The organism is Actinomadura sp. J1-007 (assembly GCF_009793335.1).
GTDB lineage: Bacteria > Actinomycetota > Actinomycetes > Streptosporangiales > Streptosporangiaceae > Spirillospora > Spirillospora yumaensis.
The window spans coordinates 4,780,741-4,891,895 of the sequence record NZ_WING01000001.1 but is presented as its reverse complement, the minus strand read 5'-3'; the positions used below and the strand labels follow the sequence as shown (position 1 = coordinate 4,891,895).

At 72.6% G+C, this 111,155-nt stretch carries 110 protein-coding genes, 1 tRNA gene, 9 pseudogenes and 1 riboswitch (2 of these 121 only partly in view); of the genes and pseudogenes, 54 read left to right on the top strand and 66 right to left on the bottom strand.

What is annotated here, in order from left to right; all coding sequences use genetic code 11:
• Positions 1–383, bottom strand: the 5' portion of a protein-coding gene (locus tag GEV43_RS22260; RefSeq protein ID WP_160822327.1) for a TetR/AcrR family transcriptional regulator. It extends 259 nt beyond the left edge of the window; 383 of the gene's 642 nt are visible here — the first part of the coding sequence; the start codon lies at positions 381–383; the stop codon falls past the left edge of the window.
• Positions 384–453: 70 nt separating this feature from the next.
• Between GEV43_RS22260 and GEV43_RS22255 the strand changes: the two genes are divergently transcribed.
• On the top strand, positions 454–1,347 hold the full coding sequence (locus GEV43_RS22255) for an NADP-dependent oxidoreductase (RefSeq protein WP_160822326.1): 894 nt from the start codon (positions 454–456) through the stop codon (positions 1,345–1,347).
• 39 nt (positions 1,348–1,386) lie between these two features.
• Here the strand turns inward: GEV43_RS22255 and GEV43_RS22250 are convergent, their stop codons facing one another.
• Positions 1,387–1,977, bottom strand: a complete 591-nt coding sequence (locus GEV43_RS22250; RefSeq protein WP_160822325.1) for a DUF6461 domain-containing protein — start codon at positions 1,975–1,977, stop codon at positions 1,387–1,389.
• Positions 1,978–2,054: 77 nt separating this feature from the next.
• On the opposite strand from GEV43_RS22250, the gene GEV43_RS22245 reads away from it, so the two are divergent.
• The 6 genes and pseudogenes from GEV43_RS22245 to GEV43_RS22220 all read left to right on the top strand — a co-directional run bounded on the left by GEV43_RS22245 (position 2,055) and on the right by GEV43_RS22220 (position 6,621).
• The gene (locus tag GEV43_RS22245) at positions 2,055–2,837 is read left to right on the top strand and encodes an endonuclease/exonuclease/phosphatase family protein (protein ID WP_241683004.1); all 783 of its coding nucleotides are present in this window, start codon (positions 2,055–2,057) and stop codon (positions 2,835–2,837) included.
• A gap of 64 nt (positions 2,838–2,901) precedes the next feature.
• Positions 2,902–3,384 (top strand): sigma-70 family RNA polymerase sigma factor, encoded by a 483-nt coding sequence (locus GEV43_RS22240; RefSeq protein WP_206681232.1) that lies wholly within the window; start codon positions 2,902–2,904, stop codon positions 3,382–3,384.
• Positions 3,381–3,524 (top strand): hypothetical protein, encoded by a 144-nt coding sequence (locus tag GEV43_RS50775; protein ID WP_160822322.1) that lies wholly within the window; start codon positions 3,381–3,383, stop codon positions 3,522–3,524. Before GEV43_RS22240 ends, GEV43_RS50775 begins: the two co-directional genes overlap by 4 nt.
• Positions 3,485–4,339, top strand: a pseudogene (locus tag GEV43_RS22230) (CU044_5270 family protein); the annotation flags it as partial. The gene GEV43_RS50775 and the pseudogene GEV43_RS22230, both read left to right, overlap by 40 nt.
• Positions 4,340–4,675: 336 nt before the next feature.
• Positions 4,676–5,674: an ATP-binding cassette domain-containing protein gene (locus GEV43_RS22225; RefSeq protein WP_160822320.1), complete on the top strand. Its 999-nt coding sequence runs from the start codon at positions 4,676–4,678 to the stop codon at positions 5,672–5,674.
• Positions 5,671–6,621 carry an ABC transporter permease gene (locus GEV43_RS22220; RefSeq protein WP_309239771.1) on the top strand — a complete coding sequence of 317 codons (951 nt, stop codon included), beginning with the start codon at positions 5,671–5,673 and terminating at the stop codon, positions 6,619–6,621. Before GEV43_RS22225 ends, GEV43_RS22220 begins: the two co-directional genes overlap by 4 nt.
• A gap of 53 nt (positions 6,622–6,674) precedes the next feature.
• On the opposite strand, the gene GEV43_RS22215 is transcribed toward GEV43_RS22220, so the two are convergent.
• The 21 genes from GEV43_RS22215 to GEV43_RS22130 all read right to left on the bottom strand — a co-directional run bounded on the left by GEV43_RS22215 (position 6,675) and on the right by GEV43_RS22130 (position 27,441).
• Positions 6,675–8,579: a glycoside hydrolase family 15 protein gene (locus GEV43_RS22215; RefSeq protein WP_160822319.1), complete on the bottom strand. Its 1,905-nt coding sequence runs from the start codon at positions 8,577–8,579 to the stop codon at positions 6,675–6,677.
• 133 nt (positions 8,580–8,712) lie between these two features.
• Complete coding sequence (locus GEV43_RS22210; RefSeq protein ID WP_160822318.1) at positions 8,713–9,204, bottom strand: hypothetical protein; 492 nt, start codon at positions 9,202–9,204, stop codon at positions 8,713–8,715.
• Between the two features lie 133 nt (positions 9,205–9,337).
• Complete coding sequence (locus tag GEV43_RS22205) at positions 9,338–9,973, bottom strand: hypothetical protein (RefSeq protein WP_160822317.1); 636 nt, start codon at positions 9,971–9,973, stop codon at positions 9,338–9,340.
• Positions 9,974–10,519: 546 nt separating this feature from the next.
• Complete coding sequence (locus GEV43_RS22200) at positions 10,520–11,350, bottom strand: hypothetical protein (RefSeq protein ID WP_160822316.1); 831 nt, start codon at positions 11,348–11,350, stop codon at positions 10,520–10,522.
• Between the two features lie 28 nt (positions 11,351–11,378).
• Positions 11,379–13,241: a hypothetical protein gene (locus GEV43_RS22195; RefSeq protein WP_160822315.1), complete on the bottom strand. Its 1,863-nt coding sequence runs from the start codon at positions 13,239–13,241 to the stop codon at positions 11,379–11,381.
• A 307-nt stretch (positions 13,242–13,548) separates the two neighbouring features.
• Entirely contained in the window at positions 13,549–14,196 is a 648-nt protein-coding gene (locus tag GEV43_RS22190) for a hypothetical protein (RefSeq protein WP_160822314.1), read from the bottom strand.
• 708 nt (positions 14,197–14,904) lie between these two features.
• Complete coding sequence (locus GEV43_RS22185; protein ID WP_175250113.1) at positions 14,905–15,456, bottom strand: hypothetical protein; 552 nt, start codon at positions 15,454–15,456, stop codon at positions 14,905–14,907.
• A gap of 16 nt (positions 15,457–15,472) precedes the next feature.
• Positions 15,473–16,330 carry a hypothetical protein gene (locus GEV43_RS47285; RefSeq protein ID WP_175250112.1) on the bottom strand — a complete coding sequence of 286 codons (858 nt, stop codon included), beginning with the start codon at positions 16,328–16,330 and terminating at the stop codon, positions 15,473–15,475.
• A gap of 21 nt (positions 16,331–16,351) precedes the next feature.
• Entirely contained in the window at positions 16,352–16,828 is a 477-nt protein-coding gene (locus GEV43_RS22180) for a hypothetical protein (RefSeq protein WP_160822313.1), read from the bottom strand.
• Positions 16,829–16,941: 113 nt separating this feature from the next.
• Complete coding sequence (locus GEV43_RS22175) at positions 16,942–17,502, bottom strand: hypothetical protein (protein WP_160822312.1); 561 nt, start codon at positions 17,500–17,502, stop codon at positions 16,942–16,944.
• Entirely contained in the window at positions 17,499–18,749 is a 1,251-nt protein-coding gene (locus GEV43_RS22170) for an MCE family protein (protein ID WP_160822311.1), read from the bottom strand. The genes GEV43_RS22175 and GEV43_RS22170 overlap by 4 nt, the downstream gene beginning before the upstream one ends.
• A 1-nt stretch (position 18,750) precedes the next feature.
• Positions 18,751–19,986: an MCE family protein gene (locus tag GEV43_RS22165; protein WP_160822310.1), complete on the bottom strand. Its 1,236-nt coding sequence runs from the start codon at positions 19,984–19,986 to the stop codon at positions 18,751–18,753.
• Positions 19,986–21,236, bottom strand: a complete 1,251-nt coding sequence (locus tag GEV43_RS22160) for an MCE family protein (RefSeq protein WP_160822309.1) — start codon at positions 21,234–21,236, stop codon at positions 19,986–19,988. The genes GEV43_RS22165 and GEV43_RS22160 overlap by 1 nt, the downstream gene beginning before the upstream one ends.
• Before the next feature lies 1 nt (position 21,237).
• Positions 21,238–22,224, bottom strand: a complete 987-nt coding sequence (locus tag GEV43_RS22155) for an MCE family protein (protein WP_309239770.1) — start codon at positions 22,222–22,224, stop codon at positions 21,238–21,240.
• Positions 22,225–22,486: 262 nt separating this feature from the next.
• Entirely contained in the window at positions 22,487–23,359 is an 873-nt protein-coding gene (locus GEV43_RS22150; RefSeq protein WP_309239769.1) for an MCE family protein, read from the bottom strand.
• Positions 23,287–23,544: a hypothetical protein gene (locus GEV43_RS50770; RefSeq protein ID WP_241683003.1), complete on the bottom strand. Its 258-nt coding sequence runs from the start codon at positions 23,542–23,544 to the stop codon at positions 23,287–23,289. The genes GEV43_RS22150 and GEV43_RS50770 overlap by 73 nt, the downstream gene beginning before the upstream one ends.
• The gene (locus tag GEV43_RS22145) at positions 23,541–24,527 is read right to left on the bottom strand and encodes an MCE family protein (RefSeq protein WP_309239768.1); all 987 of its coding nucleotides are present in this window, start codon (positions 24,525–24,527) and stop codon (positions 23,541–23,543) included. The genes GEV43_RS50770 and GEV43_RS22145 overlap by 4 nt, the downstream gene beginning before the upstream one ends.
• Positions 24,524–24,820: an MlaD family protein gene (locus tag GEV43_RS50765; protein WP_241683002.1), complete on the bottom strand. Its 297-nt coding sequence runs from the start codon at positions 24,818–24,820 to the stop codon at positions 24,524–24,526. The genes GEV43_RS22145 and GEV43_RS50765 overlap by 4 nt, the downstream gene beginning before the upstream one ends.
• 9 nt (positions 24,821–24,829) lie before the next feature.
• On the bottom strand, positions 24,830–25,666 hold the full coding sequence (locus GEV43_RS22140; protein WP_160822308.1) for an ABC transporter permease: 837 nt from the start codon (positions 25,664–25,666) through the stop codon (positions 24,830–24,832).
• 1 nt (position 25,667) lies between these two features.
• Positions 25,668–26,456: an ABC transporter permease gene (locus GEV43_RS22135; protein WP_175250111.1), complete on the bottom strand. Its 789-nt coding sequence runs from the start codon at positions 26,454–26,456 to the stop codon at positions 25,668–25,670.
• Positions 26,443–27,441: an ABC transporter ATP-binding protein gene (locus GEV43_RS22130; protein ID WP_160822306.1), complete on the bottom strand. Its 999-nt coding sequence runs from the start codon at positions 27,439–27,441 to the stop codon at positions 26,443–26,445. The genes GEV43_RS22135 and GEV43_RS22130 overlap by 14 nt, the downstream gene beginning before the upstream one ends.
• A gap of 598 nt (positions 27,442–28,039) precedes the next feature.
• Between GEV43_RS22130 and GEV43_RS22125 the strand changes: the two genes are divergently transcribed.
• A complete protein-coding gene (locus GEV43_RS22125) occupies positions 28,040–29,323 on the top strand; it encodes a helix-turn-helix domain-containing protein (RefSeq protein WP_160822305.1) in 1,284 nt (427 codons plus the stop codon).
• A 149-nt stretch (positions 29,324–29,472) separates the two neighbouring features.
• Positions 29,473–30,120: a TetR/AcrR family transcriptional regulator gene (locus tag GEV43_RS22120; protein WP_160822304.1), complete on the top strand. Its 648-nt coding sequence runs from the start codon at positions 29,473–29,475 to the stop codon at positions 30,118–30,120.
• Between the two features lie 28 nt (positions 30,121–30,148).
• Here the strand turns inward: GEV43_RS22120 and GEV43_RS22115 are convergent, their stop codons facing one another.
• On the bottom strand, positions 30,149–30,532 hold the full coding sequence (locus GEV43_RS22115) for a nitroreductase family deazaflavin-dependent oxidoreductase (RefSeq protein ID WP_175250110.1): 384 nt from the start codon (positions 30,530–30,532) through the stop codon (positions 30,149–30,151).
• A gap of 111 nt (positions 30,533–30,643) precedes the next feature.
• Here GEV43_RS22115 and GEV43_RS22110 point away from each other — a divergent pair, with 111 nt between their 5' ends.
• Complete coding sequence (locus GEV43_RS22110) at positions 30,644–31,234, top strand: TetR/AcrR family transcriptional regulator (protein WP_160822303.1); 591 nt, start codon at positions 30,644–30,646, stop codon at positions 31,232–31,234.
• A gap of 103 nt (positions 31,235–31,337) precedes the next feature.
• Positions 31,338–32,237, top strand: a pseudogene (locus tag GEV43_RS22105) (MFS transporter); the annotation flags it as partial.
• 297 nt (positions 32,238–32,534) lie between these two features.
• Here the strand turns inward: GEV43_RS22105 and GEV43_RS22100 are convergent.
• Complete coding sequence (locus GEV43_RS22100) at positions 32,535–34,013, bottom strand: NAD(P)/FAD-dependent oxidoreductase (RefSeq protein ID WP_160822302.1); 1,479 nt, start codon at positions 34,011–34,013, stop codon at positions 32,535–32,537.
• A gap of 119 nt (positions 34,014–34,132) precedes the next feature.
• Between GEV43_RS22100 and GEV43_RS22095 the strand changes: the two genes are divergently transcribed.
• On the top strand, positions 34,133–34,720 hold the full coding sequence (locus GEV43_RS22095; RefSeq protein WP_160824705.1) for a TetR/AcrR family transcriptional regulator: 588 nt from the start codon (positions 34,133–34,135) through the stop codon (positions 34,718–34,720).
• A gap of 86 nt (positions 34,721–34,806) precedes the next feature.
• Positions 34,807–36,468 (top strand): alkaline phosphatase, encoded by a 1,662-nt coding sequence (locus GEV43_RS22090; protein ID WP_160822301.1) that lies wholly within the window; start codon positions 34,807–34,809, stop codon positions 36,466–36,468.
• A 66-nt stretch (positions 36,469–36,534) separates the two neighbouring features.
• Here the strand turns inward: GEV43_RS22090 and GEV43_RS22085 are convergent, their stop codons facing one another.
• Complete coding sequence (locus tag GEV43_RS22085; protein ID WP_160822300.1) at positions 36,535–37,227, bottom strand: TetR/AcrR family transcriptional regulator; 693 nt, start codon at positions 37,225–37,227, stop codon at positions 36,535–36,537.
• 110 nt (positions 37,228–37,337) lie between these two features.
• On the opposite strand from GEV43_RS22085, the gene GEV43_RS22080 reads away from it, so the two are divergent.
• The 3 genes and pseudogenes from GEV43_RS22080 (at position 37,338) to GEV43_RS22070 (ending at position 40,401) form a co-directional block, all read left to right on the top strand.
• Positions 37,338–38,444, top strand: coding sequence for a ferritin-like domain-containing protein (locus tag GEV43_RS22080; RefSeq protein ID WP_160822299.1), 1,107 nt, complete (start codon positions 37,338–37,340; stop codon positions 38,442–38,444).
• A gap of 85 nt (positions 38,445–38,529) precedes the next feature.
• Entirely contained in the window at positions 38,530–39,393 is an 864-nt protein-coding gene (locus GEV43_RS22075) for an SDR family NAD(P)-dependent oxidoreductase (RefSeq protein WP_160822298.1), read from the top strand.
• A gap of 139 nt (positions 39,394–39,532) precedes the next feature.
• Positions 39,533–40,401 (top strand): annotated as a pseudogene (locus GEV43_RS22070) (diiron oxygenase).
• Between the two features lie 400 nt (positions 40,402–40,801).
• Here GEV43_RS22070 and GEV43_RS22065 read toward each other — a convergent pair.
• The gene (locus GEV43_RS22065; protein WP_160822297.1) at positions 40,802–41,596 is read right to left on the bottom strand and encodes a hypothetical protein; all 795 of its coding nucleotides are present in this window, start codon (positions 41,594–41,596) and stop codon (positions 40,802–40,804) included.
• Positions 41,597–41,744: 148 nt separating this feature from the next.
• Between GEV43_RS22065 and GEV43_RS22060 the strand changes: the two genes are divergently transcribed.
• The gene (locus GEV43_RS22060) at positions 41,745–42,398 is read left to right on the top strand and encodes a hypothetical protein (protein WP_160822296.1); all 654 of its coding nucleotides are present in this window, start codon (positions 41,745–41,747) and stop codon (positions 42,396–42,398) included.
• A gap of 16 nt (positions 42,399–42,414) precedes the next feature.
• Positions 42,415–43,680: an RNA ligase family protein gene (locus tag GEV43_RS55025; RefSeq protein ID WP_309239767.1), complete on the top strand. Its 1,266-nt coding sequence runs from the start codon at positions 42,415–42,417 to the stop codon at positions 43,678–43,680.
• 516 nt (positions 43,681–44,196) lie between these two features.
• Here GEV43_RS55025 and GEV43_RS22050 read toward each other — a convergent pair.
• Complete coding sequence (locus GEV43_RS22050) at positions 44,197–45,090, bottom strand: hypothetical protein (protein WP_241683001.1); 894 nt, start codon at positions 45,088–45,090, stop codon at positions 44,197–44,199.
• Positions 45,091–45,216: 126 nt separating this feature from the next.
• Between GEV43_RS22050 and GEV43_RS22045 the strand changes: the two genes are divergently transcribed.
• On the top strand, positions 45,217–46,335 hold the full coding sequence (locus GEV43_RS22045) for a PLP-dependent cysteine synthase family protein (protein ID WP_375539053.1): 1,119 nt from the start codon (positions 45,217–45,219) through the stop codon (positions 46,333–46,335).
• Between the two features lie 263 nt (positions 46,336–46,598).
• Here the strand turns inward: GEV43_RS22045 and GEV43_RS22040 are convergent, their stop codons facing one another.
• Positions 46,599–47,897, bottom strand: a complete 1,299-nt coding sequence (locus tag GEV43_RS22040) for an RIP metalloprotease (RefSeq protein WP_160822295.1) — start codon at positions 47,895–47,897, stop codon at positions 46,599–46,601.
• A gap of 156 nt (positions 47,898–48,053) precedes the next feature.
• Positions 48,054–48,796 (bottom strand): annotated as a pseudogene (locus tag GEV43_RS22035) (FadR/GntR family transcriptional regulator).
• Positions 48,797–49,309: 513 nt separating this feature from the next.
• Between GEV43_RS22035 and GEV43_RS22030 the strand changes: the two are divergent.
• The 12 genes from GEV43_RS22030 to GEV43_RS21975 all read left to right on the top strand — a co-directional run bounded on the left by GEV43_RS22030 (position 49,310) and on the right by GEV43_RS21975 (position 62,776).
• On the top strand, positions 49,310–50,851 hold the full coding sequence (locus GEV43_RS22030; RefSeq protein ID WP_309239766.1) for an amino acid permease: 1,542 nt from the start codon (positions 49,310–49,312) through the stop codon (positions 50,849–50,851).
• A 28-nt stretch (positions 50,852–50,879) separates the two neighbouring features.
• Positions 50,880–52,226, top strand: a complete 1,347-nt coding sequence (locus tag GEV43_RS22025; RefSeq protein ID WP_160822294.1) for a glutamine synthetase family protein — start codon at positions 50,880–50,882, stop codon at positions 52,224–52,226.
• 72 nt (positions 52,227–52,298) lie between these two features.
• Positions 52,299–53,663: an aldehyde dehydrogenase gene (locus GEV43_RS22020; protein WP_160822293.1), complete on the top strand. Its 1,365-nt coding sequence runs from the start codon at positions 52,299–52,301 to the stop codon at positions 53,661–53,663.
• Between the two features lie 3 nt (positions 53,664–53,666).
• Positions 53,667–54,431 carry a 3-oxoacyl-ACP reductase gene (locus GEV43_RS22015; RefSeq protein ID WP_160822292.1) on the top strand — a complete coding sequence of 255 codons (765 nt, stop codon included), beginning with the start codon at positions 53,667–53,669 and terminating at the stop codon, positions 54,429–54,431.
• A 168-nt stretch (positions 54,432–54,599) separates the two neighbouring features.
• Positions 54,600–54,953: a hypothetical protein gene (locus GEV43_RS22010; protein WP_160822291.1), complete on the top strand. Its 354-nt coding sequence runs from the start codon at positions 54,600–54,602 to the stop codon at positions 54,951–54,953.
• A gap of 179 nt (positions 54,954–55,132) precedes the next feature.
• A riboswitch (glycine riboswitch) is annotated at positions 55,133–55,228 on the top strand.
• A 161-nt stretch (positions 55,229–55,389) separates the two neighbouring features.
• Entirely contained in the window at positions 55,390–56,484 is a 1,095-nt protein-coding gene (gcvT, locus tag GEV43_RS22005) for a glycine cleavage system aminomethyltransferase GcvT (RefSeq protein ID WP_160822290.1), read from the top strand.
• Between the two features lie 20 nt (positions 56,485–56,504).
• Positions 56,505–56,894, top strand: a complete 390-nt coding sequence (gene gcvH / locus GEV43_RS22000) for a glycine cleavage system protein GcvH (RefSeq protein ID WP_160822289.1) — start codon at positions 56,505–56,507, stop codon at positions 56,892–56,894.
• Positions 56,891–58,153, top strand: a complete 1,263-nt coding sequence (gene glyA, locus GEV43_RS21995; protein ID WP_160822288.1) for a serine hydroxymethyltransferase — start codon at positions 56,891–56,893, stop codon at positions 58,151–58,153. Before gcvH ends, glyA begins: the two co-directional genes overlap by 4 nt.
• A gap of 54 nt (positions 58,154–58,207) precedes the next feature.
• Positions 58,208–59,581 (top strand): L-serine ammonia-lyase, encoded by a 1,374-nt coding sequence (locus GEV43_RS21990; RefSeq protein WP_160822287.1) that lies wholly within the window; start codon positions 58,208–58,210, stop codon positions 59,579–59,581.
• A gap of 37 nt (positions 59,582–59,618) precedes the next feature.
• Complete coding sequence (locus tag GEV43_RS21985; protein WP_160822286.1) at positions 59,619–60,155, top strand: helix-turn-helix domain-containing protein; 537 nt, start codon at positions 59,619–59,621, stop codon at positions 60,153–60,155.
• A gap of 84 nt (positions 60,156–60,239) precedes the next feature.
• On the top strand, positions 60,240–61,358 hold the full coding sequence (locus GEV43_RS21980) for an aminotransferase class V-fold PLP-dependent enzyme (RefSeq protein ID WP_160822285.1): 1,119 nt from the start codon (positions 60,240–60,242) through the stop codon (positions 61,356–61,358).
• Positions 61,355–62,776: an amino acid permease gene (locus tag GEV43_RS21975; RefSeq protein WP_160822284.1), complete on the top strand. Its 1,422-nt coding sequence runs from the start codon at positions 61,355–61,357 to the stop codon at positions 62,774–62,776. The genes GEV43_RS21980 and GEV43_RS21975 overlap by 4 nt, the downstream gene beginning before the upstream one ends.
• Before the next feature lie 51 nt (positions 62,777–62,827).
• On the opposite strand, the gene GEV43_RS21970 is transcribed toward GEV43_RS21975, so the two are convergent.
• Positions 62,828–63,706 carry a hypothetical protein gene (locus tag GEV43_RS21970; RefSeq protein WP_175250109.1) on the bottom strand — a complete coding sequence of 293 codons (879 nt, stop codon included), beginning with the start codon at positions 63,704–63,706 and terminating at the stop codon, positions 62,828–62,830.
• Between the two features lie 252 nt (positions 63,707–63,958).
• Entirely contained in the window at positions 63,959–65,293 is a 1,335-nt protein-coding gene (locus GEV43_RS55015) for an MFS transporter (RefSeq protein WP_309239765.1), read from the bottom strand.
• A 59-nt stretch (positions 65,294–65,352) separates the two neighbouring features.
• Here GEV43_RS55015 and GEV43_RS21955 point away from each other — a divergent pair, with 59 nt between their 5' ends.
• Positions 65,353–66,360 (top strand): helix-turn-helix transcriptional regulator, encoded by a 1,008-nt coding sequence (locus GEV43_RS21955; protein WP_160822283.1) that lies wholly within the window; start codon positions 65,353–65,355, stop codon positions 66,358–66,360.
• Here GEV43_RS21955 and GEV43_RS21950 read toward each other — a convergent pair.
• The 13 genes and pseudogenes from GEV43_RS21950 to GEV43_RS21890 form a co-directional block, all read right to left on the bottom strand.
• Positions 66,350–66,796 (bottom strand): helix-turn-helix domain-containing protein, encoded by a 447-nt coding sequence (locus GEV43_RS21950; RefSeq protein ID WP_160822282.1) that lies wholly within the window; start codon positions 66,794–66,796, stop codon positions 66,350–66,352. The two genes, GEV43_RS21955 and GEV43_RS21950, sit on opposite strands and share 11 nt — an antisense overlap.
• 173 nt (positions 66,797–66,969) lie before the next feature.
• Positions 66,970–68,132: pseudogene (locus tag GEV43_RS21945) on the bottom strand (thiolase family protein).
• A 294-nt stretch (positions 68,133–68,426) separates the two neighbouring features.
• On the bottom strand, positions 68,427–69,233 hold the full coding sequence (locus tag GEV43_RS21940; RefSeq protein ID WP_160822281.1) for a maleylpyruvate isomerase family mycothiol-dependent enzyme: 807 nt from the start codon (positions 69,231–69,233) through the stop codon (positions 68,427–68,429).
• A 125-nt stretch (positions 69,234–69,358) separates the two neighbouring features.
• Positions 69,359–69,937: an alkaline shock response membrane anchor protein AmaP gene (locus tag GEV43_RS21935; protein ID WP_160822280.1), complete on the bottom strand. Its 579-nt coding sequence runs from the start codon at positions 69,935–69,937 to the stop codon at positions 69,359–69,361.
• 3 nt (positions 69,938–69,940) lie between these two features.
• The gene (locus tag GEV43_RS21930; protein WP_160822279.1) at positions 69,941–70,576 is read right to left on the bottom strand and encodes a DUF6286 domain-containing protein; all 636 of its coding nucleotides are present in this window, start codon (positions 70,574–70,576) and stop codon (positions 69,941–69,943) included.
• A complete protein-coding gene (locus GEV43_RS21925; protein ID WP_160822278.1) occupies positions 70,573–71,010 on the bottom strand; it encodes an Asp23/Gls24 family envelope stress response protein in 438 nt (145 codons plus the stop codon). Before GEV43_RS21925 ends, GEV43_RS21930 begins: the two co-directional genes overlap by 4 nt.
• A complete protein-coding gene (locus GEV43_RS21920; protein WP_160822277.1) occupies positions 71,007–71,219 on the bottom strand; it encodes a hypothetical protein in 213 nt (70 codons plus the stop codon). The genes GEV43_RS21925 and GEV43_RS21920 overlap by 4 nt, the downstream gene beginning before the upstream one ends.
• A 105-nt stretch (positions 71,220–71,324) precedes the next feature.
• Entirely contained in the window at positions 71,325–71,573 is a 249-nt protein-coding gene (locus tag GEV43_RS21915; protein ID WP_160822276.1) for a hypothetical protein, read from the bottom strand.
• Positions 71,566–72,174 carry a hypothetical protein gene (locus tag GEV43_RS50745; protein WP_241683000.1) on the bottom strand — a complete coding sequence of 203 codons (609 nt, stop codon included), beginning with the start codon at positions 72,172–72,174 and terminating at the stop codon, positions 71,566–71,568. Before GEV43_RS50745 ends, GEV43_RS21915 begins: the two co-directional genes overlap by 8 nt.
• The gene (locus GEV43_RS21905) at positions 72,171–72,614 is read right to left on the bottom strand and encodes an Asp23/Gls24 family envelope stress response protein (protein ID WP_241683738.1); all 444 of its coding nucleotides are present in this window, start codon (positions 72,612–72,614) and stop codon (positions 72,171–72,173) included. Before GEV43_RS21905 ends, GEV43_RS50745 begins: the two co-directional genes overlap by 4 nt.
• 324 nt (positions 72,615–72,938) lie before the next feature.
• Positions 72,939–73,136, bottom strand: a complete 198-nt coding sequence (locus GEV43_RS21900; RefSeq protein ID WP_309239764.1) for a CsbD family protein — start codon at positions 73,134–73,136, stop codon at positions 72,939–72,941.
• A gap of 98 nt (positions 73,137–73,234) precedes the next feature.
• A complete protein-coding gene (locus tag GEV43_RS21895) occupies positions 73,235–73,933 on the bottom strand; it encodes a response regulator (RefSeq protein WP_309239763.1) in 699 nt (232 codons plus the stop codon).
• Positions 73,930–75,630, bottom strand: coding sequence for a sensor histidine kinase (locus GEV43_RS21890; protein ID WP_160822274.1), 1,701 nt, complete (start codon positions 75,628–75,630; stop codon positions 73,930–73,932). Before GEV43_RS21890 ends, GEV43_RS21895 begins: the two co-directional genes overlap by 4 nt.
• Before the next feature lie 222 nt (positions 75,631–75,852).
• Between GEV43_RS21890 and GEV43_RS21885 the strand changes: the two genes are divergently transcribed.
• Entirely contained in the window at positions 75,853–77,286 is a 1,434-nt protein-coding gene (locus GEV43_RS21885) for a cation:dicarboxylate symporter family transporter (protein ID WP_309239762.1), read from the top strand.
• On the opposite strand, the gene GEV43_RS21880 is transcribed toward GEV43_RS21885, so the two are convergent.
• The 3 genes from GEV43_RS21880 to purU form a co-directional block, all read right to left on the bottom strand.
• Positions 77,259–78,788, bottom strand: a complete 1,530-nt coding sequence (locus tag GEV43_RS21880; protein ID WP_160822273.1) for a cation acetate symporter — start codon at positions 78,786–78,788, stop codon at positions 77,259–77,261. The two genes, GEV43_RS21885 and GEV43_RS21880, sit on opposite strands and share 28 nt — an antisense overlap.
• The gene (locus GEV43_RS21875) at positions 78,785–79,132 is read right to left on the bottom strand and encodes a hypothetical protein (RefSeq protein WP_160822272.1); all 348 of its coding nucleotides are present in this window, start codon (positions 79,130–79,132) and stop codon (positions 78,785–78,787) included. The genes GEV43_RS21880 and GEV43_RS21875 overlap by 4 nt, the downstream gene beginning before the upstream one ends.
• Before the next feature lie 409 nt (positions 79,133–79,541).
• A complete protein-coding gene (gene purU, locus GEV43_RS21870) occupies positions 79,542–80,402 on the bottom strand; it encodes a formyltetrahydrofolate deformylase (RefSeq protein ID WP_160822271.1) in 861 nt (286 codons plus the stop codon).
• A gap of 235 nt (positions 80,403–80,637) precedes the next feature.
• Here purU and GEV43_RS21865 point away from each other — a divergent pair, with 235 nt between their 5' ends.
• Positions 80,638–81,129: an NUDIX hydrolase gene (locus GEV43_RS21865; protein WP_160822270.1), complete on the top strand. Its 492-nt coding sequence runs from the start codon at positions 80,638–80,640 to the stop codon at positions 81,127–81,129.
• A 116-nt stretch (positions 81,130–81,245) separates the two neighbouring features.
• On the opposite strand, the gene GEV43_RS21860 is transcribed toward GEV43_RS21865, so the two are convergent.
• Positions 81,246–81,839: a TetR/AcrR family transcriptional regulator gene (locus GEV43_RS21860; protein WP_160822269.1), complete on the bottom strand. Its 594-nt coding sequence runs from the start codon at positions 81,837–81,839 to the stop codon at positions 81,246–81,248.
• An 88-nt stretch (positions 81,840–81,927) separates the two neighbouring features.
• Here GEV43_RS21860 and GEV43_RS21855 point away from each other — a divergent pair, with 88 nt between their 5' ends.
• Positions 81,928–82,575: an FMN-dependent NADH-azoreductase gene (locus GEV43_RS21855; RefSeq protein WP_160822268.1), complete on the top strand. Its 648-nt coding sequence runs from the start codon at positions 81,928–81,930 to the stop codon at positions 82,573–82,575.
• Complete coding sequence (locus GEV43_RS21850; RefSeq protein ID WP_160822267.1) at positions 82,575–82,895, top strand: multidrug efflux SMR transporter; 321 nt, start codon at positions 82,575–82,577, stop codon at positions 82,893–82,895. Before GEV43_RS21855 ends, GEV43_RS21850 begins: the two co-directional genes overlap by 1 nt.
• Before the next feature lie 115 nt (positions 82,896–83,010).
• Here GEV43_RS21850 and GEV43_RS21845 read toward each other — a convergent pair whose 3' ends face one another.
• Positions 83,011–83,334 carry a hypothetical protein gene (locus GEV43_RS21845; protein ID WP_160822266.1) on the bottom strand — a complete coding sequence of 108 codons (324 nt, stop codon included), beginning with the start codon at positions 83,332–83,334 and terminating at the stop codon, positions 83,011–83,013.
• A 406-nt stretch (positions 83,335–83,740) separates the two neighbouring features.
• Here GEV43_RS21845 and GEV43_RS21840 point away from each other — a divergent pair, with 406 nt between their 5' ends.
• From GEV43_RS21840 to GEV43_RS21820, 5 genes are all read left to right on the top strand, one after another.
• Positions 83,741–84,544 carry an SDR family oxidoreductase gene (locus GEV43_RS21840; protein WP_160822265.1) on the top strand — a complete coding sequence of 268 codons (804 nt, stop codon included), beginning with the start codon at positions 83,741–83,743 and terminating at the stop codon, positions 84,542–84,544.
• Positions 84,545–84,710: 166 nt separating this feature from the next.
• Entirely contained in the window at positions 84,711–85,592 is an 882-nt protein-coding gene (locus GEV43_RS21835) for a helix-turn-helix transcriptional regulator (RefSeq protein WP_175250717.1), read from the top strand.
• Between the two features lie 441 nt (positions 85,593–86,033).
• Positions 86,034–87,473: an MDR family MFS transporter gene (locus tag GEV43_RS21830; protein WP_206681231.1), complete on the top strand. Its 1,440-nt coding sequence runs from the start codon at positions 86,034–86,036 to the stop codon at positions 87,471–87,473.
• A 118-nt stretch (positions 87,474–87,591) separates the two neighbouring features.
• The gene (locus tag GEV43_RS21825; protein WP_160822263.1) at positions 87,592–88,215 is read left to right on the top strand and encodes a GNAT family N-acetyltransferase; all 624 of its coding nucleotides are present in this window, start codon (positions 87,592–87,594) and stop codon (positions 88,213–88,215) included.
• A 34-nt stretch (positions 88,216–88,249) separates the two neighbouring features.
• Positions 88,250–89,149 carry a RimK family alpha-L-glutamate ligase gene (locus tag GEV43_RS21820; protein WP_160822262.1) on the top strand — a complete coding sequence of 300 codons (900 nt, stop codon included), beginning with the start codon at positions 88,250–88,252 and terminating at the stop codon, positions 89,147–89,149.
• A 51-nt stretch (positions 89,150–89,200) separates the two neighbouring features.
• Here GEV43_RS21820 and GEV43_RS21815 read toward each other — a convergent pair whose 3' ends face one another.
• Positions 89,201–89,503 carry a DUF397 domain-containing protein gene (locus GEV43_RS21815; RefSeq protein ID WP_160822261.1) on the bottom strand — a complete coding sequence of 101 codons (303 nt, stop codon included), beginning with the start codon at positions 89,501–89,503 and terminating at the stop codon, positions 89,201–89,203.
• Positions 89,500–90,315, bottom strand: a complete 816-nt coding sequence (locus tag GEV43_RS21810) for a helix-turn-helix transcriptional regulator (protein WP_160822260.1) — start codon at positions 90,313–90,315, stop codon at positions 89,500–89,502. Before GEV43_RS21810 ends, GEV43_RS21815 begins: the two co-directional genes overlap by 4 nt.
• A 153-nt stretch (positions 90,316–90,468) precedes the next feature.
• Here GEV43_RS21810 and GEV43_RS21805 point away from each other — a divergent pair, with 153 nt between their 5' ends.
• The 7 genes and pseudogenes from GEV43_RS21805 to GEV43_RS21775 all read left to right on the top strand — a co-directional run bounded on the left by GEV43_RS21805 (position 90,469) and on the right by GEV43_RS21775 (position 97,473).
• Positions 90,469–90,702: a hypothetical protein gene (locus GEV43_RS21805; protein ID WP_160822259.1), complete on the top strand. Its 234-nt coding sequence runs from the start codon at positions 90,469–90,471 to the stop codon at positions 90,700–90,702.
• Between the two features lie 45 nt (positions 90,703–90,747).
• A complete protein-coding gene (locus GEV43_RS21800) occupies positions 90,748–91,746 on the top strand; it encodes an LLM class flavin-dependent oxidoreductase (protein WP_160822258.1) in 999 nt (332 codons plus the stop codon).
• A 77-nt stretch (positions 91,747–91,823) separates the two neighbouring features.
• A complete protein-coding gene (locus tag GEV43_RS21795) occupies positions 91,824–92,789 on the top strand; it encodes a PHB depolymerase family esterase (protein WP_160822257.1) in 966 nt (321 codons plus the stop codon).
• A gap of 67 nt (positions 92,790–92,856) precedes the next feature.
• A pseudogene (locus GEV43_RS21790) lies at positions 92,857–94,039 on the top strand (amino acid deaminase/aldolase).
• Between the two features lie 69 nt (positions 94,040–94,108).
• Complete coding sequence (locus GEV43_RS50735; RefSeq protein ID WP_160822256.1) at positions 94,109–95,929, top strand: SIMPL domain-containing protein; 1,821 nt, start codon at positions 94,109–94,111, stop codon at positions 95,927–95,929.
• A gap of 7 nt (positions 95,930–95,936) precedes the next feature.
• Entirely contained in the window at positions 95,937–97,202 is a 1,266-nt protein-coding gene (locus GEV43_RS55010; protein ID WP_160822255.1) for a glycoside hydrolase family 4, read from the top strand.
• 25 nt (positions 97,203–97,227) lie between these two features.
• The gene (locus GEV43_RS21775; protein WP_160822254.1) at positions 97,228–97,473 is read left to right on the top strand and encodes a zf-HC2 domain-containing protein; all 246 of its coding nucleotides are present in this window, start codon (positions 97,228–97,230) and stop codon (positions 97,471–97,473) included.
• Here the strand turns inward: GEV43_RS21775 and GEV43_RS21770 are convergent.
• Positions 97,436–97,723 carry a DUF3618 domain-containing protein gene (locus GEV43_RS21770; protein WP_160822253.1) on the bottom strand — a complete coding sequence of 96 codons (288 nt, stop codon included), beginning with the start codon at positions 97,721–97,723 and terminating at the stop codon, positions 97,436–97,438. The genes GEV43_RS21775 and GEV43_RS21770 overlap by 38 nt on opposite strands.
• A 124-nt stretch (positions 97,724–97,847) precedes the next feature.
• On the opposite strand from GEV43_RS21770, the gene bcp reads away from it, so the two are divergent.
• Complete coding sequence (gene bcp / locus GEV43_RS21765) at positions 97,848–98,315, top strand: thioredoxin-dependent thiol peroxidase (protein WP_160822252.1); 468 nt, start codon at positions 97,848–97,850, stop codon at positions 98,313–98,315.
• 33 nt (positions 98,316–98,348) lie between these two features.
• On the opposite strand, the gene GEV43_RS21760 is transcribed toward bcp, so the two are convergent.
• The 4 genes from GEV43_RS21760 to GEV43_RS21745 all read right to left on the bottom strand — a co-directional run bounded on the left by GEV43_RS21760 (position 98,349) and on the right by GEV43_RS21745 (position 100,180).
• Positions 98,349–98,630 (bottom strand): hypothetical protein, encoded by a 282-nt coding sequence (locus GEV43_RS21760; RefSeq protein WP_160822251.1) that lies wholly within the window; start codon positions 98,628–98,630, stop codon positions 98,349–98,351.
• Complete coding sequence (locus GEV43_RS21755; protein WP_160822250.1) at positions 98,627–99,355, bottom strand: hypothetical protein; 729 nt, start codon at positions 99,353–99,355, stop codon at positions 98,627–98,629. Before GEV43_RS21755 ends, GEV43_RS21760 begins: the two co-directional genes overlap by 4 nt.
• Positions 99,352–99,927, bottom strand: coding sequence for an RNA polymerase sigma factor (locus tag GEV43_RS55005; RefSeq protein WP_160822249.1), 576 nt, complete (start codon positions 99,925–99,927; stop codon positions 99,352–99,354). The genes GEV43_RS21755 and GEV43_RS55005 overlap by 4 nt, the downstream gene beginning before the upstream one ends.
• Positions 99,928–100,096: 169 nt before the next feature.
• A tRNA-Leu gene (locus tag GEV43_RS21745) sits at positions 100,097–100,180 on the bottom strand.
• Positions 100,181–100,377: 197 nt separating this feature from the next.
• Here GEV43_RS21745 and GEV43_RS21740 point away from each other — a divergent pair.
• From GEV43_RS21740 to GEV43_RS21725, 5 genes and pseudogenes are all read left to right on the top strand, one after another.
• The gene (locus tag GEV43_RS21740; protein ID WP_160822248.1) at positions 100,378–101,349 is read left to right on the top strand and encodes a sensor histidine kinase; all 972 of its coding nucleotides are present in this window, start codon (positions 100,378–100,380) and stop codon (positions 101,347–101,349) included.
• A gap of 80 nt (positions 101,350–101,429) precedes the next feature.
• Positions 101,430–101,899: pseudogene (locus GEV43_RS50730) on the top strand (MEDS domain-containing protein); the annotation flags it as partial.
• Positions 101,885–102,250: an STAS domain-containing protein gene (locus tag GEV43_RS50725; RefSeq protein ID WP_375539102.1), complete on the top strand. Its 366-nt coding sequence runs from the start codon at positions 101,885–101,887 to the stop codon at positions 102,248–102,250. The pseudogene GEV43_RS50730 and the gene GEV43_RS50725, both read left to right, overlap by 15 nt.
• Positions 102,251–102,313: 63 nt before the next feature.
• Positions 102,314–103,249: a sensor histidine kinase gene (locus GEV43_RS21730; protein ID WP_160822247.1), complete on the top strand. Its 936-nt coding sequence runs from the start codon at positions 102,314–102,316 to the stop codon at positions 103,247–103,249.
• Between the two features lie 81 nt (positions 103,250–103,330).
• Complete coding sequence (locus tag GEV43_RS21725) at positions 103,331–104,197, top strand: MEDS domain-containing protein (protein WP_309239761.1); 867 nt, start codon at positions 103,331–103,333, stop codon at positions 104,195–104,197.
• A gap of 569 nt (positions 104,198–104,766) precedes the next feature.
• On the opposite strand, the gene GEV43_RS21720 is transcribed toward GEV43_RS21725, so the two are convergent.
• From GEV43_RS21720 to GEV43_RS21680, 9 genes and pseudogenes are all read right to left on the bottom strand, one after another.
• Entirely contained in the window at positions 104,767–105,288 is a 522-nt protein-coding gene (locus GEV43_RS21720) for a SigE family RNA polymerase sigma factor (protein WP_160822246.1), read from the bottom strand.
• Positions 105,289–105,304: 16 nt separating this feature from the next.
• On the bottom strand, positions 105,305–105,808 hold the full coding sequence (locus GEV43_RS21715) for a hypothetical protein (protein WP_160822245.1): 504 nt from the start codon (positions 105,806–105,808) through the stop codon (positions 105,305–105,307).
• A gap of 152 nt (positions 105,809–105,960) precedes the next feature.
• Complete coding sequence (rdgB, locus tag GEV43_RS21710) at positions 105,961–106,584, bottom strand: RdgB/HAM1 family non-canonical purine NTP pyrophosphatase (protein WP_160822244.1); 624 nt, start codon at positions 106,582–106,584, stop codon at positions 105,961–105,963.
• Entirely contained in the window at positions 106,581–107,300 is a 720-nt protein-coding gene (gene rph / locus GEV43_RS21705) for a ribonuclease PH (protein ID WP_160822243.1), read from the bottom strand. The genes rdgB and rph overlap by 4 nt, the downstream gene beginning before the upstream one ends.
• Positions 107,301–107,340: 40 nt before the next feature.
• Positions 107,341–108,122, bottom strand: a pseudogene (locus GEV43_RS21700) (MBL fold metallo-hydrolase).
• A gap of 30 nt (positions 108,123–108,152) precedes the next feature.
• A complete protein-coding gene (murI, locus tag GEV43_RS21695; RefSeq protein ID WP_160822242.1) occupies positions 108,153–108,965 on the bottom strand; it encodes a glutamate racemase in 813 nt (270 codons plus the stop codon).
• Positions 108,966–109,162: 197 nt separating this feature from the next.
• Positions 109,163–109,963, bottom strand: a complete 801-nt coding sequence (locus GEV43_RS21690) for a thioesterase family protein (protein WP_160822241.1) — start codon at positions 109,961–109,963, stop codon at positions 109,163–109,165.
• Positions 109,964–110,082: 119 nt separating this feature from the next.
• A pseudogene (locus GEV43_RS21685) lies at positions 110,083–111,029 on the bottom strand (PLP-dependent cysteine synthase family protein).
• A 5-nt stretch (positions 111,030–111,034) separates the two neighbouring features.
• Positions 111,035–111,155, bottom strand: partial view of a MoaD/ThiS family protein gene (locus GEV43_RS21680; protein ID WP_160822240.1) — the end only. 152 nt of this gene lie beyond the right edge of the window; only the last 121 of its 273 coding nucleotides appear in the window; its start codon lies off the right edge, out of view; its stop codon occupies positions 111,035–111,037.

The following is a 111,155-nucleotide window of genomic DNA, read 5'->3' as shown; positions in this document are numbered from 1 at the left end:
AGCCGCATCGACTCCTCGTACTTCCGCAGGGCGGGCGATGCGTCGATCATGCGCCAGATCGGGACGGCGCTGTCGGCCGCGCAGTGCAGGACCAGTTCCCGCATCTCGCGGCGCAGCGCGGGGATGAGCGGCTCGTCCGGCGCCCGGTCGGTGACCGCGCGCCGGAGGCGTTGCTCGAAGTCCTCGTCCTGCTCGAACACCAGGGCCTCTTTCGAGGCGAAGTGGGAGAAGACCGTGGTGACGGCCACGTCGGCCTCGGCGGCCACGTCGCGGATGCCCACCTCGTCGTACCCGCGCTCCAGGAAGAGCCGCAGGGCGGTCTCGGCGATCTTCCGGCGGGTGGCGGCCTTCTTGCGCTCACGGCGTCCGGGCGGCACGGTCATGCGGTGATGCTACCAGATACAAAAACGAAGCTGTTTTGAAACCCTAACGGTTAGTGCTACGTTCGGCGGCATGAAGAAAGTGAGCTTCGCCGAGTTCGGCGGTCCGGACGTTCTGCAACTCATCGATGCCGAGGAGCCCCACGCGGGCCCCGGCCAGGTACGCATCGCCGTGCGGGCGGCGGGGGTGAACCCCGTCGACTGGCGGGTCCGCGAAGGCCAGGTCCTGGGCGCCCATCCGACCGTGCTGCCTTCCGGGGTCGGGCTGGACGCCTCCGGGGTGGTGGACGAGGTCGGTGAGGGCGTCGACGGGGTCGAGGTCGGCGACCACGTGTTCGGCGAGGGTTCGAGCACCTATGCCGAGTTCGCCGTGCTGTCGTACTGGGCCCGTATGCCCGAGGGGCTGTCGTTCGAGGAGGCGGCCGGGTACCCCTCCGTGGTGGAGACCGCGCTGCGCGTCGTTCGCGAGGTCGGCGTGCAGCCGGGACAGACGCTGCTGGTCAGCGGCGCGTCCGGAGGGGTCGGGTCGGCGGTGCTGCAGATCGCCCGCGACCGCGGCATCAGGGTGATCGGCACGGCCGGGGCCGCGAACCAGGGCTACCTGCGCGAACTGGGCGCCGTCGCCACGACGTACGGCGAGGGCTGGGTCGAACGGGTGCGGGCGCTCGGCCGGGTCGACGCGGCCCTCGACCTGGCCGGTTCGGGCGTGATCCGCGAGCTGGTCGAGCTGACCGGGGACCCGCGGAAGGTGGTCTCCATCGCCGATCTGGACGCGCCGAAGCTCGGCGTCCGCTTCTCCGGCACGGCCGGGAGCGTGGCGGACGCGCTCGCCGAGGCCGTCCGCCTCATCTCGCTGGGGAGGCTCCACATCCCGGTCGAGAGGTCGTACACCCTCGCCGACGCCGCGGCGGCGCACATCGACAGCCATGCCGGCCACACGCGCGGGCGCCGGGTGATGGTCGTCTGAGTCGGTGCTCCCCGTCACCGGGGCGTGCGCTGGGCAGGCTTACTCGACGACTCCGAGCAGGTAATCGGCCTGCTCGAAGGTCTCCTCGGTGAGGGGGACGCCGGTGAGGTGCTCCGCCAGGGCGAACGCCTTGGCGATCGACCGGTCCTCTCCCTCGTCCTCGGTGAACGCGAAGCCGATGGCGCGCATGGCGTCCACCAGGTCGTCGGCGGCGGAACCCTCCCGGTCGTCGGGGGCGAACGGCTTGACGTAGAGCCGCAGGCCGCCGTCCTCCAGCCAGTGGAAGTGGTCGTGGCCGTTGACGTTGACGGAGTGGGAGACCAGGCGGGTGCCCGCCGACAACCGGGCCAGCACGTCGGGATCCGCCAGCACGTAGGCGCCGGGCTCGAAGGCCACCGCCCAGCCGCCGGCCGCGAAGACGCCGACGACCTCGTCGGAGTCCCACTCGTCCATCCAGTGCTCGTACAGCGCGTCGGCGCCCGTGATGCGCGGCGGGTCGAGGGGACGGCTCCCCAGCCGGTCAAGGAACTGTTCGGGCGACAGATCCCGCACCATCGTCACGGCGTACCCCTCATGAGGGTCACCGGGGCAACGGCTCGTCCACTCGAAGGCGTCGGCGGTCTTGACCATGGCAAGGACCCTCCCACACCCCTCCGACACTCTGCGGCTCCCATTTTCATGGGCGGTCGGGTGGGTAGCGGGTGGGGATGCGGGTTTTTACGTTGAACCTTTGGGGGCGGCGGGGGGATTGGGAGCGGCGGCGGGAGGTGTTGCGGGACGGGGTTCGGGCGCTGGGGCCTGATCTGGTGACGTTCCAGGAGGCCATCGTGGACGGGGCGTACGACCAGGTGGTCGATCTGCTCGGGCCCGGGTACGAGGTGGCGCATCAGGCGGAGCGGGAGCCGGACGGGCAGGGGATCTCGATCGCGAGCCGCTGGCCGCTGGGCGCGGTGCGGGAGGCGGACCTCAACGTGACGCCGCGTACGGCGGGGTTCGCCTGCAGGTGCCTCGCCGCCGAGGTGCGGACGCCGGACGGGCCGTTGCTGCTGGTCAACCATTTCCCCAATTGGCAGCCGGAGCTGGAGTACGAGCGGGAGTTGCAGGCGGTCGTGGCGGCGCGGTTCGTTGAGGGGCTGGCGGGAGGCGACATGCCTGTGGTGGTGTCGGGGGATTTCGACGCGGCGCCGGAGGCGGCGAGCATGGCGTTCTGGACCGGTCGGCGTTCGCTGGACGGCATGAGCGTCTGCTACCGGGACGCCTGGGAACAGGTGAACCGGGGCGAGCCCGGTTACACATACACGCCGTACAACCCGTTGATGGAGGACGAGGACTGGCCGCCGCAGCGGATCGACTACATCCTGGTGCGGCGCGGATCCGGGCTGGAAGTGCGCGGTTGTACGCGCGCGTTCGTGGAGCCCGTCGGCGGAATCCAGGCCAGCGACCATTACGGGCTCGTCGCGGACCTCGTTCCGGTGCCCGGACGCCCCTGAGCCTGTTCGCTTTTGTAAGCGGACGCCGCGCCCTGGGCGTAAGAGGGGTGTGGACCAGAGAACCGTGGATTTCGCAGAGTTCTACGAGCAGTCCCGTGACGGGTGTCTACGCGCGGTCTACGCGTCGGTGAACGACCGGCAGGTGGCCGAGGAACTGGTGTCGGAGGCGTTCGCGCGCGCGTTCGCCTCGTGGCGGAAGGTCAGCCGCCATCCGGCGCCGGAGGCGTGGATCGTACGGACCTCGCTCAACACCGGCGTCTCCCGTTGGCGGCGGCGCAGACGCGAAGTCCGCTGGGACGGGCAGGAGCCGTCCGGCGGCGATCCCGGCGAGTCGCTCATCGACGCGTCGCTGCGGGACGCGCTGCGGGCGCTGCCCGTGCGGCAGCGCGAGGTGATCGCGTTGCGGATCTTCCTCGACCTGGACACCCAGGCCACCGCCGACGCCCTCGGCATCGCCCCGGGCACCGTCCGGGCCCACCTCCACCGAGCCACGGCCGCCCTGCGCGAACGGCTCGTCTCATCCAACGAACGGGAGACGGCACGATGAACCACCACGACGAGGAGGTGTACGCGGCGGTCAGGGAGACCTTCTCCGCCGTTCGCCTGGAACGCCCGCTGGACGCGGTGGCCGCCCGTGGGAAGCGGCTGCGGAGGCGCCGCCGGGGGCCGTGGGGGCGACGGCGCTGACGGCGGTCGCGGCCGTCGCGGCGCTGGCCGTCACCGTGCCCGGCGGTGAGGGATCGGCGCGCCAGCGGGACGCCGCCGGTCCGGCGGGCTCGCAGATCCTGCTCGTGGCCGCCTCGCGCGCCGAGTCCGCCGGCGGTACGGGCGCGTACTGGCGGGTCCGGCAGGAGCGCGCGATGACGTTCGGCGCCGGGAAGAAGGCCAGGCGGACCGTTCTGGAGAGCTGGGCGCAGCGCGACGGGCGGTCCTGGACGTCGTGGAAGGAGCTCGCCGGTCCGCACGCCGGAAGGTCCGGGTTCTTCAAGAACAAGGGCTCGCACACGTTCCTGGTCTGCGACAAGGAGATGACCTATGCGCAGGTCGCGTCGCTGCCCACCGCCCCGGCGGCCCTGCGGGGCGCGGTGCGCAAGGCCATGCTGCACAACGACGACGGACCCGTTCCCGCGAACGCGCAGGACGACTTCGTGACGAGCTGCCTGGCCAACCTGCTGGTGTCCGTCCCGGCGGCGCCGAAGACGCGCGCCGCCGCGTACCGGGCGCTCGCCTCGTCCAAGGGCGTCACGGTGACGGGCAAGACCAGGGACCCGCGCGGCAAGTCCGGCGTCGGCGTCACCGTCAAGGGGTCGCGCGGCACGAGCAGCCGGTTCGTCATCGACCCGCAGACCTCGCTCGTGCTGTCCGAGCAGACCGAGTCGCTCTCCACCGGCGGCCCCGGCGAGCCCGCCGGGGCCGAGGCCGGCGACGTCGGCACGGCCGCGTCGACGGTCTACCTCCAGGTCGGCTGGACGGACGAGAAGCCGCACCCGCCCGCCTCCTGACCCCCCGTACGGCCCCCGCGCGGCCGGGCGCCCCCGCACGTCGGGGCGCCCGGCCGCTCGTCGTGTCGGCGCGAGCCGTTCACGAAAGGCGCTGCGGCATTCGAGGCGCCGGGAACGCGGGAAGCGGCGGGAAAGGCCGCGCACGGAGTGACCTGCGTTTTCAAGCTATGACAGCATTAATTGAATTCTGTCAACGATCCAAGCGAAAGAAGTTTTTATTGGCCAATGGCGGGGAAATGATGTACTTTTGCGTTCGCCGCAGGTCGGGCTCCGGGCGTCCGCGGAGCGCCGCCGGCACGATCATTCGCACCTGCTCACACTTTCGGGAGCTCTGTCGTGCATTCATCCACCACCGCCATCGAAACGGACGGACTGGTGAAGGTCTTCGGTGACGTCCGCGCCGTGGACGGGATCGACCTCACCGTTCCGGCCGGCATCGTGCACGGGTTCCTCGGCCCGAACGGCGCCGGGAAGACCACCACCGTCCGCATGCTCGCCACGCTGCTCCGCCCCGACGCGGGCTCCGCCCGGGTGTTCGGCCACGACGTCGGCCGCGAACGCGCGGAGGTGCGCAGGCGGATCGCCCTCACCGGCCAGTCCGCCTCGGTGGACGAGCACCTCACCGGCCTGGAGAACCTCGTCATGGTCGGCCGCCTGCTCGGCCGCCCGTGGAAGGACGCACGCGCGCGCGCCGCCGAGCTGCTGGCGGCGTTCGAGCTGGACGAGGCCGCGAACCGCCTGGTCAAGGGCTACTCCGGCGGCATGAGGCGCCGGCTGGACATCGCCGCGGGGATCGTGGTCTCCCCCGACCTGCTGTTCCTGGACGAGCCGACCGCCGGGCTCGACCCGCGCAGCCGCAGCGAGGTCTGGAACGTCGTGCGCGCCCTCGTCGCGGCGGGCACGACCGTCCTGCTGACCACGCAGTACCTCGACGAGGCCGACCGGCTCGCCGACCGCGTCACGGTCATCGACCGGGGCAGGGTGATCGCGGAGGGCACGCCCGGGGAGCTGAAGGCGTCGGTCGGGAACGGCGCGCTGACCGTGCGGGTCCTCGACCCCGCGCGGCGCGAGGAGGCCGGGCGGCTGATCGAGCGGGAGCTCCGGGTCCCGGTACGGCTGGAACCGGACCCGGTGGCGCTGTCCGCGCAGGTCTCCGACCTGGACCGGATCGCGCGCGCACTCGCCGAGCTGTCCCGCGCCGGCCTCGCCGTCACCGACTTCGCGCTGAGCCGCCCCAGCCTGGACGAGGTCTTCCTCGCCCTGACCGGCCGCCGCCCCGAACCCGACGCCGCACCCGACGCCATGCCCGGCACGAACGAGGAGGATGTCGCGTGACCACGCCCGACGCACCCGTCCCGCCGGACGCACCCGTCCCACCCGACGCGCCTGTGCCGTCAGACGCGCCGGTCCCGTCGGACGCGCACGTCTCGCCGCCCGCGCCCGCTCCGCCGGATGCGCTCGCCCCGCGGTCCGCGCCCGCGGCGCTCGGCCGGGTCCTGGCGGCCCGTTCGCGGCCGCAGCCCCCGAACGCCCTCTCGGCGTCGGTCACGCATTTCTGGCGCGCGATGCTGGCCTTCAAGCATTTCCCGCAGCAACTCGTCGACATGGTGCTTTTCCCGTTCATCTTCCTGCTGGTGTTCACCTATCTCTTCGGCGGGGCGATCAGCGGCTCGACGCGGGAATACCTTCAGCTGTTCGTTCCGGGAATCCTGGTGCAGACCGTGGTGATGATGTCGGTCTACACGGGGACGGCCCTCAACACCGACATCACCAAAGGCGTGCACGACCGGTTCCGCACGCTGCCTTTCTGGCAGCCGGCCACGATCGTCGGGAACGTCCTCGGCGACCTCGTCCGCTACGTGATCGCGCTGACGGTCACGTTCCTGCTCGGCCTGGCGCTCGGCTTCCGGCCGGACGGCCCCGCCGGAGTGCTGCTGGTCCTGCCGGTCCTGCTGTACTTCGCGTTCGCGGTGAGCTGGATCTTCACGGCGCTCGGGGTGGTCGCGGCCCGGCCGGAGACGGTCTCGTCCACCAGCATGATCGTGGTGTTCCCGCTGGTCTTCGCCAGCAACGTGTTCGTCCCGGAGGGCAGCATGCCGGGGTGGATGGAGGCGTTCGTCAACGTCAACCCCATCTCGCACGCGACGACGGCGGCGCGCGGCCTCCTGCACGGCACGGCCTCGTCCGGCGACATCGGACTCGTGCTGGCGACCTCGACCGTCCTCATCGTCGCGTTCGGGCCGCTGACGATGCGCCTGTACGCCCGCAAGACCGACCGCTGACCGCACCCCCGCGAGGCGTCGTGCCGCGTCCCGCACGCGCCTCGCCGGGGGGGTTACTCAGGGCGGGTTCTGCGGCGTTCGGCCCAGGCGTGCAGGGCGTCCGCCTGGTCGGCGACGTCGAGGTTCATCGCGGCCTCGATCAGGGCGAGATGCGTGAACGCCTGGGGGAAGTTGCCCAGCATCATGTTTCCGGGCCCCATCTCCTCCGCGAACAGCCCCAACGGGTCGCCGAGAGCGCACAACGCGTCGAAACGGCGCTTCGCCTCCTCTTTCCGGCCTCCGAGCAGGAGTGCCGACACCATGTCGAACGAACACAGCAGGAACGCGCCTTCAGGGCCGCCGAGCCCGTCGTTCGTCTCCTCAGGGTCGTAACGGCGGATGAGAGGGCCGTCCGTACCGAGCCGCTCCGCGATGCGGTCGAGGGTGGACAGCACGCGCGGGTCCTTGCCCGGCAGCACGTTCAGCACGGGGAGCCGCAGCAGCGAGGCGTCCAGGTTCTTCGCCCCGTACGACTGGACGAACGCCCCGACCTCTTCGTCGTACCCGCAGCGGAGCAGTTCTTCGTGCACCTCGTCGCGCACCCGCCGCCACTCGTCCACCGGCGGCCGCCCGTCCGACGGTTCTTTGCGCGCCGGTCCGCCGGACGGACCGTCCGACTGCGCTCCGCGCGGCGGACCGTCCGTGCCCGCCGTCAGGTCGGCGAGGCGGATTCCGCGGTCCAGGCAGACCCAGGCGTACAGGGCCGAGCTCGTCCAGCGGCGGCGGCTGTCGCGGACCTCCCAGATGCCGTCGTCCGGCCGCCGCCACACCCGTGCCAGCGCCGAGACGATCTTGAACAGCTTGGCGAGCTGGTCCCCGGTCAGGCCGCCGGCGGCCTGCTCGTAGACGAACGCGGCGTCGAGGACCTGCCCGTACACGTCGATCTGGAACTGCTCGAACGCCTTGTTGCCGATCCGCACCGGCCGCGAGCCCGCGTAGCCCGCCAGGTGGTCGAGGGTCTCCTCGGCGACGTGCGTTCCGCCGTCCAGGGTGAGCATGGGCTTGAGGTGGTCGCCGTCCAGCGAGCAGTTGCCGAGCAGGAAGCGCAGGAACCGGCCCGCCTCCCGCCGGTGCCCGAGCCGCATCAGCACCAGGACGACCAGCGCGGCGTCGCGGTGCCAGGGGTAGCGGTAGTCCCAGTTGCGCTCGCCGCCGGGCCATTCCGGCAGCGAGGCGGTCGGCGCGGCGATCAGCGCGCCGCTCTCGCTGTGCATCAGCCCGCGCAGCACGACCGCGCTGAACCGTACGTGCTCGGCTCCGTAACCGTCGTACGCGTCGTCGCCCGTCCAGTCCGTCCAGGCGCGCGCCGTCTCGTCCAGCAGCCGTCCGGCCTCGTCCGGCGCGAACCACCGCCCGGCGTACCCGAGGACGAACGCGGCGCTCTGCCCGGCCCGCAGGGTCATGTCGAACGCGGCGTCGCCGTCGTCCCCGATCCGCCAGCGCGGCGTCCCGCTCAGCGCGAGGCCCGCCTCCGCTTCGAGAAGGCCCTCGTCACGTTCCTCCCAGCGGGGTGGACGCCGCGCGTGGTCGGGACGGGCCCGCACCCGGCCGCGGACCCGCGCCTCGCCCTCCTCGCAGCGGACGAGCCGTACGAGGGCGCCGGTCGGCACGATGCCCCGGTCGTCCTCGCCGCCCGTCCCGGTCACGGCGAGGAAGTCGGTGACGGCGACCGTGGCCGTCTCCGTGCGCCAGCGGCTCTCCAGGATCAGCGTCGTGCCCGCGTACGCGCGTTCGGGCGGGCCCGCGCCCTCGACGTCCAGCTCCCACGCGCCCCCGGCCTCGCGGTCCAGGACGCGGTTGAACACCGACGCCGCGTCGAACCGGGGGGCGCACATCCACTCGACCGCGCCGTCCGGGCCGGTCAGCGCGGCCGTCCGGCAGTCGGAGAGGAAGGCGTACGAGCCGATCGGCGGAGTCATCCCCCGCACCCGCCTGCCACGGCACCCCCGGACGTCCTACCTGTCCCCTCGTTCCCCATCTTGATCACCTCGAACCGGCGGGGTGCCGGGCGAGCCGGACGCACGGCCTGCCCGGGCCCCCACGGGCGGACGCTCAGATGTTGCTGTACTTGAGCTTCGGGCTGGATCCGTACGAGGCGATCACCTCCATCACGTCGCCCGTCTGGTACAGCTCGGGGTCACAGTCGAAGCCTGCGGAGGCGATCCGCAGGTTTCCGCCGCTCAGGGCGAGGACGCCGCTGGCATTGGTGAGCGCCCCGACGACCGTGCCGCCCGCCCCGCCGGGGCCGGCGATGGTCGTGTCGCATCCGTCGGAGCCGTGCGTGTAGAGCTTGATCCCGGTGAGCGAGCCGGTCGCGACCGCCCCGTTGAACGACGCCACGGTGTAGTTCCACGGCAGCCCGCCTGCGGTGAGCTGCACGTTGATGCCCGCCGGGCCGTTGCAGAGGCCGTACGACGAGGTGTTGATCTTGAGGTTCGGCGGCTGGAAGCCCGGCACGTTCCCGGTCATCACGGACGTGCCGCAGGAGGCGACCGCGCCCGTGGTGAGGTTCTTCACGATGAACGACGGCGCGGTGAGCGTCACGTTCCCGACCGGCGTGATGCCGGGCGCGGCGAGGGCGGGCGCGGCCCCAGCCCGACGGCGGCGGCCACGGCGGCGGTCACGGCCAGGGCGCGGGTTCTTCGTCGCATGGAAGGGCTCCCTTCGTGGACGTGCGCTACGGGAGGGTGATGGAGATCTTCGGGCTGGCCTGGTACTCACCGGACAGCCGGATCGAGTCGCCGACGTTGATGATGTCCGGGTCGCAGTCGGCGTCGGCGGTCTTCACGACGAGGTTGGCGGACGCGGTGGTGTACTTCAGCCGCCCGGTCACGTTGGTGTACGTCGCGCCGACGGCCCCCGGCGTGGCGCCCGGACCGCCGATGGTCGCGTCGCACCCGCTGCTGTCCTGGAAGGTGAAGCGCACGCCGCCGAGCGTCCCGGTGGTCACGCCCGACGCGTAGGACGCGGCGTTGAAGCTCCACGGCAGCCCGTTGGACGTGATGTCGACGATGATCATCGACGGGTGGCTACAGGCCGAGAGCGGGTTGGCCGGGGACTCGAAGGTCGCGGTGTTGACCCTGAACGGCGGCGCCGGCGGAACCTGCGTCGCCCCGCTCAGGACGGACGACGAGCACGTGACGACCGAGCCGGTGGTGATGTTCTGGAACAGCACGTTCACGGTGTTCGTGAAGGTCACCGGCCCGATCGGCGTCACCGTGGACGGCTTGGCGGACGCCATCGCGGGCGTCCCGGCGACGAGCGCGGCGGCGCACGCCACCGGCAGGGCCGCTCTTCCGAAGGTTCTACGCATGACGGTCTCCTCTACGGAACGAGGCCCGAGGGCCTCTCCTAAGGAAGGGTGATGGTGAGCGCGGGGCCTGCGCTCAGAAACCGATCACGAGTACGCCTGCGGCGACGGCCGACGGAAGGCGGACGATTCCGCGCAGCATTCCGATCCCCTCCTGCGCGACAGCCGTTACTCGTGCGTTTGCCTTGCGGCACGGGCAAGGAGCGGAAGACCCGCCCTTTGGCGCTGGAATCGGAGATGGCGCGTTGCTGCTGGTGGTGTCGTTCGACGGCTGGTGCGGTGCACGATCCGTCCGCCCGGACGGGCCCGAGCGGCTCAGTCGCCCGCGCGCCGGGCGGGCCGCTTCGGGCTCAGGGCGGCCGGGCAGAGGGCGCGGCCACGACGTGTCACTCGCGGGCTCCGGCCGCCGCGCTCCCCGGCGGGGCGGGCGCGGGTCCGGTCGCCGTCATGGCGGACCCGCCACCGCCGCCGTCCGGCGGACGAGGGTGGGAGGGCGGGCCGTGCCCACGGGGGGTGGTGACTCATGGGCACGGCCCGGTCTGGTCGGCCTTACGGCAGCGCGGTGTAGGACTTGGCTCCGATGTACTCGTTGAACACCATCGAGCTCTTGCCCGCGGCCGACGGGACTCCGGCCTGGTTGTTGACGATGGCGTTGACGAGGCCGATGTTCAGGGCGCAGCCCTTCGCACCGGGCACCGAGAACGTGTTGTCGACATGCGTCGCCGAGCGGACGATCAGGGGCGGGGCCTTGACGACGATCTTCGCCGGCACGCCCGTGATCGGCGCGGTCCCCGCGGGCGGGCTGGTGGTGCCCGTCGTCAGGTTCAGCGTGATCGGGTTGCTGTCGTCGCCGATCAGGCAGGTGCCGCCGAGGAACGGGTTGGTCAGCCGGATCTTCAGGCCGAGCTTGAGCTTGTAGTCGGGGCTCACGGGCTGGTCGAAGACGCCCGCGTACTCGGGCTTGGCGTAGACCGCCGACAGGATCGGGTCGCCGAAGATGCCCGGCCGTACCAGCATCTTGTCGGCGCGCATCTTGCCGAAGATCGGCGTGTAGAGCTGCGTCTCCGGGTCCAGAGCGGTCGCGAACGTCATCCTGATCGGGGACGTGATGCTCTGGTCGAACTTCCCGAGGGCGAACCTGCCGCTGGTGACGACCGCGTTGAAGCAGGTCGAGCCGAGCTTGACGTACTTCGCGGGCAGCACCGGGCAGTCGGCGAAGTCGAACGTCGGGATCGGATCGGCGGCCACGGCCGCCCGCGCCGGCGCGGCGGGCGCGGACGCCTGCGCCGCCGTGCCCGCCGTGAGCGCGGTCGCCGCGGCGATTCCGGCGAGAGGGATGGCCAGACGGGTAAGGCGTCGAGCGGAGGGGGAGGACTTCACGATCGCGATCCTTTCATTTGGGGCCAGGTCACGGCGAAGTAATCTTCTGCGGGGGATTGAACTTGAGGTTCCCGCTCGTCCCGAGATAGATGTTGAAAAGATCGAAACCCGGGATCGGGGCGGAGCACTGCGTTTTCGGCGACAGGCCGAACGTGGTGACCAGGTTGGAGATCTCGGAATTTTCCTTGCCGTAATCACCGGACGCATTGGTGGGAATATCGACCCGCTCCCCGGTGTCATCAGAGGCGAAACCGCCGAAGCGGAGGCGGCACGGCTGCCCCTCGATCCTGCCGGTGGCATTGAGCAGGACGCCCTCGAAACGCATCGCGAAGGTGCCGTCATCATTGATGACGAGCATCAACCAGACCGGCGTGTCCTGCGTGACCGTCAGCGGGATCTCGTCGGATCCGTTCCGGAGCGCACAGCCGCTGAACTTCATATTGGTGATCTTCGCCATCCGGAAGCGCGGCTTCCACTTACCCGACTTCAACTCGAACGACATCCGCCAGTCGTCACACTTGAGAGCGGTGTCCCCCGTGCCGCCCGGCACGATGAAATCCTTAGAGGCCAGCGTGACCTTTCCGCCCGGCGACACCGTTATCGTCTTCGGTTCCCGTTCGGTGTCGCAGTTGGACGTCGCCGTCTTCCTGCACCACTGCCCGGTCTCCAGCTGGAGCGCGTTTCCCGGTCCCGAAATCGTCGCGGTGAGCAGAGGGCTCAGGTCCTCCCCGACACCGCATCCGGTGAAGTCGGGAATCGTCACCTTCCCGGTGAACGTGCTCCCCTGTTCGAGCCGGAGCCTGCCCGTCTCGATGTTCCCGGTGAAAGAGTTGATCTCAAGCGGCGTCGGCGCCGTCCCACAGGAGGCGCCGAGCGGAAGGGCGGTCCCGTTGACCAGTGCCTTGGTCGCGCGCATCGCCACGTACGACCGCCCCCAGGTCTCGTCGTCCCGCGGGCTCGGCAGGTTGTTCTGCACGGCGAGGTCGGAGCGGAGGTTCCCGGTCGTCAGGTACGGCTTGCCCGCCGGATCGGTCCCGGGCGGCCGGACCTGCGCCACTTCCGCGGTCGCGGTCGTGGGCATGAAGCCGAAGCCCAGCATCGTCGTCGTCGCGGGCATCGCCTGCGTGTCGAAGTACCCCTGCTGCTGGTTGTAGTTGACGGAGCCGGCGGGCACGGCGCGGACCGTCTTGACCGCCCGCCTGAGCAGTGTTTCGGCGCCGATGGGGGTCGCGCCGCCGAGCTTTTTGACGTTCGCGAAGCCGGAGGCCCTGATGCAGTAGGCCAGGCTCCGGGCGGACGTGATCGTCTCGAAGTTCCCGGCGGGCAGCGGCGGGGTCTTGTAGACCTCCTGGAGCCTCGGGTGCTGGTTGAAGTCCTCCTCGGGGTTGACCCCCGGCTCCCGGATCTCCCGGCACTCCGGCGCGGCGGCGCCGGGCGCCGCTTGGCGCGGAGCGACGGTGGCGCCGTTCGGGCTCGCTGGACGGTCCGCCGCGGCCGAGACCACCGGGACAGAGGCCAGCTCCTGCTTTCGGCTGGAACCGCACTTCACCGGCTGGGGAGAACCCGGCCCGGCTCCAGGAGCCAGCAGCAGCGTCAGCGAACCCGCCCTCCACGTGACCTTCCCCGGCGAGTAGACCGTCAAGGGTGAAGCGATGGCTCCACCGGTGAGGACCACTTCACGGTCGGCACCATCCGTCTCGCTCGCATTGAGCGAGAAGCCGGGCCATCCGGCGGCGGCCCTCCTGCCGTTCTGGGCCACGTCCACGGAGAGCGCCGCGGAGCCGGTGATGCCCTCCGGGGCCCCTGCCGCGACCGGAGCCGCTGGAGTCGTGGAGTTCCCGCCCGGCTTCTCACCCTTGAGCTCTCGCATCAAGGCGCCCGGAACGGTCACGCTGATGTCGACCTTGCCGAGGCGGATCGGTTCCCCGACCTTGGCCCGGACCGGTGTCCGGCCGCTCAGCCGCGCCTTGACCCCGTAGGTCCCCGACTCGGTGACGCACTGGTACGACAGCCCGACTCCGATGTCCGCGATCGCCGGCCGCGTTCCCGCGGCGAGCCCGGCCGCGCAGAGTACGGCGGTGATCCCGGCGGTGCAGGCCGCGCTTCGGGGCGTCCAGCGCATTCAGAGTCCTTCTCCGGATCGGCGGTGCGCCCCCACCGGACGGCGGGGGCGCACTCAGTGGGGCCAGGCCCCCTCGTCAGGGGCTGGTGATGGTGAGGATCGGGTTGATCTTGTACTTGCCGTTCAGCGTGACCTTGTCGGTCGCGTTGATGAGGGTCGGGTCGCAGTCGTCGTCGGCGGTCGCGACCTCGAGGTTGCCGCCGCTGACCGCGAGCTCGCCGCTGGAGTTGGTGTAGCTGCCGTTGATCGTGCCGGCGCCGCCGCCCGGGCCCGTGATCGTCGCGTCGCACTCGTCGCTGCCGTGGATCGTCGCCTTGACGCCGGTGAGCGTGCCGGTGGCACCGGTGGCCGTCGGGGTCACCGCGTTGAACTTCCAGTTGGGGAGGTTGTCCGCGGTGATCCTGATGACGATGCCCGCGGGGCCCGAGCACCAGTTGTTCGGGTTGCCCGGAGTCGCGAACGTGGCGCCGGTCAGCGTGGCGAGGCCGTTGCCGGGCAGCCCGGTGCCGTTGAGAGCGGTCCCCGTCGCGGTCGCCTGGGTGCAGGTGACGGCGGCGCCGGTCGTCACGTCCTTGGCGGTCAGCGTGCCGACGTTGGTGCCGGTGATGCTCGTGCCGCCGCTCACCGACCACGTCACGTCGGCGTGGGCGGGAAGGGCCGTGATCCCGACGACGGCGGCCATGGCCGCGCCGGCGGTGAGGGTGTTCCGCATGAGCTTGCGCATGTCAGTCTTTCTTCCCTTCATGGGGTGGAGTTCTCGACTGGTAGGGACACTGACCGCGTTTTACACAGGGGCGACTCCGCTTCGACTGAGAGGATCGGCAGGACATCGCTGGAATCGGAGAGTTCCGCCGGATCCAGCCACAAGACCACCCTGTCCCGCCTAGCTGCCTACCAGGAAGATACGTGTCGGTAACAAGTTCCTCAAGGGCCAATCGACACTTTTTCAAACTGCTGCGCAAGCACTTCGGAGGATTGTCACCGAGTTAGTTTTCGATCATGCCCGTATTATCATCGCCTTACAATCCGGCGAACAATGACGCCGACTCCGATCGGCCCGCGACCAGCAGTATGACGGCATTGGAGGACGTCCCGGCGCCACCGCCGCCGGCCGCGCAAAGCACGGCCGAACACGGCGCGTTCTCCATTGCAATCACCAGTGCCTTTGCGGGAGCCGAACGACTGGAAAGGCCGTCGCCGGACACCCCTGAGCCCGTCTTGGCGGTGGAGTTCGCGGACGCCCTCGTACACGTGGCCGCGGCACTGCTGACCGTGACCGCGAAGACGAGAATTCAACGTTCCTGGCACTGATCCGACCCCCGGGAGGAAAGTCCAGGTGACGTTGAGTGCCGGGGCGGTGGCCATGGCGACCGCGCCGGCAGGGGAGGCGGCGGTAAGGGCGTCGCGGACGGCCTTTCGCATTTCATCTGCCTCAGCCGGTGAGGGTGTCGATGTTGTCGATCTTCCATTTGCCGTTGACGCTCACGGCGTTCACCGCGAAGACGGCGGCGGAGTAGCTCGTCTGGTTCTTGTCGGTGCGGGTGTTGCGCTGGTCGGCGAAGACCAGGAGGCGGGCGCGGTCCGATTTCAGGGACTTGACCGCCGACTCGGTGACCGTGGTGGTGAGGACCTGCTTCTGCTGGGGGGCCTGCCGGCGGACGAGGGAGAAAAGCTGGTTGTACTGCTGGACGGCCTTTCCGGTGAGCACCTCTTGCGCGGCCTTCTCGGTTTTCGCCACGTCGGCGTAGTTGTACGAGAACGCCGTGTTCACGGCCGTGGTGATCTGCCCTTTGACCTCGCTGGTGCGGCCGTTGTCGCTGAGCGCGTCGTTCTCGGCGGAGGGCGCGCCGGTCAACGTGCTCGCGCGGTCCGCCGACCAGGCTGCGAATCCGCCGAGGGCTATCGTCGCCGCGCCGAGGAGGGCGACGAGGCGGCTGCGGCCGGTGCCCGGGACTCCGCGTTTGATGGTGCTGATCGCTGCCATGCGCTGCTCCTTCCGGTCAGGACGTTCCGGTGGGGGCCTGGCCGAGGGCCGACAGCTTCCAGCCCGACGACGTCTTGGTGAGCTGGCCGGCGAAGCGGCGGGTGTTGTTGGCGGGCTTTCCGTCGGCGCCCGTGATGGTGATGCGGACGGCTGCCACGACGGCCGCCTTTCCCGCGTGGACGTCGAGTTCGGTGAGACCGGATTCGAGAACCTTGGCGGTGCTCGTCGTCTTGCCCTTCTCCACGTCCTGGCGGAGGCGGTCGCGGCCCTTGACGATCTCGTCGTAGAGCTGGGCCGTCGCCGAGTCCTGCCACACCTTCAGGCCCGCGTCGAGGTTGCGGTAGTCGAGGGTGTTGAGGTTGACGATCGCCTGGTCCGCGGCGGCCAGGGCCCTGTCCCGTTCGGCCGCGTACGTGAGCGAGCCGTCGTCGGAGGCCGAGTTGTACGACCAGCCGAACCACGCGGCGGCGAGCGCGGCGATCAGCGTGATCGCCAGCGCGACCCTGACCAAGGGGTCCTTGAGGAGGCGGCGCGACGCGGGCTCGTCCGGAGCGTCGGACGCCGTCTCTTCGGCCGCTCCAGGCGTTGCTCCGGTTTCGTGTTCCTCCGAACTCTCGGCCTCAGAGGACTCCGATGCTTGGGGACGCGGCTCCTTCGAGGACTCCGGTGCTGATACCTCGGACCCGGGTTCCTGGGCCTCGGAATGCTCCGGGGGCTCCGGTGCCGCGGCCTCGCTCGCTTCGGCGGGCGCGGGCGCCTCGGCTTCCGGCCGCTCGGGCGGCCGGGCCTCGGGCTCGGGGGCCGGCTCGGGGTCCCGGGCCTCGGGCTCCACGGTCTCGGCCTCGGGCTCTTTGTCGATCTTGGTTCTGGTCACCTGAGTTCCACCCCTTGTCGTTCAGGCGGCCCGGAGGTCGCTGATGCGCCAGCCGTGGTCGTCGCGGGCCGTGACGATGAGCTGCGCCGCGACGGGCGCTCCTGTGGGCTTGCCGTCGCGCGTCGCCGACTGGTCCAGGAAGACCAGCAGGACGGCCGTTCCGTCGCGCTTGAGCTTGATGAGGCCCGCCTTCGCGACCTTCGTGGTGAGGGAGAGCTTCATGACCGGCGCCTGCTGCCGCACCTGGCCGAACAGGGACCGGTACTGGCTCGCGGCGCGGCCGGTGAGGATCTCCTTGGCCGCCCGTTCCGTCGCGGCCGGGTCGGTGTGGACGTACGTGAAGATGCGGGCGACACCGTTGGACACCTCGGTGACGGCCTCGGCGGTAGCCGCCTTGTCCACCAGGGCGCGGTTGGCAGCCGGTGAACCCTCGCTCCGCCTGTCGGCCCAGCCGCTCACGGCCAGGCCGGTCAGGCAGATCGCCAGGGCGAGGGCCACCGGCCACCCCGACCCAGCGACCCGCTTAAGTGCCGGTACAAGCGGGTGCTGGGTGGGCTTCCTCTTGCGCGGTACGCGGCGCTTGGCCGTGTCGGGTTCCTGTTCGGTGACGCTCACGGCCGGCTCCCTCCGGCGGGCGGGCCCGCGGGCGACAGCGAGTTGAGGGTCGCGACCTTCCACGCGCCGTTCACCCGCTGCATCCCGACCTGGTAGCGCTTGCGCTGCTCGGACGCCTGGTCGCCCGTGCCGGTGAAGACGCGGACGGAGGTGATGACGGTCGCGTTGCCGCCGGCGCGGTCGAACTCCGTGATCGCGAGGGCGGTCACCTGGCCCCGGGACGGGGCCGTCTGCTTCGCGAACTTCGCCTGCGCCGTCGGCATGTCGCGTTTGAGGGCGTCGTGGAACGGGCCCGTCGCGACCTCCAGCCAGTGCGCCAGGTCCAGGTCGGCGCGTTTCGGGTCGATGGTGTTGAGCATCGTGACCTGGCGGACGGCCGTACGGCTCAGGTCGTCGCGGGCCGAGGCCAGGTCGTTGTCCGCGCCCCGTCCGGACTGGATCAGCGACCAGAGGGACGTGCAGAGGAAGACGGTCGCGGCGGCGAGGACGACGTAGCCCGCGGGACGGACCCACTTGGGCGTCCACACGGCCTTGCGCAGCGCCGCGGCGTTCGTCATCGCCCGCCTCCGATGCCGAGGAGCGTCCGCAGGTCGGTGGACGCGGACGGGGTCACCAGGTCGGGCAGGCCGAACGCGGTGAAGACGCTGCGGGCCTGCGCGCCGCTCAGCGAGCCGGGCCTCGCGGCGGGCGGGACGCCCTTGCGCGGGGCGTTGGCGGAGCCGCGGACGTTGATGCCGCTGGCCGGCGACTCCGCGCAGTGCGCGCTGGAGTTGAACGGCGCGGGCCCGAGGTCGGTCTTGCCGTTGCGGTACTCCGTCCCGCCGTACCCGCGGGTGCAGGGCTGCGGGTTGAAGAACGTGTTGACCAGCCCGAGCCGGAGCTTGCCGCTGGACACGATCGAGGAGCCGACGCCCGCGACCTGCGGCAGGCGGACGAGCAGTTCCTCGATCGCGCTCTGGCGGGGCTGGGCGACGCGGGCCGTCGTGAGGAGGTTGGCGAGCAGGACGCTGAGGCTCGGGTCGAGGTCGTTCAGGAGGCCGGACAGCTCGGCCGCCGCGCCGGGGCCGGACGCGATGACCTTGCGGAGGTCGGTGTCGGAGTCGCGGAGCTGCCGGGCGAGCAGGCTTGAGTTGGACGCGAACGAACGGAACGCCGCCGCCTCCTCGTTCTGCGTGCGCAGCACCGCCTGGCCGTTGTGGATCAGCGCGCGGGTGTCGGGGAACGCGGCGTCGGACGCCTCGATGAACCTGCTGCTGGTGTCCAGGAGCTGCTGGAGGTGCGGGCCCTGCCCGGCGAACGCGAGGCCGAGCTCGTCGATCACCGTCTTGAGGTCGTTCAGCGGGAGGGACGCGGCGAGGTCGTTGACGCTCTTCAGCGTCTCGTGCACGGGAGCGGGCGTGGTGGTCACGCTGCGCGGGATGGTGCTGCCCTGCGCGAGGTACGGGGCGAGCGCGGCGCGGGGCCGCAGGTCCACGTACTGCTCGCCCACGGCGGAACGGTTCGCGACGACCGCCTGGAGGTCCTGCGGGATCTTCGGCGCGGAGTCCTTGATCTGGAGATCGGCGATCACGCCGTCCCTGGTCAGGTGCAGCTTGCCGACCTTGCCGACCGTGATGCCCCGGTACGAGACGGCGGAGCCCTCGAACAGGCCGCCGGTCGTCGGGAGGTCGAGCCGGACGGTGTAGTAGCCCCGCATCCCGATGTAGCGGCCGAGGTCGGCGTAGTTGATCCCGATGTAGGCGATCACCGTGACCGCGATCGCGACGAACGCGACGATCCTGAGGCGGGTTGCGACGGTCAGCATGTCAGCCCCCGAGGGTCGGCAGGGGAAGGGCGGGCCCTCCGGTGGAGCCGCCGCCGGGCGGGCCCTGCGGCGCGACCGGTTGCTGCGGCGCCGTCGGGGTGGCGGGCGGGGTGGGCGTGGGCGTCCCCTTGCCGCCCTGGACGTTCGGGCAGGGCGTCGGGAGCGGGCCCGCGGGCGGGGCGGCGGCGAGCGCGCGCGCCTTCGCGAGGTTCTTCTTCGGGTCCTCCTCCTTCACCGGCGGGATGACGCAGTCGTTGCCGGACGCGGCGACGACGCTGAGGTAGCCGTTCAGGTAGTCGCCCTTCACGGCCTTCATCGCCTCGTCGGTGAACGGGTAGGTGAGCAGCACCTCCAGCGACTTCGGCAGGTCGCGGCCGGAGTCGGCGAGCTTGCGGAGGATCACCGACAGGGCGCGGAGGTTGGCGACCGTGTCGTCCCGGCTCGCGTTGATCGTCCTGACGGCGACGCCGGACAGCTCCTCCAGCTTGCGCAGCATCCGGACGAGCGCGCCGCGCTGGTCCTCCAGCACCTTCAGGCCGGGCGACAGGTCGTCCAGGACGGTCGCGACCTGGCCCTTGCGGGTCGCGACGGTGGACGAGAGCCGGTTCAGCCCGTCGAGCGCGTCCAGGATCGACTGCCGGTTGCGGTTGAGGGTGCTGGTCAGCCGGTTGAGGTTCTCCAGCGACGAGCGGATCTTGTCCTCTCGTCCGCCCAGCGCCTTGTTGAGCTCCCGGTTGATCGTGCGGATCTGCGGGAGCCCGCCGCCCGACAGCAGCATCGACAGGGCGCCGAAGACCTCCTCGGTGTCGGCGTTGCGCGTCGTGCGCGACAGCGGGATCGTCGCGCCGTCGGTGAGCGGCTGCGGGGACGGGGCGGCGGTGGGGGCGGCGAGCTTGATGTACTTCTCCCCCAGCAGGCTCGACTGCTCCAGGTTGGCGGTCGCGTTCGCCGGGAGCCGCACGTCGCCGTTCACGATCAGGGTGACCTCGGCGTTCCACGAGCCCTTCGGCAGCGACACCTTCTTCACGCGGCCGACCGGCACGTCGTTGACGCGGACGGCGGCCTGCGGGACGAGGTTCAGCGCGTCCTCGAACTGCGCTTTGACGGTGTACGGGTGCGAGCCGAGGTTCGCGCCGCCCGGCAGCGGGATCTCCTCGACCGACACCGAGCAGCCCGCGGCGAGGACCGCCGCCGCCGAGCACGCGGCGATGAGTCCCGGCGTCCTGAACGCGCGCATCAGCGGCCTCCCTCGCTGCCCGTTCCGGCGTAGGTGGGCCCGGCGGGCGGCAGCGGCAGCGCCGGGGCGCCGGGGACGCCCGACGGCGGCGCGGCCGTCAGCCCGGACGTCCTGAGCCGTTCGCACTGGGCGCGCAGCGCCGCGGACGTCGCGCCCGCCGCAGCCGCGCACACGGGCCGGGTGTCGGCGGCGGACGGGTCCACGCCGGGCTGGCTCGTGCTCCCGAACGCCTTGGTGATCTCCAGCAGGTTGCCCCGGGTCATCAGCGAACGGGTCTCCGGGTCGTAGGCGTTCAGCGCGTTCTGGGTGAGCAGCGGCGCGGTGTCGAGGATCTCGGCGAGCGAGCCGCGCTGGTCGACGAGCACCTGGGTGATGCCGGCGAGCTTGTCGACGTTCTTCTTGAGGGCGGCGCGGTTGTCGCTGACGAAGCCCTTCACGTCGGCGAGCGCCCGCGCGAGGTTGGCGAGGGCCGCGCCGAGCTCCTCGCGGTCGGCGGCGAGGAACGAGCTGACCTCCGCGAGCTGGTTCTCGGCCAGGCGGATCTGCCCGTCGTTCTCCTTCAGCATCTCGCTGAACTTGTTGAGGTTGGAGATCGTCGCGTACAGGTCGCCGCTGGAGTTCGCGAGCGTCTGCGACGCCTTGCCGAGGTCGGCGATCGTGTTGTTGAGCGCCTTGCCGTTGCCGCCGAGGTTCGCGGCGCCGACGCGGATGACGTCCGACAGGGCGCCCTTGGAGTTGACCCCCTGCGGCCCGAGGTCGCCGGAGAAGCGCCGGACGCTGTCGTAGAGCTGGTCCAGTTCGAGCGGCGTCGCCGTGCGGCTGACGTCGATCGAGGCGTTCTCCGCCATCTTCGGGCCGCCGCCGTACGCGGGGGCGAGCTGGACGTAGCGGTCGGAGACGAGGTTCGGGGCGATGACGACCGCGCGGGCGGCGGCGGGGACGTCCACCGAGTCGTCCACCCGCATGACGACCTTCACCTGGTTGCCGAGCGGCTCGATCGAGTCGATCGCCCCGACCTTCACGCCGAGCACGCGGACGTCCGAACCGGGGTAGACGCCGATCGCGGTCGCGAAGTACGCCGTGACCTTCCGTCCGGACGAGCCCGTCAGGACGGGGACCAGCGCGACGGCGACCAGGATCAGGAAGACCGCGATCAGCGCCTCCAGCACGCGCGTGCGGTGGTCGCGGATGGGGTTGAGCAGCCCCGGCAGCTTCACGGTGCGGGTGGTCTGCGGCGAGGACGCGGCCATGTCACCGGCCTCCCGTCAGGTGCGGCGGCTCGCAGCCGTTCGCGGGCGGCTTCCAGCGGCCGTTCTCCAGGTACTCCTTCGGGACGGTCCCGCACAGGTAGCCGTCCACCCAGCGGCCGTTGCCCATCGCGTTGCCGACGACCCGGATGTACGGGGCGGCGGACCTCAGGGCGCGGTCCAGGTTCTTCTGGTTGCGTTCGAGCACGTCGGTGACCTCGTCCAGGGAACGGAGCGTCGGGGCGAGGGTGCGGCGGTTGTCGTCCACCAGGCCGGAGAGCTGCACGGCGAGCTGCCGCGTGCCGACGAGCAGGTCGTGGATCGCGTCGCGGCGCCTGCGCAGCTCGGCGAGCAGCAGGTTGCCGTCCTTGAACAGCACCTCGAACTGCTCGTTCTGGGCGGCGAGGGTGCCCGAGAGCTTCTTGGTCCCGGCGAGGAGCTGCGCCAGCTCGGCGTCGCGGGACGCGATCGTGTGCGAGAGGGACGAGAGCCCGTCGAGCGCGACGCGCACGCTGGCGGGCGTGTTCTCGAACGACTTGGAGATCGTCTCCAGGCTGGAGGCGAACTTGGCCGTGTCGAGCCTGTCGAACGTCCGCCCGAGGTCCTCGAACGCCGTCGTCACGTCGTACGGGGCGACGGTGCGGTCGAGCGGGATCGTCGCCTTCGGGTCCTGCTTCTCCGCGCCGAGCGGGTCGAGCGACAGGTACTTCGAGCCGAGCAGCGTCTTGATCATGATGGTGGCGCGGGTGGCGTTCCCGACCCAGGTGTCCTTCACCCGGAAGGTGACCTTGACCTTGTCCCCCTTGAGCGAGACGCCGGTGACCTTGCCGACCTTCACTCCGGCGACGCGCACCTCCTGGCCGTCCTTCAGCCCGGCGGCCTCGGAGAAGTACGCGCTGTAGGTCGTCCCGCCGCCGATGACCGGCAGCTCGTCGGCGCGGTAGGCGACCATCCCGAACGCCACCAGCAGCACCAGGCCGATGATCGCCACGGGGATCGGGTTGCGCTCGCGCAGCGGCTTCAGCCGCGGCCGGCCCTTCTTCGGCTTCGGCAGCGCGCGCGGCAGCGGCGCCCCCGGAGCCCGGCCGGGCGGCTGGCCGGACGGGGGTCCGGATGGGGTCCGGGCGGCTGGCCGGGCGGGGGTCCGGAGGGCGGACCGGACGGGGGTCCGGACGGCTGGCCGGGCGGGGGTCCGGAGGGCGGACCGGACGGGGGTCCGGACGGCGGACCGGGAGGCGGGCCGGGGGGAGTCGTCATCCGCGGCACCTCGCGTCCTTGATCGGGAGGCCGGTCGGCGGCGGACGGTCGTCGACGTCCGAGCCGGCGTAGGTGACGCCGATCAACTTGACCTCGCACTGGTAGAAGTTCATCCACGACCCGTAGGAGCCGAGCCGCCCGAACGTCGCGGTCTTCTTCGGGGCCGTCCGCAGGAAGCGCTCCAGCAGCGGCTTGTCGCGGTCGAGGTTGTCGGCGAGGCGGCCGAGCTGGACGATGTCGCCCTTCAGCGGGTCGCGCGCCACCTGGAGCAGGCCCGCGGTCGCGGTGGTCAGGTCCGCGATCGACCCGAGCGCCTGCCCGATCGGCTTGCGGTCGGCCGACAGCCCGGAGGTGAACCGGCGCAGCGTCGTGACCAGGTCCACGAGCTGGCGGTCCCGCCCGTTCACCGTCTGCACGACCGTGTTGAGGTTGGTGATGACCTGCCCGATCACCTGGTCCTTGGCGGCGATCGTGGTGGTCAGCTCCCCGACCGTCCGCAGCAGGCTCTCGACCGTCCCGCTCTCGCCCTGGAGCACCTTGACGACCGACTCGGAGAGCCGGTTGGCGTCGCCGGGCGACAGCGCCTGCATCAGCGGCTGGAAGCCCTGGAAGAGCTGGGTGAGGTTGAGCGGCCCCGCGGTGTGCTCGACCGGGATCGTCCCGCCGCGGCGCAGCACCTGGCCGGGCGCGCCGGTGCCCTGGCCGAGCGCGATGTAGCGCCCGCCGACGAGGTTGAGGTACTTGACGGCGGCGGTCGCGGAGGTCGGGACGTCGCGGTCGCGGTCCACCGAGAACTTCACCCGCGCGAGCCGCCGGTCCACCACCTCGATCTTCTCGACCTGGCCGACCTTGACGCCCGCGATCCGCACGCCGTGCCCCGGGTGCAGCCCGCGACGTCGGTGAACTTCGCGTAGTACGAGACGCGGTCGCCGCTGGTGGTGTCGGTGATGCTGGCCGCGAGCAGCCCGGTGGCGAGCACCGTGACGACGATGAACGCCACCGAGCTGACCAGCGGGAAGGTGAGGCCCTTGAGGCCCTGACCGGTGAGCCTCACTTGACCTTCACCTCCGTGCCCCGGTAGATCGGCCCGACCAGGACGCTGGACCAGTCGGGCAGCGACTCCGGGACCTCGTCGAGCGCGGGCCCGACGAGCTCGTTGACCATGTCGTTCTCCGAGGCCGAGTTGGCGGGGCCGAGGCCGCTGCCCGCGCCGCCGCCGTCGCCGGGCACGCCGCCCGCGGGCAGCACGCGCGGCGCCCCGCCCCCGGCGCCCATGTACGGGACGCTCGGGCAGCGCGGCCCGCCGCCCGCGCCGTACCGCGGCCGGTCCTTGCCCGGGCGGTAGCGGCCCTTGCTCTGGAGCGACACGACCGTTCCGTGGACGCCGTGCCGGTCGGTCCCCTTGCCGAGGACGCGGTCCATCTTCGGGACGAATTCGGCGAGCGTGCGGAACGTGCAGGGCGCGGCGGGGGCGTACCGGCGCATCAGTTCGAGGCTGCCCCGGCTCGCGCTCGCCAGCTCGATGATGTTGCCGGAGTTGGCGCGCAGGAACTCGGTGAGGTCTGCGGACGACGCCGACACCGACGCGTACAGGTCGGCGAGGCCCCGCCGCTGCTCGACGACCGTACGGCTCGTGACGGTGAAGTCGGTGAGCGCCTGGAGCAGGTCGGGCGCGGCGTCGCTGGCGTGCTGCGAGAACTCGGCCAGCTCGGAGAAGTTGCGGGCGAGCGCCGGGACCTCGGGGTTGAGCTTGCGCAGGTACGAGTCGAGCTGCTCGAAGTTGCGGCCGATCTGGTCGCCGCGTCCTCGCAGCGCCGTGGACATCGCGTTGAGCGTCGCCGAGAGCTTCGACGGCTGGATCGTGTTGAGCAGGTCCATGGTGTGGTTGAGGACCTCCGACAGCTCGACCGCGTTCCGGCTGCGGTCCTCGGAGATCACGTCGCCGGCCTTGATCGGCCTGCCCGCCGAGCCCTGCGGCGGGACGAGCGACACGAAGCGCGCGCCGAACACCGTCGTCGGGAGGAGCTGCGCGCTCACGTCCCCGGGACGAGCTTCGCCATCGACGGCTTCAGCGCCAGTTCGAGCCGCGCGCCCGAGCCGTCCGCCTTGATCGAGCGGACCTCGCCGACCACCACGCCGCGGACCTTCACGTCCGCCTGCGGGTGCATCTCGTGCCCGGCGGTGCCGGTGCGCAGCGTCACCGTCGTCGCGTCGGTGAACTGCTTGTCGTAGATCGCGATCGACAGCCAGATCAGCAGCGCGGGGACCAGCAGGAACGCGACGCCCGCGAGCCGCTGCCCGGCCACGTGCCGCGTGGTGCGCTTCGCCATGTCAGCCGGTCACCCCGTCACCTTCACGGTCGTCGTCGCGCCCCAGATCGCGAGGCTGACGAAGAAGTCGGTCACGCTGATCAGCACGATCGCGGTCCGGACCGCGCGGCCGACGGCCACGCCCACGCCGGCGGGGCCGCCGACCGCGCGGTAGCCGTAGTAGCAGTGCGCCAGGATCACCATGACGCTGAAGATCAGCACCTTGGCGAACGACAGCACCACGTCCTCGGGAGACAGGAAGATGTTGAAGTAGTGGTCGTAGGTGCCGCCCGACTGCCCGTTGATCCAGAGCGTCACCTGTCTGGACGCCAGGTAGGAGCTGAGCAGCCCGACCCCGTACAGCGGGACGATCGCGACGGTGCCCGCGATGATCCGCGTCGTCACCAGGTACGGCAGCGACGGGATGCCCATCCCTTCGAGCGCGTCGATCTCCTCGTTGATGCGCATCGCGCCGAGCTGCGCGGTGAAGCCCGCGCCGATCGTCGCCGACAGCGCGAGCCCCGACACCAGCGGCGCGATCTCGCGGGTGTTGAAGTACGCCGACACGAACCCGGTGAACGCGGCCGACCCGATCTGGTCGAGCGCCGCGTACCCCTGGAGGCCGACGACCACGCCGGTGGAGACGGTGAGGCCGAACATCACGCCGACCGTCCCGCCGATCACCGCGAGCGCGCCGCTGCCGAACGCGACCTCGCTCAGCAGCCGCAGCGACTCGCGCATGTAGCGGCGGATCGCCCGCGGGATCCACAGCAGCGCCTTGATGTAGAAGACGAGCTGGTCGCCCGGCTGGTCCAGCCAGGAGAACAGCTTGCCGAAACGCAGCCTGCGCGCTCCGGGGATGGCCATCTCATGCCCCCTTCGGCGGGACGACCTCTAGGTAGATCGCCGTGAGCACGAGGTTGACGAAGAACAGCAGCAGGAACGTGATGACCACCGACTGGTTCACCGCGTCGCCGACGCCCTTCGGGCCGGGGCTCGGGTTCAGGCCCCGGTAGGCGGCGACGACCCCGGCGATGAAGCCGAAGATCAGCGCCTTGAGCTCGCTGACGTACAGGTCGGGGAGCTGCGCGAGCGCCGAGAACGACGCCAGGTACGCGCCGGGCGTGCCGTCCTGCATCATCACGTTGAAGAAGTAGCCGCCCGCGACGCCGACGACCGAGACCAGGCCGTTCAGCAGGACGGCGACGGCCATGCAGGCGAGGACGCGGGGGACGACGAGGCGCTGGATCGGCGAGACGCCCATGACCTCCATCGCGTCCATCTCCTCGCGGATCGTCCGCGAGCCGAGGTCGGCGCAGATCGCCGAGCCGGCCGCGCCGGAGATCAGCAGGGCCACGATCAGCGGGCTGGCCTGCTGCACGACCGCGAGCACGCTCGCGCCGCCGGTCAGCGACTGCGCGCCGAGCTGCTTGGCGAGCGAGCCGACCTGGAGGGCGATCACCGCGCCGAACGGGATCGACACGAGCGCGGTCGGCAGGATCGCGACGGAGGCGATGAACCAGAACTGCTGGATCAGCTCGCGCACCTGGAACGGCCGCCGGAACGTCATCGCCAGCACGGTGCCGGCGAGCGCGAACAGCCTGCCGACCTGCCGGAACGCGCCCGCGCCCGGTACCGAGGCTTCAGGAGCCGCCATGGACCCGGCCTCCCCCATCGTGGTGGTTGCGGTTGGCCCAGATGGCCTGCTGCGCGGCGTACGGGAGCTTCGGCAGCATCCCGTCGACGCGTTCGGCGTGCCGCCGCTCGGCCGCGCGGGGCGGCATGCCCTCCGTCGGGCGCAGCTGCGGCGGAATCTCGAATCCGCGCTTAGGCACGCGGTTGCGCACGTCGGCGGCCTCGGCGGCGAGCGTCGCGGCGTCCTTCTCCTCCGACATCCCGATCGGGCCGTGCCGGTTGCCGTGCAGGAACTGGGCGACGACCGGCTCCTCGCTGGTGAGCAGCACCTCGCGCGGGCCGAACGCGACCAGATCGCGGCGGAACAGCATCCCGATGTTGTCGGGGACGGTCGCGGCGATCTCGATGTTGTGCGTGACGATCAGCATCGTCGCGTCGATGCGGGCGTTGACGTCGATGAGGAGCTGGGAGAGGTAGGCGGTGCGGACGGGGTCCAGGCCCGAGTCCGGCTCGTCGCACAGGATGATCTTCGGGTCGAGGACGAGCGCGCGGGCGAGGCCGGCGCGCTTGCGCATCCCGCCGGAGATCTGGCCGGGCAGCTTGTGCTCCTGGCCCCCGAGCCCGACCATCTCCATCCGCTCCAGGACGATCCGGCGGATCTCCTTCTCCTTCTTGCGGGTGTGCTCGCGGAGCGGGAAGGCGATGTTGTCGAAGAGCGACAGGGACCCGAACAGCGCGCCGTCCTGGAACATCAGGCCGAACAGCTTGCGCGCCTCGTACACCTTGCGGTCGGGGTCGTTCACCATGTCGACGCCGTCGATCATGACGCGGCCGGTCTCGGGCTTGAGCAGGCCGATCAGCGACTTCAGGAAGACGGTCTTGCCGGTGCCGGACGGGCCGAGCATGACGCTGACCTCCCCGGCCGGCAGGGTGAGGGTCACATCCCGCCAAATGGTCTGCGGGCCGAAGGCTTTCGTCAGCCCTTCGACCACGACTTCAATTCCCAACGAACACCACCACTCGCGTTAACCCCTGGTCTGGTCTTTCACGGTCGGGAACCGCCTGGACCACGGACCGTGCGCAGGTGAACGGGGCGCCCGGGCGGCGACCGCCCTGTCCCACCGGGCTTGTACGCGAGGACGTTACGGCCCAGTAGCCCCGCAACTCAATAGGGCTTCACAGGAAATCTGGACGCAATTCGATAAATGGTCACGGGCCGACCGCCAGAATTGTCACCGGCTTAGTCTTTGATCTTCCAGGACCCTGCCTCGGTGATTACCAGCCGGTAGCTTGGGGCCGCGCGGCGCCCCGCCGGCGGGGCGCGCGACCGAACCGGGCCCCGAGTTTGTCACCCGGATAGCAACCGAACCCCGTTTTTGTCACAAGGCGCGCAACCGAACGACATTCGGTAGCCGATCCGGCAGGAAAGGCTTGCCAGCGCCCACTGGCGACTTTATGTTCGCGGTGTTCTCGAACCCGCCCCTGGGTGTGAGCCCCCGCTCGGCACACCCCCACCGGCGTCGCCGTCCCGGCCGTACGGCCGGGTCGCCAGTGCCGCGCGACGCCGGTGTCAAGCCGGCCCGACGCGGAGGTTATGCGTACCCCATGTCACAGGCATTGGAACTGACCGAGCAGTCCGCGCAGCCGGCGACCGCGGCCGAGGCCCTCGACCGGGGCCCGGCCGCGGACCGGAGCCGGATCCTGCCGTCGGACTTCGCCGCGCTGCTGCGCTCCCAGCTCGCCGACACCACCAACGAGGTCATCGCGGAGATCCGCAGGGCCATCCCCGAGTACAACCGGCCCGAGGACTCGGCGTACGACCAGGTCCTGCGGCTCAGCGCCGACATGCTGTTCACCGGGTTCCTCGACACCATCGCCGACCCCGAGGCGACCACCGCCCAGCGCGACGAGACCTGCCGCGCCCTCGGGCACTTCGAGGCCGTCGAGGGGCGCAGCCTCGACCACCTCCAGGCGGCCTACCGCATCGCGTTCCACATCGCCTGGCGCCGCACCGTCATCATCGCCGAGCGCGAGAACGTCCCGACCGCCGTCGTGTCCGCGACCGTGGACGCCATGCTCGTCTACCTCGACGAGGCGGTCGCGCAAGCCAGGCTCGGCCACCAGCAGGCCGCCGGCCACGCCGACCTGCGCCGCCGCGAGGAGCGCCGCAGGCTCCTGCACCTGATCCTCCAGCAGCCCGCCGTCGTCCCCGAGGCCATCGAGGAGCTCGCCAAGACCGCGTGCTGGTGGCCGCTCCCCGCCGAGGCCACCCTCATCGCCGTGCACCCCGAGGCGCAGTGCACCCGCGCCGCCCTCGACGGCGACGTCCTGGTCGACCTCGACTCGGGCGAGCCGTGCCTGCTCGTCCCCGGGCCGATGAACGCCGCGCGCGAGAGCATGCTGCGCGCCGCCCTCTCCGACGCGTCCTGCGTGCTCGGCCTGACCCTGCCCCTGGAGCGGGCCACGCACTCGCTGCGCTGGGCCCGCCGCGTCCTCGCGCTCGCCGAGGAGGGCATCATCCGCGACGGCTCCCTCATCCCCTGCGAGACGCACCTGATGACGATGTGGCTGCTGTCGGACCCGCCGCTGGTGGAGGAGCTGACGCGGCGGCACCTCGAACCGCTGCGCGACATGTCGGACGGGCACCGGCGCCGCCTCATCGAGACGCTCGCCGAGGCGGTCACGACCCGTTCCACCGCGGTCGAGATCGGCGAACGCCTCAAGATCCACCCGCAGACCGTCCGCTACCGGCTCCGCCAGCTCGAGGGCTACATGGGCGACAGCCTGGACGACCCGGACACGCGCTTCTCCCTCGACGCGACCCTCCGCGCCGCCGCCCTGCGCCGCCGCCGCCATCTCGGCCGCCGCGGCACCCCCGGCGCCGACTGACGCGCCGGGCCGGAGCGGCCCGTCCCGCCGCGGGGGCGGAGCCGCGGAACCGGCGTGCGCGAAGGCGGGGCATACGGAGCACGATGCTGCACGGACCGTTATCCTTACCGTCGGATTGCCGTTTCCTGACGGGAAAGTCGAAGGGGTCCATGCCAACCTCAACGTGGTTCCGGCTCAACGTCGCCAAGCGCGAGCGTGTCCTCCAGGTGGCGATGCGCGAGTTCGGGGAGCACGGGTATTCGACGGGCAGCCTCAACACCATCGCCCGCGAGGCGGGCATCGCCAAGGGCTCGCTGTTCCAGTACTTCAGCGACAAGCTGGAGTTCTTCGCGTTCGTCTGCGACGAGGCGTCGCGCCGCATCCGCGAGGAGATGGAACGGCGCATCGCGGTCCTGGACTTCGACCAGCCCTTCGACGACTGGCTGTTCGACGTGTTCTGCGAGTGGACCGAGTACATGACCGACCACCCGCTCGAACGCTCCGTCACCGCCGCCACCAACTTCGAGCTCGACAACGCCGTGCGGTCGGTCGTGCGCGACACCGCCAATCAGCACTACCTCCAGGTCATCCACCCGACGCTGAAGCTGTGGCGGGAGCGCGGCGACATCCGCGAGGACGCCGACCTCGACGTCCTCGCCACGCTCATGCTCCAGACGCTCCCGTTCCTCGCGCTCTCCCCGTACTACGACGGCCTCGACCCGATCCTCGACCTGCGCGGCCGCACCCCCGCCGAGCAGCGGCCGGTCATCCGCAAGCTCATCGCCGGCTTCCGGCCGATGTTCGCCCCGCACAAGTAGCCCGGTACGCCGCCCGGGGCCGGGCCGGTCAGTCGATGTCGGCCGCCAGGACGTTCACATAGCGGGCCATGTAGCGGACGGGGGCCGGCAGGTCCTCGGCGCTCGCGGCGTCGTCCGCCGTGAGGACGCGCGGGGCGGTGATGCGGTGCGCGCGGCCGAGCCGTTCGACGCCGCCGCGCCCGGCCGCCGTCAGGTTGCGCACCCAGTCGGAGTCCCGCCCGTACGGCAGGCCGATGTAGATCCGGTCGCCGAAGCGGTACGCGGCCACGGGCGTCCGGTACTCGCGGCCGGATCTGCGCCCCTTGTGGACGACCACCGCGAACGGCGGGACGAACGGCGCGTAGATCCGCTGCACGCGGTTGACGACCTTGTTGGCATTGGCGACCGATCTCGGCAGCAGCACTTCCCTCATGCCTCCTCCCTAACAGACCGGGCACGGCGGCGGCGTCCAGGCGCGCCGGGCGGCCGGCGCCGATCGCCACCGTATTGCATCGAACGGTGCAGAACCGGTACGGTCCCGGTCATGGCCCGACCTCGGACGTTCGACGAAGACCGGGTGCTCGACACCGCCATGCGCGCGTTCTGGGCGAACGGCTACGAGGCCACGTCCACCCGGGACCTGTGCGAGGCCGTCGGGCTCGACCGCAGCAGCGTCTACAACGCGTTCACCAGCAAGCGGGAGCTGTTCCTGCGCGCGCTGGCCCGTTATGTCGATCTCACGTCCGCCGACCTGACGCGCGTCCTGGACGACCCGGAGCGGTCCCCGATCGAGCGGATCAGCGCGCTGTTCGACGTGGTCGTGGAGGGCGAGGCCGCGAACCGGCGGGAGGGGTACGGGCCCGGCTGCCTGACGGTCAACACGACCGTGGAGCTGTCGGGGCGCGACCCCGAGGCCGCCCGCATCCTCGAACGCGACCTCGAACGGCGGCTGGAGGCGCTGCGCGCCGTCATCCGGGCGGGCCGGGCCGCGGGCGAGATCACCTCGCCGCGGGACGACGACGGGCTGGCCCGGTTCGTCAACGCGGTGATCGCCGGAATCCGGGTGGCGTCCCAGGGCGGCGCCGGCCCGGCCTCGCTGCGGGCCATCGCCGACTGCGCCCTGGACGCGCTGTGAGCGCCGCCGTGCGGTAACCGCCCCGAAGGCGGCCGGGAGCCGCCCGATCCGAACCGGGCCCGCATCCGCGGGCCTTCTTTCCGCCCCAATTTTACACCGAACGATGCAAAAGGAGCGCCGCATGCCCCGCGCCGTGTACGTCCTGGCCCTCGGCATCTTCGCGATGGTCACCAGCGAGTTCGCCGTCGCCGGGCTGATGCCCGAGATGGCGGAGGGCCTGGACGCGACCGTCCCGCAGATCGGCTACCTCATCACCGCGTTCGCGGTAGCGATGTCGGCCGGTGGGCCCTTCATGGCCGCCGCGGTGCGGAGAGCGGGCCCGAAACGGGCGCTGATGGTCCTGTTCGCGGTCTTCCTGGCGGGGAACGTGCTGGCCGCCTCCGCGCCCTCGTACCCCGTGATGGTGGTCGCGCGAGTGATCACCGGGATCGCCTCGCAGGCGTTCTTCGGCGTCGCGGTGTCGCTGACGGTACGGCTCGCGCGGCCGGAGGCGCGCGGGCGGGCCCTCGCCGTGGTGATGAACGGGCTGATGGTCGGCACGCTGCTCGGCCTGCCGCTGGCGACGCTCATCGGCGAGCGCCTCGGGTGGCGCGCGGCGTTCTGGGCCGTCGGCGGCCTGGCCCTGCTCGCGGCGGCCGCCACGCTGGCCGGCGTGCCGGGGGCGGGGCCCGCCGGCGAGGGCGGCGGGACGTCGGTCAGGGAGGAGCTGCGGGTGTTGGCGCGGCCCCGGATGTGGCTGGTGCTGTCCACGAGCACGCTCATCATCGGGGCGACGTTCTCCGCGTTCAGCTACCTCAACCCGATCCTGACGCGGGTGACCGGGTTCGGGGCGGCCGTCGTGCCGCTGCTGCTGGTCGCCTACGGCGCGGCCACCGTCGCCGGCAACACCGTGGTCGGGCGGCTCGCCGACCGGCGCACGGTGGGCGTCCAGGTGGCCGGGCTCGCGCTGAACGCGGTCTTCCTCGCCGGGTTCGCGCTGTCCGCGGGCGAACGGGTCCCGGCGGTGCTGTTCATGCTGGGGATCGGGTTCGTCGGGGTGACGATGAACCCGGCGATGGGCGTGCGCGTGCAGCGGGCGGGCGGCACGGGCCCGCTGGTCAACACGGTGCACACGTCGTTCATCACGCTCGGCGTGATCATCGGGTCGCTGGTGGGGGGCGTCGCGATCGACGCGTTCGGGCTGCGGGCGCCGCTCTGGCTCGGGCCGGGCTCGCCGTGCTCGGGCTCGCCACGCTCGCGCCCGAACGGGCCCGGCGGCGGGCCGCGCCCGTCCCCGAGCCCGAGTCCGGGCGGGCGGCGCTCACCGCGTGAGGCGGTACTCCTCGGGGCGCGCCTTGCGGGAACCGGCCCAGAACTCGAAGGTGTGGCCGGGCCAGAGCGTGCGGTTGACGCCCTTGTCGTCGAGGTACCAGCTCTGGCAGCCGCCCTCGTTCCAGACGGCCCGGCGCAGCCGCCGCTGCATCCGGTCGTTGAACCGGCGGGACGCCTCGGGCTTCGGCTCGATCGCTTCCGCGCCGCCGTCCTGGACGAGCCGCAGGCAGCTCAGCACGTGCTGGATCTGCGTCTCGACCATGAACACGACGGAGTTGTGGCCGAGGCCGGTGTTCGGGCCGAGCAGCATGAAGTAGTTGGGGAAGCCCGGGATGGTCGTGCCGCGGTGCGCCTCGATGCCGTCCGCCCAGGCGTCCTGGAGCTTGACGCCGCCGCGGCCGGTGATGTGCTGCTCGTTCATCGCGTCGGTGACCTTGAAGCCGGTGCCGTAGATGATGCAGTCGACCTCGATCTCGCGGCCGTCGGCGGTGACGATGGACCGCTCGCGGACCTCGGCCACGCCGGACGTCTCGACGTCCACGTCGGGCCGGGTGAGCGCCGGGTAGTAGTCGTTGGACAGTAGGACGCGCTTGCAGCCGATCGTGTAGTCGGGCGTCACCTTGGCGCGCAGCTCCGGGTCGGGGATCTGCCGCTTGATGTGCCAGCGGGCGAGCCGTTCCATGGGCACCGACAGGCGCGGGTCGATGGTGAAGCCGACCGCGCGCGCCTCCAGCGTCCAGTAGATCCCGGCGCGGAACGCGCGGGCCGCGCCCGGCACCTTCTCGAACGCCTTGCGGACGGGCGCGGGGAAGCGCCGGTCGGGCTTCGGCTGGATCCACGGCGGCGTCCGCTGGAACAGCGTCAGGTGGGCGGTCTTCTTCGCGATCTGCGGGACGAACTGGATCGCGGACGCACCCGTCCCGATGACGGCGACGCGCTTGCCGGCCAGGTCGTACGAGTGGTCCCACTCGGCGGAGTGGAACGCGGTGCCCTGGAAGTTCTCGATGCCGGGCAGGTCCGGGTACGAGGGGATGTGCAGGGCGCCGACGGCGGACACGACGGCCCTCGGCGTGTAGACCGTTCCGTCCGCGAGGGTGACCGTCCAGCGCAGCGCGTCGTCGTCGTACTCGACGGCGTCCACGGCCGCGCCGAAGCGGATGTGGTCGCGGACGCGGTACTTGTCGGCGACGCGTTCGAGGTAGGAGCGGATCTCGGGCTGGGGCGCGAACATGCGCGACCAGCCGGGGTTCAGCTCGAACGAGAACGAGTACATGTGCGAGGGCACGTCGCAGGCGCACCCGGGATAGGTGTTGTCGTGCCACGTCCCGCCGAGGGCCTCGCTCTTCTCCACGATCAGGAAGTCGCGAAAGCCGTTCTTGAGGAGCTGGATCCCCATCCCGAGACCGGCGAAGCCGGAGCCGATGATGACGATGGCGGGGGCGGTGCCGCCGGTGCCGCGCTGGCTCATGACCTGTCCTCTCAGGTGACCTACTCCGAGTAAGTTACCGGGAGTAGGTTACTGGCGGTAGGTCCAGCGGTTAGGCTTGGCCTGTGAGTAGCGCCACAGGGGGGACCGGGCGGCGGCGGATGTCGCGCGCAGAGCGGGAACGGCAGATGCTCGACACGGCCGAGCGCGTCTTCGGCGACAACGGCTACCGCAACACCTCGATGGACGAGATCGCCGAGCGGTGCGGCGTCTCCAAGCCGATGCTGTACGAGTACTTCGGCTCCAAGGACGGGCTGCTGCTGGCCTGCATGGCGCGCTCGAAGGCCGAGCTGCTCGACGTCACCCAGAAGGCCATGGCGGGCGCGACCGACCCGAAGGACATCCTGTGGCGCGGCATGGTCGCCTACTTCGGGTTCGTCGACTCGCACAGCCGCTCGTTCGCGATGCTGCTGACCGAGCCGCTCGCGGGGCCGCCCGAGACCGCCGAGGCGATCGAGGCGACGCGGCGGCAGCAGAGCGCGCTCATCTCCGGCGTGCTCGCCACGTTCGCGCCCGCCGCCCCGCAGGACGCGCTGGAGGCGTTCACCGAGATCATCATGGGCGCGAGCGAGCGGCTGGCGCTGTGGCGGACGCGGCGGCCCGGCACGAGCGTCGAGGACACCGCGCGCTACATGACCGACTTCTGCTGGTCGGGGCTCGGCCCGTACCTCGCCCCGGAAAATGGATGATCTTGACCTCGGCCGTTCATGTCGGTGCTACCCCGCGGCCCGGTCGATGAATGATCATCGGCGCCATCCGATCTTGGAGGCGCCGCATGTCAGGCAAGCATTCCCCGGTGGCCCGGCGACGTTTTCTGGCCGGTGCGGGAGCGGTCACGGCCGGCGGGCTCGCCGGCCCCGTCCTGCTCGACCCGGCCACCGGCGCCCGCGCGGGCGTACGGACGACCGCGGGCGGCGCGCCGCCGCCCGGCGTGTTCACGCTCGGCGTCGCGTCCGGCGAGCCCGCACCTGACGGGTTCGTGCTGTGGACGCGGCTCGCGCCCCGTCCCGTCGCGGGCGGCGGGATGCCGAAGCGCGACGTCCAGGTCGCGTGGGAGGTCGCCGACGACGCGCGGTTCCGGCGGCGGCGTGCGCGCGGCGTCGCGACGGCGCGGCCCGGGCTCGGCCACTCCGTGCACGTCGAGGTGCGCGGGCTCGCGCCCGACCGCGAGTACTTCTACAGGTTCCGGGCCGGACGCCAGGTCTCGCCCGCCGGACGCGCCCGCACGGCGCCCGCCGCCGGGGCGCGCGTGGACGGGCTGCGGTTCGCGTTCGCGTCCTGCCAGAGCTGGCAGGACGGCTACTACTCGGTGTACGACCACCTGGCCGACGAGGACGTCGCGTTCGTGGCGTTCCTCGGCGACTACATCTACGAGTCGAGGCCGTCGAGCGCGGGCGTCCGGCGGCACGAGGGGACCGGCGAGCCGTACACGCTGGAGCAGTACCGCAACCGGTACGGGCAGTACCGGGGCGACGCGCAGCTCCAGGCCGCGCACGCCGCGTTCCCCTGGATCGTCACGCTGGACGACCACGAGGTGGACAACAACTGGGCGGGCCTGATCCCGCAGGACCCGGCCGACCAGTCGGCGAAGGCGTTCCGGGCGCGGCGCAAGGCGGCGTTCCAGGCGTACTACGAGCACATGCCGCTGCGCCGGTCGTCGCTGCCGCGCGGGCTGGACATGCGGCTCTACCGGCGGCTGCGGTTCGGGGGCCTCGCCGCGCTGCACGTGCTGGACACCCGCCAGTACCGCGGCGACCAGCCGTTCAGCGAGGAGGAGGCGAACGACCCGAAGCGCACCATCACCGGCGCCGCGCAGGAGCGCTGGCTGGCGCGCGGGCTCACCGGGTCGGGCGCGCGGTGGAACGTGCTGGCGAACCAGGTGATGGTCGCGCAGAGCGACGAGAAGCCGGGGCCCGAGCGCGGGTTCGGCGACTGGGACCAGTGGGACGGCTACCGGGCGCAGCGGCGCAGGCTGATGGAGCTGTTCGGCTCCGGGCGCGTCGCGAACCCCGTCGTGGTGACCGGCGACCGGCACGCGACGTGGGTGAGCGAGCTCAGGGCCGACTTCGACGACCCCGCGTCGCGCGTGGTCGGCGCCGAGTTCGTCGGCACGTCCGTCACGTCCGGCGGGGACTCCGACCAGGCCGCGTTCCACCGCCGCTGGGACCCGCTCCAGGCCGAGAACCCGCACTGGCGGTACTTCGACGGGCGGCGCGGCTACTTCGTCTGCGACCTCACGTCCGAACGGATGGTCAGCCGCCTGCGCGTCGTGGACACGGTGCGCAGAGCCGAGGGGACGACGGCGCGCACGGCGGCGGAGTTCGTCGTCGAGGCGGGACGGCCCGGCGTGACGGTGGCCTCCCAGGACCCGGCGCGGCCGGCGGTGAAGCACGCGCCCGTCCCCGCCGCGCCCGACAACGACAAGCCGCTGGCGTAGCGTCCGGCCGCCCGAACGCCCGGACGCATCTCGCAGCGTGCGTCCGGGCGGCCGGGGCGGCCGGGCTCACCGGCTCCTGAGCAGGCTCTCCAGCGCGTTGATGAACAGGTCGAGGCCGAACTCGAAGTCGGTCTCGGGGTCGTGGCTGGCGAGCTGCGGCGCGGCGGCGGTGACGTGCGGGAACTCGGCCGGGTCGAGGTCGGCGAGGGCCTCGGCCGGGTCGCGCTCGACGTGGTCGAGCATCTTGACGACGCCGATCTCGCGGAGCTGCGCCCCGAGCGCGTACGCGAGCAGGGCCCGCATGATGCGCACGGACGTCTCGCCGTCGAACCCGGCGGCCTCGGCGAGCGCGAGGGCGCGCTCGGCGGGCCGCAGGCCGACCGGGGTGTCGATCTTGTGGGTGAGGACGACCGTCATGCAGCGCGGGTAGTCGTGGGCGACCTTGCGGAACGCGCGCAGCAGGGCGCGGGCGCGGTCCTGCCAGGGCTCGGCGGGGTCGCCGCCGAGGTCCATCCCGGCGACGACGTGCTCGGCGACGCCTTCGAGCAGGGCGCTCTTATTGGGCACGTGGTTGTAGAGCGACATCACGGCGACGCCCAGCTCGGACGCGACGCGGCGCATCGACAGCGCGTCGGCGCCCTCGCGCTCGATCAGGGCGACCGCGGCGGCGACGATCCGCGCGCGGGTGAGGGCGGGCCGCGGCGCGCCCGCCTCCGGGGCGGCCGTGCCGGCTGTGCCCGAGCTCACATCTTTCGCCATCGATCCCGCCTCTTTCCGCCGTTGACACCCGTAAGTGGCGCGTGACACGGTACGTACATCGTACGTAAGGCGTACATCGTACGTCAGACCGTCCCAGGGGAGGGGTGCCCGTGTCGACCCATGACCTCTACACCGCCGAGGTGGACCCGTCCACCTGGAACGTACCGCTGACCGGCGACGCCCGGTTCACATGGGAGTACGACGACGGCCGCGACCGGCTGCTCGCCCTGTACCAGAAGGGCAAGGACAAGCAGTGGGACTCGGTCAAGCGGATCGACTGGGACCTGGAGGTCGATCCGCACGACGTGCTCGGCGTGCCGGACCAGTCGCTCGCGATCTACGGCACCCGGCACTGGGAGCGGATGAGCGAGCGGGAGCGCGGCGAGCTGCGCATGCACTCCTCGTCGTGGCAGTTCTCCCAGTTCATGCACGGCGAGCAGGGCGCGATGATCACCGCGGCGCGGATCGTGGAGTCGGTGCCCGACCTGGACTCCAAGTTCTACTCGGCGACGCAGACGATGGACGAGGCCCGGCACGTCGAGATCTTCACCCGGTTCCTCCAGGAGAAGGTCGGGATGGTCTACCCGATCAACACCAAGCTCCAGGACCTGCTGGACGAGACGCTCTCCGACGCGCGCTGGGACATGCCCTACCTCGGGATGCAGGTGCTGATCGAGGGGCTCGCGCTCGCCGCGTTCGGCGTCATCCGCGACATCACGACCAAGCCGCTGCCGAAGCAGATCCTCGCCTACGTCATGCAGGACGAGGCGCGGCACGTCGCGTTCGGCCGGATGGCGCTGCGCGACTACTACAAGGAGCTGTCGCCGGGCGAGCTGAAGGAGCGCGAGGAGTTCGTGATCGAGGGCTGCTACCTGATGCGGGACCGCATCCGGGGCCGCGAGATCTGGACGAACTTCGGCATCGACCCCGCCGAGGTCGACGAGATGGTGGAGAACTCCCCGTACATGCGGATGTTCCAGAGCCTGCTGTTCAGCCGCATCGTGCCGTGCGTCAAGGACATCGGGCTGTGGAGCCCGCGCATCCGCGAGACGTTCGACGAGATGGGGGTGCTCGACGCGTCCAAGGGCGACCTCGACGCGCTGATGAGCCAGGACGAGCAGATCGCCGAGAGGCTCGACTCCGAGCGGTTCGCCGCCGAGGAGGCGGACCGCAAGGCGGAGGTGGACGCCGTCATCGCGGCGGAGGCCGCATCATGAGCCCCGCGGCGGAGGCCGCGCCGTGAACGGCGTCGCGGCCCCTTCCTGAGTACGGTTGGATCTCCCCCACGCCCCGGAGGTGTCCATGCCACTCGCGCACTTCGACGGCGCGCTCGCCGTCGTCACCGGAGCCGGCAGCGGTTTCGGCCGGGCCACGACCCTCGCGCTCGCCGAACGCGGCGCGACGGTGATCGCGGCCGACATCGACCTGCCGTCCGCCGAACGCACCGTCGCCCTCGCCAAGACGCTCGGCTCGTCCGGCGCCGCCTACCAGGTGGACGTGGCCGACGCCGCCGCCATGGAGGCGTTCGCCGCCGAGGTCAAGGACGCGCACCGCGTCCCCGACATCGTCGTCAACAACGCCGGGATCGCCGTCACCGGACCGTTCCTCGACACCGGCGTCGCCGACTGGGAGCGGATCCTCGGCGTGAACCTGTGGGGCGTCGTCCACGGGTCGCGGCTGTTCGGCCGGCAGATGGCCGACCGCGTCGCGAACCTGCCCAACAAGCCCGACAAGCCCAACCTCGGCGGCCACATCGTCAACGTCGCGTCGGCCGCCGCCTACTCGCCGTCGCGCACCCTGCCCGCGTACTGCACGACCAAGGCCGCCGTGATGATGCTGAGCGAGTGCCTGCGGGCCGAGCTCGCCGGCTCGCGCATCGGCGTCACCGCCGTCTGCCCCGGCTTCGCCAACACCTCGATCATGAAGAACGCGACGATCGTCGGCGTCGGCGAGGCCGAGCGGGAGGCCCTGCGCGCCCGCGCCGAGAGGGGCCTGCGGATGCGCAACTACCCGCCGGAGAAGGTGGCCGAGCGCATCGTCGACGCCATCGTCAAGAACAAGCCCCTCGTCCCCGTCAACTTCGAAGGGCGCCTGCTGCACGCGCTGTCGCGGGTCTCCCCTTCCTCGCTCCGCCTCCTAGCACGCATCCCGTCGCCGCAAGGCTGACCCGTCGGCGAGAGGAGCCGGCCATGACCTCCTCTGTCCCCCTGAAGGAACGTCCCCCGAGAGGCGTCCCGGCACCTGGACCGCGCGGATCCGGTGCAGGGACGGCGACCACACGCTGGAGCTGACCGACCGGGAGACCGTGGCCGAACGGCTCCTGCGCACGTCCCGCAAGCACTCGTTCGACCCCGACGTGGACGTGGACTGGGACGCCGAGCAGGACCCGGACCGGTTCTACCTCCCCCGCAGCTCCTGTCGATCTACGAGACGCCGCTGTGGGACGGGCTCACGCACCGGCAGCGGGTCGAGCTGTCCAAGCGCGAGATGTGCAGCATCGCCTCGTTCGGCATCTGGTCGGAGATGATGCTGATGCAGTCGCTGGTGATGCACGCCTACCGGCACCGCTACGACAGCGAGCACGTCGCGTACGCGCTGACGGAGATCGCCGACGAGTGCCGGCACTCGGTGATGTTCGGGCGGATGGTGCGGACGTGCGGCTTGCGCACGCACCGGCCGCGGGCGCTGGAGTACCAGGCGGCCAAGCTCGTCGGCGCGGTGTACGACCCGATGCCGATGTTCGCCGGGACGCTGGTCGTGGAGGAGTTCACCGACGCGTTCCAGCGGCTGACGTTCCCCGACGAGGACATCCAGCCGATGATCCGGCAGGTCACCAGGATCCACGTGATCGAGGAGGCCCGGCACATCAAGTACGCGCGCGAGGAGCTGAAGCGGCTCGTCGCGAACGCCTCGCCGCTGCGGCGCCGGGCCGCCGCGCTCGGGCTGGCGCAGCTCACCCGGATGATGGCCGGGCAGGTCGTGCACCCGTCCTGCTACGAGGCCGTCGGGCTCGACCCGAGGCTGGCCCGCCGCGTCGCCGCGCGCAGCCCGCACCGGCGGGCGACGATGACGTGGGCGTTCCGCAAGTGCACGGCGTTCTTCGACGAGGTCGGGTTCCTGGACGGGCGCGCGCGGGACGTGTGGGTGCGGGCCGGGCTGCTCGAAGGGAACTGAAACCCGTTCCATTGTCCGGGTGCCCGGCGTCACATTAAACGATGGCACGATCGGACCATTCGAAGGGGCCTCGCAGGCACCCTCGAAAAGGCGTGCGAATGGTCGGCGGGTGCCCGCGGCATTGGTCCGGCGGCGCGGACGGCGAGGGCCGCGGAGTGAGAGTCCACTCCGCGGCCCGTTCGACGTCAGCGTCAGTGCTCACCTGGGTCGGCTAGACCCAGGACACTCCAACCGGTTGCGCGGTCACGTCGTCGACCTCCTCCTCCCCTGGCGTTCGATCGCGCCGGCCGCCCATGGTCGCTCGGGAGCGCGACCGGCGCCTCCCTCCCCTTTACCGAAACACCCTAGGAGCAATTGACAACGCATATGCGATGATCGGCCGATTCAGGTCAGAAATGATTTAACGCAGGCCCGCGAGCACTTCCGCCGCGACCTCCCGCGCCTTCGCCAGGCACGCCCGCTCGCGTTCGGCGGCGTCGCCCTTGCCCGGCGCCTGCTCGCTGTAGCCGACCGTGACCACCGCGTTGCGGAACCGCGCCGTCGCCTGCCCGACGACGGTCGGCATGCCCTTGTCGGCCTTGAACCACAGGAACGCCTCGTCCCCGAGCCCGGACTCGCCCTCCAGGCTGAGGGTGCGTTCGAGGGTCGCGCCGTGCGCCTGCCGCCACTGGGCGTCGTAGTAGCGCTTGGCGTCCTCGACGGGCGTCCCGGTGTTGCCCGGCGCGTACAGGTGCCCCTCGACGCGCAGCCAGCGGAAGCCGTCGCCGCCCGACGAGAACGTGCACGTCGTCAGCGTCGAGTTGGACTGCTCGGACCGCCGCGCCCCCGGGACGATCCGCTTGATCGTGTCCTGCTTCACCGACGTACACGGGGCGGGCAGCGAACCGAACGGCCGCGCCTGCGGCGGCTTCGGGGACGCGGACGGCTCGGACGACGCGGACGGCTTCCCGGACGGCTCGGACGGCGCGGACGGCTCGCCGGGCGACGCGGCGGGCGGCGCGGCCCTGTCGCGGTCGGGCGTCCGGGACGCCCCGTCCCCGCCGCCGGGCACGAGCAGGAACACCGCGACGGCGGCCACGACGAACGACACCGCCGCGATCACGAGCGCCAGCACGCGCGGCCTGCGGGCGGCCTTCGGCGGCTCCGGGGCCGAGTACACCCGCTGGAACGACTCGGACGAACGCGGAAGGCCCACTCCCCCGCTCCTCACTCCCCTGCCGGGCTTCTGGCGTACCTGGATCTGGACCGGTCCTCGCCTACCCCTCGAAAGGTAATGAGCCCGGCGGCGCCTGACCAGGGCCCCGCCGAGATCGAATGTCGTACCCCATGCCCACAATGGAGGGGTGCTGCTCGCGGAGATCGCCCGGACGTCCGAGACGGTCGCCGGCGCCTCGGCCCGCAAGGCCAAGGTGGCGGCGCTCGCGGGCTGCCTGCGCGACGCCGGCCCCGGCGAGGCCGCCATCGTGGTCGCCTACCTGTCCGGGGAGCTGCCCCAGCGGCAGATCGGCGTCGGCTACGCGGCCCTGCGCGACGCGCCGCCCCCGGCCGCCGAGCCCGCCCTGACGGTCGCCGACGTCGACGCCGCGTTCACCGAGATCGGCGCCGTGGCCGGCAAGGGCTCGGTGGCCCGCAGGCGCGAGCTGGTCGGCGCCCTGTTCGGCCGGGCGACGCGCGCCGAGCAGGGCTTCCTGCTCCGCCTGCTGTCGGGCGAGCTGCGCCAGGGCGCGCTCGACGGCGTGATGGCCGAGGCGATCGCCGCCGCGGCCGACGTCAAGGCCGCCGAGGTACGGCGCGCGGCCATGCTGCGCGGCGCGCTGGGCCCCGTCGCCGTAGCCGCCCTCGCGGACGGCTCCGAGGGCCTCCGTTCGTTCACCCTGGAGGTAGGCCGCCCCATCCGCCCCATGCTCGCCGCCTCCCAACCCTCAGTAGAAGCCGCCTTCACCAAACTGCGCGCCGCCCCCAGAAGCCCACACCCGCAGCCAATGCCAAGGGGCTAAGGACACTAAGGACGCCGTGAATGCGGACGGCGTGGACCGGGCGGACGGCGGGGACCGGGCGGACGGCGCGGACCGGGCCGAGGGCGCGGATCAGGCGGATGGCGCGGACGGCGCCAAGGAAGCTAAGGCCGCAGCGGACGCGGACGGCCCTGACGGCACAGAAGGCACCAAGGCCGCCAAGGCCGGAGACGGCGCTGAGGGCCCTAAGGGCGCGGACGACCCTGAGGGCGCGGGCGGCGCGGACCGGGCGGACAACGGGGACGGCGCGGACCGGGCGGACGGGGCGGACGGGGCCGAGGGCGCTGAAGGTGAGGGCGGCGGTAAGGCGGTCGCGGTCGAGTGGAAGCTCGACGGGATCAGGGCGCAGATCCATGTCCGCGACGGCGAGGTGCGCGTGTTCACCCGAACGCTCGACGAGATCACCTCCCGGCTGCCCGAGGTGGTCGAGGCCGTTCGCGGACTGCCCGTGCGCGAAGCGGTGTTCGACGGCGAGCTGATCGCGCTGCGGCCCGACGGCTCGCCGCACCCGTTCCAGGTCACGGCCGCGCGCACCGCCACCCGTACCCGCGCCCGTGACGGCGCCGAGCCCGTCCCACTGTCGGCGTTCCTGTTCGACGTGCTGCACCTAGACGGCGACGATCTGCTCGACGCGCCCGGCGCCGAACGCGACGCCGCGCTCGCCCGCGCCGTCCCCGAGCGGCTGCGGATGCCGCGCGTCGTCACCGCCGATCCGGCCGAGGCCAAGGCTCTCTTCGACGACGCCGTGGCGCGCGGCCACGAGGGCGTGCTGGTCAAGTCGCTCGACACGCCCTACACGGCCGGACGGCGCGGCGCTGGATGGATCAAGGTGAAGCCCCGGCACACCCTCGACCTGGTCGTTCTCGCCGTCGAATGGGGCCACGGCCGCCGCAGGGGCCTGCTGTCCAACCTGCACCTGGGCGCCCGCGACCCCGAGGGCGGCGGGTTCGTGATGCTCGGCAAGACGTTCAAGGGGCTCACCGACAAGCTGCTCGCCTGGCAGACCGAGGCGCTGCGCGCCATCGCCGTGAGCGAGGACGACTGGACCGTCCGCGTACGGCCCGAGCTGGTGGTCGAGATCGCGTTCGACGGCGTCCAGCGCAGCCCCCGCTACCCCGGCGGCATCGCGCTCCGCTTCGCCCGCGTCCTCCGCTACCGGCCCGACAAGTCAGCCTCCGAGGCCGACACCATCGACACCGTCCGCGCGGTCGCCCCACTCCTGGACGCCCCACCGGACGACCCACCAGACCCCCCACCCACCTGACCGAACCGATCGCCCCGTCCGGACGCCCCGTCTGCCTGACCCGCGCCGATCGCCTCGTTCGGCCGCCCCGCCCGGCTGACGACACGCCCGGACGGCACGCCGGACGGCACGCCCAGGTGCCCTGCGCGGACGCCGCATCCGCTTGACCGAGCCGATCGCCCCGTCCGCCTGACGACACACCCGGACGGCCCGCCGGACGACAAGACCAGGTGCCCTGCCCGGACGCCGCGTCCGGCTGACCGAGCCGACCGCCCCGTCCGGACGCCCCATCCGCCTGACAACACGCCCAGACGGCCCACCAGACGACGAGCCCGGACGGCCCGCCGACGACAAGTCCACGTGCCCTGCGCGGACGCTGCGTCCGGCTGACCGAGCCGATCACTCCGTTCGGCCGCCCCGTCCGGCTGACCACACGCTCGGACGGCCCGCCGGACGGCACGTCCAGGTGTCCTGCCTGGACGCATCCTCTGTCTGACCTGGGTCCTCGACGCTCGTGGCGGGTCGGGAGGCGTTCGGTCAGTGGGGGGTCTTGGTGCCTGTGCGTTCGCGCCGTTCCTCGCGGCGGTCGCCTTTGCGGTCCTCGCGGCGTTCTTCTCTGCGCTCTTTGCGGTGTTCCTTGCGTTGGCGGAGGTCGGGCGGGATGAGGTCGTGGCGGCCCGCGATGAACTCCTGCACCCAGATCTTGGCGCGGATCAGCGGCCTGCGGAACCGCTCCTCCCGCCGTACGGCGCGGCGGTACTTGCGCGAGTCCGGGTCGTACCGCCAACGGGACCAGGGCGAGCCGGGGCGGGCCACCCGGACCGCGCCGACGATCAGGAGGGCGGGCACGAACAGGCCCAGCAGGCCCGTCCAGATCTTGCCCTTCAGCAGGGTGATCACGGCCAGCACCAGGTTGGCGACCACCGACGCGCCGTAGCCGCCGACGAAGAGCGTGCGGCCGATCGTCCCGCCCGGGTCGGGGTCGGTCCCCTCGAAGCCGAACGGGCGGATGCCGAGCAGCAGCAGCCCCGTGACGGCGAGCGCCACGAACACCGCGTCCACCGACGCGCGGCCCTTCTCGGTCCAGTACACGTCGCTGAGGTGCAGGATCAGCGCGAACTCGTCCAGCACGAGCGCGGCGCCCATGCCGAACACGACGGCCGCCGCGACGTTCAGCGGGCCGAGCGCGCGGGCGCTGTCCGGGATCGCCAGGCTCGCGACCCCGCCCACCAGCATCAGCACCACCCCGAACACCACGTGGTGGATGTGCAGGTCGCCCGCCTTGACGTTCTTGAACCACCAGCGCACGTCCGCCCGGATCAGCCGGACGTTGATCCTGGTCAGCACGAACGTGACGATGAACGCCACGAAGAAGCCGAACAGCGGCAGCCGGCCGGTGGCGACGATGCGCTGGTCGAAGATTTCGGTCATGTTCCCCCCGTACGCCCCATGATGCCCCCGGTCCGGCGCGTTCGGTCCGGTCGTCGCCCGGCCGGGAGCCGCCGGCGGGGGCGGCGGTGACGTGCGGGGATATCGTGGGGTACGCAACGATCAAGGATGATCGAGAGGGGTGGCGGCATGGGCCGCGTCGTGGACCGCTGCGATCCCGGGTGCCGGGCGTGGATCTCCGAGGCCATCCGGAAGGTGGAGGCCGACGCCAACCGCAGCGCCGACACGCACCTGCACGTGTTCCCGCTGCCGCCGGAGTGGGGCATCGACCTCTACCTCAAGGACGAGTCCGTCCACCCGACCGGGTCGCTGAAGCACCGGCTCGCGCGGTCGCTGTTCCTGTACGGGCTCGCGAACGGCTGGATCCGCGAGGACACCACGATCATCGAGGCGTCCAGCGGGTCCACGGCGGTGTCGGAGGCGTACTTCGCGCGGCTGCTCGGGCTGCCGTTCGTCGCGGTGATGCCCGCGTCCACCTCGCCGGAGAAGATCGAGCTGATCGAGTTCTACGGGGGCCGCTCGCACCTGGTGGACGACCCGACGACGATCTACGACGAGTCGCGGCGGCTCGCGCGCGAGTGCGGCGGGCACTTCATGGACCAGTTCACCTACGCCGAGCGGGCGACGGACTGGCGCGGCAACAACAACATCGCCGAGTCGATCTTCGAGCAGCTCCGGCTGGAGCGCTTCCCCGAACCGTCCTGGATCGTGGTCGGCGCCGGGACGGGCGGGACGTCCGCGACGATCGGCCGGTACGCGCGGTTCCGCCGGTTCCAGACGCGGCTCGCGGTCGTCGACCCGGAGGGCTCGGCGTTCTTCGGCTCGTTCGCCGACGGCGACGCCGAGCGGACCGCGCCGGGCTCGCGGATCGAGGGGATCGGCCGGCCGCGCGTGGAGCCGTCGTTCCTGCCCACCGTGATCGACCGGATGATCCAGGTGCCGGACGCGGCGTCGATCGCGGCGATGCGGTGGACGGCCGAGGTCAGCGGGCGCGACGTCGGCGGCTCGACGGGCACCAACATGTGGGGCGCGGCCGAGCTGATCTCCGGGATGCGCACGCGCGGCGAGCGCGGCAGCGTCGTCACGCTGATCTGCGACGGCGGCGAGCGCTACGCCCACACCTACGGGTCGGACGCCTGGCTCGCCGGGCAGGGCCTCGACATCGCCCCCTACCTGGCCGTCCTGCGCGACTTCCTCAAGACCGGCGAGATGCCCGCCGAACGGTGACCGCACGACCGAACGGCACGCGCGGCGGAACGGCGCACGAGCGGGCGGCGGAACGGCGCACGAGCGGGCGGCGCGCGGGCGGACGGCCCCACGGGATGGGCGGGCAGGCGGGACGAGCGGCCCGCGGAACGGGCGGGCAGGCGGAACGGCGCGCGGACGGGCGGCGCGCGGGCGGACGGCGCGCGGGCGGACGGCCCCGCGGGACGGGCGGGCAGGCGGGACTAGCGGCGCGGCGGTCTGGCGGCCCGGCGCCCGGAGCGGGGCTAGCCTGCGAACTTGATGGGGTTGACGAGGTCGGCGTAGATGAGCAGTCCGCCCATGACGACGAGCACGGCCGCCATCACGTACGTCACCGGCAGCGCCTTCGCCACGTCCACGTAGCCGGGGTCGGGGCGGCCGAACAGCCGCGCGAAGAACTTCTTGATCGCTTCGAGCAGCGCCCCGGCCATGTGCCCGCCGTCCAGCGGCAGCAGCGGGACCATGTTGAACAGACCGACCGCGAGGTTGAGCGAGCCGAGCAGCATCACGAAGTAGGCGACCTTCTCGATGCCGGTCAGCCGGTCCGACGCCGCGACGTCGCCGCCGATCCGGCTCACGCCGACCACGCCGATCGGGCCCTCGGGGTCGCGCTTGGCGTCGCCGAACGCGGCGTTCCAGATGCCGACCATCTTCTGCGGCATCCGCAGCACCGCGCCCGCCGTGTGCTTGGTGAGCTTGCCCATTGTGGTCGCGACGGCGCCCGGCCCCTGCCGTTCGAGCGCCTGCGTGGGCGTGATCCCGAGGAAGCCGACGTTGACGGTCTTGTGGTCGTCCTTCAGGTCGGGCATCTGGTTGCGCATGATCGGCACGTTGAGCGCGAGGCTGCGCCCGCCGCGCTCCACGGTCATCGGGACGGTCCGGCCGCCCGAGTCGCGGATCATGCGCTGGAGCGCGGCGTACTCGGTGATCTTCTTGCCGTCGAACGAGGTGATCCGGTCGCCGGACTGGAGGTTCGCCTGCGCCGCCGGGGTGGGCGGGGCGTTCGCCGGGCAGTCCTTCGAACCGGCCTGCGCGGCGGGGACCACGCACCTCGACACCTCGTTGATCACCGGCTGCGACTGGTTGGTGCCGATGCCCATCAGCAGGATCGCGAAGAACAGCACGGCGAGGATCAGGTTCATGGCGGGGCCGCCGAACATGATCAGCAGCTTCTGCCACCACTTCTTGGCGTAGAAGACCCGGTCGCCGTCGTCGGGGCGGACCTCCTCCAGCGCCGCGCCCCGGGCGGACTCGATCAGCCCCTGCCACGGCCCGGTGCTGATCTGCCGCACCTGGCCCGGGGCGTCGCCCTTGCGCGGCGGCAGCATCCCGATCATGCGGATGTAGCCGCCGAGCGGGATCCACTTCACGCCGTACTCGGTCTCGCCCTTGTGCCGGGACCACATCGTCGGGCCGAACCCGACCATGAACTGCGTCGTGCGCACCCCGAAGAGCTTGGCGAACGAGAAGTGCCCGAGCTCGTGCAGCGCGATGGACGCGAGGAGGCCGAAGAAAAGGATCAGCACTCCCGCCAGCCAGCCCATGCGTCAGCCCCTCCGGTCGTGCACCCCGCAGGCCGGGGGTGATCTCCAGCAACCAACTCAGCGTACGTCATACGGCCTGTGCCCGACCGCGTACGAATCCACCCCGGTCCGCCCCTTTTCGCCCGCGGTCCGCCCGCGCCGCGGCGGGCGGGCGCGTCAGCCGAGGAAGGCGCGGAGGAGGGCGGCGGTGCCCTCCAGGTGCTCGGCCACGGCCCGGCGCGCGGCCTCCGGGTCCCCGCGAGGATCGCGTCCACGATCGCCGCGTGCTGGACGGCGGCGTGCTCGATGTTGGGACCGAGGACGGGGATCGCGTTGAGCAGGTCCGTCACCCGCATCCGGGCGTCCGCGCAGGCCGCGGCGAGCAGCCGGGACCCGGTCAGCTCCGCGATCGTCAGGTGGAACAGCGTGTCCAGGCGCCGGTACTCGTCCGGGCCCGCCGCGTTCAGCCCGTCCAGCCGGGCCCGGAGCAGGGCCCGCTGCTCGCCGTCCAGCCCGGTCGTGGCGAGGAGCTGCGCGGCGCCGGTCTCCACGGCCATCCGGAACGCGAGGGTGTCGTTCAGCCGGTCGCCCATCTCGGCGAGCGCCCGCCTCAGGTCGGTGCGCCGCGGCCTCGGGCGGCGGTACGTCACGAACGTCCCGCCGAACCGGCCGCGCCGCGACTCCACGTACCCCTCCTGCTGGAGCACCCGGATCGCCTCGCGCAGCGTGACCCGGCTGACGCCGAGCCGCGGGGCCAGCTCCCGCTCGGGCGGCAGCCGCTCCCCCCGGTCCACGACGCCGAGCTTGATCGCCTGGAGCAGCCGCTCGACGGTCTCCTCGAACGCGTTGCCCACCCGCACCGGCCGGAACACCGCCGCCACCGCCAGATCCGCCCCCTCCCCCAACACCGCCCCTTCCACGGACGCTGCGCCTTCTGGGGCCGCCGCACCTTCGACGGACGCCGCACCTTCGACGGCGGACGCCGCACCTTCGGCGGCTGCCGGGCCGCCAACGGCATCCTCGGCGGGCGTCGGCTCAACTGCGGACACCGAGCCTTCGACGGCATCCTCGGCTGACGCCGGGCCCTCGGTGCGGTCCTCGGCGGGTGCGGGGCGTTCGGCTGATGCCGGGCCCTCGGCGGCATCTGCGGCGGGCTTCGGGACGGCGGCGGACCCCGGGGGTTCAGCGCGGTTCTCGGCGGGGTGGGGGGCGTGGCGGGGGTCCGGCATGGGCGCCCTTCGGTCCGGCGCGGTCGTCGGGTCCGGGTTCCGGCGGCGCGGTCCCCGGGTCCACGTTACATGTCGGTTTCGCGATGATCGCACCCCTTGACGGGACGGTCGTCGCAAACCTTAATGGTCTGACATTAGCCCGTTGAACGGGCGCCAGGGCCCCGGGGCCGACCGCCCCGCCCCACAGGATGCGAGGTGCCGCTCGTGAGCGTCGACGACGAACCGAAGGCTTCCGCCCCCCGCCCCGATCCCCGGTCCGATGACGAGAAGCGGCTGCACGAGCTCGGCTACGCGCAGGAGCTGAGCCGCTCGATGTCCGGCTTCTCCAACTTCGCGGTCTCGTTCACCATCATCTCGGTGCTGTCGGGCTGCCTGACCTCCTACACCATCGGCCTGACCGGCGGCGGGCCGGTCGTGATCACGTGGGGCTGGCTGTTCGTCGGCGCCATGACGCTGCTGGTCGGCCTCGCCATGGCGGAGGTGTGCTCCAGCTACCCGACGGCCGGCGGCCTGTACTACTGGGCCGCCAAGCTCGCCCGGACGAACGGCCCCGCGTGGTCGTGGTTCACGGGCTGGTTCAACTTCATCGGCCAGGTCGCCGTCACGGCGGGCATCGTGTACGGGTCGGCGGCGTTCCTGAACGCGCTGGTGGACCTCCAGTTCGGGTTCGCGGTGTCGCTGCGGCACACGTTCCTGCTGTTCGCGGTGATCCTGGCCGCGCACGCGCTGCTCAACCAGTTCGGCGTGCGGATCGTGGCGTTCCTCGGCAACGTCAGCGTGTGGTGGCACGTGCTCGGCGTCGCGTTCGTGGTGGCGGTGCTGGTGGTCAAGCCGTCCCACCACCGGTCGGCGGAGTTCGTGTTCACCGAGTTCACCAACCAGACCGGCTGGCAGTACGGGGCGTACGCGGCGCTGATCGGGCTGCTGCTGTCGCAGTACACCTTCACCGGGTACGACGCGTCCGCGCACATGACCGAGGAGACGCGCGACGCCGCCCGGACGGGCCCGCGGGGCATCGTCAACTCGATCCTGGTGTCGCTGGTGGCGGGCTGGGTGCTGCTGCTCGGCGTCACGTTCGCGATCCAGGACTACGCCGGGGCGGTGGCGGGCGGCCCGGCGGAGATCTTCATCGCGGCGACCGGGGAGACGACGGGCAAGGTCCTGATCCTGGTGTCGTTCGTCGCGCAGTTCTTCTGCGGGATGGCGTCGATCACCGCCAACTCGCGGATGGTGTACGCGTTCTCGCGGGACGGCGCGCTGCCGTTCTCCGACGTGTGGCACCGGATCAACAAGCGCACGCGCACGCCCACCAACGCGATCTGGCTCGCGGCCGGGGGCGCGTTCGTGCTGGCCCTGCCCGCGCTGTGGAACAAGACCGCCTACCTGGCGTGCACGTCGGTCGCGGTGATCGGCCTCTACATCGCGTACGTGATCCCGACGTTCCTGCGGCTGCGGCAGGGCGCGGCGTTCAAGCGCGGGCCGTGGCACCTCGGGCGGTGGAGCCGTCCGGTCGGGACGGTCGCGGTGGTGTGGGTGGTGTTCATCTCGGTGCTGTTCATGCTGCCGCCCGCGAGCCCGGTCACGCGCGACACGTTCAACTACGCGCCCGTCGCGGTCGCCGTCGTGCTCGGCTTCGCCGGGATCTGGTGGCTGGCGTCGGCGCGCCGGTGGTTCACCGGGCCGAAGGTGCAGGGCAGCGCCGAGGAGCTGGCCGCGATCGAGCACGAGCTGCGGGAGGCCGGATGAACGGGCCGCGACGGCCGGAGGGGACCCGATGATCTCGCTGGACGAGCTGCGCGGCGAGGCCGCCGCGGGCCGGATCGACACCGTGGTCATCGCGTTCACCGACATGCAGGGGAGGTTGCAGGGCAAGAGGCTGTCCGCGCGGTACTTCCTGGAGGAGGTCGCGGGGCACGGCTCGGAGGGCTGCAACTACCTCCTTGCCGTGGACGTGGACATGAACACGGTGGACGGCTACGCGATGTCGTCCTGGGAGCGCGGCTACGGCGACTTCGTCATGCGTCCCGATCTGGCCACGCTGCGGCGCGTCCCGTGGCAGGAGGGCGAGGCGCTCGTCCACGCGGACCTGGCGTGGGAGGACGGGACGGACGTCGCGGCGTCGCCCCGCCAGGTGCTGCGCCGCCAGCTCGCGCGGCTGGCCGAACGCGGCTGGACGGCGTACGTCGGGACGGAGCTGGAGTTCATCGTCTACCAGGACACCTACGAGTCGGCCTGGGCGAAGGGGTACCGGGACCTCACCCCGGCCAACCAGTACAACGTGGACTACTCGCTGCTCGGCGGGGCGCGGGTCGAGCCGCTGCTGCGCCGGATCCGCAACGGCATGACCGGCGCCGGGATGTACGTCGAGTCCGCCAAGGGCGAGTGCAACCTCGGGCAGCACGAGATCGCGTTCCGGTTCGACGAGGCCCTCGCGACCTGCGACAACCACGCCCTCTACAAGACGGGCGCCAAGGAGATCGCCGCGCAGGAGGGCATGTCGGTCACGTTCATGGCCAAGCCGAACGAGCGCGAGGGCAACTCCTGCCACGTCCACATCTCGCTGCGGGACGGCTCGGGCGCGCCGGTGCTCGCCGGGGACGGCCCGTACGGGCTGTCGGAGACCGGCGCGCACTTCATCGCGGGCCAGCAGGCGTGCCTGCGCGACTTCACCCTGCTGTACGCGCCGAACGTCAACTCCTACAAGCGCTACCAGCCGGGGTCGTTCGCGCCGACGGCCGTGAAGTGGGGCGTGGACAACCGGACGTGCGCGCTGCGGCTCGTCGGGCACGGCCCGTCCCTGCGGATCGAGAACCGGGTGCCGGGCGGCGACGTCAACCCGCACCTCGCCGTCGCGGCGCTCGTCGCCGCCGGGCTGCACGGCATCGACGAGCGGCTGCCGCTGGAGGAGCCGTACGCCGGGAACGCCTACTCCAGCGGCGCCGGGACGGTCGTCCGCACCCTGCGCGACGCCGCCGCGGACTGGTCGGCGAGCGCCCTCGCCGCCGCGTCGTTCGGCGCGCCGGTGGTCGAGCACTACGCCAACTGCGCGCGCGTCGAGCTCGACGCCTACGACCGCGCGGTCACCGACTGGGAGATGTTCCGCGGCTTCGAACGCCTGTGACCGTCCGCCCATGACCGTGCATCCCCGGTGCGCGGGCCGAACGCGATCGAGGGGACCGAGGGGGAACCGACCGTGACCGATTTCGAGGTGATCGATCCCGCGACCGGCGAGGTGATCGAGACCGTCGCCCTCGCGTCCGCCGCGGAGACCGACGCGGCCGTGGAACGCGCCGCGCGGGCGTTCCCGGCCTGGCGCGCCGTCGCGCCCGGCGACCGCGCGCGGCTGCTGCGCCGGTTCGCCGAACGGATCGACGCGCACCTGGACGAGCTCGCCGCGCTGGAGGTCCGCAACGCCGGGCACCCGGTCGGGCAGGCGCGCTGGGAGGCCGGGAACCTGCGCGACGTCCTGCACTACTACGCCGCCGCGCCCGAACGGCTGACCGGGCTCCAGATCCCCGCGCCGGGCGGCCTCAACGTCACGTTCGCCGAGCCGCTCGGCGTCGTCGGCGTGATCGTCCCGTGGAACTTCCCGATGCCGGTCATGGGCTGGGGGCTCGCGCCCGCGCTCGCCGCGGGCAACACGGTGATCGTCAAGCCCGCCGAGCTGACGCCGCTGACGGCGCTGCGGGTCGGCGAGCTGGCGCTGGACGCGGGGCTGCCGCCGGACGCCGTCCAGGTCCTGCCGGGCGCGGGGCCGATCGCGGGCCGCCGGCTCGCCGACCACCCCGGCGTACGCAAGATCGTCTTCACCGGGTCCACGCGCGTCGGCACCGAGCTGATGGCCGCGTGCGCGCCCACCGTCAAGCGGCTCACCCTCGAACTCGGCGGCAAGAGCCCCAACATCGTCTTCGCGGACGCCGACCTGGAGCGGGCCGCCGCGACCGCGCCGTACGCCGTGTTCGAGAACGCGGGGCAGGACTGCTGCGCCCGCTCCCGCATCCTCGTCCAGCGCGCCGTGTACGACCGGTTCCTCGAACTGCTCGAACCGGCCGTCCGCGCCGTCGCCGTCGGCGATCCGGCCGACGAGGGCACGGAGGTCGGGCCGCTGATCAGCGCGGCGCACCTGGCGCGGGTGTCGGCGTTCGTCCCGGACGGCGCGCCGATCGCGTTCCAGGGCACCGCGCCGTCCGGGCCCGGCTTCTGGTTCCCGCCGACCGTCCTCACCCCGGACGTGCCGCAGGCGCACCCGGCCTGGCACGAGGAGGTCTTCGGGCCGGTCGTCACGGTCGTGCCGTTCGACGACGACGCCGACGCCGTCCGGATCGCGAACGACACCCCGTACGGGCTGTCGGGCTCCATCTGGACCCGCGACATCGGCCGCGCCCTGCGCACCGCCCGCGCCGTCGAAGCCGGGAACCTGTCGGTCAACTCGCACGCCTCGGTCCGGTACTGGACCCCGTTCGGCGGGTTCAAGCGGTCCGGCCTCGGCCGCGAGCTGGGCCCGGACGCCCTCGACGCGTTCACCGAGACCAAGAACGTCTTCATCTCCGAGGAGTGACCCATGCAGCGTCTTGAAGGCCGCGTCGCCGTCGTCACCGGCGGCGCGAGCGGCATCGGCCTCGCCACCGCCCGGCGCTTCGCGTCCGAGGGCGCGCGGGTCGTCGTCGCCGACGTGGACGAGGGCGCGGGCGAGGCCGCCGCCGGAGAGGTCGGCGGGCTGTTCGTCCGCGCCGACGTGACCAGCGAACCGGACGTCGAGGCCCTCTTCCGGACGGCCCGCGACACGTTCGGCGGCGTGGACGTCGCGTTCAACAACGCCGGGATCTCCCCGCCCGACGACGGCTCGGTCCTGGAGACCGGCCTCGACGCCTGGAAGCGCGTCCAGGAGGTCAACCTCACCAGCGTCTACCTGTGCTGCAAGCACGCGATCCCGCACATGCTCGACCGGGGCAGGGGCTCGATCGTCAACACCGCGTCGTTCGTCGCGGTGATGGGCGCGGCGACCTCGCAGATCTCCTACACCGCGTCCAAGGGCGGGGTGCTGGCCCTGTCGCGCGAGCTCGGCGTCCAGTTCGCGCGCAAGGGGATCCGGGTCAACGCCCTGTGCCCCGGCCCCGTCAACACCCCGCTCCTCCAGGAGCTGTTCGCCAAGGACCCCGAACGGGCCCGGCGCCGCCTCGTCCACGTCCCCATGGGCCGCTTCGCCGAGCCGGACGAGATCGCCGCCGCCGTCGCGTTCCTCGCCTCCGACGACGCCTCGTTCGTCACCGCGTCGGAGTTCCTGGTGGACGGCGGCATCGCCAACGCCTACGTCACCCCTCTCTGACCTGGTCAGCGCGCCGGTACTCATCCCGGTGCCAAACCGGGCCCCCCGGTTGCTCACGATCGGCTGTATTCGGCGGCGGGGCGCGGGACCCATCATCGCTTCTGGCCGAACGTCCCGTCCCGAGGCTCAACCGCCCCGCGAACGACCCGCTCGAAAGGCAGGACCCCAGTGAAGCTTCCCGGTCTCGCGGCGCTGGTCCTCGTCCCCGCGCTGGTGCTCACCGGCTGCGGCGGCGGCGACAAGAAGGACGAGGCCGCCTCCACGCCCCCGCCCCCGCCCTCCTCGGCGGCGGCGCCCGAGACGCCCGCGGGCTCCCCCGCGCCGACGGCGCAGCCGAAGAGCGGCGGCGACCCGCGGACGGCCCCGGCGAACCGCTTCAACGACTGCGTGAAGCGCCACGGGGTGAAGATGCCCTCGCCCGGGACCACGCGCCGTCCGACGGACGACGAGGTCAAGAAGGTCCGCGACGCGCTCCAGGCGTGCGTGAAGTCGATGTCCCCGCCTCCGGCGACGCCGAAGTAACCACCGGCGCCGGGGCCTCCGGCCGCCCCGAGGGCCCGCGACCGGAACCGCGCCCCGGCCGCCTCTTCTGGTTCCCATCCCCCCGGAAGAGGCGGCCGGAACCACGGCACGGCGACGCGGAAGCGCGGGAGCGTGGCCTGGCCGAGGGGCGGAGGCGCTGCTAGCCTGGCGGCAGCCGATGATCCCGTGCGGGAGAGTCCCGCGCAGCCAGCGCGGGGCGCCGAAGGAGCAAATCCTCCCCGGAACCTCTCAGGCCCACGGACCGCACGGACCAGGCGACCTCTGGAAAGCGGGACACCGTCCCCCGCCGAAGGTGAAAACCCGCGAGGGTGAAGCTCTCAGGCGCCGATGACAGAGGGGGAGGCACCGACCACGCCCGGTGCGCGAGTGGGACGATCGACCCCATCCGCGCCCGTGACGAAGGAGCCGACCCGCGATGCCCGCCGATCCAAGCCCTAAGAAGACGCCGCTCTACGACGTCCACGAGGCCCTCGGGGCCAACCTCGTCGACTTCGCGGGCCACCTGATGCCGCTGCGCTACGCGAGCGAGACCGCCGAGCACCGCGCGGTCCGGAGCGCGGCGGGCCTGTTCGACCTCTCCCACATGGGGGAGATCTTCCTGACCGGGCCGCAGGCCGCCGCCGCGCTCGACCACGCGCTCGTCGGCAACCTGTCGCCGATGGCCGTCGGCAAGGCCCGCTACACGATGATCTGCGCCCCGGACGGCGGCGTCCTGGACGACCTGATCGTCTACCGGCTGGCCGACGAGACGTACCTGGTCGTCGCCAACGCCGCCAACGCCGCGACGGTCCTCCAAGCCCTGCGGGAACGGGCCGAGGGCTTCGACGCCGAGGTCGACGACCGTTCCGACGCGTACGCGCTGATCGCGCTCCAAGGCCCGGACGCCGAGGGGATCCTCGCGCGGTTCACCGCCGCGCCCGTCGCCGAGCTGAAGTACTACGCGATCCTGGAAGGCCGGGTCGCGGGCCTCGACGCGCTGATCGCCCGTACGGGCTACACGGGCGAGGACGGCTTCGAGCTGTTCGTGGCGGCCGGCGACGCGGTCCGGCTGTGGGAGGAGCTCGCGGCGGTCGAGGGGGTCGTGCCCGCGGGGCTGTCCGCGCGCGACACCCTCCGGCTGGAGGCGGGCATGCCGCTGTACGGCAACGAGCTGACGGCCGAGACCACCCCGTACGAGGCGGGCCTCGGCCGGGTCGTCAAGCTCGACAAACCGGGCGACTTCGTGGGCAAGGCCGCCCTGGCGGAGCGGGCGCAGGCCCCCGCAGGCCGTAGGCTCGTGGGACTGGTGGCCCAGGGGCGGCGCGCGCCCCGCAAGGGCTACCGGGTCGTCGCGTCCGACGGCACGCCGTGCGGGGTCGTGACCAGCGGCGCCCCGTCGCCCACACTGGGCACGCCGATCGCCATGGCGTACCTGGACGCCGGGGCCCCGGAGACCGGGCTCGCCGTGGACGTCCGCGGCCGGCGGGAACCGGTCGACCTGGTCGCCCTGCCGTTCTACAAGCGTTCCTGAGACCTGGAGAGAGAAGCAACGTGAGCGTTCCGGAGCAGCTTCGTTACAGCGAAGAGCACGAGTGGGTGGCCGGTCTCGGCGGCGAGGACGGCATCGTCACCGTCGGGATCACCGCGCACGCCGCCGACGCCCTCGGCGAGATCGTCTTCCTCGAGCTGACCCCCTCGGAGGGCGACGCCGTCGAGGCGGGCGAGCCCTGCGGCGAGGTCGAGTCGACCAAGTCGGTCAGCGACCTGTACTCCCCGGTGAGCGGCGAGATCACCGCGATCAACTCCGCGGTGGTGGACGAGCCCAAGGTGATCAACGACGACCCGTACGGCGAGGGCTGGATCTTCAAGGTGCGGATCACCGAGGAGCCGGGCGACCTGCTGGACGCCGACGCCTACGACAAGCTGATCGAGGAGGCGTGAGCGTGGGCCTGTACGACTCGCTCGCCGCGGCCGACCCCGAGGTGGCCGCCGCGGTCGGCGACGAGCTGAACCGCCAGCAGTCCACCCTGGAGATGATCGCGTCGGAGAACTTCGCGCCCGTCTCCGTCCTGGAGGCGCAGGGCTCGGTCCTCACCAACAAGTACGCCGAGGGCTACCCGGGCCGGCGCTACTACGGCGGCTGCGAGTTCGTGGACGTCACCGAGCAGCTCGCGATCGACCGCGCCAAGTCGCTGTTCGGCGCCGAGCACGCCAACGTCCAGCCGCACTCGGGCGCGCAGGCCAACACGGCCGTCTACTTCGCGCTGCTCCAGCACGGCGACACGATCCTCGGGCTGGACCTCGCGCACGGCGGGCACCTCACGCACGGGATGCGCCTGAACTACTCGGGCAAGGTCCTGAACGTCGTCCCCTACCACGTGCGCGCGGAGGACGGCCTGGTCGACATGGACGAGGTCGCCGCCCTCGCCGCCGAGCACCGCCCGAAGATGATCGTGGCGGGCTGGTCGGCGTACCCGCGGCGGCTCGACTTCGCCGCGTTCCGCCGGATCGCCGACTCGGTGGACGCGCTGCTGATGGTCGACATGGCGCACTTCGCGGGCCTGGTCGCCGCGGGCCTGCACCCGTCGCCCGTCCCGCACGCCGACATCGTCACCACCACCACGCACAAGACGCTCGGCGGCCCCCGCGGCGGGCTGATCCTCGCCCGCGAGGAGTACGGCAAGAAGATCAACTCGGCGGTCTTCCCCGGCATGCAGGGCGGCCCGCTGGAGCACGTGATCGCCGCCAAGGCCGTCGCCCTCAAGATCGCCGCGTCGGACGAGTTCAGGGACCGCCAGCAGCGGACCGTGGAAGGCGCCCGCCTCCTCGCCGAGCGGCTGCTCGCCGACGACTCGGCGAAGGCCGGGGTCAAGGTGCTGACCGGCGGCACCGACGTGCACCTGGTCCTGGTCGACCTCGTCGACTCGGAGCTCACCGGGCGCGACGCCGAGGACCGGCTGCACGAGGTCGGCATCACCGTCAACCGCAACGCGGTGCCGAACGACCCGCGCCCGCCGATGGTCACCTCCGGCCTGCGGATCGGCACGCCCGCGCTCGCCACCCGCGGTTTCACCGCCGCCGACTTCACCGAGGTCGCCGACGTGATCGCGCTCGCGCTCCAGCCGTCGTTCGACCGCGACGCGCTGGCCGCCCGCGTGAAGGCCCTGGCGGACCGGCACCCCCTCTATCCCACCCTCTAGCCACCGCGCCCCCTCCGCGAGCGACCCTCGCGGAGGGGGCCCAGCGAGGCAGCCATGGCGATCAGCGTTTTCGACCTCTTCAAGATCGGTATCGGCCCGTCCTCGTCCCACACGGGCGGGCCCATGGCCGCCGCGCACCGCTTCGCGCGCGGCCTGCACCGCGACGGGGTGCTGGAGAAGACCGCCTCCGTCGAGGTGATCCTCTACGGCTCCCTCGGGCTCACCGGCAAGGGCCACGGCAGCGACAAGGCCGTCATCCTCGGCCTGGAGGGCGACAAGCCCGAACTGGTCGACGTGGACGGCGTCGACGACCGCCTGGCCGCCATCCGCGAGCGCGGCGCCCTCACCCTGTACGGCGACCACGAGGTCCCGTTCCGGGTCAACGAGCACCTGGTCTTCGAGCGCAAGAAGTCCCTGCCCGGCCACCCGAACGGGATGAGCTTCACCGCCCTCGACGCCGACGGCCGCGAGCTGCGCAGCAAGATCTACTACTCGGTCGGCGGCGGCTTCATCGTGGACGAGAACGCCACCGGCGCCGACCGCATCAAGCCCGACGACACCGTCCTGCCCCACCGCTTCGACACCGCCGCCGAACTGCTCGACCGCTGCCGCGAGACGGGCCTGTCGATCTCGGCGCTGATGCTGGAGAACGAGAAGGCGTTCGGCCGCACGGAGGCCGAGATCCGTTCCGGCCTGGTCGAGCTGTGGCACGTCATGCGGGCCTGCGTGCAGCGCGGCTGCACCCGCGAGGGCCTGCTGCCCGGCGGCCTCAAGGTCCGCCGCCGCGCCCCCCAGCTCCACCGCCAGCTGACCACCGAGAAGGCCGCCGACCCCCTGCACGCGATGGACTGGGTCACCCTGTTCGCCCTGGCCGTCAACGAGGAGAACGCCGCGGGCGGCCGCATCGTCACCGCCCCCACCAACGGCGCCGCCGGCATCATCCCCGCCGTCCTGCACTACTACGACCGCTTCGTCCCCGGCTGCGACGACGAGGGGGTCGTCCGCTTCCTCCTCACCGCCGGCGCCATCGGCGTGCTGTTCAAGCAGAACGCCTCCATCTCCGGCGCCGAGGTGGGCTGCCAGGGCGAGGTCGGCTCCGCCTGCTCCATGGCCGCCGCCGGCATCACCGAGGTCCTCGGCGGCACCCCCCAGCAGGTCGAGAACGCCGCCGAGATCGGCATTGAGCACAACCTCGGCCTCACCTGCGACCCCGTCGGCGGCCTCGTCCAGGTCCCCTGCATCGAGCGCAACGCCGTGGGAGCCATCAAGGCCATCAGCGCCGCCCGCATCGCCATGCGCGGCGACGGCGACCACTTCGTCTCCCTCGACAAGGCCATCAAGACCATGCGCGACACCGGCCGCGACATGCTCGACAAGTACAAGGAGACCAGCCGCGGCGGCCTCGCCGTCAACGTCATCGAATGCTGACCCGGCCTCGCCCCCGAAGGCGGGTTACAGTCGGGCCGTGATCGGGGTTCGGATTCGCGAGGTGCGGAACTCGCGCAACATGACCGTCAAGCAGCTCGCCGAGGCCGCGGAGGTCTCGACGGGATTGATCAGCCAGGTGGAGCGGGGGCTGACCGACCCCAGCCTGGAAACGCTGCGGCGGCTGGCGCGGGCACTGGGGCTGCCGCTGTTCGACCTGTTCCGAGAGCAGGAGCAGGAGGCGGTCGCGGTCGTCCGGCAGACACGGCGGATCGTGGTCCGGTCCCCGAACGGCGGGATCGCCTACACGCGGGTGTCACCCGGGGCGGGACGGCTGGAGGTCCTGGAGGGCGTGCTGGAGCCCGGGGGCGCGTCGTCGGCGGAGGCGTGGAGCCATCCGTCGGAGGAGTGCATCGTGGTCCTCGCCGGACGCCTCGTGGTCGAGGCCGCCGGCGAGCGCTACGAACTGGGCCAGGGCGACAGCTGCTACCTGGACTCCCGCATCCCCCACCGCTACGTCAACGAGGGCACCATCGCGGTGACGTTCCTGGTCAGCGTCACCCCCCCAAGCTACTGAACCGGACAGATGGGGCATTGACGGGTGTTCGGGTCGGCGGATAGCGTCGCTGAATTCGTTCAGCCTGATTGAAACGAGGTGCCGATGGACGCCGCGCGCTTCCGGGCCCTGTTCCCCTCCCTGGCCGACACGGTCCACCTGGCGAGCTGTAGTCAGGGGGCCGCGTCCGAGCAGATGGTCTCGGCGATGCAGGAGTTCCAGTGGAGCCTGCGGAGCGAGGGCGCGCCGTGGGGGACGTGGATGGGCAAGGTGGACGAGGCGCGGCGGGCGTTCGCGGCGCACATCGGGGCCTCGCCGGACGAGATCGCGATCGTGTCGTGCGCCTCGGAGGGGGCGTTCCAGGTCGCGTCGACGCTGGACTGGGCGCGGCGGCCGGGGATCGTGACGACCGACATGGAGTTCCCCTCGGTCGCGCACGTGTGGCTGGCGCAGCGGGGCGCCGAGGTCCGGCACGTGAAGGACCGGGACGGGATCGTGCGCGCGGACGACTACGCGGCGCTGATCGACGGTACGGCCGGGCTGGTCTCCGTGCCGCTCGTGTCGTACCGCAACGGGGTGCGGCTGCCGGTGGGCGAGGTGGTGGAGGCGGCGCACGCGGCGGGCGCGCGGGTGTTCGTGGACGCCTACCAGGCGGCGGGCGTGGCGCCGATCGACGTGAAGGCGCTCGGGTGCGACTACCTGGTCACCGGGGCGTTGAAGTACCTGCTGGGGGTGCCGGGCATCGCGTTCCTGTACGTGCGCGAGGGCGTGCGGGACGCCAGGCCGCCGCAGCTCACGGGCTGGTTCGGCCGGACGGACCCGTTCTCGTTCGACCCGCGCTCGCTGGACTTCCCCGAGCACGCGCGGCGGTTCGAGACGGGCACGCCCGCGATCCCGGCGGCGTACGCGGCGGTCGCCGGGATGCGGACGCTCGCGGGCGCGGACCCCGCCGCGATCGACGCCCACGTGCGGGAGCTGACCGCGGTCGCACACGAACGGCTCGCCGAGGCGGGGTACGCGATCGCCTCCCCCGCCGATCCCGCGCTGCGCGGCCCGCAGGTGGCGATCAAGGTGGACGACCCGGACGGGCTCGCCGCCGCGCTGGCCGGACGGCGCGTCGTGACGAGCCCGCGCGGCGACCTGCTGCGGCTCTCGTTCCACTACTACAACGACGTCTCGGACGTGGACGCCCTCCTCGGCGCCCTCCGGGACCTGCGCGGATGAGCGACACGGGCCTGCGGCGGACGCTGACGGGCCGGCAGCTCACCATGATCGGGATCGGCGGGGCGATCGGGACGGGGCTGTTCCTCGGCTCCAGCCTCGCGATCTCGCAGGCCGGGCCCGCGACGATCGTGGCGTACGTGCTGTGCGCGCCGATCGCGCTGGTGCTCGGCTGGGCGCTGGCCGAGATGACGGTCGTGCACCCGGCCGCCGGGTCGTTCGGCACGATCGGGCGGCACTACCTCGGCGCGTGGGCCGGGTTCGTGATCCGGTGGACGTACTGGACGATCCAGGTCATCGCGGTCGGCGGCGAGGTCATCGCGGCCGGGATCTACCTGCGGTACTGGTGGCCGGACCTGCCGCTGTGGCTGCCCGTCGTGGTCTTCTCCCTGGTGATCCTCGGGGTGAACGCGATCGCGGTGTCGGTCTTCGGGACGCTGGAGTACTGGTTCTCGATGATCAAGGTGACCGCGATCATCGTGTTCATCGGGCTCGGCGCCGCGTACATCTTCGTCGGCCTGCCCGGCCACGACGCGGTCGGCGCCGACAACATCACCGGGCACGGCGGGTTCCTGCCGAACGGGATGCACGGGCTCGGGCTGGCGTTCGTCTTCGTGATCTTCAGCTATCTCGGCACCGAGGTGGTCGCGGTGACCGCCGCCGAGTCGGAGAACCCGACCCGGGACCTGCCGCGCGCCGCGCGCGGGATGGTGCTGCGGCTCGCGCTGTTCTACTGCCTGGCGATCGGGATCGTGGTGACGATCGTGCCGTGGACGCAGACGGCGAAGGGCGGCGACGTGACGACCAGCCCGTTCGTGTCGCTGTTCGACACCGCGGGCATCCCGGCGGCGGCCGGGATCATGAACTTCGTCGTGCTCACCGCCGCGCTGTCGAGCGCGAACGCCAACATCTACCTGTGCACGCGGATGCTGCACGCCCTCGCCCGCGACCGGCACGCGCCCGCCGCGCTCGGCCGTACGGGGCGCGGCGGCGTGCCGCACCTGGCCATCCTCGTCTCCGGCGCCGGCCTCGCCGTCGCCGCGTTCCTGTCGGTCCACTCCGAGGACGACGCGTTCGTCATCCTGTTCGGCGTCTCGGTCTTCGGCGCCCTCGTCGTGTGGATCCTGATCCTGCTCACGCACATGGTCTTCCGGCGCCGCCGGGCCGCGCTCGGCCTGCCGTCCGCGCCCGTACGGCTGTGGGGCGCGCCGGTGACCAGCGGCCTCGCGATCGCCGCGCTGGCCGCGATCCTGGTCTCGACCGCGTTCATCGACGGCCTCACCGCCTCGTGGAAGGCCGGGGTGCCGTTCTTCGTCCTCCTCCTGATCGCGTACGCGATCGTGTCGCGGCGCGGGGCCGTCGAGGACCCCCTTCCCGACAGCACCCTGCCACCCGCCACCGACATTCCGGCGGCGAAGTAGCCCTGGGCCCGGCGGGCGCGCGATCGGCGCGCCCGCCGGGAACGGCCGGGCTCAGGCGCACTTGCCCTTCTGCCACTTGACGTAGTCGGCGGTGTAGGTGGTGGCGACGCGCTTCGGGCCCTTGGCCAGGGCCGCCTTCCACGCCGCCTGGTGCAGCGTCCAGGAGGGGGGCGGCTCCTCCCACGGGTGCTTCGGGTCGTCCACCCAGGTCGGGCGGTCGGCCTTCTGGACGACGTCGGGGAACGTCCCGGCGGCCGCGCGGGAGGCGAGTTCGGCGCTGATGCCGGCGTGGTGGGAGTAGACCATGATCTCCTGGCCCCGGTAGCGCTCCCGGACGGGTCCGGTGATCTCCGCCCACGCCCTCGCCTTGATCTTCTTGCTGGTCGCGTCCGCGCCGCCCCGCAGCAGGAACGTCGCGGTCTCCGGCTTGATCTCCAGCAGCGCGATCATCCTGGCCGACTTGGCGTGGTCGAGCCACTCGCGCAAAGTGGAGACCTTCTGCCCCTTGGACGGGCCGCGCGTCACCGTCCGCCCCTGGAGCCTGTCGGCCCCGGCCGTCCAGTAGATGCCGGTGACGTCCTTCTTCGGGCCGGTGAGGCCCCAGGTGGACGTGTTGTGCCACATCACGGCCTTGCCGCCGTCCGGCGTGACCTTGGTGAGCTGGACGTCGGCCTCGACGCCCGCCGCGCCCCACCCCCGGTAGGCGTCCAGGGCCTTGATGCTGTTGGGCTGCCGGATCTGGTCGCGCTCCCACGCGTTCGCGCCGGACGGGTAGCCGCCGTGCCCGAAGACCTGCGGACAGGCCGGAAGCCGGACGGCGGCCTGCGCCGACGGACCGGTGAACGCGGCGAGCGAGGCGGCGCAGGCGAGGGAGGCGGCGGAGACGAGGGTCGCGGGAGGGAGCGCGCGGGCGCGCGGAGAGGAACGCACGGCCACCGATTGTGGCCCCGAAGATCACCGTTGTCCACGGGCCGGGCAGCGACCGCGGACGCCCCGGCCCCGGAGGCGGCCGCACAGCGCAGCAGAACCTGGATCAAGGCGCTCGCCCAGCGTGACGCTCCTCGGCGACGCCGCGCACCTCATGCCCCCGCTGGGCGTCGGCGTCAACCTCGCCATGCTCGACGCGTGCGAACTGGCGCTCGCTCTCGTCCGCTCCCCCTCAGTCGACGCCGCCGTGCGCGGCTACGAGAGGTCGATGCTGCCGCGTTCGGCCGAGGCGGCGCGGCTGCTCGAACACGGCGTCGGCGGCCTGCTGGGCGAGCCCGTCCCCGAGCCTGCCCCGGAGCCCGTCCCCGAGCCTGGCCCGGAGCCCGTTCCCTTGGCCGATGCCCGCTGAGGGGAGTTCGAGGGGCGGGGCGGGACAGGGGCGCGCAGGCCCTTGGACAGGGCGAGGGTGACGGCCACGGACGCGGCTGCCATCACCGTCATGGCCGCCGGGGCCGTGGTGTGGTCGGCGAGCAGGCCCGCGACGGACGCGCCGACGGCCTGCATGGCGAGCATCCCGGAGCTGTGCAGGCCGAGCGCCTGGCCGTGCTCCTCGGCGGGCGTCGCGGCGAGCAGGCGCTCCTGGAGCAGCAGGGTCGCGCTGAAGCCGAACGACGCGACCGCGACGAGGACCGCGGCGGCGGGCAGCGGCGGCGAGACGGCGAACAGCAGGTACGGGACGCCGAGCAGCAGCCGCAGCGGTCCGATGAGCCGTTCGCGCCACCGCCCGGGAACGAACCGTCCCATGGCGGTGTCGCCCGCGAGCATGCCGAACGCCCCGGCCGTGAACAGCAGGCTCGCCGAGTCCGGCGCGTACGGGATGAACAGGGCCTCGCAGCCGACGACCAGGCCGTTCGGCAGCCAGAGGGCGAGGTAGGCGTTGCGCCGCACCGGCGAGGCGAGCAGGCGGCGGTTGACGCGGAGCGTCGCGCCGACGGACGGGCGCCCGGCGGAACGGGCCGGACGGCGCGTCAGCCCGAACCGGGCGACGAGCGCGGCGAGCACGTGCAGGGCGGCCGACAGCAGCAGCACCAGGTGCGGCGACAGCAGGGTGATCAGCGCGCCGCCGAGCGCGAACCCGCCGATCTGGATGGCGCCGACGGCCATGTTGAGCACCGAGCGGCCGAGGATGTAGCCGTCGGCGGGCAGGATCTCGTTCAGCAGCCCGTAGCGGACGCCGCCGCCGACGGAGTCCGCCAGCCCGATCGCGAGGATCACCAGCAGCACGCCCCAGACCGGCAGGCCGGGCAGGGCCAGCACGGACGCGCATCCGGCGAAGACCAGGGAGAGCCCGCTCATGGTGGCGCGGGGCGGGACCCGGTCGGCCACCGACAGCAGCGTGAACGCGCCGACCAGTTGGGCGAGCGAGGGGCCGAACGTGCCGAGCGCGGACAGCAGGGACGAGCCGGTCGCCGCGTAGAGGGCGACGCCGAGCGCGAGGCGGCCGATGACGTTGGCCGTGAGCTGGCACGCCACGACCGCGAACAGCGGCCCGAACTCGGGGACGCCGAAGAGCTCTCGATAGGTACGCACCCGCCGGACTCTCGGGGGTTCCGGCGGGCCGCCGGTAATGTTTCGGGCGGAGGCGAAACATGGGGTGGTGGCGGATCGACCCGGACGTGCTGGCGCGCGGCCGGTTCGCGACCTCTCCGCTGCTGGAGACGGTCGGCGCGTTCGCCGTGCTGAGCGGGCGGCACCCGCCGGCGCTCGGGACGGAGGAGTGGGCGCGGGCGCACCGGCCCGCCTACCGCGCGCGGGTCGCGGGCGATCCGTTCGCCGAACGGATCGCGGCCGCGGTGTTCCGGCCCCGGTGGACCGCCGACTTCATCGGCCGCCCGCCGCTGGACGGCGACCTGTCGTTCGAGGACGAGCTGGACCGCGTCCGGCGCACGCCCGACCGCGTGGCGCGCGCCGACCTCGCGACCGCGCTCGGCGGGCCGGTGCCGGCCGAGCTGGACGTCCCCGGCATCGCGGAACGGGCCGCCGACCTGCTCGGCTGGGTCTGGACGAGCGCCGTCGAGCCCGACTGGCCGCGCCGCCGCCGGATCTTCGAGGCCGACATCGTCGCGCACACCCAGCGGCTCGGCCGGCACGGCTGGGCGGCGACGCTGGAGTCGCTGCGGCCGGGGCTGCGCTGGCTCGGCGACGGACGGCTCCAGATCAACCTCCAGAACCGCCCGCCGCGCGACCTCGCGGGCGCGGACCTGCTGTTCGTCCCGGCGAGCACGCCGCACGGGTGGGTGACGTGGGACGAGCCGTACCGCTACGCGATCCTCTACCCGTGCTCGGGCCTGCTCGCCGACCCGGCGGGCCCGTCCGGCGCGGTCGCGGCCCCCGCGCTCGGCAGGCTGCTCGGCGCGACGCGCGCCGACCTGCTCGCGCTGCTCGACGCGCCGAAGACGACGAGCCAGCTCGTCGCGCTGACCGGCCACGGCCTCGGCACGGTCGGCGCGCACCTGCGGGTGCTGCTGGACGCCGGGCTGCTGCACCGCCGCCGGTCGGGCCGTTCCGTCCTCTACAGCCGCACCGACCTCGGCGACCGCCTCGCCGCGACCGCTCCCGCTCTCGCTCCGGCGCTCGGGGACGCGGCTAGTCGGTGAGGACGCCGCGTCCGAAGGGCGAGTGGGCGCCCTCGCGGGCGGGACGGCCGCAGTGGGCGCAGACCACGACGGGTTCCAGCACCTCGCCGCAGGAGTGCATCCACCGGACGGGCGGGTCGTCCGGGTGCAGGTGCCGGTCGCCCCACTTCATCAGCATCGCGAGGACGTCGCCCAGCTCGCGCCCCGCCGGGGTCAGGTGGTACTCGAACCGCGGCGGGCGGTCGCTGTACGGCTCGCGGCGGACGATCCCGGCCGACTCCAGCTTGCGGAGCCGGGCGGTCAGGATGTCGCGGGACGCCCCGGTGTTGCGCGCGATCCCGTCGAACCGCCGCACGCCGTGGACGAGTTCGCGGACCGCCAGCAGCGACCACCGCTCCCCGACCAGGTCGAGGGTGTCGGCGATCGAGCACTCGCGGGGCTGGGCGTCCTTCGGCATGCCGCGCAGCTTAGCCCCGCCCCCGCGCGGCTCGGTCCCGCCGCCGCGCGGCTCCGTCCCGGCACCGCGCGGCTCGGCCCCGCGCCCGCCCGGCTCGGCCCCGCCACTGCCCCGCTCCCTCCCGGCACCGCTCGGCCCGGTCCCGCCGCCGTCCCGCCCGGTCATCGGGGCGGTCAGAGGCGTTCGATGATCGTGGCGTTGGCGAGGCCGCCCGCCTCGCACATGGTCTGGAGGCCGTAGCGGGCGCCGCGGTCCTCCAGGTTGTGCAGCAGGGTGGTCATGAGGCGGGCGCCGCTCGCGCCGAGCGGGTGGCCGATCGCGATCGCGCCGCCGCGCACGTTGACGCGGGCGAGGTCGGCGCCCGTCTCGCGCTGCCAGGCCAGCACGACCGACGCGAACGCCTCGTTCACCTCGAACAGGTCGATGTCGGCGAGGGAGAGCCCGCCGCGCTCCAGGACCTTCGCGGTGGCGGGGACGATCGCGGTGAGCATCAGCAGCGGGTCGTCACCGGCGACGGCGAACGCGTGGAAGCGGGCCCGGGGCCGCAGCCCGAGCCGCGCGGCGACGTCCGCGCCCATGATCAGCACCGCGGCGGCGCCGTCGTTGACCGGGGAGGCGTTGCCCGCGGTGACCCGCCAGCCGATCTCGGGGAACCGGGCGGCGGTCGCCTCGTCGTGGTAGGCCGGGCGCAGGCCCGCGAGGATCTCCGGGACGTGCCGGGGCGGACGGTCTCGTCGCGCTGCCCCGTCCAGGCGACCTCGCGGTCGAACTCGCCGTTCTTCCACGCCTCGGCGGCGCGGCGGTGCGACTCGTAGGCGTACGCGTCGAGCTCCTCGCGGGTCAGGTCCCAGCGCGACGCGATCAGCTCGGCGCTGACGCCCTGCCCGACCAGCCCGCCGGGGTAGCGCTCGGCGAGCATCGGGCCGAACGGGTCGCTGCCGGGCGGCACCGCCGAGCCCATCGGCGCCCGCGACATCGACTCGACGCCGCACGCGATCGCGACGTCGTACGCGCCGCTCCGCACGCCCTGCGCCGCGATGTGCGCGGCCTGCTGGGACGATCCGCACTGCCGGTCGACGGTCATCGCGGGCACGCTCTCGGGGAACCCGGCCGCGAGCACGGCGGTGCGCGTGACGTTGAGCGCCTGCTCCCCCGCCTGGGTGACGACGCCGCCGACGACGTCGTCCACGAGCGCGGGGTCGATGCCCGCGCGCCGGACGAGCTCCTGGAGCGTCCGGGCGAGCAGGTCGGCGGGGTGCTCCCCGTGCAGGGCGCCGCCGGGCTTGCCCTTGCCGACCGGGGTGCGTACGGCTTCGACGATCACCGCGTCGCGCATGGCGACCTCCTCAGTTGTGTTCTCCAACTCACTGAGCATGCTCCACCGGTCAGTTGGAGAACACAACCCACTCGGGCCGTGCCGTGCCTCACAGCCGTTCCGGGCGGGGCACGTGGCGGGGGCACGGGGCGGGGGACGTCGCGTCGCGAGGCGCGACGACCCCCGGGGCCGGGCGTCCGGCGGAAGGGGCCTTCCTCGCGACGTCCCGGCTACTTCGGACATTAGCCCAGTGACCTGCTGATTTACGGATGTATGGCCCCAATAGCCCCTAAAAAGGGGACCGTTCCCCGGGCGTCACGGGGTCATGCCCATGGCCGCGACGATCCGGTCCGCCAGCGCCGTGTCGCCGGTCGCCGCCACGGTCACCTCGTCCGGCGCGCAGCGCCCGGCGGCGAGCCGCACGAACGTCTCCCAGTCCATCCGCAGCGTCGTCAGCGGCGTCCCGGGCTCGTCCGCCGCGTGGCCCCGGCCGTCCTCGTCCACCCGCACGTACGAGGTGAACGGCAGGTCCCCGCCGATCTCGAACGCCACGTTCTGCCCCGGCGCCGCCCCGGCGCGCTTCGCGACGACCATCGGCAGGCCCGGTTCGAGGATGCGGCGGGCCCGTTCGGCGCCGGGCGTGCCGAGGTTGCCGGGACGGCCGACGGCGCGCCGGACGTCCTGCTCATGCGTCCAGCAGTCGAACGCCCGGAAGACCATGAACTCGGCGTACGGCACGGTCCTGCCGTTCGGCGCGACGGTCGGCTCCTCGGGGTCCTGCGCGGGCAGCGCGGCGAGCCGCCGGTCCAGGGTCGCGCGCAGCTCGGCGAGCACCTCGGGGCCGGTGCGGGAACGGCGCGCGTCCACGGCCGCCTCCAGCATCCGGCCGAAGTCGTTGCGCACGTGCGGAAGGTCGTCGGGAAGCGCGTGGCCGGGGGCGGGGTCGTCGCCGAGCAGCAGCAGCTCGACGCCGACCAGATGGGACACGACGTCCTGCACGCTCCACCCGGGGCACTCGGTCGGACGCTTCCAGTCGTCCTCGCCGAACGTCTCCGCGAGGGCGATGGTGGCGCGGACCGTCTGCTCGAAAGCGGCCACGTTCGCCGCCATCTCGGTAGTCATGCCTGGCAACGTGGCACGCCGCCGCGCCCCCGCGCAAGATCGGCGACCGCCGTCCCGCGGGGCGCGGGCGCGGGTCGGGCGACCGTGCGCGCCGTCCGCCCGTGCCGGTCAGGCGACCGTGCGGGTCAGGCGACCGTGCGGGTCTCCTTGGTGGGGACGAGGCGCAGCTTGACGATCGCGGGGAGCGAGTCGCGTTCGAGGGCGCCGCACATCCGGGGCACGGCGTCGCCGGCGATGCGGCTCCGCAGCCCGGCGAGGTCGGCGCGCTCCCCGTACGCGACGTTCAGCAGCAGTTTCGGGCGCTTGTCCGAGCCCATCACGCGGGCCCGCGCGCGGCCGACGCCGGGGTACTCCTCGATCTCGTTCTCCAGCGCGTCGGACACCGCCCGCGACGACAGGTGAGTCGTCCCGGCGTCGTCGTCGGGCTCCATGCTGAGCCCGCGGATGCGGTGCGAGCGGCCCTGCCGCAGCAGCCAGAGCAGCCCGAGCAGGGCGAGCACGAACGCCACCGCCGCGACGACCGGCCAGTACCAGCCGTGGTCGGACGCGAACTGGCGCGTCCGGTCGCTCAGCACCGGCTGCGATGAGCGCCCGCCGCCGAACGCGCCGAGGCCGAGCGCGAGGCCCGTTCCCCCCGCGACCAGCAGGACGAGCCCGAGCAGGGTCAGCCCGGTGCGGTTCAGGCGCGACGCGCGGCGGTCCATGGGTCAGCTCTCCCGGTAGGTGACGTGGGCGACGGCGCGGCGGCGCGGCAGCGGGCCGAGCCCGTCCAGGCGGCGCTGGACGGCCCGGCGCACGTCCTCGTCCAGCCCGCCGGGCGTGCGCATCGCGGTGTCGGCGTGGACGATCACGCGGTGCCGGCGCAGCCCGACCTTGCGGACGCCGGTCACGCCGTCCACCTCGCGGGCGGCGGACTTCGCGGCGCCCTTCAGCCCGCGCCGGGTGATGCCCATCACCAGGTCGCGGTGCTCGCCGTGCAGCGGGACGATCCCGGACCGGCCCGGCAGCAGCCCGGCCAGCAGGAACAGCAGCCCGACCAGCGCGACGGCCCCCGCGATCGCGAGGACGGGCCAGCTCTTCCAGTCGTGCCCGGTCAGCCACGAGGTCGCCCGCTCGTACGGGACGATCCCGGCGTGCTTGCCGACCAGCGCGGAGACCACCTCGATCGCGGTGATGATCCCGGCGGCGGCGAGCAGCAGGCCGGCGAGCATCGCGGGCCAGACGCGGCGGGACCGGAACGCGCGGCGCGCGGCCCGGTCGGCGCCGCGCGCCGGGGCGGCCGACCGCGCCGGCGCGGCTCTGGAGGCCGGCGCCTGCGGCATCCGGCCGGCGTGCGTGGTCATTGCACGGTCCTCCCGGTCTCGCGGGGCTCCTCGGCCCGTTCGAGCGCGGCGACCTCGATGTCCACCTGCCGGACGGTGAGGCCGGTCATCTCCTCGACCTGCTCGCGGACGCGGTCGCGGACGCCGCGGGTCACCTGCCGTACGGGCGCGGGGTAGTGGACGGCCATCTCCACGCGGGCGGTGACGACGTTGCCCTTGACCGTCACGTCCGTGCGCGCCGAACGGCCGCCCGGCACGTTCACCCCGAGGACGCTGCGGCGGGCGCCGCGCGCGTGCTCGGTCTCGCCCGCGGCGTGCGTCGCGATCCGCGCGACGACCCGGTCGGCGATGGTGGTCGTGCCGCGCTCGCGGGCGGGCCGCGGGGCCGGGCGCCGTTCGGGCGCGCCGTCCTCCCCGGCGTCCGCGGTGTCCGGGCGCTCGGCGGTGGCGGTCATGACGACCTCTTACCGGCCCTGTCGGAGCTGAGCGAGGAGAACAGCTCCCCCATGTCCAGCTCGCCGGAGACCGCCCGTCCGCCCAGGAACCCGAGCGCGCCGAGCAGCAGCACGACGATGAACGCCCCGAACCCGCCGAACCAGCCCGCGAATCCGAGCGCCGTGCCGAACGCGAGGCCCACCATGGGCCATACCGTCTTCCCGTTCATGTCACTCTCCCCCTCCGTGCGGCCACGGATGCGGCCGCGCTGTTCGCGGGCTCCGCCGGGCCTCCCGCCGGACGCCGCGCCGGTCGCCCGCCGGTCGCCCGCCGGTCAGCGCAGCACCCGCGCCCGGCGCCGGCGCCGCCGCCAGCGGCTCACCGCCGAAGCGGGCCAGCGCCGCCGTCTCACCACCGACACCGCCGCGCGGCCGTGCCGTGCGGGGCGGCGGAAGCTCCGCAGCCCCGCGGCGAACTCCTCCGGGTCGCCGCCGACGTCCGGGTGGTGGGCCCGTACCCAGGCCCGGAACGCCGCGCGCTCCTCCGCCGTGCGCGGACGCTCGCTCCGGTGCGGGTCAGCCATCCGCCTCGTCGGCGATGTCACCGATCAGCACGTCCACGGGCCGTTCGCCCGCGAGCGGCGCGACCGCGCCGCGGACCCGCTCCCCGGTCTCGGCGAGCGGCGCGCCCGCCCGGACGACCACGCCGACCTCGACGCGGTCGGCGCGGACCGCGACCCCCGTCACCGGACGCCCCACCCGGTAGGTGGCGACCCGGTTGAACGGCCCGCCCGTCAGCTCGGCCACCCCGGGCACGTCCTGGACGGCCCCGGCGATCCGTTCGGCCAGCTCAGCGGCCTGCACGGCCTCCCCAGGACGCCACGTCCGGCCACCGTCCGCGTCCGGCCCGGTGTCCGTGCCGGTGTCCGCGTCGGCGTGCGTGCCGGCGTCCGGCCCGTTGTTCGCGCCGCCGCCCGATCCGGTGTCCGCGCCGGCTTCCGTCCCGGTGCCCGCACGGGTGTCCGTGCCGGTGCTCGCGCGGGTGTCCGCGACGGCGTTCGGCGCGCTGTGCGGCGGTCCGGTGCCGGATCCGCCAGACGCGCGCCCGTCGGCGGACGCGGGGCTCGCGTCTTCGGACGGCGCGCCGTCGGCGCCCCGTCCCCTGGCCTTCGGATCGGCCGTCATTGCACCCGGGGCTCCGGCTTCGGCTTGTCCTCGTCCTCGTCGGGCTCGCCCGGGAGGTGGATGTCGTCGACGATGATGTTGACCTCGACGACCTCAAGCCCGCAGGTGTGCTCGATCTGGCCGACGACGTTGTCGCGGACGGCGGCGGCGAGGTCGGGGATCGACACCCCGTACTCCACGACGAGGTCGATGTCGACGGCGGCCTGCCGCTCGCCGACCTGGACCGCGACGCCCTGCGTGATGTTGGCCCCGCCCATGCCGCCGGGCAGCCGCTCGCGGACCGAGCCGACCTTGCGGGCCATCCCGGCGCCCATCGCGTGCACGCCGCCGACCTCGCGCGCGGCCATCCCGGCGATCTTGGAGACCACGGCGTCCGCGATCTTGGTCTTGCCGCCGGACGTGACCAGCTCGCCGCCGCCGGTGTCACGGGTCTTCTGCATGCCGCGGCCTGGCTCGGGCCCCTTCTTGTCGGACTTCTCCGACCCGGGCCGCGGCGCCTGGCTCGGCAGTGTCGCCGGGCGGTCCTTGGTCGCCTGTGCGTTCTCCTGGCTCACGACGTTCCCCTGATCGTCGGTGGTGTGCAATAGATGCTCACCCAGCGTCACGCCAAAACCACCCATGAGGACAATAAGCAGGTCAACCCGCTTTTGCCGGTGATGGAAGGCGCGCCCGCGGCCCCCGCCCGGGGACGGCGGAGGGCCGGTGCCGCCCCCTCGGCGTCACCGGCCCTCCCGAAGTCCCCGTGTATCCGCTCCGTGCCGGGGTCAGCTCTTGAACGCGCCCCGGGCCTTGCCCGCGAGGCCGCTCGCCTCGTCCTTGACGTCGCCCGCGGTCTCCCTGGCCTCGGACTTGGCCTGGTCGGCCTTCGCCTCGCCCTGGAGCTCGTCGTCGCCCTTGGCCTTGCCGGCGGCCTCCTTGGCCTTGGCGGCCATCCGGTTCATCTTCTCGCCGAGGTCGCTCACGGCTCTCCCCCCGATGTCATCGGCTCGTGACTCATTCGTCCCGTTCCCTACCCAGGCATGCCCGCCTCTACCCGGCTTCTCTCCGCGGAACCAGCCTCCTACCTGGCCGAACGCCGTTCCGGCGGGTGGAAGCGGACCTCCGGGCGGCCCACCTGACCGTAGTGGGGACGGCGCCGCGCGAGGCCGTTCTCGGCGAGGTACTCCAGGTAGCGGCGCGCGGTCACCCGCGAGACCCCGGTGAGGTCGGCCGCCGCCGCGGCCGACAGGCCCTCCCCCTCCGGCGACGCGGCCAGCGCCCCGGTGATCGCCTGGAGCGTCTCGCCGCTCATCCCCTTCGGCAGCGAACGGCGCGCGGGCGTGCGGAGCGTGGCGAGCATCCCGTCCACCTCGGCCTGCCCCGCCGCCTCGCCCGGACGGCCCGCCTGCTCCCGGAACCGCGCGTACCGGTCGAGCCGGTCGCGCAGCGAGGCGAACGTGAACGGCTTCAGCAGGTACTGGACGACGCCCACCGACACCGCCGCCCGCACCACCGCCAGGTCCCGCGCGGACGTCACGGCGATCACGTCCACGTCGTTCCCGGCGGCGCGCAGCGCGCGGCACACGCGCAGGCCGTGCGTGTCGGGCAGGTACAGGTCGAGCAGGACGACGTCCACGCCGCCGCGCTCGCACGCCCGCAGCGCGGCGGCGCCCGAGTGCACCACCCCAGCCACCTCGAACCCCGCGACCCGTTCGACGTAGGTACGGTGCGCCTCGGCGGCGACCGGGTCGTCCTCGACCACCAGGACCCTGATCGTCACGCGCCGCCCCCGTCCAGCGGCAGCCGGACGGTGAACACCGCGCCGTCCTCCCGCGCCACCTCGATCCGGCCACCGTTGCGGCGCACGGCCTGCCCGACGAGCGCGAGGCCGAGGCCGTGCCCGACGGGGCCGTCCGCCGCCTTGGTCGTCCAGCCGCGCCGGAACAGCTCCGGCACGGCCTCCGGGTCCACGCCCGCCCCGCTGTCGGCGACCCGGACGAGCAGCTCACCGCCGTCCGCCCGGACCGTCACCGCGACCCTGGGCGGACGTTCCGCGGCGCCCTCGGCGGCGGCGTCCACCGCGTTGTCGATGAGATTGCCGAGGATGGTGACCAGGTCGCGGGCCTCGATCGCCCCGGACCCGCCGGACGTGACGGGCGCGCCGTCGAAGGCGGTGTCGCCGGTGACGGCCAGCTCGACGCCGCGCTCGCCCGCCTCGGTCGTCTTGCCGAGCAGCAGCGCGGCGAGCACCGGTTCGGCCACCGCGCCGACCACCCGGTCGGTGAGCCGCTGCGCCGTCTCCAGCTCCGCCGTGGCGAACGCGACGGCGTCGTCCGGACGGTCCAGCTCGACCAGCGAGACCACGGTGTGCAGCCGGTTCGCGGCCTCGTGCGCCTGCGCGCGCAGCGACTCGGCGAACCCGCGGACCGTGTCCAGCTCGCCCGCGAGGCCCTGGAGCTCGGTGTGGTCGCGCAGCGTCACCACGTTGCCCATGGCGCGGTCCCGCGACCGCACGGGCGAGGCGTTGACGACGAGGACGCGCGTGTCGCCCACGTGGATCTCGTCCGAACGGGGCTCGGCGGACGCGAGCGCGGCGGCCAGCTCGCCGGACAGGCCGAGCTCCGCGGCGGACCGGCCGCGCGGGTCCCCGGCGAGGCCGAGCAGTTCGCGCGCGGCGTCGTTGCACAGCGCCACCCGCCCGTCGCGGTCCAGCAGGACCAGGCCCTCGCGGACGGCGTGCAGGATCGCCTCGTAGTACTCGAACATCTCGCGCAGCTCGCCCGGCGCGACGCCGCGGGTCTGCCGCCGCAGCCGGGCGCTGACCAGGTAGCTGCCCGCCATCCCGGCCGCGAGCACGGCGGCGGCGACCGCGATCAGCGACACGAGCCGTTCGCGCAGCTCGGCCGATATCGAGCTGACCGTGATCCCCACGGCGACGAGCGCGACGACGCGCCGCCCTTCGGACCCCCCGTCCGCCCCGGCCCGGCCGGACGCCCCGGTCCCGCCCGGCGGACCGGCCGGGTCGGCGAAGACGGGGGCGACGGTCCGGACGGACGGGCCGAGGGTGCCGGTGTAGGTCTCGGTGAGCGGGCGGCCGAGGCGCGCCCGCCCGGTGTTGCCGAGGAACCGCTCGCCGATCCGCCCGGGGTCGGGATGGGTGTAGCGGATCCCGTCCGGGCTCATGATCGTGATGAAGTCGACGCCGGTGTCGGCGCGGACCCGTTCGGCGTACGGCTGGAGCTCGCGGCTCGGAGCGCCGCCCGCGAGCGCGGCCCGCACGTTGGGGGCGTCCGCGATCGTCGCGGCCACCGCCGCCACCTCCTGCCGCGCCCGGTCGCCGACCGCCCGCCGCGCGTCGAGGTGGGCCAGCGCCGCGCCGACCGCGACGAGCAGCACGACGACCGCCGCCTGCAAGGCCAGGAGCTGGCGCGCGACGCTCCAGCGCCGCGGCCGGGACAGCAGCCCCGCACCCCGCATCCGTCCCACCCCCGGCCCGTCTCCGCCGCCGTCCGCCCTCGCCGGCGTCCGTCTCCGCCGTGAACGAAATGTACACAAACGTGACCGGGGTCACAGCGGGGCGCATAGTCGCGGGCGGACGCGCACCGCACGGCGTGCGCGCACAGCGCGGACCGACGCGCCCGACACCGGACGACGACGAACGACGACCAACCACGAGCGACACCGAACGAGGAGGACATCGTGGCCGCTGCCCCGGACGGCGGTGAGACCGCACCGGCGCGGTCCCGCCGGGATCGCGTGCACTACCTGTATCTGGCGGTGGTGGCCGCGGTGGTGCTGGGCATCGCCGTGGGGATCGCCGCGCCGGACTTCGCGAAGGAACTCAAGCCGCTCGGCACCGGGTTCGTCAACCTGATCAAGATGATGATCTCGCCGATCATCTTCTGCACGATCGTGCTCGGGATCGGGTCGGTCGCGCGGGCGGCGAAGGTCGGCAAGGTCGGCGTGATCGCCATCGTCTACTTCCTGGTGATGTCGACGTTCGCGCTGGCGATCGGCCTGGCCGTCGGCAACGTCCTGCACCCCGGCGAGGGGCTGCACCTGGACCCGTCCTCGGCGGCGAGCGCGCACGAGCAGGCCGAGGGCGCGGAGGGGACGACCGACTTCCTGCTGGGGATCATCCCCACCACGCTGGTGTCGGCGCTGACCGAGGGCCAGGTGCTCCAGACGCTGCTGGTCGCGCTGCTGGCCGGGTTCGCCGTCCAGCAGCTCGGTCCCGCCGGGGCGCCCGTGCTGCGGGGCGTGGAGCTGATGCAGCGCTGGGTGTTCCGGATCCTGGCGATGATCATGTGGGCGGCGCCGGTCGGGGCGTTCGGCGCGATCGCCGCCGTGGTGGGCGAGACCGGCTGGTCCGCGCTGCGCAGCCTCGCGGTGATCATGCTCGGCTTCTACCTGACCTGCGTGCTGTTCATCGGAATCGTGCTGGGCGCGGTGCTGTGGCTGGGCGCGCGGATGAGCATCTGGCACCTGCTGCGCTACCTGGCCCGCGAGTTCCTGCTGATCCTGTCCACCTCCTCGTCGGAGTCGGCGCTGCCGCGCCTGATCGCCAAGATGGAGCACCTGGGCGTCAGCCGCCCCGTCGTCGGCATCACCGTCCCGACCGGCTACTCGTTCAACCTGGACGGCACCGCGATCTACCTGACGATGGCCACGCTGTTCATCGCCTCGGCCCAGGACGAGCCGCTGTCGGTCGGCGCGCAGATCCCGCTGCTGCTGTTCATGATCGTCGCCTCGAAGGGGGCCGCGGGCGTCAGCGGCGCGGGGCTGGCCACCCTCGCGGGCGGCCTGCAATCGCACAAGCCCGCCCTGGTGGACGGCGTCGGCTTCATCATCGGCATCGACCGGTTCATGTCCGAGGCCCGCGCGCTGACCAACTTCGCGGGCAACGCCGTCGCCACCGTCGTGATCGGCTCCTGGACCGGCGAACTCGACGCCGAACGGGCCCGCCGCGTCCTGGCGGGCCACGAGCCGTTCAACGAGGAGACCCTCCTGGACGACGCCCCCCGCAAGGACGCCGAGGGGCCGGACGCCGGGCCCGGGCCCGCCGGCGGGCAGGGCACTGGGCCCGGGCCCGCCGGCGGGGGCGGTCAGACGCCGGAGCCCGCGGGCGTCTGACGTCCGTCGGGGAACGCCCTGCGCGCGAGCTCCCGGTACGGGGCGCCCGCGGCCTCCGCCCGGCCGCGGGTCGCCACGCTCGCCGCCCACGCGCACAGGAACCCGAACGGCACCGTCAGCAGCGCCGGGATCGACAGCGGGAACAGGTGGTCGTCGCCCAGCACGTCCGGCCCGACCAGGACGAGCCCGACGGACGAGACGAGCCCGCCGACCAGCCCGGCGACCGCCCCGTACCGGTTGAGGCCGCTCCAGTAGATGGTGAGGACCAGCACCGGCGTGGTCGTGCTCGCCGCGACCGCGAACGCCACGTTCCCGAGGAACGCGATGTTCAGCTCCTTCGCCCAGAGCGCCACGAGGATCGCCACGACGGAGATCGCGACCCCGGCGATCCGGCCGACGAGGAGCTGGCCGCGCGGGGACACCTCGCCGCGCTTCAGCACGGTCGTGTAGAGGTCGTGCGCGATCGCGCCGGACGAGGCGATGGCGAGGCCCGCCAGCACCGCGAGGATCGTCACCATCACCACCGCCGCGGTGACCGAGAACAGCAGGTTGCCGCCGATCTCCTCGGCCAGCCTCGGCGCGGCGAGGTTGCCGGCCTTGTTGTCCCCGACGATCTTCGCGCGGCCGACCAGGTTCAGCGCGGCGTACCCGAAGACGGGCAGCACGGCGAAGAACACCGCGAAGATCCACATGGCGACCTGGGCGGAGTCGCGGGCCGCGCGCCCGTCCCGGACGGTCAGGAACCGCACCATCACGTGCGGCAGGCCCATCATGCCGAGCACCATGCCGAGCGTCAGCGACACCGTGTCGACGGCCTTGGTCGTGTCGCCGTGCGCGGGCGCGATCACCCCGTCGCCGAACCGGTCGGCCGCGTCCCGCATGGCCCCGAGCGGGTTCCCGCCGGTCTTCGCGGTGACCAGGACGAGCAGCACGCTCACGGTGACGATCAGCACGACGGCCTTGAACACCTGGATGTAGGTCGTTCCGACCATCCCGCCGATCAGGATGTAGACGGTCATCAGCGCGCCGATCACCACCACCGCGACCGGGAAGTCCACGCCGAGCAGCAGTTGCGCGAGCAGCCCGGCCCCGACGAACTGGATCACCATGTAGATGATGCTGATCACCAGCGTGGCGACGGCCATCGCGGTGCGCAGCCCGCGCCCCTCGAACCGCGCCGCGACCGCGTCGGCGAGGGTGTAGCGGCCGAGGTTGCGCAGCGGCTCGGCGATCACCATCAGCATCAGCAGGTACGCGGCGGGCACGCCGACGGCCAGGTAGAACCCGTTGAACCCGGTCAGCGCCACCGCCCCGGTGATGCCGAGGAACGACGCGGCCGAGAGCTGGTCGCCCGCGAGCGCGAGCCCGTTCTGGAGGCCGCCGATCCGGCCGCCCGCGACGTAGTGGTCGTCGGTGCTGCGGTTGCGCCGCGCCGCCCGCGCCGTCAGCGCCAGCGTCACCGCGATCAGGAGCAGCACGATCGTCACCGCCGTGCCGTTCACCGTCCCGCCCCCGGGTCCACGCGCGCCCCGGCGCCGGGCCCCGGCGCGGCCTCGGCGCGGGAGGCCCAGCGCCGGTAGGCGGTCGCGCCGGCGACGGGCCCGATGATCACGACCAGGCCCGCGGCGTACCCGGCGCCGACGCCGCCCGCGACGCCGTCCAGCGCCCCGGTGAACAGCGTCAGCAGGGGGAACGCCATGAACGCCGCGACGGTCGCGCCCGCCGACGCCAGCACCACCCGCTTGTGCCGCGCGATCTCGGCGTCGCGTCCGTCCAGGGGTCTTCCGGGGTGCCGCGCCTCAGCGGGGCGCGCCCGTGGAGAGCGCGCCTCGTGGGGGTCCGTCATGGAGTCCGCCTCCTTCGCCGCCGCATGGGACATCGTTGGCCGGACACTACATACACGAAATCGTATATGACAAGAGCTATCATTTAGTATCGAATGTATGATGCGATCTCCCCCCGCCTCCATCGGGGCGACGACCCGAACAAGGGCACCGACCAGGAGGGCGCGTTCGGCGGGCGGTACGACGGGCCGGTGTTCGTCCTGACGCATCGGCCGCCGGCCGGGCCGGAGCCGGGCGTCACGTTCGCCGGCGACCTTGGGACGGCGGTCGCGGACGCCAAGGCCGCCGCCGGTGACCGCTACGTCAACGTGCTGGGCGCGAACGTCGCCGGGCAGTGCGTCGAGGCGGGCCTCCTCGACGAGGTGCTGGTACCGCGTCGTACGCTGACCCGCCCGGACGGCCCCGTGGAGGTCAGCGGAAGACCACGGTGCGGTCGCCGTTCAGCAGGACGCGGTGCTCGGCGTGCCACCGGACGGCGCGGGCGAGCGCGAGGCACTCCACGTCGCGGCCGACCGCGACCAGTTCCTCGGGGCTGTGCGTGTGGTCGACGCGCGCGACCTCCTGCTCGATGATCGGGCCCTCGTCCAGGTCGGCGGTGACGTAGTGGGCGGTCGCGCCGATCAGCTTCACGCCCCGCGCGTGCGCCTGGTGGTACGGCCGCGCGCCCTTGAAGCTCGGTAGGAACGAGTGGTGGATGTTGATCACCCGGCCGGGCAGCTTGGCGCAGAAGCCGTCGGACAGGATCTGCATGTAGCGGGCCAGCACGACCAGGTCGGCGCGGTAGTGCTCGACCAGGGTGAGCACCTCGGCCTCCTGCGCGGCCTTGCCGCCGGGCCCGGCGGGCAGGTGGTGGTAGTCGATCCCGTACGACTGGGTGAGCGGGCGCAGGTCGGGGTGGTTGGACACGACCGCGACCACCTCGACGTCGAGCAGCCCGGACCGCTGCCGGTACAGCAGGTCGTTCAGGCAGTGCCCGCCCTTCGACACCATGATCAGCACGCGCGGCCGGACGGCGGTGCCGTGCAGCTCGAACTCCAGGCCGAGCTCGGGCGCGAGGGCACCGAACGAGCCGCGCAGCTCGTCCTCGTCGGTGTCGGGCAGCGCCGCGAACTGCACGCGCATGAAGAACACGCCGCTGTCGCGGTCGCTGAACTGCTGGCTCTCCAGGATGTTGCAGCCGCGCTCGGCGAGCAGCCCGGACACGGCGGCGACGATGCCGGGCCGGTCGGGGCAGGAGAGCGTCAGCACGTACTCGGTAGGGGCGGTCTGCACGGTCACGGTCGCTTTCGGCTGGGATTCAGGGGTCCAGGACTCCGCGCGGGCGAGGGCCCGCGGGGGCGCGGCCCGGCCGCCTCGGCACCGCGAAGCGGCAGCTCACCGGCCCGAAGATCGACTCCGGAGCCGTCCTGGGTGAGGGCTACGAGCTTACTTCGCGCACCCTGCCGCCGCTGCCGGTCCGCCCCGTCCCCCACGATGGAGCCCGTACGAGCCCTTGGGAGGAGTGCGCATGAGCGACGAGACGCCGTCGGACCGTCCGGCCGTACGCATCATCTGCGTGGACCCGTCCGACCGGATTCTGCTCCTGCAATGGCACGACCCCGTTTCCGGCCGTCTCTTCTGGGAGCCCCCGGGCGGCGGCGTCGAATCCATGGAGACCCCGCTGGACGCGGCCCGCCGCGAGCTTTTCGAGGAAACCGGCCTCCCCGGCGAGGCCGTCCAAGACATCAGTGTCCCGGTGGTGCGCGATTTCCACTGGCTGGGCCGCCATTACGTGAAAACCGAGCCGTTCTACCTGGCCCGCTTCCCCGACACGCCCGCCGTGGCCCCCGCCGCGTTCACCCCGGAGGAGAACGACACGTACGCGGGCGCCTCCTGGCTCCCACCCCCGGCCATCGCCACCCTCAAGGCCCTCGAACCCCCGAACCTCCTGCAAGCGATCACCCCCCTCCTCGCGACCGAGACCGGCCGACCCCACCGTTCCACCCGCTTCCGGCGATAGGTTGCCCGCAAATGAGGGCGATCAGAAGTGGCTTCAGCAGAGGCAAGTCCAAGTGGTACGTCGCGCCCCACGACCAGCGGCCAGGAGTGGGAAGAGGCCATGGGCAAGAGCCTCGCCTAACGGCCTTCGCCCGTGGCCGCCAGCGCCAGCCGCCGCAGGGCCGCCTTGATCCGTTGGGAAGTCTGGCCCCGTTCGCGCTGGTGGGCGTAGACCTCGGACGCCAGCGGGGCCAGCAGGACGTCCGCCATCACGTCCGGCTCGGGAACGTTCGCCTCGGCCAGTAGGGCGCGGACGTGCGCGCGCCAGAACCCGTACGCCCCGGTCGTCAGCCGCTCCCCGCCCGCCTCCGCGCCGAGCACCAGGTCGATGTGCGCGTCGAGCAGATCGACCATGGCCTCGTAGAACGCGGCGAGCCGTTCCCCCGGAGGCGCGCCCGGACCGAGAGGCGGCTCGCCCCGGAGCAGCTTCTCCTGGAGCCCGCGCTCGTGCTCGTCCAGCAGGGCCAGCGCGATCGACGTCGTGTCGGGATACCGCCGGTAGAGGGTGCCGCGCCCGACGCCCGCGGCCTTGGCGATGTCGTCCATGGTCACCGCGCGCGGGTCGCGGGAGGCGAACAGCCCGGCCGCGGCGTCGAGCACCTTCGCCCGGTTGCGGGCGGCGTCCGCCCGCTCGCGCGGCCGGGGCTCCTTCCCGGCGAGCAGCTCGTCCATGCCGGGGACTGTACCCCTGGAATAAATGGACAACGCGTCCGCTTGTGCCTACAGTCATCCGGACACGACGTCCACTTGAGGAGCCGCCATGCCCGCCCTGCTGCACCTGGATTCCAGCGCCCGCCGCGCCTCCGTCAGCCGCGAGGTGGGGGACGCGTTCGCCGCGTCCTGGCGGGAGAAGCACCCCGGCGGCCTGCACCTGTACCGCGACCTGGCCGCCGACCCGGTCCCCCTGATCACCGAGGCCTGGACGGAGATCTGCGACAACGTCCTGGAGTCCGGGATCACCGAGCTCCCCCGCCTCAAGGAGGCGGCCCGCACCCCGGCCCAGAAGGCCGCGTGGGCCGTCCTCGAACCCCTCCTCGAAGAGCTGGTCGCCGCCGACGTCGTGCTGATCGCCTCGCCGATGTACAACTACACGGTCCCGGCGTCGCTCAAGGCGTGGATCGACCAGGTGACGTTCCCCCGGATGAACCTCGCGCCCCGCCGCTTCGTCGTCGCCACCGCCCGCGGCGGCTCGTACGCGCCCGGCACGCCGAAGGCCCCGTTCGACCACCAGGAGACCCTGCTGCGCGACTTCTTCGCCGGGCACTACGGGGTGAAGGACGTCGCGTTCCTCAACGCCGAACTCGTCAACTCCCGCGTGGACCCGGCCCTCGCCGGCTTCCGCGCGGCCCACGACGAGTCGTACGCCGCGGCCCTCCGCGCGGCGGCCGAACTCGCGCGGGACTACTGATGAACTGGATCGTCCTCGGACTCGCCGGACTGGTCGAGATCGCGTTCTCGCAGAGCATCAAGCCGACGGACAACTTCACCCGCCCCTGGCCGACGCTCCTCTGCTTCGCCCTCGGCGGCCTGTCGATCTACCTGCTGTCCGTCGCCATGAAGACCCTCCCCGTGGGAACGTCCTACGCCGTCTTCACCGGCATCGGCGCGGTCGGCGCGATCGCCCTCGGCATGGCCGTCCACCGCGACCCCATGACCCTGGGCCGCGCCCTCGCCCTGACCCTCATCATCGGCGGCCTGGTCCTGGCCCGAGCCACCACCCCGGGCTAGGACGCCCCGGAACGCCGGCCCGGAAGCCAGACTCCCGAAGCCCATACATCCCACCTTGATCCAACGAACCACCGCTGGGCCTATCGTTATCCGCCGCGAAGTCCGCGCCTCGTCGTCACATCCGACTGAGCGCGACGGCCATGATCATTACGGCGGTGGACAGCCCGCCGAGGAGGACGATCCCCGCCAGCACGAGAGCGAGAGGGGGCCGGAGAAAGAAGCGCACCACCAAGTAGAAGACCATGCACGCCAGGAACGCGGCCACCGCCAGGTAGAGGACGAACACGGATGCCACTCCGACAAGGGCGGCACTGGCCAGTGCGACCGCCGCCCTGCCTCCGCCCCGGAAGCCACGGCCGACGAGCCCGTAGGTGACGATCCCGGCGAACAGAGCACTGCCGACCGGGATCGCGACCAGGAGTAGAGAGTCTGAATTCATGTGGCTCCTTTTCCGATCCGAACGTGTTCGTCTCCACATCAGATCCGGACTCGGACCGAAAAGTTCGATCACCCGGGGAGGAGTGAACAAGTAGCTGGTCAAGAGACGGATGTACGGCCGGGCAGGCTTCCACCTCCTGCGCCACCGCATCCTCCTCGGCCGGGCCGGGCTAGCCTCGCGCTTTCGTCAAGCGCCGCCAGAGTCGTGGAGTCGGCGCACCGGGAAAGGGGGCTCTCACAGTACCTGTATCACCAGGATCTCCCAGTCAGCCAAGACGTCTGTCAATCTCTTCGAGTCGGCTTCCAGCCGTACAGAGGAGAAGCAATGCTCCCACGGGAGGCGCGCACGACGGCCGCCCGATAACCCGTGCCGGCGCATGCTTCCATGACAGAAGGAACGAAGACCAATGGCGGACGACCAATTCACCGCTCACGCAGACCTTTTCGATCTGAGTGGGAAGTACGCACTTGTCACTGGCGGCACCAAGGGCATTGGGATGATGATAGCGCGCGGCCTTCTACAGGCGGGCGCCCGCGTCATTATCAGCTCACGCAAGGCGGACACGTGCGCGGAGGCACAGCGTCTGCTGTCCGAGTTCGGCGACGTTCGAGCGATCCCCGCCGACCTGTCCAGGTACGACGAGTGCCGGCGCCTCGCCGATCTGGTCATGGCCGACTCGGGACGCCTGGACATCCTCGTCAACAACGCGGGATCGATGTGGCGCGAGCCGCTGGAGACGTTCCCGAACGAGGCGTGGGACTCGGTGATCGACCTCAACCTCAAGTCGCCGTTCTGGCTGGTGCAGGCGCTGCTTCCCGCCCTGCGCAGGGCGGGCGCCGCCGACGATCCCGCGCGGATCATCAACATCGGCAGTATCGCCGCCATCCACGTCGCCGAGTCGCCCAACTACTCGTACGCCAGCAGCAAAGCGGCGCTCCACCAACTCACCCGAGTGCTCGCCAGAGAGCTGGGCCCGCGGCACGTCACGGTGAACGCGGTGGCCCCGGGGCCGTTCCCGTCGCAGATGATGGCGTCCACGCTTGAGGCCGTCGGCGACACGATCGCGGCGAAGGCCCCTCTGCGCCGGCTCGGCCGCGACGACGACATGGCAGGCATCGCCGTGTTCCTCGCCAGCCGGGCCGGGGCTTACCTCACGGGCACCATCATCCCGGTCGACGGCGGCATCGCCACGACCGCATCAGGTACCTAGGCGTCGGCGCGGGGCTCTGCCGGCCGGCGGGTGTGTCCAGGCGTCGGGGCGGGCCTCTTCCTGCTACGACGCCGGGCGCACGTGTGAGGGGGTGCGTGGCCGTGGGGGGTACCAGCAGGGCCTCCCTCCACTTGCGGACGGGGCCTAGGGTGACGGGGTGGCCACGATGGATCTGCGCACTGAGATCAAGGAGTTCCTGAGTTCGCGGCGCGCGCGGATCGCGCCCGAGCGGGCCGGACTGCCCGCCTATGGCGGCAACCGCCGGGTCGAAGGTCTGCGTCGAGAGGAGGTGGCTCTCCTGGCAGGGGTATCGGTCGACTACTACGTGCGTATGGAGCGCGGCGGCCTCGCGGGCGCTTCCGGCGGGGTGCTCGACGCGTTGGCCTCTGCCCTGCAACTCGACGAGGCCGAGCGCGATCACCTGTTCCACCTTGCGCGGCGGTCCGGGTCGCCCGGCGGCCCACGCCGCCGGCGACCCGCCGTGACGGTGCGTCCGGCGCTTCAGCGGGTGCTCGACGCCATCACCGATGCACCGGCGTGGATATGCAACAGCCGTTATGACGTGCTGGCCGTGAATCACCTTGCCCGCGCGCTGTTCTCACCGGTGCTGACCGGCACGCGACGCCCGGCGAACACCGCGCGGTTCGTGTATCTGGAGCCCGAAGCGGCGGCAACGTTCTTCGTGGACTATGACCGGATCGCCTGCGATATGGCCGCCAAGCTGCGCATGGAAGCCGGCCGCGATCCGCACGACGAGGAACTGATCGCCCTCGTCGATGAATTGTCAACGCACAGTGAACTATTTCGGCAGCGGTGGGCGTCTCAGGACGTTCGGCTCCACCGGTCCGGGCGCAAGCGCGTGCACCATCCGGCAGTGGGCCGGCTCGACCTGGACGTCGAGTCGATGCAGTTGCCTACCGACCCCGGCCTGCTCCTGAACGTCTACACCGCGCCCGCCGGCACGGCGACCGCAGACGGTCTGGCCCTATTGGCGTCGTGGGCGGCCAGCCAGGAGAACCTGGCGACCGAGATCCAAGCACTCAGCTGATATTCCAACCTCCTCGGCCCGTCTGAGTCAGCCGCCGAACTCGAACGCCACCACCGGCAACGGACCCGAGCCAAGGACCGTATCCGGGCCGTCCGGACCACCCGGGCCGCTGGGCCGCGCAACCTGCCCCTTCACACCACCGCCCAGACCAAGGCCCGTGCCCGGGGAGGCCCGTTCCCACTGGTGAGGTGGGGGTGGGGTGGGTCGGCGGGTGGGGGCTGGGCAGGGGGTTGGGGTTGGGGTTCGCGTCTGTGGCTACTGTCGGTCACGACTCAACTACGATGTGCGTTATGCCTGGTGGACTGGGTCGTCCCTTAGCGGAGGTCTTCTTCGCGGCCCTTCAAGGTTCCGGCCGGATCTCGCGGCGCGAGTGCTCGCGCCGTCCGGTCCGGTCGTGCGGCGACGCCGGCGGCGTGGTCGGAGCCGAATCGGAGGGACGGGTTGGTCGAGAAGACGGAGACCGGCGCCCGGGGGCTCGATCCGGCGTTGCGGCGGCTGGCGGGGGTGCTGCTGGTCGGCGCCGTAGGGGTCGTGCTGGACATGACGATCGTGAACGTCGCCGTCGACAGGCTGAGCCAGGACCTTCACGCGCCGGTGGTGAAGGTGCAGTGGGTGGTCACGGGCTACCTGCTCGCGATGGGCGTGGCCACGCCCGTCAGTGGCTGGGGTACGGCGCGGTTCGGCGGCCGGCGGATGTGGCTGGCGTCGCTGTGGCTGTTCCTGGCCGGGTCGGTGGGGTGCAGCACGGCCTGGGGCCTGGGCAGTCTGATCGGTTTCCGGGTGGTGCAGGGCGTCGCCGGGGGGCTGATGCTCTCGACGTTGCAGACGCTGGTGGCGGAGGCGGCCGAAGGACGCCGGCTGGGCCAGGTCTCGGCGGTGGTGAGCATGCCCATGCTGATCGGGCCGATCGCCGGGCCGACGGTCGGCGGGCTGATCCTGAGCTGCCTCGGCTGGCGCTGGATCTTCTGGTTGAACGTGCCGTTCTGCGTGGTGGGGCTGGCGCTGGCCTGGCGCCACCTGCCCGCCGGTACGGCACGGCGCACCGCCCGTTGCGACGTGGTCGGGCTCCTGCTCGTGTCGCCGGGAGTGGCCGCCCTGCTGTACGGGCTGTCGGGCGCCCATGGATCCGGCGGTTTCCGGCAGGCCGCGGTCGCGGGACCGCTGGCGGCCGGAGCGGTGCTGCTGACCGCCTTCGCCGTCCACGCCGTACGAACGAGCAGGGAGCCGATCATCGACGTGCGGCTGCTGCGGAAGCGGTCGTTCGGCGTCCCGGCCGGGCTGCTGTTCTTATGGGGGTCGGTGTTGCAGGCGGCGCTGCTGCTGCTGCCGCTGTACTTCCAGCGGGTGCACGGCCGGAGCGCGCTGGCCGCCGGGCTGCTGATGGCCCCCCAGGGCATCGGCGCCCTGCTCACCCGCAACCTCGTCGGCCGGCTCACCGACCGCGTCGGCGCACGCCCGGTCGTGGTGGGCGGACTGGTCCTGGCCACGGTGGGCCTGCTGCCCTTCACGCAACCGACCGCGCTGCCGCCGCTTCTGGTCGTCGCGGCGCTGGCGGTCCGGGGCGCCGGCCTGGGCGGGGTGTTCATCCCCATCCTGGCCGCCGCCTACCAGCACCTGACCCCCGACCAGATCCCGCACGCGAGCGCGATCACCCGCCTGTTGCAGCGGATCGGCGGCGCGATGGGCACCGTGCTGATCGTCGTCGTCCTGCAATACCAGCTCGCCGCCGCCCGCGACGAGCAGGCCACCGCCTTCGGCCGCACGTTCTGGTGGACGCTCGCCCTGACCGCCGCGACGATCATCCCGGCGCTGCTGCTGCCGGGCGGGCCGTCCCGCCGCGTCCGGGCCCTGCGTGCCGAGGAGAGCCGAGAGCCGCGCTGACCGGTGGGGCGACCGTACGCCCTGCCGAACGGTCGATGGACCGGCCCCTCTGCCGCCCCACGGGCACGCGGCCCGTCGAGGCCACAGAGATCCAACCGAGAGTAGAGGAGAGAGCACAGTGAGCGTTTCCGGCATGGGTGCGGGGCACCAGGTGGACACGGAGGACGGCCCGGTGCTGCAACGCGGCCGCAACGTGCTGCTGCGCGAGATCGCGCCTTCCGATCTGCACACTCTGACGCAGATCTGGACCAGCCCGGAGCTCATGGCGAACATGGCCAGCGATGTGCGGACGCCGGAGGAGTGCGCCGCCGTCGTGGCCCAGGCCCTGGCCGACGCCCGGCAGCGGCCGCGCCGCTCGTACCGCATGGCGGTCGTGCGGTGCCGGGACGACGCGGTGATCGGCACCATCGCCGTCGATGTCGAACGCAATCTCAGCGCCGCATGCTACGGCGCCAACCTCACGGCCGACGCCCAACGGCAGAGGGCCGGCCACGAAGGGTTCCATCTCCTGTGCGGCTTCGTCTTCGAGGAGCTGGGACTGCACCGGCTGTCGATGGCCGCGCTCGTAGGGAACACCACGGTCGAGAAGATCCTGACGTCGGCGGGGGCCGGCCGCGTCGGCACGATCCGTGAGTACGCCTTCAAGAACGGGAGGTGGTGGGATTTCACGCTGTTCAGCCTGCTCGACCACGAATGGCGTGCCCGGCGGGACGAACTCGCGCACACCTTCTCCCAAGCCTGACATCGCCGACGACAGAGCAGAGGAACTGAGCCTCTTGACCACCCTGGAAAGCACGGTATGGGTACTGGTCGCCAAGGAGTTGGGCCGCCCTCCGGAGCTCGGCGAGCTGTTCACCGCCTTCGACCAGCACCTACCGGGCCGCTGGCAGCTACGGCATCCCGACGAGTTGCTCGTCGCCGTGAAGGACGGTCGGCTCCTGGTCCTGGACCACACCGGTACGCGGCTTCCGCCGCCGCGGACCGTGTGCGCCTGCCTCGCCTCCCCGACGCTGCACACCGACCGGGAGATCACGCTGCTGCGCCAGCTCAGCGCCCTGGGAGCCGTCATCGTCAATCCGATCGACGCCACCCTGACGGCGGTCAACAAGTTCTGGCAGCTCCAGCAGTTCGCGACCCACGGCCTGCCGATGCCCGACACCGTGACCTATGCCCACGGCACCGTCGAAGCCGCGCTTCCGGCGGCGCCTCCGACGGGCCCGTACGTGGTGAAGGCGGTCCGCGGCAACCGCGGCAAGCGGGTCTTCCTGGCGCCCGACCGCACCTTGCTCACCGACATCTCCGGCAGCCTCGGCCAGGACGTGCCGTCGATGCTCCAGGAGTACATCGAGAACTCCCACGGCCGCCATCTCCGCATCTACGTCATGGACGGCGCCGTGGTCAGCACCGTCGAACGGACCGCGCGCGACGACCGCCTCACCTCGAACCGCTACCAGGGCGCGACGTCGGAGTTCTGCACCGGCCGTTATCCCGCCGCCGAAGAACTCGCGACGCAGGCGGCCGCCGCGACCGGACTGGTGATCGCCGGAGTCGACATCCTCTTCCGGGACGAAGGCACCCCGGCCCTCTGCGAAGTCAACAGCTTTCCGGGATGGGACCGCGAGAACACCAGGGTCCCCGACGCCATCGCCCGGCTCATCGCCGCCCGCAGCAACTGACACGGCCCCGTCCTAGCCCGAGTCACCGAACCCGGGCTAGGACGCCGTCCGTCAGGCGAGGTCGTACTCGCTCTCCTTGATCCGCCGCGCGAGCGAACGCCACGCGTCGGCACCGAGGATCAGCTTCGCCCCTTCCGGGTCCTTCGAGTCACGGACAGCAACGACGGGAGCGAACCCCGCCACCTCCACGCACTCGCCGCCCTGATGCCCGCTGTGGCTGCTCTTGCGCCACCCCTCGGAGCCGTGAGCGACGATCAACGGGAGAAGGTCGGCGATCTCGACGCATTCCCCTCCCTCAGGTCCACTGTGGCTGCTCTTGCGCCACTGAGCAGCCGCCAGATCACGCATTTTCATGGTTGCTCCATCGCATCTTTGATCATGGACAACGACTTGTCAGCGGGAAGCGTATGGCCCTGAATCAAGTCCCACTTTACGGCCTGGAGGGCGACCCTGTCGCGTTGCTCCAGCAGTACGCCCTCACCCGCGGATTCCGTGTATGCAACTTCCGGAGAATCCTCGAACCCCAGAATGGTGAAGCTTCCCGCGAGTCCCGCATAGTGCCCGGCGGCGTACGGGACGATCTGTAGCTGGGTCTTCTCGCGTCGTCCCGCTTCCAACAGATATTCGAGCTGGTCACGCATGACCTCACTGCCTGCCGTACGGCGGATGACCCCCTCGTCCAGGATGAGGAAGGTGCGCGGCGGGTTCTCCCGATCGAAGATCTTTTTCCGCTCCATGCGTTCGGCGACACGCTCGTTCACCGCAGAGCCCGCATACGCTTTCATGATCGTGTGGGCGTACGCCTCGGTCTGGAAGAGGCCGCTGACCAGGTTGGTGCTGAAGATGCGGAGGTAGGTGGCGCGTTCCTCGTACTCCAGGTATTGCAGGAAGCCCGGTGGGAGTTGGCGGGCGTTGCGGGTTTCGGCGATGCGGTCGCGGAGGCGGCCGAAGAGGCCGTCGGCCTGGAAGAACGTGTCGAGGGCGGCGGCGAAGTCCTCCGAGGGGAGGTTCTTGCAGAGTTCGACCTGGCCGACGTAGGACTCGGCGAAGCCGAGTTTGGCGGCGAGTTCCTTCTTGCTGTGCCCGGCTTTCGTGCGGCGCCATTCCAGTTCCTTGGCGAACGTGACGATGGCGGGGGCGTCGTACGGCTCGGACTGCGCGGGCATCTCGCCTCCAGAAGTACACCTGATCGGCCGGTGTGCTCGATCTTGGGGGTGGTGCGTCGTGGGTTGTGATCAACCGCTTCCAGAGCGTAGTCGCCACCTGTGAGGCTGGTCTCGCCATTTCGAACAGCGAAGCGGAGGCGAGGGATTCTCACCATGGACAGGAACGCGCACCCCGACGACCAGGCGCTGGTACGGCTCAGGGCGGAGTTCACCGGGCACCGGATCTTCCGGTCCGTCCGGAGTGACGGGCGGCTCGGGGAGTGGGTGGCGACGCTGCACGATCCTCGGGCGGGAGTGGATCCGACCGTCATGTATCCGACGGCGGACGATCTGCGCGCGGCGCTCGTGAAGGAGGCCGACCGCGCCAAGCACCGCAGGTCGTGGTGAACGCCGGCGCAGGAATGACCGGGACCTGGGAGCGTTGAACCGGATATGACCCGGTTCTCGATTCTCGACCGTTCCCGCACCTGGCGGGGGCGTCCGCATCCTGAGGCGCTGCGGGCCACCGTCGCGTTCGCCCGGGAGGCGGAACGGCTCGGCTACCACCGGTTCTGGGTGTCGGAGCATCACAGCGTGCCGGGCGTCGCGGGGTCCGCGCCGACCGTGCTCGCCGCCGCCGTCGCCGGGGCCACGTCCCGCATCCGCGTCGGAACGGGCGGCGTGATGCTGCCGAACCACCGTCCGCTCGTCGTCGCGGAGCAGTTCGGGGTGCTGGAGTCGCTCTATCCGGGGCGGATCGACATGGGGCTGGGGCGTTCGGTCGGGTTCACGGGCGGCGTCCGGCGGGCGCTCGGGCACGGCAAGGACGACGCCGACGACTTCGAGGGCCAGGTGACCGAGCTGCTCGGCTATCTGGACGGTGGCCAGGACGTGTATCCGGGCGTCCACGCGTGGCCCGCGGAAGGGCTGCGGGTGCCCGCGTTCATCCTGGCCACCGGGTCGGGCGCGGACCTCGCCGCGCGGCTCGGGCTGCCGCTGGTGATCGCGGCGGCGCGGGGCGAGGCGCGGATGGTGGAGGCCATCGAGCGCTACCGCGCGGACTTCCGGGGCGACGAGCCGTACGTCATGGTGTCCGGGACGGTCGCGGTCGCGGGCACCGAGGAGGAGGCGCGGCGGCTGCTGATGCCGGAGGCGTGGTCGAACGCCTATGCGCGGACGCACGGGGAGTTCCCGCCGCTGTCGCCGCCGGAGGAGATCGCGGCGACGGCGATGACCGACCGGGAGCGCCGGATCTTCGAGGAGTCGATGAACGGCCACGTGTACGGGACGGAGGACCAGGTCGCCGAGCAGCTCCGCGGCCTCGTCGAACGGACCGGCGCCGACGAGATCCTCGTCCACACGAGCACGTACGACCAGGACGCCAAGCTCGACTCCCACCGCCGCCTCGCCCGCCTGACCGGCCTCGCCCCCGCCCTCCGCGCCGCCGTCTGAACGCGGCGGCGGCCCGCTGACCTGGGGTGTTACCGGTCGGTAGTTTGTTTTGGCGGCCAAGGGTTAGATTCGCTCCCATGCAGCGAATGCGGCGTACGCGGGGAGCGGCCTTCCTCGCCCTGGTCCTGGCGGTCGCGCTGGGCGGGGCGGCGTGTGACAGCGGGAAGAAGGACGGCGGCGGCGAGAAGGGCGGCGGCGAGAAGCGTCCGGCCGCCGTCGGGGGCATCCCCACCGCCGCGGGCACGCACAAGCAGAAGCTCGACGTCGGGACGTTCGGGCACCGCGAGTACCTGCTGCACATGCCCGCCAAGGTGGCCAAGGGCAAGTGGAAGGGCGGCAAGCCCGCCGATCCGCCGCCCGCGGTGATCGCGCTGCACGGCGGCCTCGCCAACATGCAGCAGATGCGGTCGCTCACCGGCTTCGACGGGCTGTCGGACGACAAGGGCTTCCTCGCCGTGTACCCCGACGGGTTCATGACCACGTGGAACGCGGGGGGCTGCTGCGGCGCGTCGAAGATCGGCAAGATCGACGACGTGGGGTTCCTGAGCAAGCTGATCGACAAGCTGACCGGCTCGGGCCTGGTGGACCCCGACCGCGTGTACGTGGCCGGGTTCTCGAACGGCGCGGGCATGGCGTACCGGCTGGCGTGCGAGAAGCCGGGCAAGGTCGCGGCGATCGGGGTGGTCGAGGGCGCGCTCGCGACCAAGTGCGATCCGGGCCGCCCCGTCTCTGCGATGATCTTCCACGGGACGGCCGACCGGAGCGTGCCGATCAACGGGGGCGGGCGGATGGACGTCAACGACAGCAGCCCGTTCCCGCCCGCGGCGAAGGCGGTGGAGTTCTGGCGCAAGGCCGCGGGGCTGCCCGAGCCGAAGCGGAAGGTGGAGGCGCTGACCGCGCGCACCTCGTGCACCGCGACGGGCAAGGGGAACGGCGGCGCGGAGGTCGCGTACTGCAAGATCCAGGGCGGCACCCACAAGTGGCCGGACGAGGCGAGCACGATGCTCTGGCGGTTCTTCGCCGACCACCCCCGGGCGAGCTGAACGCGCCACCCCGCCGGGGACGTGAACTGTTTTCATGTTCTCCGGCTAGCATGGTGCGGTGACTTCCATGAACATCCGGGATCGGTACGACGCCGCGACCGCCGAGCTGGAGGCGCCGTTCGCGGCCGTCGACCTCGCCGCGTTCCGGGACAACGCCGCCGCGCTCGTCGCCCGCGCGGCCGGGAAGCCCATCCGCGTCGCGAGCAAGTCCGTGCGCTGCCGGGCGCTGCTGGACGAGGCCCTCGCCATGGACGGGTTCGCCGGGATCATGGCGTTCACCCTGCCCGAGGCCCTCTGGCTCGCCGGCCACCGCACCAGCGACGACATCCTCGTCGCCTACCCCACCACCGACCGGCGCGCGATCGCCGCGCTCGCCGCCGACGAGCACGCCGCCGCCACCGTCACCCTCATGGTCGACTCCCCGCGCACCTCGACCTCATCGAGAGCGCCGCCGGAGACCGCCCCGTCCGCGTCTGCATCGACATCGACGCCTCGTACCGGCCGCTCGGCGGGCACGTCCGCATCGGCGCGCTCCGCTCCCCGCTCCGCACGCCCGCGCAGGTCCGCGCGCTCGCCGAGACCGTGCTCAAGCGGCCGAACCTGCGCCTGGTCGGCCTCATGGCGTACGAGTCGCAGATCGCCGGCGTCGGCGACACCCCGCCCGGCAAGCCCGCCATGGGCCGCGTCATCCGCGCCATGCAGCGCCGGTCCCGGATGGAGCTGGCCCGCCGCCGCGCCGCGATCGTCCGCGCCGTCACGGAGCTGACCGACCTGGAGTTCGTCAACGGAGGCGGCACCGGCAGCGTCGAGAAGACCGCCGCCGAACGCGCCGTCACCGAGGTCGCCGCCGGGTCCGGCCTCTACCAGCCGCACCTGTTCGACTATTACTCCAACTTCACCGGACGGCCCGCGGCCCTGTTCGCGCTGCCCGTCGCGCGCCGCCCCGCTCCCGGCGTCGCCACCTGCCTCGGCGGCGGCTACCTGGCGTCCGGGCCCGCCGACGCGATCCGCCTCCCCCAGCCGTACCTGCCGACCGGGCTCGCCTATGACCCGAGGGAGGGCGCGGGCGAGGTCCAGACGCCGCTGCTCGGCCACGCCGCCGACCTGCTGGAGGTCGGCGACCGCGTCTGGTTCCGCCACACCAAGGCCGGTGAGCTGTGCGAACGCTTCGCCGAGCTGCACCTGCTGGAAGGTGAACACCTCGTCGGCACCGTCCCCACCTACCGGGGGAAGGGCGAACGTTCCTCTGACCGCCGCCGCGGCGGACGGAACGGTGCAACCATGACCGTTCCGGCCGCACAGCGGTTAGGTTGGCCGGTATGAGCGACGCCCCGTTGATCAGCGTCCGCGGCGAGGCGGTCCTGGAGGCCGAGCCCGAGATCGCCCGCCTGTCCGTCCACCTCCAGTCGCAGGAGCCCGACCGGCGCGCCGCGCTCGACCGCCTCGTCGAGCGCAACCAGCGCTGCCTGGAGCTCGTCCGCTCGTACGGCGAGGCGATCGAACGGCCCGAGACCGGCGCGCTGTCGATCACCCCGCTGCTGCGGCACCGCCGCCGCGACGAGGGCGAGATCCGCGGCTACCAGGGCACCGTCTGGATCAAGCTCACCGTCACCGACTTCGCCGTGCTCGGCGAGCTGGTCACCCGCCTCGGCGACCAGGAGCGCGCCTACGTCCAGGGCCCCGAATGGGCGCTGCGCCGCGACAGCGAGGTGCACGCCCGCGCCGCCCGCGAGGCCGCGCGCGAGGCCGTCGTCCGCGCCCGCGGCTACGCCGAGGCCCTCGGCTGCCGCATCACCGGCCTGGTCTCCCTGTCGGACGAGGGCGTCGGCGGCCATGTCGAGCACATGCAGCCGATGATGGCCTACGGCGCCGCCGCCGCCGGGCCGCCGACGAGCCCGAGCCGCTCGACCTGGAGCCCGCCACCCAGATCGTCCGGGCCGCCGTCGAGGCCCGGTTCACCGCCACGCAGCCCGAGAGCCTATGAGCACCCCCGGCGTCCCCCGCGGCCGTCCCTGGAGGACCCCTGCGCCGAACGCGGCCAGGCCGGCGAGCTGCTCCGCTCGGACGGACCGTTGCGGCGCGAGCCGTCCGCCCGCGACCTCGCCGCGCACGACCTGGACGTCTTCCTCACCGGCCAGGTCTTCATGGACATGATCTTCACCGGGCTGCCCGGCCTGCCGCCGCCCGGCACCGAGCTGGTCACCGACGGCCTCGGCTCGGCCCCCGGCGGCATCGCCAACATCGCCGTCGCGATGAGCCGCCTCGGCCTGCGCACCGGCCTCGCCGCCGCGTTCGGCGACGACATGTTCGGCGCGTACCTGTGGCGCACCCTCTGCGAGCAGGAGAACGTCTCGCTCGGCTGGTCCCGCCGCGTCGCCGGCTGGTCCACCCCCGTCACCGTCTCCCTCGCCTACGCCGCCGACCGCAGCATGGTCACCTTCAACCGGCCGCTCCCCTCGTCCGCCGCCGTCACCGGCCTGTTCGACGACCTCGCCGACGAGCCGCCCCGCGCCGCCACCTGCTTCGTCGACATCGACCGCCCCGTCCCCGACTGGGCCCTCGCCATGCGCCGCGCCGGCGCCCTGGTCTTCGCCGACCTCGGCTGGGACCCCACCGAGACCTGGTCCACCGACGTCCTCGACCGCCTCGACCACGTCGACGTGTTCCTCCCGAACGCCGTCGAGGCCATGGCCTACACCCGTACCGCCACCGCCGGCGACGCCCTCGAAGCCCTCGCCGAACGCGTCCCCGTCGTCGTGGTCAAGCAGGGCTCCCGCGGCGCGATCGCGATCGACTCCGGCACCGGGGAACGCGCCGCCGCGCCCGCCCTGCCCGTCGAGGCCCTCGACCCGACCGGCGCGGGCGACGTGTTCGCCGCCGGGTTCGTGTTCGGCACCCTCGCCGGATGGCCCCTCGGCCAGCGCCTGCACTTCGCCAACCTGTGCGCCGGGCTGTCGGTCCGCCACCACAGCGGCTCGCTCGGCGCGCCCTGCTGGGGCGAGATCGCCGCGTTCGGCGAGACCGGCGAGGTCGCCCCCGAGATCCTGGAGCAGTACGCCTTCGTCGTGCCCTACATCCCCGAGACCGAACTGGACCGCGGCGCCGACTCCGTCACCCGCGCCGAGCCCACCCTGCGCTAGGAGGACCGTGAAGATCGCGATCATCGGGGCGGGCAGCGGCTACATGCCCGGCGTGATCCGGGGCCTGCTGCACCGCGCCGCCGACCTCGCCGGCGCCGAGCTGGCGTTCCACGACCCCGACGCCGGGCACCTCGCGACGATGGCGCGGCTCGCCCGCCGCATGTTCGCCGCCCGCGACGCCGCGTTCACCGTCACCGAGCACACCGCCCTCAAGCCCGCGGTGGACGGCGCCGCCTACGTGTTCACCACGTTCCGCCCCGGCGGGATGGCCGGCCGCCACCTCGACGAGTCGATCCCGCTCAGGCACGGCGTCGTCGGCCAGGAGACCGCGGGCCCCGGCGGGTTCCTCATGGCCCTGCGCAGCGTCCCCGTCCTGCTGGACGTCGCCGCCGCCGCGGACCCCGACGCCTGGATCGTCAACTACACCAACCCGACCAACATCGTCACCGACGCCGTCGCCCGCCACACCGGCGCCCGCGTGATCGGCCTCTGCGACCAGTTCGCCGGCGACACCGAGATGTGGGCGGGCCTCCTCGGCCTCCCCGCCGAACGGCTCGAAGCCGACTGGATCGGCCTCAACCACGCCACCTGGGCCGAACGCGTCCGCGTGGACGGCGTCCAGATCGACCTGCCCGCGCTCCTCGACCGCCTCGACGTCCCGGGCGGCGGCGCCACCCCCTGGCGCGACCCGTCCCGCATGGCCGAGCTGGCCAAGGCCCTCGGCTTCCTGCCCAACTCGTACGCCAAGTACTACTTCTTCCACGACGACGTCGTCCGCGAGCTGCGCGAGAAGGGCACCACCCGCGCCGAGGACATCCAGGCCATGCTCCCCGGCTACTACGCGCAGATCGCCGCCGAGGCCGAACGCCCCGACCCCGACCCGAGCCGCGAGCGCGGCGGCGGCGAGCACGGCGAGTTCGCCGTGGACGTCATCTGCGCCCTCCACCGCGACGAGCACCGCCGCATGATCGTCAACACGGTCAACAACGGCGCCATCGCCTCGCTCCCCCCGGACGCGATCGTCGAGGTCCCGTCCCTCGTCGCCCGCTCCGGCCCGACGCCCCTCGCGATGGGCGAGCTGCCGCGCCCCGTGCGCGGCCTCACCCAGGCCATCCACGCCTACGAACGGCTCGCCGCCGACGCCGCCGTCACCCGTTCCCGCCGCACCGCGCTCCAGACGCTGCTCGCGCACCCGTTCGTCCGCAGCAAGCACACCGCCGAGGCGATCCTCGACGAGGGCGTCGCCGCCCACGGCATCGCGCTTGAACGGTGACCCCCTCGGGCCCGTACTGCCACCCGTGGAAGAGTGCCAGCACCGCCTCGGCCTCGGCGTCTACGCCCTCGGCCGCCTCCGCGGCCCCGAGGCCGCCGACCTGCGCGCGCACCTGAGCGCCTGCGCGCCCTGCCGGGCCGAGCTCGCCGAGTTCCAGGGCGTCACGGCCGTCCTCGCCCGGACGCGAAGAGGCGCCGGCCGCGCATCGCGGACCGGCGCCTCCGTGCACGTCCTCAGCGGCGGCGCCTGCGCCAGAGCGCCAGAACGGTGATCCCCACCGCCACGCCCGCCCCCGCCATCAGCACCCGCCGGTCGACCTTCGGCTCGCCGTCCTCGTTCGACACCATCGCGCGGACGGTCTTGGCGACCTGGTCGGCCTCCTCTTTCAGCCGGTCGGCGCCCCGCTGCGCGACGTTCCGCGGGTTGACCCGGTCGGCGAGCTCGTCGATCGTGCGGGCCAGTTCCATGCGGGTGCGCTCGATCTCCCGCTCCAGCGCCTCCGGGTCGCGCATGTCAGCCATGCCGTAGTCCTTATCGTGTCGAGCGACGCATGATCCGAACAGTGTCGCAGGTCTTGCGGTGAAACGCCCGCGCCACCCCAGCCGGTACGGTGGACCCGACCCACCCGAAGCGAAAGGCGGATCCGTGTCCGAGCGGCTACAGCCAGGGGACGACGCCCCCGAGTTCGAGCTTCCGGACGCCGACGGCAAGCCGGTGTCCCTGGCGTCCCTGCGCGGCAAGCGCGTGATCCTCTACTTCTACCCGGCGGCGATGACCCCCGGCTGCACCAAGGAGTCCGTCGACTTCCAGAGCAGCCTCGCCGACCTGGAGGCCGCCGGCGTCGCCGTCGTCGGCGTCTCCCCCGACGAGCCCGCCAAGCTCGCCAAGTTCCGCGAGAAGGAGGGCCTCACCTTCCCCCTCCTGTCCGACCCCGACGCCGGGATCCTCAAGGCGTACGGCGCGTACGGCGAGAAGAAGCTCTACGGCAAGGTCGTCGTCGGCGTCATCCGCTCCACCTTCCTCATCGACGCCGAAGGCAAGATCGACAAGGCGTACTACAACGTGAAGGCCACCGGCCACGTGGACCGCCTCCGCCGAGACCTCACCCTCTGAGAGGCCCGAGCACCCGCCCTGGTCCGGGGGCCGTCAGGGGCGCTGACCCGGCCTGTCGACGAAACCGGAGCGGATGCGCACCTCCAGCCTCTGGACGGTGCCGCGGCGCACGCTGACCGTGCGGCCGAGGTCGTCGCCGACCGTGTGGTCCTTGGCCGCGACGGCTCGTTCTCCCAGGTAGGCATAGGTTCGCGGGTCGAAGAGCACCTCCTCGTGGAGCAGCCCGTCCGGGGTGGTCCAGCCGATGGCGACCGCGTCCCGTCCGGCGTGGTCCTTGGCCCCGGAGACCAGCCCGGCGTCCGGCACCAGCTTCATCGCCCTGAAGACGGCGGCCTGGATCTTCGGCGGGGGACGCTGTCGCGCAGGATCGTGTTGAGGTACGACAGCGTCGCGGGACCGCCGCCGGCGCCGGCGACCGGAGCCTTGGCCGACTGCGCGCGCGCCGCCGCGAGCAGCCTGGCGGGATCGGCGGGAAGCGCCGCGACGGCGTCGTAGTCGGTCCGGGGCGTGATGCCACGCGGGTCCTGGAAGGCGATCCGGCCCTCGCCGTCCTTGACCGCCCATCGGCTGCCGTCCACGCGCTGCCAGGTCACGACCGTCGAGGTCACCAGCGGGTCCCCGGCGGCCCGCGCACCCGCGTTCCTGGACGTCGAGGTCGACCGCTCCTCCAGGTAGGTCCACTGGTCCTCGCGCGGCGTCCCGGCGGGCCTGGCCTCGGCCACGCGGGCCGCGCGGTCCAGCACCTGCGCGGCGTCGGCGGCCGCCCCCGTGGGAAAGCCGGGCAGGACGGAGCGGCGACGGCCATTCTCGTCGGTCCCGCCCAGGTTCTCCAGGACGGTCGCCCCGACGGCGATGCTCGCGGCGAGCCCCGCGACGGCGGCGACGCGCACCCCCGCCGACGGCAGGGCGAACCGGCGCCGCGCCCGCCGGTCGGACGCCATGATGGCCGCGATCCGCTCGTCGTGCTCGGGACCGACCCGGCCGCGCTCCACGTCGTCGAGCGCGGCGGGCTTGAGGGCCCGAACGGTCTTGTCGATCATCGGTGCTGCCCCTCCAGGGATTCGCCGACGACCGCCAGGGCGCCGGGGACTGCGTGGTCGTCGAGTGCGCACGCGAGCCTCCTGCGCGCCCGGTGCAGCCGTACGAAGAACGTCGCGGTCGAGCACCCGAGCACCACCGCGGCCCGCGCCGGGCCGAGCCCGTACCAGGCGGTGAGGATCAGGATCTCGGCGTCCCGGTCCGGCAGCGCGGCGAACGCGGCCAGCCCGACGTCCCGTTCGGCCACCAGCGACCCGGTGTCCCAGGCCGTCGCGTCGCGTTCGTCGGCGAGCCGGACGACGCGGTCGGCGATCGAGTCGTGCCGGCGGCCGGCGGCGCGCAGCTTCAGCCGGTGCCTGCGCGCCACCCCCAGCAGCCACGGCAGCGGATCGTCGGCCGGGACCGACCCGAGCTTCCGCCAGGCCGTCAGGAACGTCTCGTTCGCGATGTCCTCGGCGACGTCGCGCCGGTCATGCGCCAGCGCGTAGCCGAGCACGCTCGGATAGTGCCGCCGGTAGATGGAGGTGAACCATGTCTCCTCGTCCTCTTGGTCACCGGTGCTCCCACTGCTCACGCACGGCCCCTCTCAGCTGCCCCGTACGAGTCGGACACCTGGTAACCCCTCTGGGACCGCCGTTTCTTGCGGGCGAATCCGAACTTTCTGGTTGCCGGGACCGGCGGCGCACTCGGCGAAGGGGAGGGGCGACGCGGCCGTCGCCGCCGAGGTCGCCAAAGTGTCGGGGTGCGGACGGGGGGACTCGAACCCCCACGGTGTTTCCACCAACAGGACCTAAACCTGCCGCGTATGCCGATTTCGCCACGTCCGCCCGGATATGTCCGGTTCCTCGGGGAGGAGGCACGTTCAGCTTAGCGTCCTGGCCATGGGCGTCGGCGGCTTGCCGGGCGGCGCTCGGCCGGTGGCGGCATGTGAAAAACGGCTGTCGGGTTTGGGCGGGGGTGCGGCTTAGGGTGGGGGGAGCCCGTCCGGCCGGCGGGCCGTGGCGCCGCGATCTGGTGGGAAACCGTGAGCCGAGCCTTCGCCCATCGCGTCCTCCCCTTCGACGGGGTGGACGACTTCCTGGCGGGGACGGCGCCCTACCTGCGGGAGGGCGTCGAGGACGGCGACCGGGTGGTCGCGGTGACGAGCGTCGCCAGCGGGTTCGTGCTGCGTGAGGCCCTCGGGCCGGTGGCGGACGGCGTCGAGTTCGCCGAGGCCGAGCGGTGGTACCGGCATCCGGCGCGGACGTTCGCCGACTGCCTGGGCGACGCCGAGGAGGCGGCCCGCCAGGGGCGGCGGCTCAGGCTGCTGGGCGAGCCCGTGTGGACGTCCCGCCCCGAGGCCGAGGTGGTCGAGTGGCAGCGCGTCGAGGCCCTCGTGAACGTGGCGTTCCGCGAGACGGGCGCGTGGATCCTGTGCCCGTACGCGGTGAGGGCGCTGCCCGCCGGGGTGGTCGCGGCGGCGCGCAGGACGCATCCGGAGAGCGTGCGGGGCAGCCGCGTCGTGGCCAATCCCGGCTACGTGGACCCGTGGCTCTACAGCGCGCGGTGCGACCGGGAACCGCTGAGCGACCCGCCCGCCGACGCGGAGCTGCTGAAGATCGACGTGCCCGACCTGTACTGGCTGCGGGCGTACGTGAGCGACTACGCGCGGCAGGCCGCGCTGCCCGAGGAGGACCTCCAGCGGCTGCTCGTCGCGGTGACGGAGGTCGTGACCAACGCCCTGCGGCACGGCCGGCCGCCGATCGCGATGCGGCTGTGGACGGGACCGGGCCCCGTGCTGGTGTGCGAGGTGACCGACGAGGGGCGCTGGGCCCCGGGCACGGGGTACGGGCTGATCCCGCCGAGGGGCGCGGGCCGCGGGCGGTTCGGCCTGTGGGCCGTACGGCTGCTGTGCTCGGCGGTCCAGATCCGCACGGGTGACCGGACGGTCGTCCGGCTGCTGCTCAGGATGCCCCACGTTCCCGCAGGTCGGAACGTCACCGTCGACAGAGCGTGAGGGACTCCGTGCATTGGGCTTCCAAAGCCTCCCCGGCGGCGTACGCTGAACCCACCCGCACCAACCTCGATGGACATGCCATGGAACCCACCTGGTTCGCCAAGCGCCCCGTCAGCGACGTCCGGCCGGGTGATCACGGCTGGCTGGCGTACGCGGGCCCCGGAGAGCGCGACCGAGTCATCGGGACGTTCGTCCGGGACGGTCTGCACACCAACGAGAAGGTCGTCTACGTGACCGACGCGCCCGCGGAGGGGCTGCCGGGCCTGTGCCGCCTCGACCTCGACGGGCCGCGCCGGTCGGGGCAGCTCCGGGTGCTCCCCGCCGGGCCGCGTGCCTGGACCGGCGCGGGCGGTTCGAGCCCGCGATGCTGCTCGACACGCTGGGCCGGGAGGTCGACGCGGCGTTCGGCGAGGGGTTCCGCGAGGTGCGGCTGACGACCGACTTCACCTGGCTGCTGAACGAGCCCGGACGCTCCCGGCTGACCGAGATGCTCGGCTGCGAGCACGGGCTCGGCGAGGCCGTCTCGCCGAGCACGATGGCCAAGGCGATCTGCCAGGTCGACCGCAACGCCTGCCCCCGCGACGAACTGGTCGCCCTCCGCAACGCTCACGAGGTGCTCGTGGAAGTCGATCCCGAGTTCGACGACGGAATCCTCCGGATCATCCGCACCTTCGACCCGGCCGGGCTGCGCGTGGAGGGCGAGCTGGACGCGGCGCGGCACGCGGTGTTCGCCGAGGAGCTGACCAAGGCAAGCGGCGACCGCGGCCCCGTCCACCTGGACCTCTCGCGGCTCGGCTTCATCGACCTGGGCGGGCTCAACCTGCTGGCGCACCACGCCACCGAGCTCCCGAGGAGGACGCCCTGGTGCTCGACAACCTGCCGCCCGACGTCGAGGTCGTGATCGAGATGGTGGGCTGGCACCGGCTGCCCGGCCTCTCCCGCGGCCGTACGGGGGCGTGGCTTGATGCGACTGGAGCACAGGGCGTTCCTGTACGGCGGGCCCGAGGAGTTCCTGGCGGCGGCCGTGCCGTTCCTGCGGGCGGGGATCGAGGCGGGCGAGGCGGTCGTCGCCGTCGTCCGCGAGGCCAACCGCGGCGCGCTGCGCGACACGCTCGGCGACGACGCCCGCGCGGTCGACCTCTACACGTCGGAGGGCTTCTACGTCCATCCCGTACGGACGCTGAAGGACTACCAGCGGATCGTGGCGGCCAATGCGCCGCGCCGCGTCCGGGCCCTGGCCGAGCCGGTGTGGACCGGGTGGGACGACCGGCAGCTCCTGGAGTGGACCCGGTACGAGTCGCTGATCAACGTGGTGTTCGAGGGGTCGGGCGCGCGGGCGCTGTGCCCGTACGACCGGGCGTCGCTGCCCGAGCCGGTCATCGAGCAGGCGCGGCGCACGCACCCGCTGCTGCTGAGCGAGCGGACGGGCGGCGGCGCGGGGCCCGGGGAGTGGAACGAGCGCTACGTCGACCCGGTGTCGTTCGGCACGCGCTGCGACCGGGCGCAGCGGTTCGACCGGCCCGGTGACGCCGAGTACCTGCCGATCGAGGACGACGACCTGCACGGGCTGCGGACGTTCGTCGCCGAGCGGGCCGCCGCGCACGGCGTGGGCGCGCGCGCCGTCCGCAACCTCGTGACGGCGGCCAACGAGGTCGCGGCCAACGCGCTGAGGCACGGCGTCCCGCCGATGGGGCTGTGGATCTGGCGGGACGGCGACGAGGTGCTGTGCGAGATCGCCGACCACGGGCTGTGGCGGCCGGGGCCGCTGACCGGGTTCATCCCGCCCGAGTCGGCGCTCGACCGGGGGTTCGGCCTGTGGACGGTGCGTTTGCTGGTGGACTTGATGGAGCTTCGCTCGGGGTGGGACGGCACGTTCGTGCGGCTGCGCGTTCGGGTGTGATCCTCTCTGTACGCGCGTTCCCTCGGACGTCGTACTGGACGCGGGCCGGGACCTCCCGGCCCGCCCGCGATGGAAGGCGCTGTGGGAGAGGCGATGGACAGGTACTGCTCGTATCCGCGGCCGGTCCGCGACCTGCGGCCCGGCGACCACGCCTGGCTGGCGTACGCCAACGAGGAGGAGCGCCGCCACGTGATGGCGGGGTTCGTCCGCGACGGCCTGCGGTCGGGCGAGAAGGTCGTCTACCTGGCCGACCCGGACGCCGGCGCCGACGCGGTCCCGGGGCTGCCGTGCGAGCACGCGGACGGGCTGCTGAGCGTCGTGCCGTTCGACCGGGGCGGCGGCGCCGGGCCGGAGGCCGCGCTGGAGGCGCTGGCCGCGGAGGCCGCCCGCGCCGGGCCGGAACGGTACCGGGCGGTCCGGGTGACGGCCGACCTGACCTGGGCGGTGCGCCGTCCGGGCGGGCTCGCGACGCTGCTCGACCGCGAGCGCGAGTGGGACCGGCTGGTCGCCCCGAGCGTCCGGCTGATCGCCGTCTGCCAGTTCGACCGCCGCGCGTGCGACGCGGCGGCGCTCGCCGGGCTGCGCGCCTGCCACGGCGTGAGGGTCGATCCGAACCCCGAGTTCGAGGACTCCGTCCTCAAGATCGTTCGGACGTTCCAGCCGACCGGGCTGTCGCTGCGCGGCGAGCTGGACGCGTCCCGGCACACGGTGCTGGACGAGGCGCTGTCCACGGTGCTGTCGGGCGCCGGGGGCCGGGAGGTCCACCTCGACCTCGCCGGGCTCGGGTTCATCGACCTCGGCGCGATCAACCTGCTGGCCGACGCCGCGGCCCGCCGCCGCGGCGCGGGCCCGCTCGTCCTCGACAGCGTCTCGCCCCAGCTGCGCACGGTGATGGACACGGTCGGCTGGTCCATGCTGCCCGGCCTGCGCGTAGCCGGTGTTGATTGAGGTCCCGGCCCAGGCCGCTCGCCCGGCGGCTCGCGGCCTGACCGTGCCTTTGCGGGTGCCGCATCGCTTCGCGATCTGTCCGGCGGGTCCTACCTTCTGTTCGGGAGGCTCGGTCGGGGGGCCTCGGGGATGGACGGGGCGCGGGTGGGCGGATGGCCCGGGGGCTCCGCTGACGGGGCCGGGTCCGGCGATCTCGGGTGGCCGGAGGCCGGGGGCGCGTGGACGGGTCCTGCGGTCTACTCGGCCGTGCCGTCGGGGCTTCGGGGCTCGCCGACTCGGAGCCGGACGGTGCCGGGGACGACGTGGCGGGCGTGGCCGGGCCGAGGGGGCGCGGCGTGTCCGAACGGTCCGTACCCGGCCACAGGAACACCGCGACGGCGACGACGACCGCCGCCGTCACCGCTCCGGCGAGGACGGGCAGCGTCCAGCGGCGCAGCAGGGCCTTGAGGGACATCGCGCCCGTTCGGGCCTCCTCCGCGCCCGCGGCCTGGAACCGCCGTACGAGCGCGGGCTCGGCGTGGATCTCGTCGGCGCCCCGCCGGTAGTGGTCCCGCAGCAGGGCTTCGAGCTCATCGTCCATCGGCCCGGCCCTCCCTCACGTGCTCCCGCAGCGCGGCCATCGCCCGCGCGGTGTGGCTCTTGACGGTGCCCCGGGAGATCCCGAGGGTCTCGGCGATCTCGTGCTCCCCGAGATCGCACCAGTAGCGGAGCACGACCACGGCGCGCTGCTTGGCGGGCAGCGCGGCGAGCACCTCGTCCAGCTCGCCTCCGGTGGCCCCCGGCACCGGAGGCGCCCCGGCGAGGCGTTCCACGTCGGCGACGGACCCGACCGGCAGGTCGCGGCGGCGCGCCCTCCGCCGGTTCTCGTCGATCGCGAGGTTGACCAGCACCTTGCGCGCGTACGCCTCGGGGCTGCCGGACGCGACGCGCCGCCACCGCCGCGCGACCCGCTCGTAGGTGATCTGGAGGAGGTCCTCGGCGAGGTGCCGGTCGTACACCAGGAACACGGCGGTGCGCAGCAGGCGGCCCGCGGTGGCCGTCACGAACGCGTCGAACGTGATCTCGGCCCCGCGGACCTCCTCGGTGCTCAACGTGGACAGACCGCACCTACCCCCGGGGAGCGGACGGGACGTGGCGCGGGGCCCGCGGCGGCATGGGGGCGGGCGTCACGGGCCCGCTCGGCCGCGGCGACACCTTCGGCGGGCGGGACGGCCTCGGCTCCGCGCTCGGGGGCACGCACTGGCGCGGCTTGGCGGCCGGGTTCCCGGGCACCGACGGGTCGGCGGGCGCGGGCCTGACGGACCTCGGCTCGGCGGACCTGGACGGCCGCGGCTTCGCGGGCGCGGGCCTCGACGGCCTCGGCTTGGCGGTGGGCGGCGCGGGCGGAGCGGGGCGCGCCGTCGGCGGGAGGCAGGACGGCTTGGAGGGCTTGGACGGCGGGGCGGGGGCGGCGCTGGGCGCCACCGCCGCGCCGCGGGCGGCGACCGGCTCGATCCGCGGCGAGTCGGCCGACGCCGCCGACAGCCAGATGCCCGCGGCGAGCGCGCCGGTGCCGCCGATTCCGGCCAGCCCGAACGCGAGCCCGCGCCGCCCGCGCATTTTGTCGATCATTGTGCTCCTCGGGAGGGTAGGTCTTGGGAAACCGTTCACCCTCGTAAACCCCCGCCGCCCCGCGCGAGGTTGTCACGCCCCCGATTTTTCTCCCAAGTGCCTCAGCGGCTCCGCCGGTCCCGGCCCGCGGGCGCGGGCCCGCGGGCGGGCCGTCAGGTCAGGCCGGCGGCGGCCAGGGCGTCGGGGAGGATCCCGGCCAGGGCGCGGAAGGCGCGGCCGCGGTGGCTGATCGCGTCCTTCTCCTCCGGGGACAGCTCGGCCGTCGTACGGGTGTGGCCGTCGGGGAGGAAGATCGGGTCGTAGCCGAAGCCGTTGGCCCCGCGCGGCTCGCGGATGACGGCGCCGCGCATCCGGCCCTCGACGCAGTGCTCGACGCCGCCGGGGACGACGAGCGCGGCGGTGCAGACGAACCCGGCGGCGCGCCGGTCGTCGGGGACGTCGGCGAGCTGGTCGAGGACGAGGTCGAGGTTGGCGCGGTCGCGGTCGCCGGCCGCCGCGCCGAACCGTCCCGACCAGCGGGCCGACAGCACGCCGGGCATGCCGTTCAGCGCGTCCACGCACAGGCCGGAGTCGTCGGCGACGGCGGGCAGCCCGGTGAACGCGGCGATGGCGCGGGCCTTCAGCAGCGCGTTGCCCTCGAACGTCAGCTCGGTCTCGGGCACCTCGGGCGCGTCCGCGGGGAGGCCGACGACCTCGATCCCGGCGGCGGGGGCGAGGATGCGGCGCAGCTCGGCGACCTTCCCGCCGTTGCGGGTCGCCAGGACGATCCGGGTCACTGTCCGAGCGCCTCCGCCTGGAGGCGGGTGAGCTCGGCGCAGCCGCCCGCGGCGAGGTCGAGCAGCGCGTCCAGCTCGGCCCGGTCGAACGGGGCGCCCTCGGCGGTGCCCTGCACCTCGACGAACCGGCCGTCGCCCGTGCACACCACGTTCATGTCGGTGTCGGCGGCGCCGTCCTCCTCGTAGCACAGGTCGAGGCGGGCCTCGCCGTCCACGACGCCGACGCTGACGGCGGCGACGGAGGTGATGAACGGGTCGTGCCGGACCAGGCCCTTCTCGCGCATCCAGCCGACGGCGTCGGCGAGCGCGATGTAGGCGCCGGTGATCGCGGCGGTGCGGGTGCCGCCGTCGGCCTGGAGGACGTCGCAGTCGAGCTGGACGGTGTTCTCGCCGAGCGCCTTGAAGTCGACGCAGGCCCGGACGGAACGGCCGATCAGCCGGGAGATCTCGTGCGTGCGGCCGCCGATCCTGCCCCGTACGGACTCGCGGTCGTTGCGGGTGTTGGTCGCGCGCGGCAGCATCGCGTACTCGGCGGTCACCCAGCCGAGGCCGCTGTCGCGCCGCCAGCGCGGCACCGAGTCCTGGACGGACGCGGCGCACAGCACCCGGGTGCCGCCGAACTCGATCAGCACCGACCCCTCGGCGTGGTCGAGCCAGCCGCGCTGGACGCGGACGGGACGGAGCTGGTCGGGTGCACGATCATCAGGGCGGGCCATGGCGACCACCCTAATGCCCTGCCGCCCGTGACTCGGCGGGTCAGACGGCCGGGACGCGGGTGGCGGGGCCGGGGCCGAGATCGTAGGCGAGCCCGACCTCGGCGAGCTCGATGGTGCCGCGAAAGCCGCTCGCCTTGGCCTCGGCGAGCGTCTGCGCGGGGTCGTTCCACGGCAGCAGGTGGGTGAGGACGAGGGTGCCGACGCCCGCGCGCGCGGCGTGCTCGCCCGCCTCGCGGCCGGTGAGGTGCATGTCGGGGGCAGGTCGCGGCCCTGGAGGAACGCCGCCTCGCACAGGAACACGTCGGAGTCGCGCGCGAGCTCGACCAGGGCGTCGCTGACGCCGGTGTCGCCGGAGTACGTCACCGCCCTGCCCTCGTGCTCGACGCGGATGCCGTACGCCTCGACGGGATGGTTGACGAGCGTCGTGGTGACGGTGAACGGTCCGATCCGTACCGGCCCGGGGCGCAGGTCCTGGAAGTCGAACGTCTGCGTCATCGCGGGGTTGGGCTCGGGCTCGTACGCCTTGACCATGTGCTCGGCGGTGCCGGTGGGGCCGTAGACGGGGATGCGGGGGGCGGGGCCGTCGGGACAGTACGTCCGGGCGATCCAGTAGACCGTGAGGTCGAGGCAGTGGTCGGGGTGCAGGTGCGAGAGCAGGATCGCGTCGATGTCGAGTATGTCGTGGAAGCGGTGCAGCGATCCGACGGCGCCGTTGCCCATGTCGAGCAGCATGGCGAAGCCCTCCGCCTGGACCAGGTAGCTGGACGCCGGGCTGTCCGGCCCCGGGAAGCTGCCCGAGCAGCCGATCACGGTGACCCGCACGCTCACCCCTCCTCTTGTCTCCCCGAGGAATCAGTTGGCCAGAGCCTTGCTCAAGGCGGTCTCCACCGAACCGATCTCGGGCCCCAGGAAACGGCGGCCGAGGGCGGCGAACACGGCGGGGTCGCCGGTGGCGTGGAAGCGGTGCCGCGGGGCGGGCATCGTCTCGGCTCTGGCAAGCCCCTGGTCGTGCAGCACGCGATACACGTCCTTGGCGGTCTCGTCGGCACTTGAGACCAGTGTTACCCCGTCGCCGACCACATACGAGATGACACCGGTCAGCAGTGGATAGTGAGTGCAGCCGAGGATGAGCGTGTCGCAGCCGCTCTCGGTGATCGGGTCCAGGTAGTCGCGGGCCGCCTCCAGCAGCTCGTCGCCCATCGTGACGCCCGCCTCGACGAACTCCACGAACCGCGGGCACGCCGCGCTGGTCAGCCGGATGTGCGGGGCCGCGGCGAACGCGTCGTCGTACGCCCGGCTGGTGACGGTGGCGGTGGTCGCGATCAGCCCGACCTCGCCGTTGGAGGTGGCGCGGGCGGCGCGCCGGGCCGCCGGGTGGATCACCTCGATCACGGGCACCTCGTAGCGTTCCCTGGCGTCGCGCAGCATCGCCGCGCTCGCGCTGTTGCAGGCGATGACCAGCATCTTCACGCCCTGCTCGACGAGCTGGTCGAGCATCTCCAGGGCGTACGCGCGGACCTGCGCGATGGGCCGGGGGCCGTACGGCTGGCGCGCCGAGTCGCCGAGGTAGACGATCGGCTCGTTCGGGAGCTGGTCGAGGATGGCGCGGGCGACGGTGAGCCCGCCGAAGCCGCTGTCGAAGATCCCGATCGGCGCGTCTGACATGGTCAACAAGGCTAGGCGACGCACAGACATGCCAGTGCGTCATGCGTCGTACATCACATCGTCACGCACCGGAAATCATCGCCCGATCACCAAGCGTCGGCACGGCGGAGGTCAACGGACCGCCTTGACCGCCCGAAACCCGTCCGGAACACCCGTCCGGACGGCCCCGCAAGAGCGCGGCGGACGAACAGCGGGGGTCAGCGCCGGGCGGGACGGCCCATGCGGGCGATCTGGCGGCTCTGCGCGACGAGCCGTCCGGCCGAGTCCCAGACCTCGACCTCCTCGTCGAACCAGCCGCCGGTCACCAGCCGCCCGCCGCCGTGGATCGCGAGCCAGCCCGGCGCCGGGACGGCGCGCATGTGCCAGGTGAGCTCGACGGTCGGCGACCAGCCGCGGGCGCCCATGTTGAGCGCGACGGGCGGCAGCGCGTCCACCGCGAGCGCGAGGGCGTACGCGTCGGGCTCGTGCGCCTCGCGGAACCGGAACCAGGCGCGGATCTCGGGGCGCCCGCTCGGCTGCCCGTCCAGCCAGCCCATGGTGGACGGGTCGAAGCGCATGTCGACCTGGTCGGCGAAGCCGCGGTCGGCCTTGCCGCTGTCGAACGTGCAGCAGGCGTCGATGGGCGGCAGCGCCGGCGCGGGCGCCTCGCCGGTCCAGTCGGGCTCCCCGGCGGCGTCCAGGGTGCCGGTGACGACGAGCGCGTCCACGACGGGCTCGCCGCCCTGGACGAGGGACACGCGGGACGTGGCGGCCGTACGGCCGGTCTTGCGCTGCTCGACGTGGACCTCCGCGGGCCCCGGCTTGGCGACCCGCAGGAAGCTGGTCGCCGTGGACACGGGATGCTCGTGCGGCGAGGCGTCCACCGCGGCCCGCCCGACGACCGCCATGAGGTAGCCGCCGTTGAGGGCCTCGGCGAACCCGAACGCCTCGTCCAGCAGCACGGAGTAGCGCCCCTCGCCGACCCGCGTCACCGCCGTGGCCTCCGCGAACCCCGCCATCCGACCTCCAGCATCCTAGAATCACGTTCGAGAACGACCTTACCCCGCCCCGGTCCCGCGTCGGCGTCGGACGCCGGTTCGGGACCGGGGCGGGGCTGGGGAACGGCGGGTGGTGCGGGTCAGGCCCAGAGCTGGCCTTCGAGGCGGGCCTCGGCCTCTTCGAGGGTGCCGGCGTAGGCGCCCGTGGACAGGTACTTCCAGCCGCCGTCGGCGACGATGAACGCGATGTCGGCGCGTTCGCCCGCCTTGACGGCCTTGCGGGCCATGCCGAGCGCCGCGTGCAGGGCGCCGCCCGTGGAGACGCCCGCGAAGATGCCCTCCCGCTCCAGCAGCTCGCGGGTACGGCGCAGCGCGTCGGCCGACCCCACCGAGAAGCGGGTGGTCAGCACAGAGTCGTCGTACAGCTCGGGATGAAGCCCTCGTCGATGTTGCGCAGGCCGTAGACCAGCTCGCCGTACCGGGGCTCCGCGGCGACGATCTTGACGTCGGGCACCCGCTCGCGCAGGAACCGGCCGACGCCCATCAGCGTGCCGGTGGTGCCGAGCCCCGCGACGAAGTGCGTCACGGTCGGCAGGTCCGCCAGGATCTCGGGGCCGGTCGTCTCGTAGTGGGCGAGCGCGTTGGCCTCGTTGCCGTACTGGTAGAGCATCACCCAGTCGGGGTTGTCGGCCGCCAGCCCCTTGGCGACGCGGACGGCCTCGTTGGAGCCGCCCGCCGCCGGGGACGCGATGACGCGCGCCCCCCACATCTCCAGGAGCTGGCGCCGTTCGGCCGAGGTGTTCTCCGGCATCACGCACACCATCGAGTAGCCGCGCAGCTTGGCGACCATGGCGAGCGAGATGCCGGTGTTGCCGGAGGTCGGCTCCAGGATCGTGCAGCCCGGGGTGAGCAGGCCGTCCTTCTCCGCCTTCTCGATCATCCAGAAGGCGGGCCGGTCCTTGACCGAGCCGGTCGGGTTGCGGTCCTCCAGCTTCGCCCACAGGCGCACGTCGGCGCTCGGGGAGAGCCCGGGCAGGCCCACCAGGGGCGTGCGCCCGAGGGAGTCGAGCAACGAGTCGAAGCGCATGGGGGCTAGCCCCCGGCGACGGCCGGGAGGATGGTGACGTTGTCACCGTCGGACAGCGCGGTGTCCAGCCCTCCGAGGAACCGCACGTCCTCGTCGTTCAGGTACACGTTGACGAACTTGCGCAGC

Coding starts and splice junctions, on each gene's coding strand:
- GEV43_RS22255 (WP_160822326.1), top strand. CDS start 454: ATGAAGAAAGTGAGCTTCGCCGAGTTCGGCGGTCCGGACGTTCTGCAA.
- GEV43_RS22250 (WP_160822325.1), bottom strand. CDS start 1,977: ATGGTCAAGACCGCCGACGCCTTCGAGTGGACGAGCCGTTGCCCCGGT.
- GEV43_RS22245 (WP_241683004.1), top strand. CDS start 2,055: ATGCGGGTTTTTACGTTGAACCTTTGGGGGCGGCGGGGGGATTGGGAG.
- GEV43_RS50775 (WP_160822322.1), top strand. CDS start 3,381: ATGAACCACCACGACGAGGAGGTGTACGCGGCGGTCAGGGAGACCTTC.
- GEV43_RS22215 (WP_160822319.1), bottom strand. CDS start 8,579: ATGACTCCGCCGATCGGCTCGTACGCCTTCCTCTCCGACTGCCGGACG.
- GEV43_RS22205 (WP_160822317.1), bottom strand. CDS start 9,973: ATGCGTAGAACCTTCGGAAGAGCGGCCCTGCCGGTGGCGTGCGCCGCC.
- GEV43_RS22190 (WP_160822314.1), bottom strand. CDS start 14,196: ATGCGCAAGCTCATGCGGAACACCCTCACCGCCGGCGCGGCCATGGCC.
- GEV43_RS22185 (WP_175250113.1), bottom strand. CDS start 15,456: ATGGCAGCGATCAGCACCATCAAACGCGGAGTCCCGGGCACCGGCCGC.
- GEV43_RS22175 (WP_160822312.1), bottom strand. CDS start 17,502: ATGACGAACGCCGCGGCGCTGCGCAAGGCCGTGTGGACGCCCAAGTGG.
- GEV43_RS22170 (WP_160822311.1), bottom strand. CDS start 18,749: ATGCTGACCGTCGCAACCCGCCTCAGGATCGTCGCGTTCGTCGCGATC.
- GEV43_RS22165 (WP_160822310.1), bottom strand. CDS start 19,986: ATGCGCGCGTTCAGGACGCCGGGACTCATCGCCGCGTGCTCGGCGGCG.
- GEV43_RS22160 (WP_160822309.1), bottom strand. CDS start 21,236: ATGGCCGCGTCCTCGCCGCAGACCACCCGCACCGTGAAGCTGCCGGGG.
- GEV43_RS50765 (WP_241683002.1), bottom strand. CDS start 24,820: ATGGCGAAGCGCACCACGCGGCACGTGGCCGGGCAGCGGCTCGCGGGC.
- GEV43_RS22140 (WP_160822308.1), bottom strand. CDS start 25,666: ATGGCCATCCCCGGAGCGCGCAGGCTGCGTTTCGGCAAGCTGTTCTCC.
- GEV43_RS22135 (WP_175250111.1), bottom strand. CDS start 26,456: ATGGCGGCTCCTGAAGCCTCGGTACCGGGCGCGGGCGCGTTCCGGCAG.
- GEV43_RS22125 (WP_160822305.1), top strand. CDS start 28,040: ATGTCACAGGCATTGGAACTGACCGAGCAGTCCGCGCAGCCGGCGACC.
- GEV43_RS22120 (WP_160822304.1), top strand. CDS start 29,473: ATGCCAACCTCAACGTGGTTCCGGCTCAACGTCGCCAAGCGCGAGCGT.
- GEV43_RS22115 (WP_175250110.1), bottom strand. CDS start 30,532: ATGAGGGAAGTGCTGCTGCCGAGATCGGTCGCCAATGCCAACAAGGTC.
- GEV43_RS22110 (WP_160822303.1), top strand. CDS start 30,644: ATGGCCCGACCTCGGACGTTCGACGAAGACCGGGTGCTCGACACCGCC.
- GEV43_RS22100 (WP_160822302.1), bottom strand. CDS start 34,013: ATGAGCCAGCGCGGCACCGGCGGCACCGCCCCCGCCATCGTCATCATC.
- GEV43_RS22095 (WP_160824705.1), top strand. CDS start 34,133: ATGTCGCGCGCAGAGCGGGAACGGCAGATGCTCGACACGGCCGAGCGC.
- GEV43_RS22090 (WP_160822301.1), top strand. CDS start 34,807: ATGTCAGGCAAGCATTCCCCGGTGGCCCGGCGACGTTTTCTGGCCGGT.
- GEV43_RS22085 (WP_160822300.1), bottom strand. CDS start 37,227: ATGGCGAAAGATGTGAGCTCGGGCACAGCCGGCACGGCCGCCCCGGAG.
- GEV43_RS22075 (WP_160822298.1), top strand. CDS start 38,530: ATGCCACTCGCGCACTTCGACGGCGCGCTCGCCGTCGTCACCGGAGCC.
- GEV43_RS22050 (WP_241683001.1), bottom strand. CDS start 45,090: ATGACCGAAATCTTCGACCAGCGCATCGTCGCCACCGGCCGGCTGCCG.
- GEV43_RS22045 (WP_375539053.1), top strand. CDS start 45,217: ATGATCGAGAGGGGTGGCGGCATGGGCCGCGTCGTGGACCGCTGCGAT.
- GEV43_RS22040 (WP_160822295.1), bottom strand. CDS start 47,897: ATGGGCTGGCTGGCGGGAGTGCTGATCCTTTTCTTCGGCCTCCTCGCG.
- GEV43_RS22025 (WP_160822294.1), top strand. CDS start 50,880: ATGATCTCGCTGGACGAGCTGCGCGGCGAGGCCGCCGCGGGCCGGATC.
- GEV43_RS22015 (WP_160822292.1), top strand. CDS start 53,667: ATGCAGCGTCTTGAAGGCCGCGTCGCCGTCGTCACCGGCGGCGCGAGC.
- gcvT (WP_160822290.1), top strand. CDS start 55,390: ATGCCCGCCGATCCAAGCCCTAAGAAGACGCCGCTCTACGACGTCCAC.
- GEV43_RS21990 (WP_160822287.1), top strand. CDS start 58,208: ATGGCGATCAGCGTTTTCGACCTCTTCAAGATCGGTATCGGCCCGTCC.
- GEV43_RS21980 (WP_160822285.1), top strand. CDS start 60,240: ATGGACGCCGCGCGCTTCCGGGCCCTGTTCCCCTCCCTGGCCGACACG.
- GEV43_RS21975 (WP_160822284.1), top strand. CDS start 61,355: ATGAGCGACACGGGCCTGCGGCGGACGCTGACGGGCCGGCAGCTCACC.
- GEV43_RS21955 (WP_160822283.1), top strand. CDS start 65,353: ATGGGGTGGTGGCGGATCGACCCGGACGTGCTGGCGCGCGGCCGGTTC.
- GEV43_RS21950 (WP_160822282.1), bottom strand. CDS start 66,796: ATGCCGAAGGACGCCCAGCCCCGCGAGTGCTCGATCGCCGACACCCTC.
- GEV43_RS21940 (WP_160822281.1), bottom strand. CDS start 69,233: ATGACTACCGAGATGGCGGCGAACGTGGCCGCTTTCGAGCAGACGGTC.
- GEV43_RS21935 (WP_160822280.1), bottom strand. CDS start 69,937: ATGGACCGCCGCGCGTCGCGCCTGAACCGCACCGGGCTGACCCTGCTC.
- GEV43_RS21930 (WP_160822279.1), bottom strand. CDS start 70,576: ATGACCACGCACGCCGGCCGGATGCCGCAGGCGCCGGCCTCCAGAGCC.
- GEV43_RS21925 (WP_160822278.1), bottom strand. CDS start 71,010: ATGACCGCCACCGCCGAGCGCCCGGACACCGCGGACGCCGGGGAGGAC.
- GEV43_RS21920 (WP_160822277.1), bottom strand. CDS start 71,219: ATGAACGGGAAGACGGTATGGCCCATGGTGGGCCTCGCGTTCGGCACG.
- GEV43_RS21915 (WP_160822276.1), bottom strand. CDS start 71,573: ATGGCTGACCCGCACCGGAGCGAGCGTCCGCGCACGGCGGAGGAGCGC.
- GEV43_RS50745 (WP_241683000.1), bottom strand. CDS start 72,174: ATGACGGCCGATCCGAAGGCCAGGGGACGGGGCGCCGACGGCGCGCCG.
- GEV43_RS21905 (WP_241683738.1), bottom strand. CDS start 72,614: ATGCAGAAGACCCGTGACACCGGCGGCGGCGAGCTGGTCACGTCCGGC.
- GEV43_RS21890 (WP_160822274.1), bottom strand. CDS start 75,630: ATGCGGGGTGCGGGGCTGCTGTCCCGGCCGCGGCGCTGGAGCGTCGCG.
- GEV43_RS21875 (WP_160822272.1), bottom strand. CDS start 79,132: ATGACGGACCCCCACGAGGCGCGCTCTCCACGGGCGCGCCCCGCTGAG.
- GEV43_RS21865 (WP_160822270.1), top strand. CDS start 80,638: ATGAGCGACGAGACGCCGTCGGACCGTCCGGCCGTACGCATCATCTGC.
- GEV43_RS21860 (WP_160822269.1), bottom strand. CDS start 81,839: ATGGACGAGCTGCTCGCCGGGAAGGAGCCCCGGCCGCGCGAGCGGGCG.
- GEV43_RS21855 (WP_160822268.1), top strand. CDS start 81,928: ATGCCCGCCCTGCTGCACCTGGATTCCAGCGCCCGCCGCGCCTCCGTC.
- GEV43_RS21850 (WP_160822267.1), top strand. CDS start 82,575: ATGAACTGGATCGTCCTCGGACTCGCCGGACTGGTCGAGATCGCGTTC.
- GEV43_RS21845 (WP_160822266.1), bottom strand. CDS start 83,334: ATGAATTCAGACTCTCTACTCCTGGTCGCGATCCCGGTCGGCAGTGCT.
- GEV43_RS21840 (WP_160822265.1), top strand. CDS start 83,741: ATGGCGGACGACCAATTCACCGCTCACGCAGACCTTTTCGATCTGAGT.
- GEV43_RS21835 (WP_175250717.1), top strand. CDS start 84,711: ATGGATCTGCGCACTGAGATCAAGGAGTTCCTGAGTTCGCGGCGCGCG.
- GEV43_RS21815 (WP_160822261.1), bottom strand. CDS start 89,503: ATGAAAATGCGTGATCTGGCGGCTGCTCAGTGGCGCAAGAGCAGCCAC.
- GEV43_RS21810 (WP_160822260.1), bottom strand. CDS start 90,315: ATGCCCGCGCAGTCCGAGCCGTACGACGCCCCCGCCATCGTCACGTTC.
- GEV43_RS21805 (WP_160822259.1), top strand. CDS start 90,469: ATGGACAGGAACGCGCACCCCGACGACCAGGCGCTGGTACGGCTCAGG.
- GEV43_RS21800 (WP_160822258.1), top strand. CDS start 90,748: ATGACCCGGTTCTCGATTCTCGACCGTTCCCGCACCTGGCGGGGGCGT.
- GEV43_RS21795 (WP_160822257.1), top strand. CDS start 91,824: ATGCAGCGAATGCGGCGTACGCGGGGAGCGGCCTTCCTCGCCCTGGTC.
- GEV43_RS50735 (WP_160822256.1), top strand. CDS start 94,109: ATGAGCGACGCCCCGTTGATCAGCGTCCGCGGCGAGGCGGTCCTGGAG.
- GEV43_RS21770 (WP_160822253.1), bottom strand. CDS start 97,723: ATGGCTGACATGCGCGACCCGGAGGCGCTGGAGCGGGAGATCGAGCGC.
- GEV43_RS21760 (WP_160822251.1), bottom strand. CDS start 98,630: ATGAAGCTGGTGCCGGACGCCGGGCTGGTCTCCGGGGCCAAGGACCAC.
- GEV43_RS21755 (WP_160822250.1), bottom strand. CDS start 99,355: ATGATCGACAAGACCGTTCGGGCCCTCAAGCCCGCCGCGCTCGACGAC.
- GEV43_RS50725 (WP_375539102.1), top strand. CDS start 101,885: ATGGCCAAGGCGATCTGCCAGGTCGACCGCAACGCCTGCCCCCGCGAC.
- GEV43_RS21730 (WP_160822247.1), top strand. CDS start 102,314: ATGCGACTGGAGCACAGGGCGTTCCTGTACGGCGGGCCCGAGGAGTTC.
- GEV43_RS21715 (WP_160822245.1), bottom strand. CDS start 105,808: ATGATCGACAAAATGCGCGGGCGGCGCGGGCTCGCGTTCGGGCTGGCC.
- rph (WP_160822243.1), bottom strand. CDS start 107,300: ATGGCCCGCCCTGATGATCGTGCACCCGACCAGCTCCGTCCCGTCCGC.
- murI (WP_160822242.1), bottom strand. CDS start 108,965: ATGTCAGACGCGCCGATCGGGATCTTCGACAGCGGCTTCGGCGGGCTC.
- GEV43_RS21690 (WP_160822241.1), bottom strand. CDS start 109,963: ATGGCGGGGTTCGCGGAGGCCACGGCGGTGACGCGGGTCGGCGAGGGG.